Here is a 114,015-nt window from a genome sequence, read left to right on the forward strand (position 1 = left end):
CGCGCGCGAAGGACCACAGGGCCAGCGGATTCCAGGCGTAGATCAGGATGCGGGCCGAAGGCAAGCCGACGCCGCGCAGAACCGCGAGCATGGCCAGCATGCCCAGGGCCTCGAAGCCCAACATCGCCAGCTTCATCCCGGTGACGCTGTGCGAGACCTGACCGACGGCGGCGAAGACCAGCTGCGCCGCGGGCGGGTAGATCGTACGAGCGTAGTCCTTGCGGTTGATCAGCGGGTAGACCGCCGGGTCGCGCAGCCGCTCGAGGGCGGGGTCGGCCGGGATGTAGCGGTAGGGGTTGATCCCGGCGGCCTGGACCTGCCCGTCCCAGACGTAGCGGTAGATATCGGTCGACAGGAACGGCAGGGCCGGCAGCAAAGCGGCCCGCAGCAGCACGGCGATGCCGAGGATCGTCCACAGGGCCGCGCGCGGCAGCCGCTCCCGCAACACGAGGCGCACGGCGAAGAGGTAGACCGCGAGGCCGACCGCGACCACGCCGATGAAGGCGTTGGATTGGGGCGCCGCGCCGACGGTGTCGGCGCCCGGCACCTGGATCGCCAACGCGCCGACAGTGACGGCCAGAAGCAGGAGGCCGAGGGCCGCGAGCCGATGAGCGGGGCTGGCGAGAAGCCGGATCATGCCGGCACCGCCTCCGACGCGCGCGCGAGCCGCGCCAGGACCGAGCGCGTCGCCGGGGCCGCGTAGCCGGTCCTGTCGGCGGCGAGCCGCGCGAGCGAGGCCGCGTCGTCGACGTCGTACCAGGGCTCCAGCTCGACGAGATCGAGGCCGATCTCGCGCGCCCGGGCGCGGGTCGCTTCGGCGACGGTGTCGGTGCTCCAGGCGATGCCGGCGAACAGGCGGGCATGGGCCTGCTTGAGGCCGAGGATGTAGTAGCCGCCGTCGTCGCAGGCGCCGAACACGCCCCGCTCGCCCGGTTCGAGCAGGATCCGGGCCGCCTGGATCAGGAGCCGCGTCGGCAGGGTCGGGATGTCGGAGCTCAGCACGCAGGCCGCCGCGTGACCGTGCGCCAGCATGCCCTGGACGGCCTGCAACAGGCAACGGCCGAAGCCCTCGACCTCCGCCGCGGTTGTGACGCTTCCATCCGCCAGGACGAGGTCGGTTCCCCGCGCGAGATGGGGGATCACCAGAGCCTCCGCGCCCGGCGGCGCGAAAGCCGCGTAGGCGGCGATCGGCGCGGCGCGGGCCGCCTCTTGGATGTTGGCGGTCGTGTCGCGCAGGAAGGCGGCGCTCAGAGCCGCTGCGTCGTCGAGGGTCAGCGGCGGGCACAGCCGCGTCTTGGATCGCCCGCTTCGCGGCGCTTTCGCCATCACCCCGATCGCGCAGGTGGGGGCCGGTCCGGAGGTCGGTCCTCGTGCCATGTACAAGGCTCCCGCGTGGTCAATGGAAGGGGCGGACGATCCCAAGGCGGATCGTCTCGTCCGGCGGAATCTCGGTGGCGGAACCGGGCGTGAAGGTCGGCAGCGCGCGCAGGCGCTCGGGCGTCAGGCCCATGAGGGCGACGTGCTCGCCCAGGAGCGCCACCGCCTCCACCGGCACGGCCACGAGCCGGGACCCGAATCCGCTCCAGGCGACCGCTCGCAGGCCTAGCCAGCCCAGCCCCAACGCACCGTCGAGGCGCACGGCCATCTCGCCCGCGCCGTCGCCGCGGCGCACGAGCCCCGTGACGCGGCCGAGGACGGGCTGGGACTCCTCCGGCCGGAGCAGGAGGCGGCCGGCGAGGTCGCCGACGCGCACCGGCTGCGGAAACCGGTCCGCCGCGCGACCCGCCATCTCGGGCGCGGTCATGCCGGGCTTCGGCATGTGGTCGGGGGCCGGGGAGGGGCCCGGCGTCTGCGCCTGCGCCGATGCGGAGAGCGCCAGCGTGAGTAGGCAGGTGCCGACGGCGCACCGGATCGCGCGGACGCTCATAGGCCTGCGAACCAGCCGAAGCCGCGGCTCTCCCAGTATCCGCCGGGGTAGGTGTTGGTGACTTCGATGGCCGTGATCCACTTCGGATTCTTGTAGCCGAGCTTTACCGCCATGCGCAGGCGCAGCGGGTATCCATACGGGTCAGGCAATTCTTCGCGGGCGTATCTGGTCGCGAGCAGTGTCTGGGGGTGCAGCGCGGTCGCCATGTCGATGCTGCTCGGGTAGTCGTCCGCCGTCTTGAAGGCGATGTACTTGGCGGTGAGGTCGGCGCCGACGCGCTCCAGGAACGCCCGGAGCGGTACGCCCGACCACTGCCCGATGTAGTCCCAGCCCTCGACGCAGACGTGGCGGATGATGATCTCGCGCTCGGGCAGCTCCGCGATCCGGCGGCGCGTCCAGGGCCGCTTGTCGGAGATCAACCCGGCGAGTTCCAGCCGCCACGCGTCGCCGTCGATCGGCTTGACGTCCTCGACGTCGTAGTAGGCGTTGAAGCGCGGCGGCTTCAGCACCTGGGACACCGGGTACTCGGGCGCGAGCTTTCGGGGATCGAACAGGGCGGCCTGGACGCCGTCGTTGAAGTCGGACATGGCACGGAGCGCCCGCCCGACCGCGCTCGTGTCCGTCACGTCGCAGCCGGTCAACATCGTGAGCGCGCCGAGCGACAGGCCGCCGCGCAGGAGACCGCGACGCTCGATCCTCCGGACCAAAGCGCGGTGGTCGTCGAGGATGCCGGGATCCGGCACCTTGAGGGGGCGGAACGGCGACCTCATCGCGTCGCCTCCCGCGCCGTGGCAGGGAGGGCGGGGCGGCGTACGGGGCCGCCGGTCAGCATCGCCCACAGCGTTCGCGGCACGAGCAGGGACAGCACGACGTGGACGACGAGGAAGCCGACCAGCACTGCCATGCCGGCGAAGTGGACGAGGCGCGCGCCCTGGAACCCGCCGAGCAGCGCGACGATCCCGGAGAACTGGACCGGCTTCCAGATCGCCAAGCCGCTGACGATTTGGCCGATGCCGGCCAGGATGGCGACGATGTAGAGGATCTTCTGGACGGCGTTGTAGGTCGTGAGGTCCTCGTGCGCGAGCTTGAGCCGCAACGTGTCGCGGACGGTCTGCACGATGTCGCGCGGACGGATCGGCAGGAGGCGCTCGCGCAGGCGCCCGGTCGCGACGCCGTAGACGAGATAGGCGGCGCCGTTGGCGACCAGCACCCACATGGCGGCGAAATGCCAGAGCAGGCTCTCGGCCGCCCAGGATCCGATCCGGGCCGACTTGGGGAAATAGATGCCGTGGATGATGACGGAATCGTCGTAGATGCCCCACCCGGACCCGATCAGCACCACCATCGCCGCGGCGTTCGTCCAATGCATGACCCGTACCGGCCAGGGATGCAGCCGGCGAGGCACGGCTGTGGACTGCGTCGGCGCAGTTCCAGGGTTGCTTCTCAACACGGACATGAACCGTGATCGCGTGGAAGGACGTCGAGCGTCCCTGCGTGGCTTGGGCTGCGTGCGTGCTTCACGGGTGTGGTTTGTTGTATCATGCTACAACTCCCAATTCATTTCGTCTTCCGGCACGATATCGTTTAATTCCGTTGCGCTTTGATTCGGTCGGCACACATGTCAGATCATGTATTAGCCAAATTACTATCGACTTTGACGGTGAGGGTTCATGCCTTCGCGTTCTGCGAGATTCAATCGGGGTGGCGATTGCGGAAGCAGGGCATCGCTGACGCCCTGCTCGTCCATTATGTCTTGTCAGGCACCGGGACTATCGTCGTCGGCGACCAGGAGCCCGTGGCCTTCGGGCCGAACAGCATGGTGATCCCGCCGCGCGGCGTTCCTCACTCCCTCGGGTTCGCCGGGGCCATGCACACGGTTACAGCTCGAGATGCGCTCAGGGTTCTTCCCGACGGCCTCGTCGCGCTGACGGCCGGCGACGGCAGTCGCGACATCCTCGTGGCTTGCGGCGCGATCTCGGCCAGTTACGCCGGCGCGCTCGGCCTCTTCGACCGCCTGCAGGGCGCATTGGTCGAGGACCTGTCGGGCAACGACCGACTGCGGCACGCCTTCGCCTTCATGATTGAGGAGTTGGTCCAGCCAGGACTCGGCACGCAGGAGGTGACGAGCGCGCTGATGAGGCAGTGCCTCGCCATTCTGCTGCGGGTTCACCTGAAGGAGCGGGGTACCAGTTCGCCAATCTTCGCGGCGCTGCGGGATCCGCGGCTGATGCGCGCCGTCGCGGCGGTCCTCGACGCACCCGGCGCCTCCCACACGGTCGATAGTCTCGCCGCACTCTGCGGGATGAGCCGGTCCGCGTTCGCCGAGCGGTTCTCCGCCACCTTCGGCGAGGGGCCCATCGAGTACCTGCACCGGGTCCGCCTGCGCCTCGCGGCACAGTTGCTGACGACGTCGCCCATGCCCGTGAAGGTCATCGCCGCAAGTGTGGGCTACACCAGTCGAAGCTACTTCTCGCATGCCTTCAAGGCGGCCTACGGCGTCGATCCGAGCGCATACCGCGGTCGATGCGCGGACGCGGCCAAGGCCGTCGAACCCGGATCCAACGCGAACTTCGACTCCGCACAGGATGTCACGGGCGAAGATTGAGCGCGCGCCGGCCTGGAGAACCGGCAGCCCATGCGACGACGACATCGAGCCTACCATCTTCGCGATCCCCCGCTCGATTTTGCAGATTGAAGGCAGGCATGGAAGCGGACCGGCGTGCGTTATCGTCCAAAACAGGTGCTGCGCCGCATATCCCGTGTCGACAATTTCATATCGGTCGCAGTCCTATGGCGAGCGGCACCGTTGCGACGTGCGCGGCTGCCGCACGTGCATGAGGTGCCACATTCGAGGTGATCGCCTGACATGCGATGGAACAAGGCTTGTTTCACGTGCCGTCCGACCAGCGACGGACGCGGTGCGGCTTCCTGGTTCCCCCGCAGGAGCGCGTTCGCATCACCTCGGCCGAACTTCGCAACGCCGATTGCGAAGGCGCCAGCCGATACTTGCGGAACCGCTGCTAATGGGCCGAGCGACACGCGCGAAATAAACGTGACCAACCCCGATCGAGGATTGCGCCGGATGTCGGCATGAAAGTTTTGATTGCAGCCAGCCCCCTTACGGGCCACGTCAACCCCCTGTTGGCTGTGGGACGACTGCTGGCCAGGCGCGGCGACACCGTCTTGTTCGTGACCGATCCTTCGTTTCGGCAGAAGGTCGAATCTTCGGGTTTGCGCCTCACAGCTTACGAAGACAGGGGTGCGGCGACCTATCTGGAGCCGCACCTGCCGCCTGGACCGGTGCGGTGGACGCACGAATTCGAGCACCGCTTCATCGAACCGATGGCGACGCAAGCCGCGGTTCTGCGCGAGGCGATCCGGACGGAGGCTCCGGATGTGATCGTGGCAGGTAGCCTGTTTCTTGGGATCTTGCCGCTTCTTCTCGATGCGACGACGTGCCGGCCTCCGATCATCGTACTCAACATCAGCTTTCTATTCCTCGACCGTCCCGACGATGCGCCGGTCGGCATGGGGCTGCTCCCGGCCCGGGACGACATCGAGCGTGCTCGCTACGCCGCATTGAAGGTGGGTCTCGATGCCTCATTCGTCCGACCGGTTCGCGCCCTCACCGACGCCCGCCTGGCCCGGCTCGGCGCGCGACCTTTGCCAGCCTCGTTGACCCAATCGCTCGCGATACTGCCCGACGCATTCCTGCAGCCGAGCGTCCGCGAGTTCGAGTACGATTTCGGTACGTTTCCTCCAGGACTGCGTTTTGTCGGGCTGCTGCCGACCACGCCGATGGCGGTCGCGGTACCGGAATGGTGGCCGGATCTGGAGAGCGGCAAGAGCATCATTCTAGTGACACAAGGCACGCTCGCAAACGCTGATTTCAGCGAACTACTTGAGCCGACACTCCAGGCGCTTGAGGGACGCGACGATCTTCTCATCGTTGCGACAACTGGCGGGAGATCCGTAGAGGGGATACACTGTGAAATACCGGCCAATGGCCGGGTCGCCACCTTTCTGCCTTTCGACGTGCTTCTCCCCAAAATCGATCTCCTGGTAACCAACGGCGGCTACGGAAGCGTCTCACAAGCTCTCGCCGCGGGCGTTCCGATTGTCTCCGCCGGCTTGACCGAGGACAAGGCCGAGGTCGGAGCCCGGATCGAGTGGTCGGGCGTCGGCTTGAATCTTGCGACGAACCGCCCGACCGTGGACGCCTTGCGCTGGGCCGTCGAGAGGGTGCTCACGGAGCAGCGGTTTCGCGAACGTGCTCGTGTGATGGCACGCGCCTTCGCCGATCTGGACCCAGGGCGCGAGATCCTAGCTGCCATCGACGCTCTCACCCACATCTCGGGGTAGAGTTTCGACTATCGCCCTTAGGCGAGAGAGGTGGCTGTTCATCCGGATCGACGTTGAGAGCTCACGCATCCGGCAGGAAATCGCTGGAGATCGAAGCAGTGATCGCTCCTGGTGCCGCCCCGTTCCGCTTTCTTCGGGCTGGCGGCTGCAGCGCGGACATCGCACCGGGCCGAATTCTCCGGAAGGCGGAAGCGGGGGTGGCGGTCGGAAGGCATCACCGACCATCATCCGAAACCGTGGTCGACCTCATGGCGCATTCCGCCAAGCGCTTCGGCATGGCGGAAGCAGAGGCAAGTACTCGCGTGATCGCGATTGCCGCTGCCCATCATCGGTTCAACTACATCCCACCTTCGTGGACAGCGACGGCCGGATCAGCCGCCCCGTGGCGCATGCCATGGCGTCGAATGGCCGACATGGAAAGGAAGGGCTCCGGTCCATCTCGCACGGTCCTTCACACGGTCCGGAAGAGAAAGGCGAGTGCGGGCGGACGAGCCATCTCGCGGACATTCCATCGCAGGCCCGGGGACGGCCGAGGCAACCGGTCCGAGGCGGCGCTGCGGACATTCTGCACCTGGTTTCCGTCGATGGTCATGGATCGGGTCCGGTTCACGTCTGCCACGTTCAGGTTCGAAACCCTAGAGGATCGTTACCGAAGGCCGCTCAGAGAGTTCGGCCACGATGCGAAGGCCGGTGAATTCGCCTCGACGGCGCCGAGGTTCGGTGAAATTGCGACCCGCACCGGCGACTTCGGAGTGCGAGGCTTCATGAACTCCTCCTCGACGAGCTTCGAGAGCGTCGATCGAGCAGTCCGCTCCGAAACTCCGAGCACCAGTGCCGCTCGGCCTTGTTCCATTTCACCGAACCTCGACCATTCGCCGTCAGACATAGACGGCTTTAACAATTTGCAATCAATATCTGTTAATCAGTCGAGATTGAAATGACATGTCAAGCATTGCAAGTATATAAATATGGCAAGACTATAAGTTTAGATAGATGTTGGTGGTTTTAACGCACCTTCTGGTTCACAGATTCCGCTCCGCGAAAACCTGCATTGCTCTGGGTATTTTGGCGCCGATCGGCATGCTTGTGATCTCGGGATTGATGCTGTTCGACCTACGAATGGACGCTTGGGAGAAGGCCGAGCAGACCTCCAAGAACTTGCTGCAGGTCCTCGAACGCGACATCGTGCGCAATATCGAGATCATCGATCTGTCGCTCCAAGCCGTGGTAGACAACCTCAGGGCGCCCGGTGTAGCAGATGCCACACCCGAAATGCGCCAACTCGTTCTGTTCGATCGCGCCGCGACGGCTCGCGACCTCGGTGCAATGGTCGTTCTCGATGATCACGGTCACAGCATCGCTGATGCGTTCGTCTTTGCACCGCGCAAGCTGAACAATGCTGATCGCGAGTATTTTCAGGCCCACAAAGACCATCCTCAGCTCGGCCTGCTCATCAGCAAGCCCCTGTTCTCGCGGCTTACAGGTTCTCGCATCATTGTTCTCAGCCGCCGCATCAACAAGCCGGATGGCTCCTTCGGCGGAATCGTACTGGGTAGCCTGAAGCTGTCCTACTTCGATCGGCTCTTCGACCAGATCGGCCTGGGACGAGACGGAGCAATCAACCTCTACCTTCGGGATGGCACACGCGTCATGCGCTATCCCTTCGATGCGGCTGATATCGGCGTCAATCTCGCCGGAACATCCAACTTCGACCGGTTCGTGCGCGAACGCAGCGGCAGCTTCATAAGCACTTCGGTGCGCGACCGCGTCGAGCGGCACTACACGTTTACGCAGGTCGGTGACTGGCCGCTGGTTCTCAACGTGGCGCTCGGAACGAAAGAGATCGAAGCGGATTGGCGAGCGAAGGCGCTCATCATCGGTTTCGCCGTCTCGGTTCTGTGTGGTCTGACTGTCGCCCTTTCGATACTCTTTGGACGCGAACTGCACCGCCGCGCCTCTGTCGAAGCGGAACTCGCGCGTCTGTCGTGCACGGACGCCCTGACCGGGTTGCCCAACCGGCGTCAATTCGAGGACATGTCCGACCGGGCCTGGGACAGCGCACAACGGACAAGCAGGCCCTTGTCGTTGCTCGTGGTCGATGCCGACCACTTCAAGCGCTACAACGACCGCTACGGGCATGCGGTGGGTGACGAGGTGCTAAAGGGGCTCGCCCGCTGCTTGACAGCAAGTGTGTACCGGCCCGAAGATCTCGTCTGCCGCGTCGGTGGGGAGGAATTCGTCGTGATCCTGCCCGGGACAGACGAGGCGGGCGCGCAGAGTGTTGCAGAGAGGATCCACGCGGAGATGTCTGCGCTGGCAGTCGGTCCGGCAAGTATCGAAGCGGGTTCAGTTACCGTCAGCATCGGCGTTGCGAGCGCTGTACCCGACGCAGCCAGTGGGACGACCATGGCACGTCTCTACGGTCAGGCAGATGCCGCGCTCTATGACGCCAAAGCTGGGGGTCGGAACCAGACACGCTGCGCCAGAGCGACTGAAGCTGGATCGGATCAGCGGCCGGTACTCCGGTCGGTGGGGGCCGCATGAAGACTTCCGAACGCAAAGCCCCAGTTCGAGGGTTGACCGTGTTTGTCGGTTGCTTCGTTGGTTCGAGAAATCGGTGCTTCGCCTACGGTATAGACCGGTGCCGGGTGAGGCCGAGCATCGGGAGCGTCGTTGAAATGCATCGGGGATCCACGTCGAGCATCACGAAGTTCGCCGGGGCTTCTCCGGTACGACGGGCCGAAGGCGCATTGCAAACGGCGTGACGAACGAACGGACACGCTTAGACATGCGCGAGGCACATGGTCGTTTCGGCCGAGCGGGTTCATTTGGTTGATTGCCCGCGCAGCTGGACCGTGCTCCCTGGACTCGCAGGGCGCCGGCCGGCGGCGCGCCAGCGGCGGAGGACTATCGATGCTGCGCCTCCTGCTGGCTCGGACTTTCGCCGGCAAGTGGCCCGGCTGCATTGCCTATCCCGCAACCCTCCTGATCATCGCCCTGGCCTACGCCGCAGGCCGATGGGTCTGGCCCTCGATGCAGGTCTACCCGTTCTTCTTCTTCTTCCCAGCCATCATCGTCTCGGCCGCGCTGTTCAACCATGGTTGCGGTTACCTCGCCACGATCGCCAGCACCTTGCTCATCGCTCGCCACCTGCCGCCCAAGGATAGCTTCGTCGTGGCCGAGACGCGAGATTGGCTCGCGCTCGGGATGTTCCTCGCGGTCGGCCTCGTGCTCTGTGCCCTATTGGAACAACTGCGCGAAGCACTCCGGCGCGCCCAGGCCGCCGAGAGCCAGAGCGAGTTGTTCCTGCGCGAGGCGGTGCACCGCTTCAAGAACGACCTGACCATCGTCACGGCGCTCTTGCGCTCGCAGGGGCGGCAGCTGGAGGACGTCAAGGCCAAGGCGGCGCTCTCCAATACGGCCAACCGCGTCCTCGTGATGTCGCGCGTGCACGAGCGGCTGCGGGTTGGGCGGGGTGCCGCAGCGGTGGTGAACACGCAGGAGTTCATCGGGGACCTGTGCGCGGATCTGAAGGCCTCGCTGCTCGATCTGCGGCCGGTGAGCATAGAGGTCCAGGCCGAGGCGCACGCGCTGCCACACGAGCGGGCGGTGGCGGTGGGCCTGATCATCAACGAGGCCCTCACGAACGCGCTGAAATACACCTTTCCGGAAGGTCGCACCGGCATGGTCGGCGTGGTGTTCCGGCGGCGCGGCGGCGAATTCATGCTGCAGGTGAAGGACGACGGCGTCGGCTTCGATCCGGACAGACCGCCGCGGACGGGCGGCCTCGGCCGGCGGCTGGTGCAATCCATGGCCCAGCAGCTCGACGGCTGCCTGGCAATCGAGCCGGATGAAGGTGCGCCCGGAACGCTGGTCACCGTCACGTTTCCGGCAACGACACCGTGCGCCGAGGCGCAACAGCGCCCGCCTGTCGCGGCGCCTGCTCCGTAGCCGCTGGATTCCGCTGTTCGACAGGCTTGCAGGTCCGGCTCTCGGCAGGAGGGGTGCTCATGGCCGAAATCGAGAAATCGGCCGTCACGTCGCGGGCGCCGGCGGGGCTGGGGATCAAGCGGAAGCAGTTGATCGCGGCGGTCCGCAAGCAGCCCCCCGAAGCTGCCAGGAAATACATCCTGCGGGCAGCCTTCCAAGCTCTCACGAGCCCTTGGAGGGCGACGTGGAACGTGTGTGGTGGCTGAACGATTTCGCAGCGATGGAGCGAACCTATGAGAATACGGAGCCGGCGCTCCCGGTGGGACGTCGGAGGAAGGACAGGCGCAAGGACGCGTAGCGAAGCCGACGGTCGGCCCACCAAGCGAGCGTACTGAACGACCAAGATCGTTTCACCGTCGTGGGGCAGACATAGGAGGCGCGCTCCCCGGATCGTGTGAGCCGACGTGACCCCGTGGCCGATCGGTTCGACGATCCTGAACGCATTCGGCCCTCATGGACGACTGACGAGAGTTGGATGCGGGTGTACATCGCCGCGGGGCTGATCGCCATCGGCGTGCTCGGGGTGATGCCGCAGGTCCCTCCGGCCTGGAAGGTTGCGGTCGGTAGCCGGAATTGGCCCTTTCACCCTGCCGACCACGGCTCAACCCAACCGAACGTTTTTCCGACCGAGCGCGTCCGTCCCCCAACGTAGTCCTTCCGAGGTTAGGGCGCTCTCGTCCTCTAGTAGCCGCCGTGCCGCTCGCGTTGCACCTCATCGGCAGCGCATCCGCCCAGGCACCAGCCGCCGCTCCGCCCGGCACCACACCCGGGGCGACGGGGGACTGCGGCACCGCAAGTAGGCTCTCCGGTGCGCCCGGCACCGTCACGGGAACCCCGACTGGACGCCCCGGCGAAGACGGATCGAACGGTTTCTCGGCTGGCGGCAACGCCAACCAGCCCTCACGTGCCGTGCCGCAGGGCGATGGCTTCGGGGACGACAACCAACGCGAGCGCCACGCCGACGTGTGGCTCAGGTGCGCTGGCGAATTCAGGCGTTGCCGCGTATCGGGAGCGCGGTTCGTTCATGAGACCACGAACTCACTCCCGGCGCGCTCCTCGACAGGGCGCGCCTTCTTTTTTGGCGGCCCGACGCTACCACGTCGAGTGCACCTCTCCCTGTGATCCGGATCTTGGCGCTCGCGACGTTCATCTCGATGTCGCATGGTGGCGCGATGTCGGAACGGTCCGACGCTGCGGCATCAGCCTAGCGTTCGGTCCGCGCAGCCCGAGCGAAGTTAACATCTTTCCCGCCGTGAAAGGCGGGGATTTTCGGAGATCGCGAGATCTCGTCCAGTTGACGCTTCGACGGGTCGCCGATGCACACCCTCCACGTCCGGCAACGGTGTGTTCCACCGCCGTTTGATGGTGATCGCCGCGTTGATGTCGGCGTGGTCGGTGTGGCCGCAGTTGGCGCAGGTGAAGCGCGCTTGGCTCTCGCGGCTGCCTGCATCGACCACACCGCACGCCGCACAGGTCTGCGACGTGAACCGCGCGGGCACAGTGACCACGTGACCGCCCCGCTCCTCCATCTTGTACGTCAGGATCGTCGCGAAGCGGTGCCAGCCCGCGTTGAGGATGCCCCGGTTCAGCCCGGCCTTCTGCCGGACGTTGCGGCCGGGCTCGGCCACCGTGCCCCGCGCGCTGGCCGTCATGCCACGCGTGTTCAGGTCCTCCAAGACCGCCACGCCGTACCCGCGCGCGAAGTCGAGCGCGGCGCGGTGGTGGAGGTCGCGCCGGATGCGGGCCTGCCGCGCCTGGAAACGGGCGACGCGCGCCTGCGCCCGGCGCCTGTGGTTCGATCCGCGCTTGCGCCGGGCGAGGATGCGCTGTGCCTTGCGCTCGCGGGCCTCGATCCGCTCCAGGCTCGCGGGCATCGTCGGCATCGTGCCCGTGGACAGGGCCAGGGTCGTGGTCACACCGCGGTCGATGCCGACGACCTCGGGCTGGGCGCGGTCGCCTCGTGCGCGATCGCGCAGGCGAACGCGACGTGCCAGCCGAGCGCGTCGAGCGAGACCGTGACGTTCTTCACGACCCCGCGGATCGGCCGGCTGTCGCGGTACTTCACCCAGCCGATCTTGGGCAGGCGCACGGCCGACCAGTTGCCGTTGAGCCGCTTCGTCGCGACTTCGCGCCCGGGGGAGCGGAAGCCGTCATCGACGCCGCGCCTGCGGGGCTGAGGGAAGCTCGCCCGGCCTGCGAAGAAGTTCTGGAACGCCCGGTCGAGGTCGCGCAGAGCCTGCTGCTGGCACGACACGTAGACGGCGCGGACCCAGTCGAACTCGGCCCGCAGGGGCGTCAGATCGGCGGCCTGGGCGACATAGCCGAGCCGGTGCTTGCGGCCCCAACTCGCCCGCTGCTTCAGGGCGAGGTTGTACGTTGATCGGCACACGCCCGCGAACTGCCGGAACAGGGCCTCCTGCTCGGGCAGCGGTTCCAGCTTGTAGCGGAGCCGCGGGCGGTGGTCACGAGCTGTTCCCATGACCGGGCGCGCATCTCACCCATCCTTCATGCCGCGCAGACGCGCAGCCTCCCCGACCTGAAGGTCGGGGTCTCAAGGATTTCCATTGATGCGATGAGCGAAGCCTTGCAGCGCGATCACTTCACCTCGAACCGCTGCCTTTGAAGCGCAAGCCAAGCGTCTACATTAGGCGATCCGTGCGCACGGAAAACGCGCGAAGCGTGCCGATACTCCGCCATTGACCGTGACGAAGGCGCGCGCCCAAGCTCCGGCTATGATCGACCGGCTCGCATCGGACAAGTGAACCGGTAGCCGCGGCCGGTCCGCGAGGCAGGTCAATCGTGCCGCGCGACTACAAAGTAGACGGCTACGCCGATGGCGATCGCAAGCACCAGAGCAGTGACTGAAAGCCGCGTGTAGCTGTCGATCAAGACGGCCATCCCTTTTGAAGCCCGACCCCGGTCCTGCCGCCAACCTGTGGGAGGATCGCCGGCAGCCTGAGCCGTTGGACGTGACCATGCCCAACACGGGCAGGACAGCCACGCTGGCCGGTAGGCATCGACACGATCATTACGACCGCCTAGACCTTTGTTCAACCTGCCGGATCTAGCACGACTGCTATCGAGTTCGGGCTCAGCCTCAACGCTCAGCCGTGGAACCGCTTCCTTCGTGGCTGAAGCGGGCGTTGCCTAGCCCGGTGCCGATGGTGAGGACACCCCAGCGCCGCACTCCACCAATCCAGGGCTTCTCGCTCAGGCCCTGTAGGACGGCGTCGTTGTGCATGAGAACCGTGACCTCGTCGGCCCCGATCTTCGGGACGGCGTCACGCAAGCGCGCGGGTAGGTTGAAGTCCGCCGCCTCCCAGTCTCCCGGCAGGTTCTGCCCCCCCGAACGATCGCTCCATCCGCTCGGATTTCGCCGGGGCATCCGACCACGACCAGCGGCGCCGGGCGTAGTCCCGCCGCGGCTGCCTGGGCCGCAAGCCGGTGCAGCATGACGGTCAGACGATCTACGACCGCATCGCGGGCGGGCCTCTCTTCTCGATGCCGCCAGTGCTCGCGCATCGCCACCACGCAGGCGGCGAACACCGCGCTCTGCCCCCGGTTCAACAGCACGACGCCCGCACGGATGTTGCCTCCACCGATGTCGACGGCGAGGATGCTGTCCCGATCTCTCGGCAAGCTCGCCGCACGGAAGTGGACTGCGCCGAGCAAGGCGGCCTCATCGGGATGGTTGCGGATCGGCCGCAGAGTGGTGCTTGCACCTGCCGATCGCAGACGAGCGTCGGCCCGGCGTATCGCTTGTTCGCCGACCCTGCTCTCGCGCAGGCCGCCCCCGACCACGATCAACTCGGTATCATGCCATTCCGGGCAAGCGAGAAACCGATCCACAACCTCGGTGAGGCGATGGGCGAAGTTCTCGACGGCTACGCTGAGCAGTTCGGCTGCAGGCGATCCGGGTTGGTCCAGCACGCCATCGAGCGCGCTGCGGTCGCCGCTGTCGATGGTGCCAAGCGGGTCGGTCCCGAGCCGCCGGCGCCAGTCCTTGCGCGCCTCGTCGAGCGCGTCCTGGAAAGCCCGACTGCGTGCCCGGTCGCCGACGAACCCGCCGTTCTCGCGCAGGGCCAGGTTGTAGCTGTCGACTCGTAGCCCCGCGATGATGCGTTCGCCGTGCTGATCCATGGCGGTCCAACGCCGATTCGACCCTCGGCGCAGTTTAGGAAGGTGTATCATGACAGCGCGATGACGCCTTCACGTAACGTCATGCAGGTGATCGAGAGGCCGTTCGATTCCTCGCACGGGTCGAAAAGCGCCGTCGGTTGGATCTGCAGCCCCGAATCTGACGTGCACGATCGATGCACCTTCCACGCCTGGCATCGACGAACGGAAATCGAGACGGCCGCGCTGCTCCGGTCGGGGAGGGCGAGCGGGAAAGAGCTTCCGGTCGCTGAGAAGGCCGGGCAAGAACTGCACGGCTATCCAGAGTGTAGAGCATCAAGATTCACGTTCCGCGTTCCGGTTTCAAACGCAGACCATCTGTAACCGACCCGTGTCTAGGGGTTCCAGGTGCGGATTTTCGCGCGCACGCATAACTTGAGAGATATCGCTATCCGGCTTATCGCTGCGTTTTTCGTCGCCGATCCATCCGGTTATTCAGAAATATTTAGCGAATTCAGCCAACGATCATTCGCCCGCATCCGCCAGAACGCTCTTAGCGCCATGTCGCCTCAGACCAAGCAACGACCGCCTGAACTCGCGGGCAGTGCTGCCCACATCCTGAGCCAACGTTGGCATGCCGCTCGGAAGCCGGGTATGACGTTGCCGCCTTACGAGGAGATCGCTCTCGGCTCGCTCGGTCGTTTCGCCGATGGCACTGTGCTGGTGCGCCTCGACGGGTCAGATCTCGTCCACCTGCAAACGGCATCAGCCGTCGCTACATGGCTCCAAGGGACGCCCCGTCATGCCGCCGGACACCAGCGAAGCGACTGCGCGCGGCTCTTGGATCAGATCGTGCGACGCGCCCTCCGGACCGGCCAGCCAGAGCGGCAGGTTGCAAGCCGCGTCGAGAACGGCATCGTCGAGGTTCACGAGATCCTCGCGTTGCCCCTACACACGCACTGGGGCTTCCCGGTCGCCCTCGTCCACGTCAGCGAACCCCAGACCCGATCCAGTCTCATCGAACAAGTCTACCAGTCGACCCGGGAAGGGGTTCTCGCCCTCGCGCCTGTGCGCGACGCGGACGGACAGCTGTGCGATCTGCAGATCGTCACCCTGAACGCCGGCGCCGCGCAGCTGATGCGCCGGTCGGTGGACAGCCTGTTGTGGCACCATCTCTCCGAAGTCTACATGGGTAATCACGCGCAGGAGATCACAGGTCGCCTGTTTCGTGTCGTCGAGAACGGCGGAAGCGACAATTTCGAGCTGGAATTCGTCGGGGACGATGCGGAGTCCTACCTCAAGATCGCCGTAGCCCCACTCGGCGACCTGCTTGTAGTCACCCTCGTCGACATCACGGAGCTGCGCACCCGCGAAGCCTCCTTCCGGATGTTGTTCGAGGCCAACCCGGTTCCGATGTGGGTCTTGGACGCCGGATCCTTGCGCTTCCTCGACGTCAACACCGCCGCCGTCGAGCACTACGGCTACAGCCGCGACCGCTTCCTGGCGATGACAGCCCACGACATCCGACCGGAGGCGGACCGTGCCGAACTGCAGATCGTCTTCGCGAACCGGACGAAGCCCTACGATGGCGAGCGGATCTGGCGTCATTGCAAGGCGGATGGATCGGTGATCCAGATCCTGCCGTACGTGCGTCCGCTCGTGCTGCGGGGCCGGCCGGCCGTGCTCGCTGCGAGCATCGACGTCACCGAGCGCCAGCTCGCCGAGGCGGAACTGCGCCGTACGCGCAGCTTCCTCGACACGGTGATCGAGAACATCCCCGCGATGCTCTACGTGCAGGATGCGGTCGACCACCGCCTCCTGCTCGTCAACCGTGCCTGCGAGGATCTGCTCGGCGTGCCGCGCGATGAATTGATCGGAGGACCGTCGCATGCACTGTTTCAGCACACGACGGCCCGGGCCGTGCTGGATCAGGACGCGGCGCTGTTTCGCGCCGGCGGTCAGGACTCGATCGCCGAGGAACGTCGATTCGAGACGCGCGGCAACGGTACGCGCCTCCTGCACGTCAAGAAACTCGCCGTGAGCGACGAGGAGGGGCGACCGCGCTACCTGCTCGGGATCGCCGAGGACGTGACGGAGCGCCGTGCCGTTGAGGCTCGGATCGCTCACATGGCGCACCACGACCCGCTCACCGACCTGCCGAACCGTGCTTGCTTCCGCGAACGTCTGAACGACGCGCTCGAGCGACGGCATCGTCATGCCGAGCCGGCGGCTGTGCAGTGCCTCGATCTCGACGGGTTCAAGGCGGTCAACGACACGCTGGGACACGCAGCCGGCGACGCGCTGCTGCGCGCGGTGGCGGACCGCCTCCGGCGCTGCGTTCGCGAGGAGGACCTGGTCGCCCGCTTCGGCGGCGACGAGTTCGCCATCCTGCAGGCGAGCGCGCCGTCGCCGGAAGCTGCGGGCCAGCTCGCCGCGCGCCTGGTCGAGTGCTTGGCACAGCCGTTCTCCATCATAGGTCAGAACGTGGTGATCGGAGCCAGCCTCGGCATCGCGATGCTGCCGGGCGACGGGACCACGCCGGATCTTCTGCTCAACAACGCCGACCTCGCGCTTTATCAGGCCAAAGCGGAGCGACGCGGCACGTTCCGGTTCTTCGAGCCGGAGATGAACGCCCGCATCCAGGCACGTCGTACGCTGGAGCGCGAGCTGCGCGAGGCGCTGAACACCGGCGCCTTGGAGCTGTTCTACCAGCCGCTCCTGAACCTGCGGGAGAAGCGGATCAACGCCTGCGAGGCGCTGCTGCGCTGGCGCCATCCCGAGCGCGGCTTCGTCTCGCCGGCCGAGTTCATCCCGATCGCCGAGGAGACCGGTCTGATCGCGCCGATCGGCGAATGGGTCCTGCGCGAGGCGTGCCGGGAAGCGGCCACCTGGCCGGGCGAGATCAAGGTCGCGGTCAACCTCTCACCCGTGCAGTTCCGTCAGCAAGGCCTCGTCCCTGCCGTGGTGTCGGCGCTGGCGAACGCTCGGCTCGATCCGAAGCGGCTGGAGCTGGAGATCACCGAGTCGGTGCTGCTCGCCGACAGCGAGGCGAATCTGGCGGTGCTTCACCGGCTGCGCAACCTCGGCGTGCGCATCGCCATGGACGATTTCGGGACGGGATACTCCTCCTTGAGCTATCTCCGGACGTTTCCCTTCGACAAGATCAAGATCGATCAGTCCTTCGTGCGCGAGCTCGGCGTCAACCGCCACTGCGCGGCGATCGTGCGGGCGGTGGCCGGACTCGGTGCCGATCTGGGCATCACGACCGTGGCCGAGGGCGTCGAGACTGCGGCGCAGCGCGATCACCTGCAGAATGAGGGTTGCGACGAGATGCAGGGCTACCTGTTCAGCCGCCCGCTCCCGGTCGCCGACTTGCGTGAGCTGATCGCGGTGACTGAACAGGCCGCGCGAGCCGCCTGACGATCGCGTGCGACCCGGCTCGACGAGCGCCGTCTATGAACCTGCAGCTCGTCGCACGTCGCTCAGGCTGCGCGCACGCGTTCCGGAAAGGCTGGTATCGCGCTCCGCGGGATGTGAGAGCCCTGGTTCGGTGCCCGGCGTCCGCTCGCACCGCGCCCGCTCGGACCCCCGTTGGAGGCGGCCGCCGCTCGCATCGTCCCGATGCTCCCGGCGATGGTCTGCGCGGCCGCACTCGCAACGGCTCGGGCGATCTCCTGGCCGACCTGATCCTGGTCGTCGGCGGCAGCGGCGACGGCGGGCGCCGTGCACTCGACTGCGCGATCGTCGTCGCGATACCGCCGATCGCGTCCATGGCGCTCTGCGCTGCGGCATGGATCGCGTCGACCCGACCCACGGTCCGGTCGGCCGCCAGCGCCGTCCGACCGACAAGAGCCTTCACCTCGGCCGCCGCGACGGCGAAGCCCCCGCCGGCCTCGCCGGCCAGGAGCACCTCGAAGGTAGCGTCGTGCGCCGGTGGATTCGTCGGAACGGCCACCGTGCGGATTGCCGTTGCGGCGCCGATCCCGGCGACGGATCACGACGACCCGGCCACGGTCGTCTCCGCGCCGTGCGCGTCGGGCAGTGCCACCGCGGCGACCGCGCCCAGGCCGGCATTCCATCAGGCTGCCTAATCGTGAACGTCGCCTCTTTTTCGTGAACGCAATCGCGCGCCGGCGCGGGCACCCTTACGCGTCGCCTGCGAACCGGGCGTGATCCCGCCGAGGGCTGGTCGTGTGCCTCATATCTCGGGTTGGCCCGGCAACTGGACTGGAACACGCGCGCGTGCCGAACCGTCGAGCTTCGCCCTGACGCGCCGTTCGGGCCATGCCGCAATCCGGAGGATCCGAAAATGATCTTCATGTCTCGTTATCGCTGGACGCTGCTTCGGACGGCCGGGGCTGTCGCCCTGATGGTCGGCTGGGGCCGGATCCAAAGCTCCCAGGCGCAGACCACGCCGCCCGCGGCCGGTTCGGCGCGGTCGGGGCAAGTACCGCCACCCCAGCCGAGCGGCGAACCGCAGCCCCGACAGACCCAATCGCAGGAGCGCACCCCGGAGCAGCTGAGGCAGACGCCCCCCCCGCAGCAAAGCGGCGCAGCCCGGCAGAACCAGCCGCAGGAGCGGGCTGCGGCCGCGGCCGAATCCGGTCGTCTGCCGGCCCAGCCATATACGGTCGACGGCAGGCGGACCCCGTACGTCGCCGAGTACCTGCCGGACGGCCGGCTCGTGCGCCCGATCGGCTGGCGCGAGTGGCCGTTCATCGGCACGCCGCTGACGCCGAACCAACTCAATCTACCGGAGGCGCCATTCCCGGAGTTTCACATCGTCTATGTCGAGCCGACTGCTTGGGAGCACTTCAAACGGACGGGAGAGTTCCGCGAAGGTACTGTGATCGTCAAGGAGCTCGTGCGCCAGCAGATCAACAGCACGACGGACCCGGCAAACGGCGCAATCACGGAATCGAGCGGTAAAGGCTATTTCATGGCCGAGTATGCCGGTCTCGAGGCGGCCGTGAAGGACTCGCGTCGCTTCGCGAACGAACCGGGTAAATGGGCCTACTTCTCCTTCGGTCACGTGCCTGAAGCACAATACGCCTCGGCGACCGAGGTAAAGGCCGTCGAGACCTGCAATGCCTGCCATGCTGCTAACGCCGGCCGGGATTTCGTTTTCATTCAACACTACCCGGTGCTGCGTGGCTTGCTGGAGCGCGTCGGCAAGAACTAGGGACCCAAGCGCTCGGCGTTGTCATCGGAGGATCGTATGTTCCGTCGCCGTCTTCCCTCGGCTACTCTTCTTCTAACCTGCGGAGCGACGATCGCCGCGGCGACAGGCTTGCTCGCCCAACAGGTACGGTCCGCGAACGTTGCAGAACTCCCGGGCGCGTCGGCTGGGCTGATCGACGTCGCCGGCGCCATGCGTCTGCCTCTCGATTATCGAGCGGCCTACCAGTTCCTCGGCACCTGGGCTGTCGCCTCCGATCCCGTGCCAGGCTCGAAGGAGATGCATACGGTCTACGTCTCTCCGGGCGCGATCGACGAGTATCGAGCCAACGGCCGGTTCAAAAATGGCACCGTCTTGGTGAAGGAGGTGTTCAAAGCCGAGAGCGAGGACATGACCACCGGCCGGGTGAGCCGGGCCGCCGGTCTCGTCGGTTGGTTCATGATGGTGAAGGACGATCGCGGCAGCCACCCGGGCAATCCACTTTGGGGTGACGGGTGGGGCTGGGCATGGTTCGACAAAGGCAGCCCGGACAAGACCAAGACGCTTGACTATCGCCAGGAATGTCTGGGCTGTCACACCCCGGCGCAAGCCACCGACTGGCTGTACATCAAAGGTTACCCAATCCTTGCCCGCTGAGGCTATGCTGCTGCTCGATCAAGCTGGATGGCACATCACGACGAAGCTCGCGGTTGTTGTCATGATCCCGGCGCCATTGCCCTCGACCTCTGCTGCGACGCCTGCAACGGGCTCGTCGACTGATCCCCGCGCATCACCTCCATCAGCCTGAGCGAATGGGCTATGCGCTTTGTTCGTTAAGAGGTCCGAACAACCTGCAGCCGCGTGATCTCGTAAGTTTCATCTTTGTTATTTGTTGGTAGGGAGCTTCTATTGTTCCTCAAGCAATAAAATATAAATTATCAAATTAATGTTTGTCACAAGTAGACCCTCGTTATATCACGAGATATAAGTAATCAACTGACGTATCCAAATAAATAAAAACATCATGCAATAATCGTTGCTGGAATTTGTCCGGACCTGCATGCAAAGGTCCCTCCGAAGAAATTGAGAATCCCGGTGCGGCCGTCGCTTCGGTGTGGAGTGTCGGAAAAGTTCACGAGAGTCGCTCCCGTCGATATGCACTCGGCGTGCAACCAATCTGCGCGCGAAACCTGGTCGCAAAGTGCTGCGAGGAGTGGAAGCCGCACGCAAAGGCGACCTCGGTGATCGAGCGGCTCGGGTCGAGCAGCATTTCGCACGCGCGTTCGATACGACGGCGCATGAGCCAACGGTGGGGAGGGAAACCCGTTGCCTTGGCAACAAGTGTCGTGAGCTTGCGTGGAGATAGCTGCGCCGCGCGAGCCACGTCCACCAGCCTGATATCGTCGGCCCAGCGCGATTCCATGTACTCGATCGCCCTTCCGACAGCTGGACCGAAACGGCTCCGGCGCGGACCGAGGGATCCCCAACGGACTGCGCCGTTCAAGGACGAGTGTTGCCGAAGAAGATGGACCGCAACCTCCAGCCCCAACGTTTCGATGCGAAGACGCGATAAAGGTCGAGCCATGCGCATTTCAGCCAGCATCTCGACTTCAAGGCGACGGAGTTGCCAGTCGGGAACGGCTCTGGGGTCAATCGATCCTGTTGGCGCAGCAGACGAAACTGAGTCCCTGGACGCGGCTATATCGCCAAGCGACGGATCAGGTACGTAGATATTCAGGGTGCGAAATCCGCCGGTCGGAAGCCGCGGGTGTTCATCTAAGCACACCAAGTAAATGCTATTTAGCGATCTTTCGGTATGAAATTGAGACTTATCGTCTTGCAAAATATCGCAGTCGAATGTGCAGAACCGAAGTGTCAAGTCGTGGTGCTCGCGGTTCGGCTCGGCCCAAGGCTTCCGAGCCTCATCGTCGGCGCGCGTCTGGAACGCCACGGATTCGGCGTACTCTGCTCGTCCCTTCGGCCGCTTGACTGGTTGGCTATCCCCGCCTTGCGCCAAAAGGGCGATGATCGCCGGCGTGTTCACGAGCAACCCTCCCTCCGATCTGAGCGCCCAAAGTCCAGCGCACGCGGCACGAAGCCGAGCGCCTGTTCGACGTCGGCGAGCGCCACCTTCGAAGCCCCGGAGCAGAGGTCGATAGTATGGACGGTGAACTGGATCATGACGGGGCCTTCCGGCGATCTTGGGCGGGGGCGTGGATCGCCCGGAGCGGCCGCTAGTGCACAGACGCCAACGAACGCACCACGTGCCTGTCCGTTAACTTGCTGTTACCGCTGCGAAAACGGCGCTGCCTTGTGTACGCTTTGTCGGCGTCAGAGCACTGGCTGGACCTCGTCATACGATCGGAGAACGCAGCGCGTCGGGCTGGAGCGCTCTCCGCCGAAATGGATGACGGTCCGGTAAAAGAGAGTGCGTGGAAACGGAGCTCATGCGCCCCCACCGCGGTGATCCGCACTCCCACGACGGAGCCAGAGCCCATGTGCCGAGGCTCCGGCTCCGCTCGACGTTAGCCCGCGATGCGCGTGGCAGGCCCGATATGCGGGAAGTCGACCTCGGTCTTGAAGACCTCGTTGACGTAGTTGGTCAGCACGTTGACCGCGACATGAAGCACGATCTCGACGATCTGCGCGTCCGTGTAGCCGACCCTGCGCAAGGCCGCGAGGTCGTCCTCCGCGACATCGGCGCGAGTGACCGCGATCTTGCGGGCGAAGGTGACCGCCACATCCGCGCGGGCGTCGGTCGAGCGGCCTGTGCGGTTGGCCGCGATCTCCGCCTCATCCAACTTGTGGTGCTTGGCGAGCGCCGTGTGGGCGGCGTTGCAGTAGTCGCAGCCGTTGACGTTCGCGATGGCCAGCGCGATGCGCTCGCGCGTCGCGGGATCGAGCGTACCCCGTGCGAGAGCACTGGAGAAGGCGAGCACGCCTTCCAGGCCTGCCGAGCTCTGCGCGAGGATCTTGTGAAGGTTCGGTACGACACCGAGCTGCGTTCTCACGCCCTCGAGCAGATCTTTGACGCTGTCGGTCGCCGTGACCGGGTCGATGGAAGCGATGCGTTGCATGGTGGATCTCCTCGTCAATGGTCGGTATCCGGGGCCGGCGACGGATCAGTAGCGACGGTGACGGATCGTCTTGAGCGAGTCGGCGGCAATCCAAAGCGAAATGGCGAGTAGGCCGACATCCTTGAGGAGGAACTGACCGACCGACACCGAGATGGCGGGGAAGCCGAGCTCCGGCGCGGCGACACCGGGCGTCGAAGCCATGAAGCTCAGGGTCGTGACGAAGAGGCCGGCCGACAGGAGACCACCGAGCGCGGAGAGCGTGGGGTTGACGAGCCGCGCGGCGATGAGGGCGCCGATGCTGAGTTCGAGCACGCCGAGGAAATCCGAGAAGAAACGCACGCTGAAGATGCTGTAGAACCAGCTCAACAGCGGGCTGTTGCCGACCAGCGGAACCAGTCCTTCCGCTTCATAGGCTGTAAACTTCATTCCCCCGAACCAAGCGTAGATGACGGCAAGCGAACCGTAGAGCGCCGCTCGGGTCAGGTGATCTCCGTACCGCTCGATCGCAGTCAAAGCCGGACCGACTTCGACAAAGGCGCTGCTTCGGCCGGAAACAAGAGAGTGATTGGACATGGGAGTCGAGCTTTCTATTGCGAAATTGTGCCGGCGGAGACGAGGTGCACCTTCGCCGTCCAGGAGAGGGTACGACGTATCACCGCGCCGGAACTTCAAAGCGGGCGCCCCGGACGTCGATGGCTCGCGTCGGGTTCCGAGCCGTCGATGCCGTGATCGCAGGCTTTCCGGAAGAGGCGGTGTAGGCGGTGGTCCGACCGTTGCTGCGCAACGGAGCAGGGCCCGCGCCGTTCGGGACGGCGGGCGCGACCTCCCGGGGGCCGATCTCCGGCGCGACGAATTCGTGGCCCCAGGCGGTGAAGGTGCGGCTCTGCTGGGCCGCGGCCGGCAACGTGGTGGCGGTCAAGGCCAACGCGACCGTGAACGCTGACGTCGTGCGCATGAACATTTTGGATCTCCGTCGGGCCTGAGCGGGTCTCTTCCGCGGTTGGTTCGAGGCGGCGAATGGTGCCGCTCGTTGGACAGGTTTTATATAAAACTATTTTTGTCCGGGGCACGTGCGCCGCCGCACATGCTGTGATATCAAACTTCTTGGGTATCAGGCTCGGCGGCTCGCATGAGCGCCCGCTTGATCTATATCCTAATCCTAGAAACAGCTTCCGTTTGGAACCACGACGTGCCCTCGTCCTTCAAGCTGACTCCCGTCGCGGCTGCAGCCATCGAGCAGGCATGCATCTGCGTCGCCGTCCAGCGCGCCGCCCGCGTGATCGGACGCGAATTCGACGCGGCGTTCCGAGCCGTCGGTCTTTCGAACTGGCAGTTCACACTTCTCACCGTGCTCGCCTGTGCTGACGGACCGACGATGCGTGAATTGGCCGATGAGCTTGCCCTCGATAAAAGCACGCTCACGGCCAACATCAAGCTGCTCGAGCGGCGTGGGTTGATCACGACCGAACCCGATCCGGACGATCGGCGTGCCCGGCGCGTGCGCCTGACGGAAGTCGGTCGTGCCCGCCTCGACGAAACCGTTCCACTGTGGGAGCACATGCAGGCGGAGTGTTTGGCTCGTCTCGGCGAGGCAAATGCGGGCTCGCTTCGCCGAGCGTTGGCGAAGTTGGCGGACCGTGATCAAGTCTGAAACCAAGTAGGCCGTCCGCATGATCGTTGTCGATACTTGGAGGAGACGAGGTGTATGCGATGGTGAGCACATGGATCTTGGTCGTTCGTCCGGCTCGCGAGCGACCAATGGCCTGAGTCTGCTCCCCCCTTCGCCGCCGGCGGCGCAGCGGTGGGCCTTCACGCATAAGGCGATCAGAACCTGGGCCGGCGGTCCGCCAGCCTGGGAGAGGGCTTCAAACATACCGACCCAGACCCCCTTGGCTTCCCAGCGCACGAAACGGTTGTAGACGGTTCTCGTCGGCTTGTGGATCTAGTGCAGTGCGTCCGACCAACGTCCTCCGGATTTCAGCACGTGGACGATGCCGGTGATCTCGAGCCGGTCGTCCACGCGCTCCTTGCCCCGCGCATCGGTGGGCAGGTGCGGGGTGATCTTGGCAAACTGCTCGTCCGTCCGCCAGAAGTGATCCATCGGCTCCTCCAGCAGCGGCCGTGAATCACGTCACCGCGGACGGCGCTGCCGTTATGGGTCCGGACGCTAGAATGTCGATGCAGCGATTCCAAGCCGCCCGCCCATATGAGTCGGCGGACAGGTGAAGGCAACGAGCTGGAGCTAAGCCAAGACTTAACCTGTGTTGAAACGCCCTGGACGATGAAGCAACTCGACATGGCGAAGATTCTGGGAGGCGTCAGGGCAAGCTCCGTCTCCGGCGGAAAGCCTCTTCGCATCGCGGTATGCCGATCATGGTTTCGGTTCTGGTGTGGTTCGAAGCAGGGGGCGTTCAGATGGAGGCGACGACCAGCACGCTAGAGAAGGCCGCGAGCAGGCCGACGACGAGGGGAAGGGTCAACAGAGGATCGAACATCGTGGTTCTCCGCGGCGGGACGATCGCGCCATGATCCTGAGTGCCGGTGGAACGGTGGATCCGCGTGCGGCTGCGCACAAGTGCCAGCCGGCGACGAGACGAGATCTTGAAGGGATGCGCTTGCGATGCTCGCGCCAAGCCGCCTCGCGTTCACGACGCGCACGGTTGCACTCGGCGCAAACGCAGTCGGGGTTTGCGGAGCAGGTCCGCCTGGTCGGGTGTGGGATCGATCCGATTTCTGTGGCCGTCCGCGAACGCCATCGGGGTAGTCCAAAGATCCGCGCTCCGTTCGGCAGCGCGGGCTGGGTCGCGTTCATCCCGGCGTAGAAGCCGAGGCATTGCGCGCGCTTCAGGTAACAAGATCGCTGCGGTCGACGAAAGCCGGGTAACCACACGCGCCTCAGAGGTCGATCGTAAAGCGGTTGTCATAGGAAGGGCTTCAATGTCAGCACGCATGTTCGGCCCGATCCTATGCCCCGCAGCCGCTGGTCCAGCCATGGTCTCCTCGTCGAATCCAGGGATCGCTTGGGAACACGATTTCGCAGTCAGCCATTCGAGCCGACGGCGATGTAAACCGCCTTCGCAATGGATCGGCCTACCATCCCGCGCTTCAACGTCATCGCACCGAGGGACACTACATGACTTTCCTGTCCGTTGGTGCGACGACACTGCCGGTCACCGGCCGAAAGCTCCGATCTAGCCATGACATCCTACCAACAGGGTGACGCTATCGCATCCGGTTCACTCCCGTTCCGCTACGAAGGGGTTGCTTACATCGACCGCTTCGCCGACGTGCTCGACGAGGCGCGCTACGCGCCGATTCCCGACGACTGGTTCGTAGCATTGTCGGATGTGGTCCGCTCGACGGCTGCGATCGAGCAGGGGCGTTACCGCGCCGTCAACTTCGCCGGCGCTGCGGCGATCACGGCGGTGCGCAACGCGCTGCCGGGCGTCGACGTGCCTTTCGTGTTCGGCGGCGATGGTGCGAGCCTGCTCGTTCGGCCGGAGGATCGTGGGACCGTGGAGGCGGTACTCTCCCAGACGGTGACCTGGGTCGGAGAGGCTCTCAACCTCGACCTGCGTGCGGCGCTGATCCCAATCTCTGCCGTGCGCGCGGCTGGGCGCGACCTGCGCGTAGCTCGATACCGTGCTTCCGTACAGGTCGATTATGCGATGTTCTCCGGCGGCGGTCTCGCCTGGGCGGAGGCGGCGATGAAACGGGGCCTGTATTCGGTTCCGCCTGCACCCAGGGGGGCAAGGCCCGACCTGACTGGCCTGTCCTGCCGCTTCGCGCCCGTCCCGGCTTCCGAGGGCATCGTCCTATCGCTCATCGTCGTGCCATGCCCGAACGTCGACCGGACAAGTCTGCACACCGTCCTCTCCGACCTGATCGAAGCCGTCGAAGCGAGCCCGGCCATGGGACGGCCTCTCCCGGAACAGGGCCCGCGCATGCGGCCGCCGTGGGCCGGACTCGGCACAGAGGCGCGCGCCGCCGGCCCATTGGCGGGCTCGCTCGCTCTCCGTAGTGCCCTGCTCTTCACGAAACGCTGCTGGTCTTTCGCTTTGTTCCGCTCAGGACTACCGGTCGGACCTTTCTCGCCGCGCGCCTACGGTCGCGAACTCGCGGCCAACGCAGATTTCCGCAAGTACGACGACGGCCTGCGCCTCACCGTGGCGTGCCCGTCCGCGACCGTCGACGCGATCGAAACGCAACTGGCGGCGGCGATGCGAGCCGGCCTCGTGCGCTACGGCCTTCATAAACAGGCTTCGGCGATTGTGACCTGCATCAGTCCGTCGCCGCTCAGTGCCGATCACCTCCACTTCGTGGATGGCGCTTCCGGCGGCTATGCCCGCGCTGCCCTCCAAATGAAACAGGTCGAGGATGAACAAAGCGAACATCCCCTTCCTCGCCGGCCTTGACCCATCTTTGATCCAAGCCTTGCGCGATGGTTTCGACTCCGGTGTCATCGCATGGGACTGGCAAGTCTTCGGGTAGCGCGAGGAGCGCGATGCGCTCTACAGCGAGGGCGACGCGGATGCGAACATGACCGCCTTGGGGACGTTCCTCGTCTTGTGCGATCCGCTTGCGGCCCTTTCCGGGATGCCCAGCCCGCGTTCGATAAAATCAGAACAAGGATGCGCTATTGTGCATTGGCGACATTGCGAGCGTCGCCGTGCCAGCTCCTTCCGACCACGCCTCGTAAGCCGGTCCATTCAGGTGTGGATCGGCTTACGAGGCGTGACCGCGCTGGCGCCGAGGTCGGCCGACAGGACCGCGAACATCGCGTCCGCCTCATGAACCTTCACGGCGATGCGCAGTGCGCCTGTCACGGCGGTGTCGGGCAGGAGAGCTTGATCCCAGCCGTCCGCATCGGGCTCATTCTGGCGTTCGCGCGATGATGGACCAAAAAGGACGCGTAACAGGGTGGCTTGACCAGGCGAAAGGAGTGGAAGGGAAACGGCAAGCACCGAAATGCGGAGATCACTATGGATCGTGTCCTCATCGCCGGGCTCGCTCTTTGCCTTTCGGGGCCTGCCCTCGCCCAAAACACCGGCAGCGGCCAGCAAACGGGCGGACCGGCTCGGGATCGCATCAGTGCGACCGGCGGTCGCCAGAAGCCGGTTGCTACTCCCGACCCGAGGCGGCTCGGTTCTGGTAGCCATGCCGGCGGTCCGCTCAACAATCGGCGGCCCTCGACTGGACCGCGTGAGGCATCACCTATGGTGAAGCGGAGTCGCTCTGTGTCCCGCTACGGATCCGGTTCGCGCGCCGGTGGCCCGCTGCCTCGCTGAAGAGTCGTGTCCCAGGACCAGAACTTGAACCCACCCGATCCAATGCAAGCGCCAGCCCCCGACGCACTAACTCTTCGGGACCTCGGTCAAGTCGTTCTCGTCTTTCAAGGCGGCGGCGCACTGGGGGCCTATCAAGTCGGCGTCTACCGCGCCTTGCACGAGGCTGGAGTCGATCCCGACTGGGTCATCGGCACCTCCATCGGTGCCATCAACGGTGTGTTGATCGCCGGCAACTCACGCGGGCAGCGCCTCGAACGCCTCCGCACGTTCTGGCGCCGCATCGAGCACGGTGCCCTGCGCGAACAGCTATCGGCTTGGCCTGGCTTCGGTCCAATGGCCGCCCATTGGTCCACGATCATGCAGGGGGTGGCAGGATTTTTCACCCCCAACCCCTTCGCGCTGGCAAACCCTCACTGGCCGCTCGCACCTGAGTCGGTCGGCTACTACACCATGGCGGCCCTGCGTGAGACGCTTGCCGACCTCGTCGATTTGAAGCAGCTCAACGGCGGCGGCTGCAGGCTGACGGTCGGCGCTGCGCATGTTTGTACCGGCCAGATGCGCTACTTCGACAGCCGCGATGAAGTTCTGGACCTCCGTCATGTCTTGGCATCCGGAGCGTTGCCACCGTCCTTCCCTCCTGTGCGTATCGGTGACGAACTCTACTGGGACGGGGGCATTCTTTCGAACACACCCGTCGAAGCGGTGTTCGATGACAACCCGCGGCGCGATGGGATCATCTTCGTCGTGCATATGTGGAACCCGTCCGGCCCTGAACCTCGGACCATCTGGGAGGTGGTCAACCGTCAGAAGGATCTCCAATACGCCAGCCGCGCTCACAGCCACATCGCCCGTCAGAAGCAGACGCACCGGCTCCGCCACGTCATTGCGGAACTCGCCCGCCGGCTTCCCGCAGAGGTCGCGGCCGAGCCGGAGATCAAGGCACTGACGGCGTATGGCTGCCTGACCCGCATGCACGTGGTGCGGCTACTCGCACCGCGGCTCGAGGCAGAAGACCATATGCGCGACATCGATTTCAGCCCGAACGGGATACGAGCGCGTGAGGAGGCTGGTTACCTGCACGCGCGGCGTGTGCTCGCCGAGGCGCCGTGGAGACGAGAGGTCGACCCTCTTGAAGGCTTCGTACTGCATGAGGCTGAGGCAGATCAGGCTGCGGTCACCCGATGAGGCGCCTGCGAGAGGAGAATTTGTGGAACGGATGGCGAACGACGCGCAGGCGCAAATCCGATCGGAAGGCGCATCGCAACGACTGATCGCCTCGACCGTGACGCGCCTCTCGCTCGAGCTTTCGTGTGCATGTCTGTCCGATTGGAAGGCGCACTTTGCGAGGACCGTCTTTCAAACGTAAGAGCTATCATAATCCGTATGTTGTGCCACTATTTGCAAGATTAGTATTGAATGATGCAAGCTTTTTCTGTTCCGAAACAATGATTATGTCGGGAAGTATCCAGGAGAATACAAGTCAAATTCGCGTCATGTTGACCCAAAAGTAGTGATGCGTGAAGAATCTCCTGGCGCCGGCCATGCCTTTCCCATCGATTTCGCAGTGTCTACTATTCAAATTCTCAAGTGGCTTCTTCACGATCTCTCTCAGCTCGGTCACAGCATTCTTGAGGGGCGGTACCTATCCCAATCGGTCGTCGGCATCAGCTCGAAGCCATTCTGGGTCGGATCCGAGGCGTATCGCACAGCGCCACGTGCCGCGTCCGGAATGTCTTCGAGAAGCAGTTCGAGGTCGCGCGGCATCAGAACACTGCCACAGCATCGCGTTCCGCCGACGCTGCGAAGCGAGGATCCAGATTTAGCCATTCCGCCAGATAGACCGGATGACCTAGGATCTCGGCTAAGTCGCTTTTTAGTCTTACGAAACCCGTGAGCGACATGCGGGTATCCGGTGATACTTCGATCAGGATGTCGATGTCGCTATCGAGCCGGTTCTCGCCGCGGGCAGTAGAGCCGAAAACGGACATCCTGGTGCTGCCCCGGGCGTCGAGGTCCGGCTTCCGCGCGGAGAGCGGAGATCACTTCCACGAGGGTTAGTGGGCGCTGCCGGTCCTCGGAAGCCAAATGATCTTCGACGAGCCGTCGCAGGATCAAAGCACCCACATTCAGACGTAGAAGAACGTGAGCGTATCGAGTCGATCAGTTAATTCGGCCGCTTACCAGTAGGGCATGCCAAACTCAGGTTCCCTTTACACGGGAGGCGTCGCGGTGCTGGCCGTCAGCAGCCGGTACAGATCGAGGTCGCGAGGAGCCGGTGGAGCTCGCCGCTCTTGCGGTCGAGGTCCGGCGTGGTCCCGCTGCGCCCGTCGAGGGAGAGGCCGGCCGGCTTCGTGGTTCCGTTCATCGTCACGTGGCGAAACTGCGCCTTCGGCAGTGCAGCGGTTGCGACGACTCTCGGCGCGTCGATCGGCGCGGCGCGAACCGGGAGGGTGGCGATGCTGAAAAGGGCGACGACAGTAAGGGCGGAGCGGATCATGGCGGTGTTCCTCGACACGGTGCTTGGCAGAGGATGTTCAGGCGTAGGCAACAATCATCAGGCCGAAGAAGGCGGCCAGGGTGCCGATCACCGGGGCGAGTGCGTAGAGTGGGTTGGGCATTGGAGGTCTCCGCGGCGCGACGATCGCGCCATGTCCATGAGTGCCGGCGGAGCGATGGATCCGCGTGTGGCCGCGCACATGAGCCTGTCGACGGATCAATCCGGGCCTGCCATAAATGATGCGGTGCCGGTGCCCGGCGGGGACGCGGGATGGCTATAGGCCGAACCTCGTTGCAGCTGTCTGTAGGGCGATGGACCGGGCAAACAATCTGAAGTATCAGCATCCACGCCTGTGACGGCAGCTGGCTTCGAGCGCTGGCGATCTCAAGGCTGATTCCGAAGAACGGCCACCCGTGCAGCGTGCGGCCCAAACCCGATGCTTTCGCTTCCGCGAGAGGTCTGGCACAACCTGGTGACTGCCTGCGCTGCCCCGATCCAACCGGATTGCACACGCTCAGGCCCTCGCTGCCCGAGGCACGTGATGCTCAAGTTCTACTTCAACCTGTCTCCGAACCCGAGCAAGGTCGCGCTCCTGTTGGAGGAGCTCGGTCTGGACTATGAACCCGTGCCGGTGGATACCCGCCGCGGCCAGCAGTTCGAGCCTGCCTTCCTCGCCGTGAACCCGAATGGAAAGGTGCCCGCCATCGTCGACGGCGAGGTCACGGTCTTCGACAGCAACGCGATCCTGCTCTACCTCGCCGAGAAGGCCGGCCGCTTTCTACCCGCCGGTGCAGCCGAGCGGGGACCGCTTCTGTCGTGGCTGATGTTCGTGGCCACCGGGATCGGTCCGTTTTCAGGGCAGGCCGTGCACTTCCGGCACTTCGCGCCCGAGCCAGTGCCGTATGCCCGTGAGCGCTATGCCTACGAGGCACGCCGCCACTACGGCGTGCTGGAAAGCCACTTGGCAGGTCGCCGGTACATGGTCGGCAACACCTACACCATCGTCGACATGGGCGTCTGGGGTTGGGCACGGATGCTGCCGTTCGTGCTCGGCGAGGAAGCTTGGGACAAGCTGCCGAACGTGAAGCGCCTTCACGACGAGATCGCCGCGCGTCCGGCTGCGCAGAGAGCGCTCGGGTTGAAGGACCGCTTCAGTTTCAAAGCCGAGATGGACGACGAGGCGCGCGCTCACATGTTCAAGCACATCGCCGAAGGATGAAATCAAGAGTCAGGCACCCTCGATCGATATGGCTTGACGGCGCCACGTCGGTCGAACAGGAAATGCCGCTCACTTCATCATGCCGAATGTCGGCTCTTCCTGTTCGGCCCGGAGCACCAGCGGCCATCCGCATCAAGTCAACACTTCATTGATGACACGGAGTAAAGCGACGCGGCATCATTTCCTACTTTACGTCTACGAAGACGAGTAACCGCGGCCCAAGGCGTGGCGAACGGTTGAGAAGCACCCCTGCATCGCTCGCGACTCGGAGCCTCGACCATGCGATACGCCGCAACCCTTCTCGCCCCCGTGCTCCTGTCGTCCGTCTCGGGGCCTGCCGGCGCGGCTGAGCGCCCGGTGGTCGTCGAGCTGTTCACTTCGCAGAGTTGCTCGTCGTGTCCGCCCGCCGAGGCGCTGCTCGGTCGGCTCGCTCACGAGGGTGCGGACGTGCTGCCGCTCGCGTTCCACGTGACCTACTGGAACCACCTGGATTGGCGTGACGCCTATTCCCTGCCGGCCGCGACGGCGCGTCAGAGCGCCTACGCGGCGCGGTTGCGTGGTTCGAGCTACACGCCTCAGGCCGTCGTCGATGGTCACCTGGACGTTCTCGGCTCCGACGAGGCGGCGTTGCGCGCCGCCGTCGCACGCGCACGCGCTCGGCGATCGGTCCCCGTCTTCCTGGTGCGGGATGGCGGCGGCTTGGCGGTGAAACTCGGAGCCGCGAGCGGTTCCGGATCGGTCGTGCTGGTCGGGTTCGACCCGAGTCACACGACGCGGGTTGCGCGAGGCGAGAATGCCGGTCGCACGATCGAGCAGACCAACATCGTGCGTTCGCTGCGCGAGATCGGCCGATGGTCGGGTGCCGCGATGACGCTCAGCACACCCCTACCGGCAGGCGAGACCGCGGCGGTGCTGGTCCAAGCACCTGACGGGACCATCCTCGGCGCCGCACGCCTTTAGTCGGACGGCGACACTCGAACCGGCCGTCGCCCGGTGATCCCCGCCGTTTCTCCACCTGACGGAGAGCCTTTCTCATCGCACCTCGTCATCACCTCTGCTGTCGAGGCAGAGCGTAGGCGGACCGGGGCACGGATCGGCGGGAGTCGGATGGCGGTCGAAGAGGATCTCGCCCGCTTGATGGCGGCAGCGCAAGCCGGCGACGCGGCGGCCTACCGGGTTCTCCTGAAGGCGTGCCTGCCGATGGTGGCGGGCATTGCCCGGCGCAAGGGGCGAGGGGCGAGGCAGTGGACGATGGCGTGCAGGACGCGCTCATGACGGTGCATCGGGCGAGAGCGGTCTATGACCCCCGCCGACTCCTCCTGCCGTGGCTGCACGCGATTGCCCGACGCCGGGGGATCGACCGAGTGAGGCGGGCGGGCCGCCGTCCGCAGGAGGTCCACGATCCCCTGGCCTATGACGCCGAGGTCGATCCCGGCCCCGCTACCGGCACGGCGCCGGGGGCGGGCGAGCGAAGCATGGCACTGGCTCGCGCAGTCGCCGCCCTGGCGGAGTGCCAACGTCAGGCGATCGAGCATCTCGGCCTGCGCGAGTTGTCGCTGGACGAGACCGCGCGGCTCATCGGCCGCAGCAAGGGAGCGCTGAAGGTCAACCTGCACCGAGCCATCGAGGCTCTGCGCACCAGCCTGATCCAGGAGAAGGAGTGATGGTCACGCTCAGCCCTCACGACAAGCTTGTCGCGGACCTCGCAGAAGGTTTGAAACCCGTGCGACCGCTGCCTGCGCCGGGCGTCCGTGCCGTGTTCTGGTTCGGGGGGGCGATGCTCGTCGGATTGATCCTAGCCACACGGATGGATGCGGGCGATCTTCTGATCCGGATGCGCGCACCGAACCTGATGCTCGCCGCGCTCGGGGCCATGTCGACGGCGGTGACCGCAGCCCTCTCCGCCTTCGCCACCGCCGTGCCGGGACGCTCCGGCGCTTGGGCGCTGCTGCCGCTGCCCGCCGTCGTCCTGTGGATCGGCGCGAGCGGCCTGGGCTGCCTGTACGGTCGGATTGTTCCCGGCACCGGCATCTCCGGCCCCCACGACATGAGGATGTGCCTCGGTGTCCTGGTCTGTGTGTCGGTGCCGCTCTCGGCGCTGATGGTCGTCATGGTGCGCCGGGCCTGCCCGCTTCGGCCGAACCTGACGGCGGCGTTGGGAGGGTTGGCCGTCGCCGCGGTCGCCGCGACAATGCTGATGCCGTTCCACCCCTACGACGCCACCGCGACGGATCTCGCCTTGCACGCCGCCGTCCTGCTCGGCGTGATCGGACTCAACAGGATCCTGGCCGGTCCCCTGCTCGCAGGACGAAGCTGATCCTGCGAGGCCTGAGCGCGGGGGATGATCCCCCGACAGCGAAGCCTCCCGCTCCGCCTCGATCCGGCGTACCAGCCACACACGCCCTTCTCGGCGGTGTCTGGATGCGAGACCTCCTTGGCGCGTGCGACTACCTTGAGGGCTTTCGGGAGCGCATCCGGGTCCGGCGGTTTGGTGACGGGCTTGGCGAGCTCAGGCTTCGCCTTTAGCCGCTCGCGCAGGACCATGTCGGGTGAGCGGCCTTTCAGGACGCGCTGACGGCGGCCGTTGTAGGCGACGTTGAAGCCAGCCAGCAGCGTCTCAAGATCCTGGTGGCTCCAGAGCGTGATGCCCAGCACCTCCCTTTGCACGCGACCGTTGAAGCGCTCGACCATGCCATTGGTGCGCGGCGTGTAGGGCTTGGTCATGCGATGCTGCACACCGTGCCGCTTGCAGGCGTGCTCGAAGGCGTCGGCGGTGAAGCACGAGCCGCGGTCGGTGAGCACGTGCGTGACCTTGAAGGGAAAAGCGCCGAGCGCCTCGTCGAGGAAGGCGACGGCCGAGGCGGTGGTCTCGTCGTCTTTGACGGCCAGGTGCACGGAGCGGGAGGCGCGGTCGATGGCGACGTACAGGTAGCGCTTGCGCGAGACGCGGTCGCGATCCTGCAGCTTGGGCAGGTGCTTCACGTCCACGTGGATGAAGCCGACCTCGTAGTCTTTGAACGCGCTGTGCGGCTTGCGGGCCTTCTCGGCGGGCGGCAGCCGGTTGAGGCCCTCGGCCTTGAGGATGCGGTAGACCGCGTCCCGGTTCAGGTGCGGCAGGAAGTGGCTGACCACGAAGGTGAGATCATCGAGCGGAAAGCCGGTGCTGCGGCGGAGCGCGCACACGATGGCGCGCTCCTCATCGCTGGCTTGTCCTCAGCAGCTTATGCGGCCGGGCCGAGCGGTCCTGGCAATCGGCAGGTCCGCGCTTGCGCCACTTGCGGATGGTCTCGGTGGAGACGCCGTAGCGCTTGGCCAGCACGCCGGAGCGCTCGGATGAGCGGGCGATCTCGGCGCGAACCGCCGGGGTGGTGCGAGCTTGGGGGTGGATGGCGAGCATCAGCGGGCCCTCCGGCGGGAGCCGCGGCCACGGCAGCCGTCAAAGCGCCAAGCATGCTCCTCAATGGCCCAACGCACCCGATCCCAACAACGTTCCACTACCAGACAGCTAGGCATAATCCCGGATCATCGTGGCCGGGCTCGGGGAAAGCCTCATGCGGCTCTGGACGGTCTCGACGTAGAAGATTGTCGCGAGGGTCACCTTCCGAAATCGGGGCCGGGGTCCGGATCTCGCTTCTCGGCAGGTTTGGTTCTACGGCGGGCGAGCCAAGTCAGGTGCCGTTTCGGGTCGTGCGCCTTGAGGACACCCGTCGCGATGTCCGAAACCTCGTCCCGATTGAAGTCCACGACGCCGAGCAACTCCTCCGGTGCGCCAGCCGCGGCCGCGTCGAACAGGAGGCGGTCCGGCCGCTCTGGGTCGGCGTCGATAAGGTCGGGCCTCCTGTTCACGAGGGATCGCAGCGCGAGCATGAAGCTGGCCTCCAGAACCCTTCGACACTCCGAAGCCCTTTGACGGAAGGTTTCCGACAGCGCTGGATCCGCATCGACGTCCGCCAGCGGCATCGAGTAGTCACAAGCGAGGCATCGGGCGAGGCGCTCGGCGAAAGCGGGGAATCCCTCGCGGTCGCCGTAGGCGGAAAAGCCTGTTGGCGCGGCCGACGATCTTCTCGTACTCGATATGCCGCGAGATCAAGCCCTGGTCTATCCGGTCCTTCGGCCGGTCGGCCGCCACCTTCACGACGTAGAGCGTCCCCACGTCCAACGCGCGGACGACGACCTGCCGTCACGGCACTTCGATATGATCCACCGCGGGCGATTCTTCGATGTCACCGATGGCGATCCCACCCCAGATCGTGTTCACCGGGGTCGCGTCGATCTTGAAGCGCTCGCCGAAGCGCTTTCTGCCGTCCTGCTGCGCCAAGGCGTCGTCGTCGACTTCCGACAGATGCAAGTCGACGTCGTCGGTCTGGCTTCGTATCTCGTGTGCCGACAACGCAGTGCCGCCGAGGGTCACGACCGTCTCGAGCAGCCGGCGGAGGACGTCGACCGCCTCGGCGAATCCTGCCTTGCGGTTCTCGTCCATGTGTCCGCCACCCTGTCGTAATCAACAAGGTGCATCCCGGCCTCGTAAGCCACAAGCCCAGGAAGGTCGGCCCGGAGCCGGTCCGCCAGCCGGTCGAAGGTCGGCACGACGTCGTCGAGCGGGGAGGGCATGGCCTCGAAGAGGTGACGCGACGATCTGGATGCCTTCGCGAGCTCGCGCCGATTGCCGTCACGGAGATGCAACGCCCCGGCAAGGGCGCCCGTGAGATCGGGCCTCCATCGCTCGAAGGGAACGCCCCGCGCAAGCAGGCCCATGACCTGGGAAAGCGCCTCGTTCTCGGCATCGATCATGATCTCGACGGCGGCCCTATCGACGGGCGCGTCACCTGGGCGTCGACGCATGCTGAAATCGTTCGTCGCTACGCCTGACGTCATCGACCCGATATGCGGCTTTTCCGTGCGAACGCCAAGACCTTCGGCTATCCGGATCGCGCCGCGCAACTTCTCGTGCATTCCGCACCAGAATCCGGATAGGGCGATTTTTGGCGCGACGTCGTTCCCCCTCCGCAGCTTCTTCGAGAACCAATCCGGCCGCGGTCGGCGACCTGGCCCGGCATGGTGTCTTCCGCCCGGTTCGAGCGAACGGACGATGCTTGGCTCAACGACGGGCCTCGCCTTGATCGCGCGACGCGCTCCCGCCCGGGTTCGGACACTCGCGAGCCGACCAGCCTAGGATCCTGCCCGCGGGGCGTGCCACTCGCCGACGAGGTCAAGCGTGGCGGAGTAGATGACGGCCCAGCTTGCGCCACGCAGCCGGACCGTGAGGATGTGCCGCTCACCGTCGGCAACTTGTCGCGCGCCATGTCCGGCAGCGCGCCTATCGCCGCGTCGCGGGCTCCGGACGCATCCGGAAGGTCCATGCCCTCGTCGTCGTGGAGGGGATCGTCGCCGTCGTCGGTGTCGAAGAAGTAGCGCGGCATCAGGCGTCCAGGTCCGGGGAGCGGCACGCACCCATGGCCTTCGCCCACCTCCGGGCGACAACCGGCAGGGGACGCGGTTCAGGCCGCCAGGGGGCGATCCAACTGCAGGTAAGTCGAGTCGAACTCAGCCGCCTCGACCAGCCGCGTCCAGTCGTGGATGACGAGAAGCTTGCTCTTCAAGTCGATCAGCCTGTCGCGTCGCAGATCGCGCAGGGTGCGGTTGATGTGGACGCTGGTCAGGCCGCTCGCATCCGCGAGGTCCACCTGGGTCATCGGCATCGGGCAGCGGTGGTCGTGGGCCAGGCCGACCGAGGCCTGCTTCAGGTACAGCTCGCAGAACAGGTGCGCGAGCCGCTGGTAGGCCGGGCGGCGCCCGACGTTGGCGACCCACTCGCGGAAGATGGCCGCGTCGACCAGGGTGTCGCGCCAGAATGGGGCGTTGAAGTGCGGATGGCGCTCCAGGAGCTTGCGCAGCGCCTCGTGCGGGATGGCGACGGCCGCGACGTTGGTGACCGCGCCCAGACTGTGATCCATGACCGGCAGGTGGAGGCTGGGCAAGTCGGCCATGTCGCCGGCGACGTGGAAGGCGGAGATCTGCCGCCGTCCGCCGGTCAAAATCTTGTATCGCTGAACCCAGCCCTCGACGATCAACCAGCACTGGGTCGGTCGGTCACCCTCGCTCACGAGGTCCTGTCCTGCGGTGAACACCCGCGGGTGGACCGGCAGGCGCAGCACCGCCGCCTTGTCACGAGCGGAGAGGCGGGTGAGGCTACCCAGCTTGCGCAGGAGCGGGGTCAGCGGGTGTTCGGGAGCGGCAAACGCGGGCGTTGGCATGGCGACGTGACGGTGACGGTCGACAGGCTGAGATCTGACATGGATCAGATCGCGCGAGAGGCGGTCGCGTTCCAGGCCATGGATACCAATTTTCCGGTTATCCGGACTTTGAGGCGATGGCCGTCGGCTTGCCCGAGACCTCGGAGGGCGGCGTGGACGCCGTACGCGCGGCGGAATGCCTGCTGAAGGTGACGAAGGGTTGCGATGCGCTCTTGATCGGGCTCGGCATGGTCGAGGATGGACCGACGGCCTTCTTCATCCTCGACGCGGCTGCGGTCTGCGGGCTCGCTCCACGTGCCGGCGACGTCCGTCGGCACGCGGGATGGCTGGTGATCACGCCGCATGCCGGGGAGATGGCGCAGCTCCTGGACCGGAGCCGAGAGGCGATGGAGGCGGACCCGCTCGATGCGGCGCTCGCGACCCCGACGTGCTCGGGACGGTGGTGATGAAGAGTGCCAAGACCTGGATAATGGACCCGCGAGGCTCGCGTTGGCTCTACGAGGGCGGCGTCGGCCTGGCGACCCGCGGGCACGGGAGACGTCCTGGCCGGGGTCGTCGTCGGCCTGCTCGCGCGCGAGCTGGCGCCGATGGTCGCCGCCCTGTGGGGCGTGTTCCTGCATAGCGAGACCGGTAGGCGGCTGGCCGCCGCGGTCGGCTTCCCGGCCCGCGAGCTCTGCGGCGAGGTGCCGCGGCTGCTGCAGGTCACGTCGGGATAAGGCCTGCAGACCATCCCGTGCCCGGACCTTTCGGGAGCGCCGGGGCGGCCCGAGCGTCCCGCCGACCGCCTTCGGCGAACCATTTGCGTCCGATCAGTCCTGCCGACCGCTTCCACCCGGCGGCCCGGGGTCGCAATCCGCGTCGAGCTTCAGGGTAACGGTGCAGAGCATTCGGCCTTGCGCGTCGCGAATGCTGGCCACGAAGCGGCGCTTGCCATCGGATGGCGGAGCATCCCGACCGATGTCGGGCAGCGCCGCAATCGCGGCGTCGCGCGCCGCAGTGAGGTCCGGGTACTCCGTTCCCTCCTCGTCCACGAGGCGTTTGGCGCCTTCTTCGTAGTCGATGAAGTAGCGCGGCATGGGCGTTGACTGCGTCCGGGCTCAGGATCCGATGCCATCAAATCGGCCGCACGGCCTTGGTTGCATCGCGACGTCGCCGTCGTGCCGATATCGCGCCTAACCGGCTGTGGTTTCACAAATTATTGAAGGCTGCCGCGATTGAGGTATTTTCGTGGCATCCGTGCATAACTGAACAGACACGTGCCCCGGCTCTCGGTACGCGGCTTTGCAGTTCCTACGAACGGCGCCACCCGATGTCTCCCGACGACCTCTGCGGCAATCTCCTCCTCGCCGCCCTGCGTCCGCAGGACCGGGCTCTGCTCGCGCCCCACATGGAGCTCCGGGAGTGCAAACGCGGCGACGTGCTGTTCGAGGTCGACCAGGACGTCACCCACATCTCCTTCCCCGTCGGCCAGAGCGTCGCCGCCCTCGTGATCGTCCTCAAGAACGGCCGCAGCGTCGAGACCGCCGCGGTCGGCCACGAGGGCGCCATCGGCGGCGTGGTCAGCCAAGGGTCGCTGCCGGCGTTCAGCCAGGCCGTGGTCCAGGTGGGCGGCCCCGTGCTGCGCATGCCGACCATGAAGCTCCAAGCCGTCAAGGACGCGTCCCGCCCGCTGCGCAATCTGTTCACCCGCTACTCGGACTGCCTGCTCGCCCAGGTGCTGCAGTCGGTGGCCTGCAACGCCAGCCACCCCATCGAGGAGCGCTGCGCGCGCTGGCTGCTCGCCCTGCAGGACCGGCTCGGCGGCGACACGCTGCCCATCACGCACGAGATGCTGGCCGAGCTCCTCGGGGTCCAACGCTCGTACCTGACCCGAACCCTGCGCGACATGCAGCACCGAGGCCTGGTGAAGGTTCGCCGCGGCCGCATCACGGTTTGCAACCGCGGAGACATGGAGCAGGCGGCCTGCGAGTGCCACGGGGCCATCAAGCGGCACTTCCAGCGGGTGCTCGGCGCCCTGTACAGTCCCGGCGGCACCCTGCTGCAATTGCGCCCCAAGACAGAGGAGTGTGGGGGGCTCCGTGCGTCGTGAGTCTGCCCTTCATCGCGTTGACGGCCCGGTGACGGGATCGGACGACCCGGTCCGGGACCCCCGGCGTCTGCGGGCGCTCGACGGCTACGGCGTCCTCGACACGGCGCGCGAGCGGGCGTTCGACGACGTCGCGCGCCTCGCGGCCCGGCTTTGCGGGACGCCGATGGCGCAGGTCGGCCTCGTGGCCGGCGACCGGCATTGGTTCAAGGCGGAGGTCGGCACCGACGCCTGCGAGGTGCCGCTCAGCCACTCGGTCTGCCGCCACGCGCTGGGCCTGACCGCGGGCCTGCTGGTGATCCCCGACTTGGCGGACGACCCACGCACCCGCGGCAACCCGCAGGTCACCGGCGCGCCGCACCTGCGCTTCTACGCCGGCGCGCCGCTGCGCACGCCCACCGGCGAGATCCTGGGCACCGTGTGCGTGCTCGACACGGCGCCGCGTCCCGGGGGGCTCACCGCCGATCAGGGTGACAGCCTGGAGACGCTGGCCCGTCAGGTCATGAGCCTGCTCGCGATGGCCAGGGCGCTGCGCGAGCAGGGCAGGTTGCAGGACCGCATCCTCGACGGCGCCACCGACTATGCCATCATCGCGACGGACTGCGGCGGCCGGATCACCCGCTGGAACGAGGGGGCGCGGCGCATCCTCGGCTGGGGCGCGGGCGAGGTGCTTGGCGATCCCGCCGACGTGTTCTTCACGCCCGAAGACAGGGAAGCCGGCAGGCCGAAGACCGAGATGCGGCTGGCCCTGGAGCACGGGCGCGCCTCGGGCGAGCGCTGGCACCTGCGCAAGGACGGCGAGCGGTTCTTCGCCAGCGGCGAGATGATGCCGCTCAGCGACGGGGACGGGGCACCGGTCGGCTTCCTGAAGATCCTGCGCGACCGCACCGACCAGCGCCGGAACGAGGCGGTGCTGCGCGAGGCGCAGGATCAGTTGCGGCTGGCCATCGAGGCGACCGACATCGGCGTCTTCGACTACGACCTGACCACGGGCGCGCTCGTCTGGGACGACCGGGTGCGGGCGCTGTTCGGCCTGCCGCCTGGGGCGCCCGTCACCTACGACACGTTCGTCGCCGGCCTGCACCGGGAGGATCGCGCCGCAACCGACGCGGCGGTCCAGGCCGCGCTCGACCCGGCGGGCGACGGCAACTTCGACGTGGAGTACCGGACCCTCGGCCTCACGGACGGGGTCGAGCGGTGGGTGGCCGCGCGCGGGCGCCGCTTCGTCGAGGACGGGCGCGCGACCCGGTTCGTCGGGACGGTGCTCGACGTCACGGCGCGCAAGCGGGCCGAGGAGCGGCAGCGGCTGCTCGCCGGGGAGTTGCAGCACCGGATCAAGAACACGCTGGCGCTGGTCCAGGCCATCGCCGGGCAGACGCTGCGCGGCGCGCCCGACCCGGAGGAGGCGCGACGGGCGTTCGAGGCGCGGCTGATCTCGCTGGGGCGCGCCCACGACATCCTCACGGCCGTGGACTGGACGGCCGCACCCGTCGCGGACGTGGTCGAGGGAGCGCTCGCGCCGCACCGCCACGCCGACCCCTTGCGCCTGCGCTGGGGCGGGCCCGACGTGCTCCTGACGGCGAGGGTCGCCTTGTCGATGGTCCTCGTCCTGCACGAGCTCTGCACCAACGCCGCCAAGTACGGTGCGCTCTCGAATGCGGGCGGTTCGGTCGACGTGTGCTGGCAGGTCGAGCACCGGGCCGAGGGCGAGCCGCTCTTCCGCCTGACGTGGGCGGAGAGCGGAGGGCCGGCGCTGTCAGGGCCGCCCGGGCGGAAGGGGTTCGGCTCGCGGCTGATCGAACGCACCTTCACGGCCGAAACCGGCGGCGAGGCCCGGCTGACCTACGCGCCGGGCGGCCTGGTCTGCGCGCTGGAGGCACCGTTGACCGCCGTGCAGGAGCGCCGCCCGGTACCGGAGGGGAGCAACGACGCGGGGCGATGACGACGGGTGCGAGCGGGGCGGGGCGTCCTTTCGCAAGCACCGCGGCGTGAGACGGCCCCTTCCGCCCGAATCCCTCGGTACGGCACGGCGGCTTGCCGTCCGTGATCGGGCTTGAACGAAGGCCGGCGCTTCTTCCACAAAGGGCAACCCGAAACGGCTTCGATGCGACTCGTGGGATGGAAGGTGCGCCCACGACACCCCTGAACCTTCGCGGCCATCTCGCTGACCGACACCGGATCGGGCATCGCGCCCGAGATCCTCGCCCGGGTGTTCGAACCGTTCTTCACGACGAAGGAGGTGGGCAAGGGCACCGGGCTCGGCCTCAGCCAGGTCTTCGGCTTCGCCAAGCAGTCCGGCGGCGACATCGCGGTCGAGAGCCGGCTCGGGCGGGGCACGACCTTCACCCTCTACATGCCGGAGGTCGAGCCCGCACGAAACGAGGAGGCAGCGCCCATCGAGAAGGGCGTTCCAACCGAAGGAGCCGGCCAGCGCGTCCTGGTGGTGGAGGACAACGTCGACATCGGCCGGTTCGCCACGCAGATCCTGCAGGACCTCGGATACGAGACGACCTGGGCGGCCAATGCGGACGAGGCGCTGGCACGTCTCGGCGAGGATGGCTCCGGCTTCGACGCGGTGTTCTCGGACGTGGTCATGCCGGGCATGAACGGGGTCGAGTTCGGGCGGGAAGTCAGGCGGCGGTTCCCGGGGACGCCCGTGATCCTGACCTCGGGCTACAGCCACGTGCTCGCCCAGGAAGGCAGCCACGGCTTCGAACTCCTCAACAAGCCGTACTCGACCGAGCAGCTCTCGCGCATCCTGCAGCGGGTCGTGGTCGGAGGGGCCGGCCGTCTTGCCTGAACGGCCTCCGACGCCCGGGGAAGTCTCCCGATCAGTGGTGCTTCTCGGTCAGGTTCCTTCGCCGTCGGGTTGTCGCGCCAGCCGCCGACCGTGCTAAGCCCTAGGTTGCATCGCGACCGCACCCGCCGCTTCCCGCGACGGGCGGTCCGATGCGCGGACCGCCGAACCCGTTTCCGATCATGACCGAGATCGTCGCGACCGAGTTTCCCTTGTTCCTCGCGGGAGGCGGGCGGATGGGCGCGATGATGCGCGCTCACGACTGGTCGAGCTCGCCTCTCGGGCATCCCGACGCGTGGCCGCCCTGCTTGCGCTCGACGGTGAGCCTGCTGCTGGGCTCGCGCTTCCCGATGTTCGTGGCCTTCGGGCCCGAACTCGGCTTCCTCTACAACGACGCCTACGCCGAGATCCTGGGCGGCAAGCATCCCGCCGCGCTCGGGCGGCGCTTCCGCGACGTCTGGTCGGAGATCTGGCCCGACATCGCGCCCTTGGTCGACCGGGCGATGGCCGGCGAGGCGACCTGGGCGGAGGACATGCCGCTGACCATGAACCGGCACGGCCACGACGAACTGACCCGGTTCACCTTCTCCTACTCGCCGGTGCGCGACGAGGGGGACCGGGTCGCCGGGATGTTCTGCGCGTGCACCGAGACCACCGGGCGCCTGCGGACCGAGCAACGCCTGCGCGAGAGCGAGGAGCAGCTCCGGCTCGCCACCGAGGCGGCCGAGGTCGGGTTGTGGGACGTCGACGAGGCCAACGGAACCATGTTCTGGCCGGCCCGCGTCAAGGCGATGTTCGGGATCTCGCCCGACGTGCCCGTCTCGATGGCCGACTACTACGCCGGCCTGCATCCGGAGGACCGCGACCGGACCGGCGCCGCCTACGCCGCCGCGGCGGACCCAGGCCGGCGCGCCGTCTACGACGTCGAGTACCGCACGGTCGGCCGGGAGGACGGCGTCGTGCGCTGGGTCGCCGCCAAGGGGCGCGGCATCTTCGACGGCGACCACTGCGTCCGGGTCCTCGGCACCGCCATCGACATCACCGACCGCAAGCGGGCGGAGGAGGCACTGCGCGGAAGCGAGGAGCAGTTCCGCGTCCTCTCGCAGGTGCTGCCGAACTTCGTCTGGGCCACGGACGCCGCCGGCGCCGCCTACTGGTTCAACGAGCGCGTCTACGCCTACACGGGGATGCGGCCCGGCGAGCTCGACGGCGACGGCTGGCAGTCGTTCATCCACCCGGACGATCGGGACCGGGTGGTCGGGGTCTGGCGCGAGGCGGTGTCCGCCCGCGCCAGCTACCAGTGCGAGTACCGCGTCAGGGGCGCCGACGGCGGCTACCGCTGGTTCCTGGCCCGGGCGCAACCGGTGCTGGCGAGCCACGGCGCGATCGTGCGCTGGGTCGGCACCAGCACCGACGTGGACGATCAGAAGCGCGACATGGCCGAGCTCGTGCGGTTCAACGAGACCCTGGAGCAGCGCGTGGCCGAGCGCACGGCCGAGCACGACCGGGTCTGGCGCAACTCGCGCGACCTGCTCGTGGTCGTGGGCGCCGACGGCATCTTCCGCGGCGTCAACCCCACCTGGGAAGCGATCCTGGGGCACAGCCCCTCGGAGGTGGTGGGGCATCACTTCGGCGAGTTCATCTGGCCCGAGGACGCCGACGCGACCCAGGCGGCGCTGGAGCGCGCCGCCTCGGCCGACGACCTCACCGACTTCGAGAACGGCTACCGGCACAAGGACGGAACCCCGCGCCGGATCTCCTGGCGCACGTCGGTCGAGGGCGACCTCGTCTACGCCTACGGTCGCGACGTGACCGCCGAGAGGGGCCAGGCCGAGGCCCTGCGCCAAGCGGAGGAGGCGCTGCGGCAATCGCAGAAGCTGGAGGCGATCGGGCAGCTGACCGGGGGCGTCGCGCACGACTTCAACAACCTGCTGACCATCATCCGCTCGTCCGTGGACTTCCTGCGGCGCCCGGACCTCGCCGAGGAGCGCAGGGGCCGGTACCTGAACGCCGTGTCGGAGACGGTGGATCGGGCCGCCAAGCTGACCGGACAGCTCCTCGCCTTCGCTCGGCGCCAGACCCTGAAGCCGGAGACGCTCGACGTCGGCGCGCGCCTTCGCGCGGTGGGCGAGCTGCTCGACACGGTCACCGGGGCGCGGATCAAGGTGGTGACCGAGGTGCCGGACCAGCCCTGTTTCGTACGGGTGGACGTCAGCCAGTTCGAGACCGCGCTCGTCAACATGGCAGTGAACGCCCGCGACGCGATGGACGGCGTGGGCACGCTGAGGCTGGTCCTCTGTCACGGCGCGGCGTTGCCGCCCATCCGCGGGCACGCCGCCGCGGCGGGCCCGTTCGCGGCCGTGTCCATCGCGGACACCGGGTCGGGCATTCCGGCCGACGTGCTGGCCCGCGTCTTCGAGCCGTTCTTCACCACGAAGGAGGTCGGAAAGGGGACCGGTCTGGGCCTCAGCCAGGTCTTCGGCTTCGCCAAGCAGTCCGGCGGGGACGTCGCGGTCGAGAGCGAGCCCGGCGGGGGCGCGACCTTCACCCTCTACCTGCCCGAGGTCGAGCCCGAGGATCACGCCGAAGAGGGTGCGGACCAGGCGGACGGGCCGGCCCCCGACGGGGCCGGCCGGCGGGTACTGGTGGTCGAGGACAACGTCGAGGTCGGTCGCTTCGCCACGCAGATCCTGGAGGATCTCGGTTACGCGACGACCTGGGCGCCCAATGCCGAGGAGGCGCTCGACAGGCTCGGCACGGACGGCGCGGGCTTCGACGTGGTGTTCTCGGACGTGATCATGCCCGGCATGGGCGGGATAGAGCTCGCTCGCCTGCTCAAGCGGCGGCTGCCGAACCTGCCGGTGGTGCTGGCCTCGGGGTACAGCCACGTCCTTGCCCAGGAGGGTGCCCACGGCTTCGAGTTGCTGCACAAGCCCTATTCGGCCGACCAGGTCTCGCGCATCCTGCGCAAGGCGGTCTGGCGTCGGCCGACGGGGCGCAGGAATACCGTTTCCTGAGGTCAGGGTCGCCGACTTGCGCTTCGGCATAGGCGATCCGGGGCGAGCGCCTCCCGATACCGGCTTCGGGCCACCTCGTCGTCCCGCAGCAATGGCGATCGTGCTTTCGGCCGGGGGCGCCCGCGTGCAGGATGTTGCCTACGTCGAGGGCTGGCGGCCCCAGTTCCCGCCAACGTCGATGGCGGCTCGGTCCACGCGCCTACGGCGCCGCTGCGTCTCCTGCCGCGCGGGTTCGCGACCGAGGTCGAACAGCAGCGCGTCCGCCCGCGCTTTCAGGGTCGGATTCCCCAATTCGACGACGGCCTGCTGGGCGGTCATCGAGAACAGGTCGAGGCTGCCCCCGGTCCCGTGTCGGTCCTGCAGGAAGCGCAGTTCCAGAACGCTGAAGCGTATCATGGCCCTGGCGCCATCCCATTCCGACGCCAAGCCGGATCCATGCGTAGCATTGACCCGGCACCTATCCGTATCGGGTCGCCGGCGATCCGCGCCGAGGCCGGATTCCCGTCCTGGCCAAACGGCCGGCGACCCTCGGTCAGGCAACCTTTGCGGAAGCTCCCGCCAAGTCCGGATGGCGAAGTCCCGACGGCACGCTCAAGCCCGCGTTGCCTCCCTCGCACCAGGCGACTTCGACCGACGAGCAATTGCCGTCGCGGGTCTCGAACTCGACAACGTCGCCCGGGGTCAAAGACGGTGCATCGGCGATGCGGGCGCCGTGCGCGGAGACCTCCACCACGCGGACGGCGTGCCGCCGTCCCCGCATGTACAGACCGGCCGCCTCGTCCACGGCGACGCGCACCGTGCCGCGCCGCTCGTCGAGGTCGGTCGTCACACGCCGGACGAATAGGGTCACCGACCTCGCGAGGTCCGCCGCCACGGCCTCGAGGGTCTCGGACGCGGCGAGTGCCGTGCCGGCGTGGTGCCGAGTCTCATCGGTGGCACGGGACACGGCGACAGCGCCGGCGTGCGCCTCCGTGCTACCCTGGGCGACCTGCGCGACCGTGCGCGAGATCTCCTGCGTGGCCGACCGCTGCTGGTCCACCGAGGCCGCGATGGATGTCGTGAGGGCGTTCACTTCCTGCGTGGCCGAAGCCATGGCGTGGACGGAGCCGACGGTGCGCCGCGTCGAGGCCTGGATGGCCTCGACCTGAGACACGATGTCGTCGGCCGCCTTCATGGTCTGACCCGACAGCGCCTTCACCTCGGACGCCACCACAGCGAAGCCGCGGCCTGCCGCGCCGGCGCGGGCCGCCTCGATGGTGGCGTTGAGGGCCAGCAGGTTTGTCTGGTCGGCCACCGACTTGATCAGGCCCATGACGGTGCCGATGCGGTCGGCCACCACCGCGAGCTGCTCGACTTCGCCGCTCGTCGTCCGGGCGATCTCGGTCATGTGCGCGATCAGCTCGCGTGCCCGCGCGGTCTGGCCGGCGATGTCGGAGATGGAGGCGCTGAGCTCCTCGGCGCCTGCCGAGACCGAAAGCACGTTCTGCGCCGTCGCCGAAGCGGCGGTTTCCGACGCTGCGGCCTGCCGGCTCGACTGATCGGCGACCCCGCTCAGGGCCAGGGCGGTCTCGCGCATGCCGCTCGTCTCACGCTCGACCTTGTGCTCGATGGCGACCAGCGTGTCGCGGAACTCGGCCACGACTTCGCCGAGCCGGCGCTGCCGGTGGGCCTCCAGGCTGCGGTCCTGCGTCGCCGCCGCCTCGGCGCGCCGCTGCGCCAGGGCGCTATCCGCGGCCTGCCGCGTCGCGGCCTCGGCTGAGGCCAGGGACCGGGCGAGCTGGCGGGCTGCCAGCACCAAGGCGCCGGCCTCGGTGACCAGCACGACGGCGTGCAGGACGACGCGCAGGTACTCGGCCCCATTCGGGAACACCGCGACCGGGTAGAGCACGTTCAGCGCGAGGTGGTGGACGGCCACGACGCCGGCGGCCACCAGGATGGAGGACCAGCAGCACCAGCCCGCGGCGACGGCGAGAGCGGCGAAGAACACCATGTGGACGTCGATCTGCAGGTGCGTGCCGGAGGAGACCAGAACCAGCAGGCCCACCAGCATCATCAGGGCGGCCGACGAGATGTGGCGCGCCCCGGCCGACGCCCCACGGCTGCGGGCGATTGCGAGCGTCGCGCCGGGGAGGAAGACCGCGAGGACAGTCACGGGCACCGGCTGGACGTCCCGCCACCAGGCGAGCGCCGTCACGATGGCCGCGAGCACACCGAGCGCGACGAGCATGACGGGAAGGAAGGCGAGGCGGAGGCGGTCGAGGCTGCTGCTGTCGGTCACGGCTGATCTAGTCCGGCGAGTGTGGATGAGGGGCCGAAGCCCGCGAAGCATGTGCCGAGCGGGCCAGCGGCGAGGACGAGAAGGGCGCCATTTCGGCGGAGTTCGGCGACGGTGTCATGCCCGGCGGCATCCACCACAGCGACGTGGCCGCCGGTCGACAGCCACAGGATGGGCGCGCCCGAGGCGACCACCGCATGGGGGATCGGCGCGTCGGGGAAGAGGGTGAAGACGGCGACCGGCTCGCCGGCTCGTGGGGCGAGCGCCACGACCGCCGGCGCGAGGCCGCAGGTCGCGACGAGTGCGCCGGTAGAGAGCGTGAGGCACAACCGCGACCCAGCCCGGGGAGGCTTGCCTGACGTCGGTATTCGCACGCACATGTCCCGCCCTGCCACACGCCGAAGTCAGTTTGCGAGGCCCCGTTCGTAGACGAACGAGGTTGACGTCCCCTTGTAGTCGCCGACCTAAGCACTTTTCCTGTTTTCGGGCGTGAGCGGGATCGTGCCATGCGTGTATTGCGTGAACTACGCGATGGGCGACGGTCGTCCCATCAGGTAGCCCTGCGCCTCGTGGCACTGCTCGGCGACGAGGAAGCCGAGCTCCGCCTCGGTCTCGACGCCCTCGGCCAAGACCGGCAGACCGAGGCCGCGGCCAAGACCGAGCGCACGATGGCCGCCGTCGTCTCGTTGCTGTCGACCGAGCGCACGAACGAGCCGTCGATCTTGATCTTGTCGAAGGGGAACGACGATAGCTTCGACAGCGACGAATAGCCCGTGCCGAAGTCGTCCATGGCGATGCGCACGCCCAGCGACTTCAACTGCCGCAGCGTGAGGAGCGCCCGGTTCGGGTCGCTGACAAGAGCCGTCTCGGTCACCTCGACCTCCAGCCGGTGGGGCGCCAACCCGGTCCGGAGCAGCACCTCGTGCACGAGGGTGACGAAGTGGATGCTGTGGATCTGCACCGCCGAGACGTTGACCGCGATGGTGAGGGGTTGCGTCCAGGTCGCCGCTTCGCGGCAGGCCTCGCGCAGGACCCACTCGCCGATCTGCAGGATGGCGTCGCTCTCCTCGGCGATGGGGATGAACACGGCGGGCGAGACGTAGCGCCGCTCGGGGTGCTTCCAGCGCAGCAGCGCCTCGAAGCCGATGACGGCGCCCGTGCCGACGTCGGTCTGCGGCTGGTAGACGAGCTTCATCTCCCCGCGGGCCACCGCGTGGCGCAAGTCTTGTTCCAGGAGGCGGCGCTCGCGCACCTCCACGCCCATCCTGGCCTCGAAGAAGCGGTAGGTGCCGCGCCCTTCCGACTTCGCCCGGTAGAGTGCGGTATCGGCGTTGCTCAGAAGCGCCGCCCGCTCGTCGGCGTCGTCCGGGTAGAGCGCGATGCCGATGCTGGTGGCGACCTGGGGGCCGGTGCCCACGGTGCGGCCGGAGCGCAGCGCCTCCAGGATGCGCTCGGCCAACCGACCCGCGGCACCGGCCTGCTCGCACGGCATCAGCACCGCGAACTCTTCGCCTCCGAGCCGGGCCACCATCTGGGTGTCGTCGAGCTCGGACGAGACGATGCGCGCAACGTTCTCCAGCAGGGCGTCGCCGGCGGCGTGGCCGAACAGGTCGTTGACTTCCTTGAAGCGGTCGAGGTCGAGGCACAGCATCGCGAGCTTGCGCCCGCCCGCGTCGGCGGCGCGCATCTCCTGGTCGAGCTTCTTGCCGAAGCTGGCGCGGTTGGCCAGCCCGGTGAGCGCATCGTGGTGGGTGAGGAACTGGATCTGGCTCTCCGCTTGCCGCCGGGCGCGCAGGTCGCGGACGGCGACGGCGTAGTGCGGCCGGCCGGCATGCTCGACCGGCTGCATGATGACCTCGACCGGCACCATGGTCCCGTTGGCGAGCCGCAGCTCGGCCTCGACCGGCCGCTCGGGCTGACCGGCCAGCGCGAGCCGGGCCGCGTCGCCCGGCAGGTGCGCCGACAGGGCCGTGCCCGCGAGCGCGGCTTGCGGCAGACCGACGAGCCGGGCGAAGCTTCGGTTCGCGCTCGCCACCGTGTCGCCGGTGCAGACGACGAGCCCCTCGACCGCGGCGTCGGCGAGGCTGTGCAGGCGGTCCGCCTCGAGCTTGGCGTGACGCCGGTCGCGCAGGTCGAGGGCCAGCGCTGCGGCCGCCAGGAGCAGGATGGCGAAGCTCGCCAGCGCCACCGCGACGGCGAGCCACGCGTTCGGAACCGCCGCCTCGGAGACGGCGAGCGTCGGGTCCGGCGTGACCGTGACCGCGCTCATGGCGGTGAAGTGATGGCTGCAGATGGCAAACAGCAGCAGGAGCGCGGCGGGCACCTGCCGCAGCAGGCCGCGGCCCCCGACCTGCGCCGCCAGCGCGGCGCCGCCAAGGAGGCTGCCGAGCGCGAGCGAGACGGCCACGGTGGTCGGGTCCCAGGCCTTGTGGCCGGCGACGTCGTAGGCGGCCATGCCGGTGTAGTGCATCGCCGCGATACCGAGGCCGAGGACCGCGCCGCCGGCCCACGCCGCCAGGCATCCGCCGACCAGCACCGCGAGCGAGAGGCCGGAGCCGGCCAGCGTGGCGGCGATGACCAGAGACAGGGCGGTCAGCGCGAGGTCGTAACCGCCGGGCACGCCGGGTTCGAAGGCGAGCATGGCGACGAAGTGGGTCGCCCAGATGCCGGACCCGCCGGCGGCGGCGACGGAGAGCCAGCCGGCCTGCGCCCAGCCGGCGGCCGGGCGCGCATGGCTGACGAGGCAGACCGTCGTCAGGGACGCCAGCGAGCAGACGGCGACCGCCAGGGCTACGAGCCGAAAGTCGTGGGTCTCAACGAGGCAGCCTACGACGGTGATCATGGAACGGCCCCCGAATAGTTCGGGTCCTCACCATGGGGTGTTCCGGTTGAAATCGATTTAATGGCGGGCAACCTACCTGTCTGTTCATAGGGACCTGTGCCGTCCGCGGCGCGGCATCGGCATCTTTGGCACCGACATGCCTGCGGCTTGGATGAGTCTGGTTCGGAACGTCCCGATTTGGGTCGTCGCGAAATGGATCGCAGCGCCTTGGCCGGGGCGGAACTCAGGCCTGAACGGCCGCGCGGCCGGCCCGATCCTACGCGTCAGGGGAAGTGAAACCGTTCCGCTTGCCCCGGCATCCGCGTGGTCGCAGCCGAAGGCGATGGCTGCGGCGCCGATGCCGTCACAGGCGAGGAGGGCGTCGCGCTCGCGCGCGAAAGCAAAGCTTCGTCTCGAAGAGCACGCGCAGGATCGAGCGCGCGTCCTGCTCGCCGCCGCGTGCGGTGCCGTGGTCGATGCTGCCCTGGGGAACAGGGGTTCGACCTGATCCTGCTGTCGGAGGTCGTATACTGCCCCCGATGCCGGTGATGTCGTGCGCTTGGTGTATCGGGTCCGGAGTTGCCTGCAGCCGGGCGGCAGCGTCGTCTTGGTGCATTGGATGGGCGAGACGCACTACCCGCTCACCGGTGACGAGGCGGCGGAACGCTTCATCGGCGGCTCCAGCGCATTCGCGCGCGTCTCCGACCAGACCGGGACGGACCAATACCGGCTCGACGTCCTGGTCGGCCAAGAAGGGCAATCACGCCGGCGGCAGGTTGGCTCGAGACGCCGCGCCGCTACGGCCGGGTCAGCCGCGGCTTCCACTGGCTTATGGCGGCCCTGTTCGCATGGCAGTTCGCGGGCGCGCTGCCGTATGTCGGCACCGGCGAAAACGTCCTCACGCGTTTCGTCGGAGGCAGCCACTTCACCCTTGGCTTCATCCTGTTCGTACTCGTGGTCCTGCGCTGGGCCTGGGGGCTGGCGAACCTGGCGCGCCGCCCACCGCCTCGGGGACGCCTGGGACGGGCTGCCGTGGCCGGTGACCTCCTCATCTACGCGCCGATGATGGTCGTGCCGGGGCTCCCGCTGAAGCGCCCATACGGGTCGATCAAGCCGTTCAGGCCCTACGGCATCCGCTCATGCGAGGGCGCGACGAGAGGATCGCCTGGAGGTCGTCCCCGGCGACCTGCTCCATCGTTGGCTCACCTTCGCGCTGCTCGCGATGGTGGACGGCCACGCGGGTATTGCGTTCCTTCACCAGGAGCTCCGGCACGAGGACGTGCCGGCGCGGATGGGCTGAGGCCAGGGGTCGGCCGTTGTCTCGATCCTCTCGATGAGCGAGTGCGTTCGGTCGCCACGACGGCACGCTGAAGCCGCAGGCACGGATGTTCACGGCCCACAAATCGAAATCGACGCCGGCTTCGTGGGACTCTGCCGAATCGGGATGGAGCCGCCCTCGACCGGGCCGGCACCTCCCGCCGGCAGGACGTGGATTCCGGCGATGTCAGGCCGTCCGCACGGTCGCGAGGAAGCGGGCGACCTCGCCCGAGAGGGTCTCGGACTGGCGCGACAGCTCGGAGGCGGAGGCCAACACCTGGGCCGCCGCCGCGCCCGTCTCCTCGGCCGTCCCGGCGACGCCGGCGATGTTGCCCGTCACCTCGGCGGTGCCCGCCGCAGCCTGGCCGACGTTGCGGACGATCTCCTGCGTCGCCGCGCCCTGCTCCTCGACGGCTGCCGCGATGGCGGTGGCAACGCCGTTGATCTGCCGGATGCGCTCCGTGATGGAGCCGATGGCCGAGACCGCATGCGCTGTCGAGGCCTGGATGCCGGCGATCTGCCCGGAGATCTCCTCGGTCGCACGCGCGGTCTGATTGGCGAGCTCCTTCACCTCGGCGGCCACGACCGCGAAGCCACGGCCGGACTCGCCTGCGCGGGCCGCCTCGATGGTGGCGTTCAACGCCAGCAGATTGGTCTGGCCCGCGATGTTCTGGATCAGCCCGACCACGTCGCCGATGCGCGACACGGCGGCGCTGAGCCCCTGCACCGACATGCCCGTCCGATCGGCTTCGGTCACGGCCCTTTGGGCGAGGTCCGCGGAGCCGGCGACCTGGCGCCCGATCTCCTGCACCGACGAGCCGAGTTCCTCGGAGGCCGCAGCGACCGTCGTGACGTTCGAGGACGCCTCCTCGGCCGCGGCGGCGACGGCCGTCGACTGGGACGCGGTCTCGGCGGCGGCGGAGGACATGGTCCGGGCGGTTGCCTGCAACTCCGTGGCGGCGGACGAGACCGTGCCGACGATGCCGCCGACCGCGCGTTCGAAGCCGTCGGCCAGCTCCACCATGGTACGCCGCCGTTCCGCGGCGGCCGCCTCGTCGGCGATTCGTTGCACCTCGGCCTCCTCCGCCGCCTTTTGCGCGACCATGGCCTTGATGCCCCGGACCGCACGGCCGACCGCGCCGATCTCGTCGCCGCGCGCGGCTTCCGGGATGACGGCGTCGGTCTCGCCCCGAGCCATCCGCTCCAGGACGCCGACTAGGCCGTTCAGCGGGCGCGTGATCCCGAACACGGCGATAGCGCCGAGCAGTCCAAAGGCGGCCGTCAGGCCAAGTACGGCGACGAGGGTGAGGGTTTGCGTAGCCGCGGCGGCGACCTCGGCGGCCTGCCGCTTCTCCTCCTTGAGGGCGTCGACGTTCGCGTCCACGCGCTTCCGGGTCGCCTCCACGGCCTCGCGCCGAGCCGCCCTGCCGTCGCCGTTCGACAAGGCGGTCGCCGCCGTCACTTCGTTCCTCAGCACCATGTCGACCGCGGCCTTCGAGGTCGCGAGGAAGCGGTCCGCCAGCTCCTTAAGCTTCTCGTTGACGATGCGCCGCTCGGGCGTGTCCGACAGCTGCAACAGGTGGTCGACGGCTTCACGAGCCGCGCGCTCGTCCTCGGCGTGCTGACCGCGCAGCACCTGCCGGTTCGGACCGTCACCCTCGATGATGAGATTCTTCTCACGGATGGTGGCCTCGTCGATGGCCACCGCGAGTTGAAGGGACAGGATCGCGCGCTGGGCACTGCGGTCGACGATCTCCTGCGTATTGGCGTCGAGGCGGGTCAGGCTGCCCCGGGCAAGGAGGATCATGCCCGCCGAGACGGCGACGAGCACGAGGGAGGGTATCGCGAGCTTCGCGAGGAGCCTCAGGTTGTCGAGGAACTTCATCGGACACGACGGCTAGGGATCGGGGCGGTGGCCCGACGCGATCCCGCACGAGGGGCGCGCCATTAAGCCCGCGATAGGGTTAGCAACCCGTGAAGTGGTCGAGTTCCTGCCTTCATGCCGGCCCCGGGGGATTGTTGCCCGTCGCGTACGCAGGCCTCCGCGGGGATCTCGGAGCCGGCGATGCGCCCGAAGAGTTCGGTCTATGCCAGCGTCTGGTCCGCCAGGACCGCTTCTGGCCAGCCGACTCGATCGCCGCAGTCGCGGCATCACTCTGGCTGACATCGCCTCCGAAAAACGACGATCGCCGCTCGAAACGGCCTTGCTTCCGTCGACGAGCCGTGTGGCCTTTTCCAGTGCCGGATAATCTGTATTTCGACACGATTCCGATATGCTCGTCCGATGCGCTCGGATCTCCACCCTGGATCAAAGCCTGCCGATCGCGCGCTGCACCGCAGGGCGAGCTTCGACCGCAGCATACCAGCGCTCCACGTGGGGCGTTTCGGCTAGATCCACGTTCGCGAACTCCCGCCGCCAGACCCAGCCGAAATTGGCGATGTCGGCGATCGAGTACGTACCGGCGAGATACTCGGCTTCGGCCAGGCGACCGTCGAGTATGTTGAGCGTCCGTCTGGCCTCGCCTTGGAAGCGCTCGATGGCGGCAGGGATCGGCTCTGGGGCGAGCTTCTGGAAGTAGCCCGACTGCCCGAAGGCGGGTCCTAGTCCGGCGGCGTGGAAGAACAGCCATTCGAACGCGCGCACCCGCGCATCGCCCTCGCTCGCCAGAAACCGGCCGGACTTCTCGGCTAGGTAGACCAAGATCGCGGCGGACTCGGTGATGGTGAGCGGCTCGCCCCCTGGCCCCTCGCTGTCGACGATCACCGGCACCTTGCCGTTCGGGTTGAGCGTCTGGAACCAGGAAGCCTTCTGCTCGCCCTGGCGGATGTTGACGGGGTGGTAGACGTAGTCCACCCCGAGTTCTTCAAGCAGGATGGGAACCTTGACGCTATTGGGCGTGGCGAAGGCGTATAGGTCGATCATGGCCCGTGTTCCGTCTTGAGGAGAGGCGCGAGCAGCGGTTGCGTTAGTGGACCCAGCCGCCGGTGAACGGGAAGACCTGCCCGACGATGAAATCGCTCTCCGGGCCGGCGAGCGTCAGCAGGAAGGTCGCGGCCTCGCGCGCCGTGGCGAGCCGGCCTGCCGGCACGCCCCGCATCCGCTCCTGGAACTCGCTCGTCTTCTGGTAGGCGGGCGGGAAGTAGGTCGGGTTCTCCACGAAGGTCTGCGCGGTGGCGTTCACCTGCACATTGTGGGGGGCGGCTTCCATCGCCACGCTCCGAACGTAGCCGTGCTGGGCCGCGCGCGCGGCGGAATAGACCGCCCGGCGCGGCACCCCGCGCAGGGCCGCCCCCGCGCCCACCACGACGATCTTGCCGGAGCGCCGCGCGATCATCTGCGGTAGAACCGCGCGCACGAGTCGGTGCAGGGGGCGCACCATGCGATCGAGCATCAGGTCCAGTTCTGCGTCGTCGCTCTCGATCGCGAGCCGCCCCAGCGCCGGGGCGGCGAGGTTGGCCACGAGCACGTCGACGTGGCCGGCCTGCGCGATCAGCTCGGCGGCAGCCTGCGGCGCGGTGAGATCGCGCCGGTCGACCAGCACCTCGGCACCGGCCTCCCGGAAGACGACGGCGATCTCTGGTCCGATCAGCTCGTCGCAGTCGGTCACCACCACGCGTCGTCCGGAGAGCCTTTGCATGATCGTCGTCCTCCCATAGGGCAATGCTCAGATCGCGGCCTTGCCGATCGAGGCGCCGCCGTCGACGAACAGGGTCTGGCCGGTGATGAAGGCCGCGTCCTCAGAGAGCAGGAAGGCTATGGCGGCCGCGATCTCGTCCGGCTTGGCGAAGCGGCGCATCGGCACCGCGGCGAGGTAGCGCGCCTCGCCTCCGCTGCCCGGCGGATTGCCGGCGCGGAACAGCTCGGTCTCGGTGGGACCGGGGGCGACCGCATTGACGGTGATGCCGGTCGCGGCCAGTTCCAGCGCCCACCCGCGGGTGAAGCTCACGAGCCCCGCCTTGGCCGCGGCGTAGGCGGTGCGCTCGGGCACGCCGAGCACGGTCAGGCTAGCGATGTTGACGACCCGCCCCCAGCCCCGCTCCCTCATGCCCGGCAGCGCCGCCTGCGCGGTCTGCACGGTGGTGCGCAGGTTGAGATCGAGCACAGCGGCGAGGTCGCTCAGGTCTACCGCGCCGATCGGCGCCGGTCTTACCAGGCCGACATTGTTGACCACCGCATCGATTGCATGGTCGGCGAGCACGCGGTCGAGCGCCGCCTGGGTCGCTGCGGCATCGGCGAGGTCGACCTCCACCACCCTGCCTGGAAAGTCGGGCGCGGCATTGCGGGCGAGACCGACCACCGCTTCCCCCGTCGCCGCGAGGCGGTGGGAAAGCGCGAGGCCGATGCCCTTGGTGGCGCCGGTGATGAGAATGGTGCGCGGCATCGGCCCGGCTCCCCTCAAGCAGCTTGAAGCCGCGCCGCGCGCAGCGCCGGGATCAGCGCTTCGGGCTCCGGACGCTGCGTGTAGTCGGGATTGACCTCGGCGTAGGCGACGCGGCCGTCCTGCCCGATGGCGAAGCGGCCCGGCATCGGCAGCGTCCAGCTCTCGTCGCCGTTGACGAGCGGCAGGTTGTTGCCGAGCTGTTTGTAGAGAACGACGAGGTAATCAGGCAGCGCGAACTTCAGACCGAACGCCTGGGCGACCTGATTGCCGGGATCCGACAGGATCGGGAAGCCGAGCTTGTTCTCGCGTTGCGAGCGGCGGCTGTTCGCCGGCTTCTGCGGCGAGACGGCGACGAGCGTCGCGCCCTCGGCCTCGAAGGCGGGCCGCGCCGCTTCGAGCGCCTGGAGCTCGAGGTTGCAGTAGGGACACCAGACGCCGCGGTAGAAGCTCAGCACCAGCGGGCCTTTGGCCAGGAGTTCGGTCGAGGAGACCGGCGCGCCGTCGGGGTCGTCGAGAGTGAACGCAGGGGCCTTGTCGCCGACCGTGAGCGCACGTCCGGCCGCGCCCGATGCGATCAGCTCGGCAGTGGCGCGCTCCATGATCGGATGGACGAAGGCGGGGGCGTTGAACGGCTGCCTACCGGAGCGGAAGTCGGCCTTGAACGCATCGAGACGGGCTTGAAGCGACATGGGTGTTCTCCGGGAAGAATGTGCCGACCCCGAAAGGGGGAGCCGGGGTCGGCGCCGGGGTCGAACCGGCGAGGGCGGGAGGCCGGCTGGCAGGGGACGGGTCAGGCCGCGACGCGGCGGGAGCCGGGCTTGGTCCACTCGGCGCCCTTCATGAAGGGGTCGAGCTGAGTGTGGACGATGTGGTTGGTGTAGTTCGAGAGCAGCTTCGTGCCCGCGCCCAGCACCACCTCCAGCACGTTCTGCTGCGTGTAGCCGGCCGCCAGGAACGCTTCGACAGCGGCGTCGCCGACGAAGCCGCGCTCGCGCACCACCAGGCCCGTGAACACGTGCAGCGCTTCCAATTTCGCGTCGGGGATCTCGGTCCCGTTGCGGATCGCCTGCACGATCGGGTCGGCGATCTTGCCCATCTGCGCCAGCTTGGTGTGGCCGGCCATGCAGTAGTGGCACTCGTTCTCGTAGTTCGAGGTCAGGTAGACGACCTGCTGCTCGGTGGGCGTCAGCGTGGTCTTGGAGAACAGGTCCCACAGCGCGGAGTAGCCGGCGAGCAGCTCGGGGCTGGTCGCCATGTTGGCCTGCAGGTTGGGCACGAAGCCGAACGCCTTCTTGACGCCCTCGAGCGTCGCCTTCGAGGCGTCGGGGGCGCTCTCGGCGGTGTGGACGGGGAACGTGGTCATGACGAGTCCTTCCGGCGGTGTCTCGGGGCTGGGCGTCCATCGCCCGGCACGACCGCTAGCTAGGCCCCTCGTCTGACGGCGATAACGCCGTGCGTCGGACTAGAGTCCATTCCAGCTCGGCATGAATGACTTCAACGCGGCGTGAGTTCGGGATCGCGCTCGAAGGCGGCGACGAGAAAATCCACGAAGGCGCGCAGCTTGCCGGGCGGGCGGCGCCCGTCGGGGTGGAGAGCGTGGATAGGTGTCCGCTCGCCGGGCCAGGCGGCGAGCACCTCGACGAGCCGACCCTTCGCGAGGTCCGACGAGAACAGCCAGCGCGGCGCCTGCGCCAGCCCCAGTGCCATGAGAGCGGCCATACGGACATGCTCGGCGTCGTTGGTGCGCAGGATCCCCTTCGGCCAGTGTTCGACCCGGTCCTCGCCAACGCGGAAGCTCCAGGGGCGTACCTGACGCTGGAACACGAATCCGATGCAGGCGTGGCGATCGAGGTCGTGCGGGCCCGCCGGCGAACCATGCGCATCGAGATAGGCGGGCGACGCGACAGTGACGCGCTGGGTGACCGCAATCTTCCGGGCGACCAGCGCGGAGTCGGCGAGCTCGCCGATGCGGATCGCGAGGTCGACGCCGTCCTCGACCAGGTCGACGAAGCGATCGGAGACCAACGTCTCCACCTGTACGTCGGGATAGCGCGCATGGAAGGCGGGGATGAGCGGCACGATCTGCATCCGTCCGAACCCCGCCGACAGGCTGACGCGCAAAAGCCCCGACGGCCGGCTCTGCCCGGCGCCGACAAGTGACTCGGCCGCCTCGAGATCCGACAGGAGCTTCACCCCGGCCTCGTAGAAGGCCTGCCCCGCTTCCGTCAGCGTCAGGCTTCGCGAGGTGCGGTGCATCAGCTGCGCGCCGAGGTGCTGTTCCAGAGCGGCCACCTGCTTCGACACCGCCGGCTGGCCGATGTTCGCCTCGCGCGCGACCGCGGAGAAGCTGCCGCTCTCCGCCACGCGCACGAACAACCTGATCGCCTCCAGCCGGTCCATCTCTCATCCTCCGGGAATAGGTGGAATGCCAGTAGGCCGCCTTCCGGGCCAGTCCTTTTCCGCCGAGATGGGCTGCAACGCTTTACCGCTGGAGCCTGTCATGTCGCCACTGTTCGCGCCTGCTTGCGTCGGACCTTACGTCCTCGACCATCGCGTCGTGATGGCCCCGCTCACCCGGATGCGCGCGGGGCCAGGTGAGGTGCCGACCGCCCTGATGGCGAGCTACTATGCCCAGCGCGCCACGCCCGGCGGCCTCCTGATCAGCGAGGCCACGCCCGTCTCCCCGACCGGCTTCGGCTACGCGCATACGCCCGGCATCTTCACTAAGACGCAGGTCGCTGGTTGGCGGCCGATCACCGAGGCGGTGCATGCGCGCGGCGGGCGCATCTTCCTCCAGCTTTGGCATGTCGGCCGGCAGTCGCATCCCGATCTGCAGCCCGGCGGCGTGCTGCCGGTTGCGCCCTCGGCGCTTCCTGCGGGCGGGACGGCGGTGACCGCCACGGGGCCGAAGCCACACCCGGTTCCGCGCGCGCTGGAACTGGACGAGATCGCGGGCGTGGTCGCCGATTTCCGCCAGGGCGCGGCCTACGCGCTCGCCGCCGGCTTCGACGGCGTCGAAATCCACGGCGCCAACGGCTACCTGCCCGATCAATTCCTGCAGGACGGCTCGAACAAGCGCACCGACGCCTATGGCGGTCCGATCGCCAACCGTGCCCGATTCCTTCTGGAGATCACGGAAGCGGCTGCCGCCGTCTGGGGCGGCGACCGCGTCGGCGTCCGGATCTCCCCCTCCGGCGAATACGGCGCGATGTCGGATAGCGACCCGAGCGCCACCTTCGGCCATGTCGCCGAGGCGCTGAATGCGTTCGGCCTCGCCTATCTGCACGTCGTCGAGCCGCGCATCCGCGGCAACGACACGGTCGACGCGGGCGCGCCCCCGGTCGCAACGCAGGAGCTGCGCCGCATCTTCAAAGGACCGATCGTCGCCGCCGGCGGCTTCGACAAGGCGAGCGCCGAGGCCGTCGTCGCCGCCGGCGAGGCTGACCTCGTCGCGTTCGGACGGCGGTTCATCTCCAACCCTGACCTCGTGCGCCGCTTGCGCGAAGATCTGCCGCTCAGCCCCTACGACCGCTCGACCTTCTACGGCGGCGATTGGCGCGGTTACACCGACTATCCGCCCTACACCGCACAGCGCGCCGCCTAGTCTTGGGAGCGGGACCGCGCCGGCCGTCGGGCGTATGGACGGTTCGCCTGGACGACCGACGCGACGGCGGCGCCGCGGCAGGATCGCATCGTCAGGATGGTCATGGGGTCGCTCGGCCGGCTGCCTCCGCGGACCGACGCCCCTGGCACGCGGACGCATTGCGCCGAGCGCTCCGGCGTGACCCGCGGCGCGGTGCCGATCGCCCCAGCCGCTCGACGACGACATCGAACTTCCACGGCGTCGCGTCCGAGTAGACTATCAGCGGCTGCGGCAGGCCGAATGACACGCAACACCGGCCGGGTGGCCAGTCCACTGCAGGAACTCGTCGGCGGTAGGTATCGCCGCCCGGGACCAGCAGGATCACCGCGTCCTTCCATTGTAGGGACAGCGTCATCGATCATCCGTTGCCTTGTCTGGCTTGCCGACGGCCCGGGCCATCCGGGGCGTGGTCGACCGCCCGTTCGAGGAGCCGGAGCGGGACATTCTTGCCTTCATCACGACCACGAAGACCGATCCGAAGCCGTACCGGTGGGTGAAGTCGGCCGATGCCATTCCGACCGGCGTCGAGCGCTTCCGTCTTCGAGCGTTCGACGTCGAACCCGACGACACACCTCCGTCGGAAACGTCAGGAGCAGGACACCAGTCGATGTGCTTCGACGAATCGAGGCAGCCTCGGAACTGTCGAACTCGCCAACGGCCCTTTGGCGACGCGATCGAGCGGGATCTCATACGCAGCGGCCTACGGTCGGCCCAGCGATAGGGTCGACTTGACCGAGCAATACAAGCAGGGATGCCGCCGCCCTCGCGCCGCCGTGAGGAGCTATCCAGTAGCGAAGGTCCGGTCTTCCGATCGGAACGCTCCGTCTGAAAGTCCGTTCGCCCAACCGGGCGCGTATCGAGAAGCTGGAGAACCCGGTCGCGCTTGTGACCGCCCCATCTGCGCTGCGGGATGCATCGTAATAGTGTTTCACCAGGTCGACCAGTTCGGAAAAACTCGTGCCTGCTGGTGCGGTCGCAGGCCAGCAGGTCTTGTATCCGATTACGTCGAATGCAACCGGACGGCGCAAGCGGCCCTGGCGGGTCCGTACGATTGCCTCGAGCGGCCAGACTCTTCGACTCGATCGTTCCGGGGCGGCCGGGGCGACCCGGTTCATGCACGGGATGTCGTCCGCCATGTCTGCCGCGCGTAGGAGCTCCAACTCCCACGGTCCGTGCACGAACCGATCGTGCACGATGGGTCCATCGCCTCTCCAACCGATTCCGAGCAAGTGCTCGCCGACCTCGATATCCATGACGTGTTGACACTCGTCCGCTTTGGCCCCGAATGGTGTGTTCCATCGGATCCCTCCACGCCGCGATATCGAGTCTGGTTCCGCAACGTAGTATTGAATCGAGAAGCCTTGAAAACGGACGGCCCGTTTCTTCATCGGCGTCTGTGGGCCGTCGCATCCGTGCAGGGCGAGAATACGCAAGGCAGCTTCGCGCAGCACCCTGCGGGCCACCCCGGTGGGCGCTTCGAGGCGGTTGACATGAATGGTCGACATGCGGGTCTCCGGACGGGACCCTTCTTCAGATCACCTGGTTCTCCGAAAACGTCAAAGCCTCCTGTGTACGGCCGTTCCAACCATGGACGGATCCGTCACGATCCGACCCGTTGGCCAAGGGGGCGGATCAGCTTCCGCATTGACGACACTGCTGCGGAGTGCCTTGGCGGCGAACCGGTGGCTTGCGGCGTTCCGCACCGGCCGAATTCCACCGAACACCGACTACCCGAGCTCGACGCGACGTCGCGGGCCAGGTTCCATGCCGACATAAGGAGCATGCAACCACAGTCAGATCCCCGGTTGCCCGTGTGCGTTGTCCTGCGCTGCGTAGACCCCCGCCAGCGTCGTCAGCTTGGCGGCGTCCGTGCGCGCGTCCGACCCGAAGGGCTTCGAGTCCAGCGCACAACCCAGCCTTTCGGCTGGAGGACTGTTCATGCTCGCCGAGCGCGTGCGCGGCGAGCGTCGGCGTCTCGGCACATCCGCCGGGATGCGGTCCGGCTGCACCGGCAGCTTCTCGGCCCGCGCGCCGTTTTAAACCAGTGCACCTTCCGCCGGGAGGCACGTCGGCGGCGGAACCCGAGAGCGGCCAAAGAGCGACCGGCAAATCCGAGACCAATCGGCCGAACAGCGCTGTGCCGCTCCTAAACCTACTTCGTCGTGCTAGGTGTATGGTCCCGGGATGAGGTGTGACGGGTCGATCCTGAAGCGATTGGGCTCTTTCGTCCAGGCGTTCAGGATGAATTCCGCGGGTGTTAGGCCCCGCAGGGTCTTGAGCCGACGAGCGTGATTGTAGGCATCGACGAACAGGTGCAGATGCGTTCGAAGCTGGTCGTGGCTGTCGTAGTGGTAGCGCTTGACCGTCGCATCCTTGATGGTGCGGTTCATCCGCTCGACCTGCCCGTTGGTCCAAGGATGGTTCACCTTGGTCAGCCGATGCTCAATGTCGTGCTCGTCGCAGACGCGGTCGAAGATGTGCTGGCTATCGTAGATGTCCTGTCGGCGTGATGTGAACTGAACGCCGTTGTCTGTGAGCACGGTGTGAATGCGGTAGGGCACTGCCTCGATGAAGTCGCGCAGAAACTGGGCGGCTTCCATCTTGCCGGCGCTCTCCACGAGCCGCACGAAGGCGAATTTGCTGGTTCGATCAATGGCTACGAACAGCCTGAGCTTGCCTTCAGCCGTGCTCACCTCGGCGATGTCGACGTGCACATAGCCGATGGCGTAGGTCGCAAAGCGCTGCTTCTTGGGTTTGTCGCCGTCGATCTCGGGTAGTCGGCTGATGCCATGCCGTTCCAGGCAGCGATGCAGCGAGGAGCGCGTCAGGTGCGGGATCGTCGGCTGCAAGCCATAGAGGCAGTCGTCAAGCGGCAGCAGGGTGTGCCGGCGGAAGGCGACAATGATCGCTTCCTCCTCGACGGTGAGCACGGTGGAGCGCGGCTCCTTGGGGCCCATCCGGGCATCCGCTGTGCTCGTCCGTTTGCGCCACTTCTGCACCGTCGTCGGGCTGACGCCGTAGCGCTTGGCCAGCGACCTTATGCTCTCTTCACGTAGCTGTATCGCGCGACGGACTGCCTCCGTCGTGGTGGCGCATCCATGGAGAACCTGGCCCATAGCGCATCCCTCGCAGCATGGTGGTCAACCGTACCACCACACCGCGGGATCAAACACCTAGGCATGGAAAGGTCGGAAAGATCGTTGCGTCGCCATCATCAGAGAGGACAGCCGTCCGGGATCCGAGAGCTCTGCTGCAAAGTGGTTGCGAAGACTGTCGGCACGATGATCGGGCAGGGCGGAGACCCGAGACTCGCAGCGGGCAGGTTCGAGAAGCATGTGCGTGAGTACTCCGCCGATGTGGATCTTGCCATGCTCGTCGCCTTGGCGGGTGCGGACGAACTACCGGAAAACGGAGGTCAGAAGACCCGTGGCCCGAAACCGTCGCCGCACAGCGGGAACGCCGAAGCGTCGGTGCGGATCGGCTTCCTCCGCTCCTTCCCGACTCCTTCCCGTTCCGCCCCGCGCTGCCCGATCGATCGCCTGGCAATGGATTTGAACGTTCCTTCGAAGGGTTAGGACGCGGAAGGCTGCGGCGGAGATCATCGGCCCCGTTCCGGGAATCCGCCGCCGCAACCGGAGAGGACGGCCGTTCCTTCGATCATGGGAAGCGGCACCGCTCCGAGCGCGACTCTGGGTTGAGGGGCGCCCGCCGACGGGAAATGGGGATCGGATTGTCGGGGGGCCGGAAGTTCGCGAACTCGGCAGGCCGGGCGATGCGTACCCGGGCCGGTCCATCGGAGCGATGCGAGATCGTAAGTCCAAGCCGTTCGACCCGACCGACGCCCGTTGATCCGAATGGAAGCCGATTCCGCCCACGCGACGGCCCGATGCCGAAGCCGGCGCGATGGCGGCCGGCGACGGTACGACCCCTGCGCCGGCGTCCGGCGGCCGAGCGCGCCGTGCGGGGGATCGTGTCGGCGTGCCAGCACCGGCTCTCGCCGCGGATCCGCCCTCCGGCGGGTGAAAGACCACGTCGTCGGGCCGCTCGTCTGCGGACCGGGGAACCCCCGCATGAACCCGTCGTTTGTGTCGGGCTCCGCGATCCTGCATCGCACGTGCGCGCGGACCTCGCGGGGTCGCAGGACCGGGTGTCGTCGCGGTGCAACCGCCAAGCTTGACGGGTGGAGGGGAGGGGACGCCATGCCCTACCGGACGATCGCGGGCGCGGGAACGCGCTACGCTCTCCTCGCATTCGATGCAGAAGGGCGCGAGAGGACGGACGATCCCGATGCCGCCGACGGATCGTTTTCCCGGAAGGTGCTCAACGATATCGCGTCCGAGCGGCCCACCGACATCTTCATCCTATGTCACGGCTGGAAGGGCGACATCCCCGCGTCGCTTGATCAATACGATCGGTGGATTGCCGCCATGGACCGCAGTCCGGATCGGAGCGAGGCCGAAGAACGCAGACCCAAGTTCAAGCCGTTCCGCATCGGTGTCCACTGGCCGAGTCAACCGTGGGGGGACGAGGAACTCGGTTCAGGCGCCGGAGCGTTCGACGGCTCGGCGGATCCGATCGCACTCTACGTCGACAGGTTCGGCGACCGTCCGGGACTGAGGGAACGGATCGCGACCGTATTCCGCGCAGCGGCGCTCGATCCGGCCGCCGACCGGTTGCCGCCGGATGCCGATTCGGCCTACCGCGACATCGACGGCCTGCTCACGGAAATGGGCTCGTCCGGCGTCGCCGCTCCCCCCGGAGGCGATCGCGAACCGTTCGACCCTCAGGTCTACTTCGAGGCTTCGCTCGAGGAGGAGAGTTTCGGATTCGGTTCCCGAAGTCTCGGCGGGATTCTCGCTCCGTTGCGGCAGCTGTCGTTCTGGAAGATGAAATCGAGGGCCCAGATCGTCGGCGAGGGCGGGATGCACGCGCTTCTACGCGAGCTTCAGTCGTCGAGCGCCGGCACCACGGCGCGGGTACACCTGATGGGTCACAGCTTCGGCTGCATCGTGGTTTCCGGCATGCTCTGTGGACGCGGCACGGCCGATTCCAGCGCGAAGAGCGTCGCCTCGCTCGCTCTGATCCAGGGAGCCCTCTCGCACTGGTCCTATTGCGGAGAGATTCCGGACGCCGTCGGACGTCAAGGATATTTCCGGGGGTTGCTCGACGACCGGCTCGTAAAGGGCCCGATCGTGACGACCCGCAGCATCTACGACACGGCGGTGGGCCGGTACTATCCGCTCGCCGCGGGCGTCGCCAATCAGATCGAATTCGCGGCCGGGGAACCGCCTCGCTACGGCGCCTTGGGTGCGTTCGGTGCCCAAGGCCTCGACCCCGAGGCGATCGCGCTCGCGATGAAGCCGGCAAACGAGTCGTACGGTCTGGAACAGGGCCGGATCTACAACGTCGAGGCCAGCCGATACATCCGCAACGGCGACGGTGCCTCGGGGGCTCACAACGACATAGATGGGCCGGAAGTCGCCCATCTGATCTGGGCGGCGGCTCTGGCCGGGAAGTGAAACGAAGGACATGCCCGGTTTCGACGCGGACGGCACCGACCAGGACGAGCTTCATGCCAACGGCGTGGAAGCGGAGACCGGACGTCCTCTACCGCCGCCCGAGAACGGCTCCGGCGCGCGGATCGTCGATATCGCCGGCGGATCGATGGCGCGGTTCGAGGACGAGACGGTCGCCGGCAGGCACGCGGCCTCGGATTGCGGGGTCGACACGTTCGGAACCGACTCGTCCGTCGAAAATCCCGAAGAGCTCGATCAGGCCGGGTGGGGCATAGTCTTCCCTGCGGAGGTGGATGCCGAACCCTACAAGGAGGCTCTTCATCCACTCCTCGACCTGCGCAGAAGTCAGGCTGGCGATCTTTTCCGCGTCTTCGAGAAGGATGCGGGCATCCGTCCCGGGGAGGAGGCCACGGCGTGGCTGGCGAGGCAAGGCGAAGGTCCGGGACTCGCGGCCGTCGATCCGAGTCGCGGAGTGCCGTACTATCTTCTGATCGTCGCTTCGCCCGAAGACGTTCCGATGTCGTTCCAGTACCTGCTGGATGTCTTCTGGGCTGTCGGAAGATTGCATTTCGACAATATGGAGAATTATCGACGCTACGCAGAAGCTCTCGCTCAATACGAGAAGGGAGAACTGATCTTTCAAAAGAGCAGGCGGTCCGTTCTCTTTTCTACCGCGCATGAGTTCGACCGGGCCACTGCGATGTTCACGCGCGACGTGGCGAAGCCGTTTCGCGACGGCTCCGGATCGGCCGGGCCGCTGGGCAAGAGGCAAGGGTTTGCCTTGACCTCCCTCTTGGAGCGCGACGCCAGAAAATCGAGTCTGCTGGCCGCTCTCGGAGGCGCCGAGGGACCTCCGTCCCTTCTCTTCTCGGGCACGCACGGAATGACGTTCGGCAAGGACGATCCGCGGCAGAGGGACTGCCAGGGAGCTCTCGTCTGCGACGATTGGGAAGGATATGGCGCCGTCACGGAGGACGATTGGCTCTCCGCCGGGGATCTGCCGGCGAGCCTTCGGCTGAACGGCATGATGCACTTTCTGTTTGCGTGCTACGGCGCCGGCTGGGAGGCCGTCGACACCTTCCGCGATGGACCCGACGGTCGCGGTCGTCAGATCGCGGACAAGCCCGCGATGGCCAGGCTGCCGCAGGCCATGCTGAGCCGCGGAGCGTTGTCCGTGATAGCGCACGTGGACCGCGCGTGGTCGTATTCCTTTCGCACGCCCCTAGGTCGTCCTCAAAGCCACCCGATACGGGACGTGCTGACCAGGCTCATGCAAGGCAAGCGGATCGGAAACGCCATCGATCAGTTCAACGCGCAGTGGTCCGCGTTGACGATACCCATTGCCGAGATCATGAGGAACTCGGCCGGCGATCCTGCCACGAGAAGTAGGCTGGCAAAACTGTGGATAATCCGGGACGACGTCAGAAACTACGCCGTGCTGGGCGATCCGGCGGCGCGCATAAGGATGGACCTGCTGTCGGCGGAGCCTTGACGGTTGGCTCCGCATCGGCGAGATCCACGTCCGCTGCCACGCCCTCGACGACCTGAGGCTAAGCAGGTCCGGCGGATCGAGGAATGGCGCTTCGGGTTCTGACGCAGGTCAACTACTCGGCTGGAGAAAACGCCGAAGGTGACAGCGGCCTTGCATTCACCGCGGAACTCCTCGGGGCGCTCGTGCGTGCCGATCGCGACCTGCATTTCTATGTGCTGATCCCCGAGCGCGCTGCGGCCAGCTGGACGGAAGCGCTGGGGGACGATCGCATCACCTGCATTCCGGTACCTTTGCTGCCACGCATGCACGGCGGCGATTTTCAGTTCGATCCGGCGGAACTCTACAAGCGCTTCGATTTCCGGCGGTACGACGTCGACGTGCTGTTTCTCAACCAACCCGAGACGGCGCCTGCCTTCCTGCAGTTCATGAACCGGCAGACGTTCCACAACGTCCCCGCCGTCGGATACATCCATTGGTTCGACGTAAGACGGCCATCCACGCCGAAGCACGACCTCCATCGTCCGGCGCTGCTCGCGACTCTGGCGGGGTTGGGATCGATGTCGCTGGTCGGTTGCAATTCCGAATACGGGCGGAAGCAGATCCTGGCGAAGGCTCGTACCTGGTTCAACGACGACTTCGTTGAATTGCTGGACCAGAGAATGAGAATCCTTCCACCGGCAGTGGACGTGCGAGGGCTCGTCCCGCGAGGAGGACGCACTTCCGACACTCCCGCGCGCATCCTGGTCAACCATCGCCTGCTGAAGTACACGGGCGTGCGCGCTCTCGTCTCGGACGTCCTCCCGCGGCTCTGGGAAAGGCGACAGGATTTCCATGTACACCTGACCAACCCGACCAGGGTGCGTCTGCCTGGTACGATGACGCGTGCGGCTTGGCTGACCGTCGAAACGCTCCCACGTAGCCGCTATCGGGAGGCGCTCCGTACGAGCGATCTGGTTCTCGCGCCTCACCGCTCGACTCATTGGTCCATCTCCACGCTCGAGGCGATCTGCGGCGGATGCGTTCCGCTGATGAACGTGGAGAGCTTCCTACTCGAGATGATGGAGCCGATTCTCTCGGGTCTGGCCCCCTCGGTACGTCGCCACGTCGAGGTCCGATGGTTCTACTTCCGCAGCGAACTCACGAACCGCCTTTGCGATCTTCTCGACAAGCTGCCGGAGGAGGCGGAAGTCGCTCGCGAGGTCGCACGTCGCGCTCGCGAAGTCTATTCGTGGGAAGCCTGGACCGGACGGTGGCTGGACGTATTCCGGGCCGCGGAAGGCGGCATACCTGTCATGTCGGACAGAAACCCATCCCTGCTGCGTGTGAAGGATCTTCTCGAACTCAACGGAGAAATCTCCAAAGAGGCCATCCTGCGCGAGTTCTCATGGGCCCCCAAGCAGCGTGCACTCGCCTGGACGTCGTTGCGCAAGAGCATCCAGATGTTCGCCCCCGACGATGCGTCCGCTCCCGAAGCCGTGTTCGGACGCGTTCCGACGCGCGTGCGCCTAGCCGGCATTCGGCCGCAGTCCGCCACGAGCCTCGCGCCACTGGAGGCGTCGCGCGAAAGCGGTTAGTATCCCGCCATGTTCGACCAGGGCATAGCGCAATTTCTCGGCCTCGGCCTTCAGCCGACGCTTCGGCTCTGCCTCCCGCGGTTCCGCCAGGGAGTGGTGGGTGCACGGGATGGGGATCCGTTCCGGTATCCGAGCAACGCGTACGCCGAACGCGACGTGCGCTCGGCGCTGCATGTCCATAGCCTAGCCTCGGAGGCCGGTGCGGCTGTCGGGTTCATCTCGCCGGACGATCTCGCCACGGATCTTGCATCGTCGGAGCCGGACGCGGCGACGTCGGTGGTGTTCGGCAGCCGAAGCAATTCCGCTCTCGACGAAGTTCTCGGCTCGACGGGACTGCAGTTCATCTTCGATTTCGACTTCGGCTCCCAATGGGCGATCCGGCTCGCCGACGGCGCTCGATACGCATTGGACGATCCGTCGAAGCTGAGCCGCGACGAATACTCCGCCAGAATCGATTACGGCGTGGTCGCGGGCTGCCGGTCGGCCGGCGGCCGTTCCAGGTCGGTATTCATGGTGGCCGGTCTGGGTGGAAGAGCCACCGAGGGTTGCGGGTTGTATCTGCAACGTCGGTGGCGGTGGCTGGCCGATCAGGTCGGAGACCGCGCCTTCGCGGCGGTGCTGCGCTTCGATCCACCCGTCGATCCCGCGTCGTCGACCCTCGAGAGGCTGGTCATCCACTGACCAGCAGTGGTTCGCGGCTCACGACCACCCTCGTAACTTCGCTGGTGCCCTGTCGCGTCTCCAGCACGAACTGGAAGCCGCCTGCTCCGAACCGGCGCACGATTTCATCCCGCTTGTCGAAGAGATACCGCCCAGCTGCGAGCGTGCTCGAACTCCACATGCCTGCAATGACGAGCAGGACCCGGTCGTTTTGGGGGTCCACGATCTTCTCGACGAGAGCGTAGTCGCTCGCATTCGGGGTGGGCGCGGCGGCCAGTGCCGGGTTGGCGACGTCGTAGAAGATTCCCTCCCGCCGGTCGATCAGGCGCCATGGCCCGCACTCGGTAAATTCGAAAGCGAAGTCGCGGCTGTACTGGGGAAGCTTCGACCGCGAGAAATCGTGCGATCGGCTTCCGACGAGCACGTAGTGAGTGAACTCCCTCGCCTCGAAGGATGCGTCGACCACGTGGCCGGGTATGATCCGGGCGCGGCGCGCAAGATCTTCGGATTTCGGCAGAAATCTTCCGACGAGTTGAATCAGCGGCTCGACCGCCTGCACGTCGTTGGCGGCGATGGTCAGCCCGCGATACCGGTAGGCTTCGTCATCGGCTTCCGGCGGCGGCGCACCCGGTTGGCCCTCGGGCGAGCCGAGCTTGAACCGCGGCAACGAGAAGGCGAACCGGGAGGTCTCTTGATCGGCGCTCAGCAACGTCGACGTCCTGATGATCTCCTCTTCGCTCGGCCGAGCGATGTTAGCGAAGACTCCGCCCCCGTCGCCGAACCGACCGCGCAAGCGCGTGTAGAGGGCCGCAGTCCCGCGTTCCCAATCCGCATGCGCCGCCAAGGCTGCGGCAGCCTCGCCATAGGCATCGAAAACGTCCATGGTACCGTCCGCGACGACTCCTAGAAACCGCCCGAGGAAGGCGAGCCCCGAGGAAACCGTGACGGGACGCTGCATCGCCACGACGGAGCCGACGTGTCCACCGATCATGAGACGCTGTGCGACGCCCCCGAGCGAGTTCTTCGCGGTCACGGCGCCCGATTTGCACGAGCATAGGACTACCAGACATCCACGATGAACACCGAGTTCGTGCGCCACGTCCTCGCCGACCCATCTGCTTGCGGCGCCGCTCTCGTCCTCGAGCACCATGAAACCGTCCCTTTCGGCGGTGGCGCTGCCGCCGTGGGCGACGATCACCACTGCGTCATAGGCATCCCGCTCGCCGAGAGCGCGCCTCAGCGAGCCGCGTGTGGCATGCGGAACCATGTTGCAGGTCGCCTGAGGTATCGCGTCGATCGCCTTCCGCAGTTCGCCGACTACCCGATCGTGGTCGAAATCGGGGTGATCGGTCGGGTTCGCGACCGCGACCAGGAAATGCCGGAAGCCGTGCGATCTGGCATCCTGGGTCGAACCGTCGTTGATCCAGCGAAATGGGATCCTCTCGCCTCCGGCGAGGTACCGATCCCCGTCGTGCAAAATCTCGAACGGAAGCAAGTGCATTTCCGGGGAAGCCGTACTGAACGCCAGAAGAACACGACTTGCGGCTCGCGCGCGTTCGAGCGCGGTCGGCATTGTCCTTCCAGGTCGGCCTGCAAGCAGCAGGTCGTAGAGCTGACGACCGAGCTCCATCGGCGACGCACGTTCCGCGCTTTGCCAAGCCTGGAGCATGGACGAGACTTGTTCCGGCAAGGGCCAAGAGAACGAGCCGAATCCGCTCGCCCCGACCGGAGAGTCTTGGATGTTCGAGAGGCCGCCTGTCGAAGCGAGCCGGTCGACGTTCGTCGCGATGAGCGTCGTGGTTTTCGTCAAGCGATCAGTCCCGGCTGCTCGTCTGAGACCAGGAAACGCTGAACCGCTCCTTGAGAGCGGCGATCCCCTCCGCCCGCACCCTCTCGCCGTCGTATCCCAACTGGCGGTAGAAGTTGGGCCGGAGTTGGAAATCCGCAGCCCGCCGGATGACGCTGGCCTGCTCGCCCAAACGCTGGAAGCGCGAAGCGAGCTTCAAGGCTGTATCCCAGTCGTCCGCGGCCATGGCAGTTCTGATCGCGGCCAGCTTGGTGTCCGACGAAAGCGTCTTAGGTGCTTTGCCCTTCGACGACGCCACGGCATCTCGTCTCTGATCCGTTGTCACGATATCGGCTCCTGAGCCTTCCGGCAGGCGGTCGGCGAAAGATCGGTGTCGGGAACGAACCGGTCGGATGCACTCATCGTCCCGGGTTCAGATAGAGTCGTCGTGCCGACTCGTCGATGCAAGCCCGTTGCAACCGAACCAGTGCGCGCAGGCTCCGGTTCGACGGAGGTCGCCAGCCTCCGTAAGCGGATTGCGAAAGGAGGCCGCGGTCAAGCGCGAGTCTCGGCAGCGGTCGCCGGTAGTTGGCTCGGCCGAGAACGATAGGCGATCATATCGTCGACGCTTAGAGTGGCCCGAGCGCCCGGACACCGACGGTGCAGTCGAAGATTGCGGGGCACGGTCAGACGAGGACCGGCGAATGACGCCCGACCCGGTAGCGGCCGAGCACCGCGCATTCGTGACAGCCGGGTTCGCAGCAAGCGCCGATGCGGGCTTCGCTTCTCGCAAACCGAGAGTCCTGCGCGGGGCCGGAGCGATAACCCACACGGTCGCGTCTCAGGTCGCCGAAGACTGGAGGCGACCGGACGGCGGGAAGGCGCGCGTCGTTCGCCCCTGTGGCACACCGGCACGTTTGAGCCGCAGCGCAGGACGCCGAAACTCGGCTGAATGTTCAAGGCCATTACGCAAAAGGGCCGTGGCCGGCCGCCGCCCCGCCCGCCCAGTCGACGTCCCAATCCACCTGTCGGCGATCACGTCCGGATCGTCCGTATGAGAGTGGACAAAACGAAGAGGCGACCGCTTGCGAATCGGCGCCGAAGCACGCGCCTTGGGCGACACTGCCTAAGCGATTGCGGGCTCGACCGGAATCCCATGAAGGTTGCGGTCGCGATCGGCGCCGATCCTGACCCCACCGAAAACCCGGATTCGTTGAACTTGTAGGAGATCGGGGATCGACTCCGCCAGGGGCACGCTTTGGTGTTGAATTGGACTTACGCCCGACGTTGGCGCCCGAAGCCGCGCTGATTCACATAGACCCACTTGCTCCTGCCCGACTTCGGTTTCCGTCATCGTCTCGATCGCGCTCAGCTGGTCCGGACCGACATTCCGACCAGACCGGTTCAACGCCATCATACAACGGAGATCTGTAAACGAGCGTTCGTTCAAATCGAACGACCCGGGTCCCGACGTCGGTTCCGCCATCCCTCGAGTTCGGACTTGAGATAGCGCACGCGGGCTCCGATCCTGTGGAACGGCGGGCCGTTGCCCGTCAGCCGCCACTTGTCCAAGGAGCTTTTGCTGACACCCAGGAAGCGACTTGCCGCGCGGACGTCCATGCCTTCCACGTCGCCGGTCGAAACGACCCCCGGCGCACCGACGTCGCACGGCGTCTGCCTGCCGGTCGCTGTCGGGCCGCCCTCGTCGCCGGGGCGCGGCGAGGGCGGTTCCGACCGGGCGACGTGGATCGAGAAGTACACATGGCCGTCCGGCGACGTGCACGTTCCGGCGGCCCAATCGATGGACGAGGATGCCCATACGTCGGCAGGCACCTCCCTGAAGCCGTCGACCGGTCTGGGACCGCCCCTTGCATGGACGGCCAGGACGTCGCCGACGATCAGAGCCGAATGGCGGCTGATCAGCGCCGACCAGAAGGCGTCGACGAGGCCGGCGCACAGCATCGCCGATGCGGACGGCGACGTTCGCGATGCCGCGGATCGGAAAAGTGCGGGATGCGAGCTCACGCACACGCGGTAGCCGTCACCCGGCCCCATGTCGTCGTCGACCGGATCCCGGGCGAGCACCTCGATCAGTCCGGCGGACCAGTCCGCCCGAACGAGCATGTGATCCGGCGCGTCGACCGCCAACGCGCGCTCCAACTCCGCATCCAGCTCGAGATCGCGAGCGCACGGCTCCTGCATCCGGCGCAGAGTGAACGGAGCGAGATGCAGCGGGATCCAGTGCGGACGAATCTTGGTCGGGTATCTCACGACCGTTCTCCGCCATCGGCCGCGTTCGACCGTTCTCCACCGAACGCGTCGCGTGTCGGCGCGCCCAGCGCCGCTGCGAAGTCGGTCATGCATGGGCCGGCCGCTCTGGCCGCGACGTCGTGCTGGACGTGGGCGTAGATCAGCGTGGACCGAAGGTTGGCGTGTCCCAGCAGGGCTCCGGCCAGGGGGATGCTCAATCCCTGGGAGATCGCGTTCGATCCGAAGGTGTGCCGCAGGAGGTGCGGGAACAGCCTGTCGAGTCCGGCGAGGCGCATGATCAGTGGCAGGTACCTTTTCGTACCCGTAAACCAGCCGTCGCCTCTTTTCGCCGGGAAGACGTAGGCGGAGTCGGCTGTCTCCTTCAGCTTCCGCAGGAACGCCACCGCCGGGGGCGTGAGAGGCCGTTTGGTCTCGCTCTTGGAAGTCTCGAGTTCCAGTCTTTCATGTTCCAGCCTGACCTCGCTCCATTTCAACGCGGCTCCTTCGTTCCTCCTCAGGCCGGTCAGCAGCCAGAGACGGATCTGGTCCGTTGCGACGCGCGGGACGCCGTGACTCGTCTCCGCCTCGACGAGTGCTCGCCCGAGGCGCTGCACGTGCGCAGTCGTCAGGTAGTCCTTGCGCTCGTTGTCCACCTTGTTGACCCGCGCGTTCGCGACGGGATTCGCCTTCATGAGATTGTTGTCGACTGCGAACGTGCAGACCGCCGATAGATCGCGGACCACCTTTCGCGCGGCACCGCGTCCGCCGCGGACGACCGCTCCCCTGCCGGTCCGCTCCTCAGTCTTCGCGGCTGTCGCTCCGGAGCCGACCTTCCTGAAGAGCGACTCGACGTGCGTCTTGTCGAGTTCGACGAGCCGGAGCTGGCCCAGGACCGGTACGACGTGGTTGCGCAGCCGCGCCATTGTGTACTTTGCGGTCTCCTCCGTCATGTCCTCGCCCTTGCGGCGTCCTTTCAAGCGGACGAGGCCTTCCGACCCGTATAGGTCGATCAGTTCGTGCACGAACAGGCAGTTCTTCGCCGCGACCCGCTCGGCTGCCGGATCCTCGCCCTTCCGGGCAAGCACGAGCTTCTCCGCCGCTTCGCTCCGCGCTTGGCTCACACTCATGCTGCGCACGTCGCCGAGCTTCATTTTCTTGGAAGGAAAGCCGCGGCCTCCGAGACGATAGTGGATGTAGAAGGATTTCGCGCCGGTCGGCTCGATCCGCAACCCGAAACCGGGCTGATCGAGATCCCAGATGAAATAGGAGGTGGGCTTTGCGGCCGCCTTTTCGATGGTCCTGAGCGTCAGGCGAACGGCGTTCCTTCGCTTCATGGTCTTGCTCCTTCAGGACGCACGCAGGCAGCACCGTGTCGGAAACGGGCGGCTACGCCATGAAACGGCGCAAAGCGAATGCAGTCAATACTGCAACGACTTGCAATGATGAATGAAAACTTTTGAAATCGGCGGAAACACAGGGAAACGACTTCATACATCCTTGCCAAGGTTGGGGTCGAGGGTTCGAATCCCTTCGCCCGCTCCAGTTTTCCCAACCATACGAACGACGTACAAGGCCGCAGCTCTGCGGCCTTTGTCGTTTCTGGACCTCGGCGAACCGCCGGTCGCGGAGAGGCGACCGGCGTCCGGGTGGACCGAGGCGCGGGATCGCGCCCGGTCAGCCCGGCTCAGGCGTCCTGTTCCTTCGCGAAGGCCCGCAGCGAGACCCGGGCGACCTCCCGCAGCGCCTCCCGGTCGGCGCCCGAGGAGGCCAGCACGCCCATGCCGGAGGCGACGGTGGACAGGAATCGCGCCAGCGCGACCGGGTCGGAATCCGCCGGCAGGTCACCGTCCTGTCGGGCCTGAATGAAGCGCTCGCGGAGCTCCATCTCGCCCTGCGCCCGCCGGGACGCCAGCTCGAACGGGATGTTCTCCGAGCCCGCGCCGCAGGCGAGACCGCCCTGAACGAGGAGGCAGCCGGGCGGGTTCGCCGGATCCGTGTGGCTCTCGGCGATGCTGCTCAGGAAGCGCTCGGCCACGTCGCGCGCGGTCTCGCCCGCCAGGACGAAGCGCATGTGCTCGGAGCGCCGCTGCGCGTACCGGTCGAGGGCGGCCTTGAGCAGCCCCTCCTTGCTGCCGAAGGCCGCGTAGAGACTCGGCGGCTTGATGCCCATCGCCTTCGTGAGCATCGCGAGGCTCGCGCCGTCGTAGCCGTGGCGCCAGAACACCTCCATCGCCTCGTCGAGGGCCTTGTCCGTGTCGAAGGACCGGGGGCGCCCCATCACCATTGCCTGTGGACTCCAACTTTTATATCGAGTGGTAGATAAGTCACTTGACGCCCCGCGTCCATGCCGACATGTGTAGCGACCTATACAGATGTTGGAGTCGCTCGTGGAACCTCAGCGTCATCCCTCGCGCAATCCTCTCCGTGCCCGGCGCCTCGCGGCCGGAAGCCTCGCGGTCGCCCTTCTCGCAGGCGTCTCCTACACCTTCATACCCGGCGCCCTGGTCCGGGGAACCGTGGCCGTCGCCGCGACGCCGCCGACCGAGGTGGCGATGCCGGCCTCGGTCGCGACCGTCGAGCCGCGCGACGTCATCCTCTGGGACGAGTTCTCGGGTCGTCTGGAGGCCGTCGAGCGCATCGACGTCCGTGCCCGGGTGGGCGGCGCGATCCTGGCCACGCATTTCGCGGAAGGCGAGGTGGTCAAGGCCGGCGACCTGCTGGTGACCATCGATCCCGCGCCCTACGCGGCCGAGGTCCAGCGTTTGGAAGCCCAGGTCGCGGGCGCCGAGGCGCGGGTCGGCATGACGGCGAGCGACCTCGAGCGCGGGCAGAAGCTGTCGGACCAGCGCATCGTCACGGCGCGCGACCTCGACGTCCGCGCCAACGCGTTCAAGGAGGCCAAGGCGAGCCTCGACGCGGCGAAGGCGGCCCTGGAGGCGGCGCGCCTGAACCTCGGCTACACGCAGGTCCGGGCGGCCGTCGGCGGCCGCGTCGGCCGCCGCGAGATCACGCCGGGCAACCTCGTGGCCACGGGCGCCGGGGCCGCCGTGCTGACCACGCTCGTCTCGGTCGATCCGGTCTACGCCAGCTTCGATGCCGACGAGGGCGTGGTCCTGAAGGCGCTGGCCTCGGTCGCCGAGCCGGGCGGCCGGCGCGGCAAGCTCGACCGCATCCCCGTGGAGATGGCGACCGCCGACGGCGCCCGCGCGGCCGGGCATCTCCAGTTCATCGACAACAAGGTCGACGCGCGCAGCGGCACGGTCCGGGTGCGCGCGACCTTCTCCAACGGCGACGGCCGCCTGATCCCGGGCCAGTTCGCCCGGATGCGCCTCGGCCAGGCCGCGCCGGAACGCCTCGTCCTCGTCGACGAGCGGGCCGTCGGCACCGATCAGGACAAGAAGTTCGTGCTCCTCGTGGGGTCGGACAACCGGGCCGAGTTCCGCGCCGTCACCCTCGGCCGGGCGGTCGACGGTCTGCGCGTCGTGACTTCCGGCCTGTCGGGCGGCGAGCGCATCGTGGTCAACGGCCTGCAGCGCGTCCGTCCCGGGACCCTCCTGCGCCCCGAACCGGTGGCGATGGGCGCGCGCCCGCAGGACGCCGCCCCCGGGCCGCGCAAGCTGGCGCAGCGCTGACGGCCGGCGCGCCGAGCCCGTCCGCCCGATCCAGATCCCCGACGCCTTCGAGACGGCGGCCGCACGCGGCCGCCCGGACGCCCCTGCCTCACGCCCTCGGAGGGCGGCATGAATCTCTCCAAATTCTTCATCGACCGCCCGATCTTCGCGGGTGTGCTCTCGATGCTCATCTTCATCGGCGGCCTGCTCTCGCTCTTCGCGATGCCGATCTCCGAGTACCCGGACGTGGTGCCCCCCTCCGTCGTCGTCCGCGCGACCTTCCCGGGCGCCAACCCCAAGGTCATCGTCGAGACCGTGGCGACGCCGATCGAGGAGCAGATCAACGGCGTCGAGGGCATGCTCTACATGTCGAGCCAGGCCACGACGGACGGCATCATGACGCTGACCGTCACCTTCCGGCTGGGCACCGACCCCGACAAGGCGCAGCAGCTCGTCCAGAATCGGGTCTCGCAGGCCGAGCCGCGGCTGCCGGCGGTGGTGCGCCAGCTCGGCATCGTCACGGTGAAGAGCTCCCCCGACCTGACGATGGTCGTGCATCTCGTCTCGCCCAACGGGCGCTACGACATGACCTACCTGCGCAACTACGCGGTGCTGAACATCAAGGACCGCCTGGCGCGGCTCGACGGCGTCGGCCAGGTCCAGCTCTTCGGCTCCGGCGACTACGCGATGCGGATCTGGCTCGACCCGCAGAAGGTGGCCGAGCACGGCCTGTCCGCGGGCGACGTCGTGCGGGAGATCCAGGCCCAGAACGTCGAGGCCGCGGCCGGCGTGATCGGCGCGTCGCCGGCCGTTCCGGGCCTCGACCTGCAGCTCTCGCTCAACGCCGAGGGGCGCCTGAGCAGCGAGGAGCAGTTCGGCGACATCGTGGTCAAGACCGGCGCCGACGGCGCGATCACGCGCCTGCGCGACGTGGCGCGCATCGAGCTCGGCGCTTCCGACTACGCCCTGCGCTCGCTCCTCGACAACAAGTCGGCGGTGGCGATCCCGATCTCGCAGTCGCCGGGCTCGAACGCGATCCAGATCTCCGACGAGGTCCGCCGCACCATGGCGGAGATCAAGCGGACCATGCCGGAGGGCGTCGACTACCAGATAGTCTACGACCCGACGCAGTTCGTGCGCGCCTCCATCGAGGCCGTGATCCACACGCTGCTGGAGGCGATCGCCCTCGTCGTGCTCGTGGTGATCCTGTTCCTGCAGACGTGGCGGGCCTCGATCATCCCGCTGCTCGCCGTGCCGGTCTCGATCGTCGGTACCTTCGCGGTGATGCACGTCTTCGGATTCTCGATCAACGCGCTGAGCCTGTTCGGCCTCGTGCTGGCCATCGGCATCGTCGTCGACGACGCGATCGTGGTCGTCGAGAACGTCGAGCGCAACATCGAGAGCGGCCTGTCCCCGCGCGACGCCAGCTACCAGGCCATGCGCGAGGTCTCGGGCCCGATCATCGCCATCGCCCTGGTGCTGGTCGCGGTCTTCGTGCCCCTGGCCTTCATCAGCGGCCTGACGGGCCAGTTCTACAAGCAGTTCGCCCTCACCATCGCGATCTCGACGGTGATCTCGGCGATCAACTCGCTGACCCTCTCGCCGGCCCTCTCGGCGCTGCTGCTGAAGGATCACCACGCGCCGAAGGATCGTCTCACCCGCATCCTCGACCGGCTGCTCGGCTGGTTCTTCCGCCGCTTCAACCGCGCCTTCGGGCGGGCCTCGAACGGCTACGGCCGCGGTGTCGGCTTCGCGGTGTCGCGCAAGGCCGCGATGATGACCCTCTACGTCCTGCTCGTCGGGCTGACGGTCGGCCTGTTCCGCCAGATCCCGGGCGGCTTCGTGCCGGGCCAGGACAAGCAGTACCTCGTGGGCTTCGCGCAGCTGCCCGACGGCGCGACCCTCGACCGGACGGAGGAGGTCATCCGCCGCATGAGCGAGATCGCCCTCAGGGAGCCCGGCGTCGAGAGCGCCGTCGCCTTCCCGGGCCTCTCGATCAACGGCTTCACCAACAGCTCTAACTCGGGGATCGTGTTCTCGACGCTCAAGCCGTTCGACGAGCGCAAGGTCCCGTCCCTCAACGGGGCGGCGATCGCGCAGTCGCTGAACAAGAAGTACGCCGCGATCCCCGAGGCCTTCATCGCGATGTTCCCGCCGCCGCCGGTGAACGGGCTGGGGACGATCGGCGGCTTCAAGCTGCAGATCGAGGATCGGGCCGGCCTCGGCTACGAGGCGCTGAACGACGCCACGAAGGCGTTCATGGCCAAGGCCGCCCAGGCGCCGGAACTCGTCGGGCTGTTCTCGAGCTTCCAGATGAACGTGCCGCAGCTCTTCGCGGACATCGACCGGACGAAGGCCCGTCAGCTCAACATCCCGGTGACGGACGTCTTCGACACGCTGCAGATCTATCTCGGCTCGCTCTACGTCAACGACTTCAACAAGTTCGGCCGCACCTACTCGGTGCGCGTCCAGGCCGACGCCCCGTTCCGGGCGCGGTCGGACGATGTCGGTCTGCTGAAGGTCCGGGCCGGTTCCGGCGAGATGGTCCCGCTCTCCGCTCTGCTGCGCGTCCGCCAGACCGCCGGACCGGAGCGGGCCATGCGCTACAACGGCTTCCTGTCGGCCGACATCAACGCCGGCGCGGCGCCCGGCTACTCGTCGGGTCAGGCCCAGGCGGCGGCGACGCGGATCGCCGCCGAGACGCTGCCGCGGGGCTTCGCCTTCGAGTGGACGGACCTCACGTACCAGGAATTCATCGCGGGCAATTCCGGGATCTGGGTCTTTCCCCTCGCGCTGCTCCTGGTCTTCCTCGTGCTCGCCGCGCAGTACGAGAGCCTCGCCCTGCCGCTGGCGATCCTGCTGATCGTGCCGATGGGGCTGCTCGCCGCGATGTTCGGCGTGTGGCTGTCGGCCGGCGACAACAACGTCTTCACGCAGATCGGCCTGATCGTGCTCGTCGGGCTCTCGGCCAAGAACGCCATCCTGATCGTCGAATTCGCCCGTGAGCTCGAATTCGCCGGTCGGACCCCGCTACAGGCGGCGATCGAGGCGAGCCGCCTCCGGCTGCGGCCGATCCTGATGACGTCGATGGCCTTCATCATGGGCGTGCTGCCGCTGGTGACAGCGACCGGCGCCGGATCGGAGATGCGCCGCGCGATGGGCGTCGCGGTGTTCTCGGGCATGATCGGCGTGACCGCCTTCGGCCTGTTCCTGACCCCGGTCTTCTACGTGCTGCTGCGTCGCCTGAGCGGCAACAGGCCCCTGAAGCATCACGGCGCCGCAGCGCCGGTCCCGGCGCCAGTAGCTGTGCCGGGCTCCGCGCCGGCCGATCACGGGATCCCGTCAGCCGCGCCGCTGCCACAGGCCTGACAGGGCGCGCCACGCCGGCGCCAGCACGACGTTCGTCAGCGGGATCAGCGCCCCGCCGACGACCAACCCGATGAGGCCCGACACGGTCGCGGTGACGAGCCACTCGACGAGGCCCGCGGCGAACGGCACGCGCGCCGCCGCGGCCTCCGCCATCGCGTGGGCGGCGTGCGCCGGGGCCGAGAACCCGTAGGTCTCCAGACCGTGCATCAGGATCCCGCCGCCGACCCAGATCATCGCCGCCGTCCCGATGACGGCCAGGATCTTGAGCAGGATCGGCATGCCCCTGACGACGCCGCGGCCGAGCCCGCGGATCAGGCTTCCGAGCGGCGGGCCCGCGGTGCTGCGGGCGAGGGCCAGACCGGCATCGTCGGCCTTCACGATCAGCGCGACCACGCCGTAGACGCCCGCGGTGATGCCGACCGCGACGATGGCCAGCACCGCCGCCCGCATCCAGAAGCTGCCCTCCGGCAGCGCCGCCAGCGTGATGGCCATGATCTCGGCCGACAGGATGAAGTCCGTCTTGATGGCGCTCGCCACGCGCCGGTCTTCCCGGGCCTGATCGCCGCCGGCGCCACCCTCCTGGTCCGCCTCGTCGCCGTGGCCGTGATGGGCGAACACGGCTTCGTAGACCTTCTCGGCGCCCTCGAAGCACAGGTACGCGCCGCCCAGCATGAGGAGCGGCGTGATCGCCCAGGGGGCGAAGGCGCTCAGCGCCAGGGCACCCGGCAGCAGGAAAAGGATCTTGTTGCGCAGCGATCCGAGGGCGATTCTGCCGACGATCGGCAATTCGCGCTCCGCGGCGAAGCCGACGACGTAGCGCGGCGTCACGGCCGCGTCGTCGATGACGACGCCGGCGGCCTTGGTGCCGGCGCGCGCCGCCTGGCCGGCCACGTCGTCGAGCGAGGCCGCCGCGGCCCTCACCATGAAGGCGACATCGTCCAACAGGGCGATCAATCCGACGCTCACCCGTCCCCCTCATCCCTGACCGGTCCGCCAGACAGACGATCCGCGGCAGGATTTGATCCCTGACCGGCGAAAAATCGGCGGATCCGGCCGTCGCCCGGGACTGGCTGCCCCCGCTCGCTCGCGCCTAGCGCAGCGCCAGGGCGTCGAGCCATCCGTGCGCGGCGGCGTAGCGGATGATCTCCGCGCGCGTGCGCAGGCCCAGCTTCTCGGCGGCCCGCGCCTTGTAGGTCTCGATGGACTTCACGCTGAGATCGAAGCGCCGCGCGATCTCCTTGTTGCTGAAGCCCTGCGCGATCAGCCGGAGCACGTCGGTCTCGCGCGGGCTCAGCGCTTCGGCCGACGGCTCGGACTCCGCGCCCTGCGCCGGGGCCCCGGGATGCGCCATGGCGTGGCTCGCCACCGAGGGGTCGAGGTAGATCCCGCCCGCCGCGACGGCGCGGACCGCGCGGAGCAGGTCCTCCGCGGCCGAGCGCTTGAGGAGGTAGCCCCGGGCGCCTGCCTTGAGCAGCGGCTGAACGTAGGCCGCGTCCTCGTGAACTGTCAGCACCAGCACCCGCGTCCGCGGGCAAGACCCGGCGACGCGCTCGGTCAGCTCCAGGCCGTTGAGGCCCGGCATCGAGACGTCGACGACGGCGACGTCCGGGTCGGCGGCGTGGATCATCGGCAGCGCCTCGCTGCCGCTGGTGGCCTCGCCGACCAGCTCGATCTCCGGGTCGGCGTTCAGGAGCGTCCGGATCCCCGCGAGGACGATGGGATGGTCGTCGGCCAGGGCGACGCGGATGCGGTCCGTCATGCGCTTCTCCTCAGGTCTCGGGATGTTCCGGAATCGGGATGGTGACGAACAGCGTCGTACCGATGCCCGGGGACGATTCCAGCGTGAGAGTCCCGCTCAGGAGCGACAGCCGCTCGCGGATGCCCGACAGACCGAGCCGCAGCTTGGCCGGCGCCTCGCCGCCGGCGCGCTCACGCTGCTCGTCGGCGTTGAAGCCGGTGCCGTCATCCTCGATCACGACCCGCATCTCGCCCGCGCGCTTCTCCACCGAGACGCTGACGCTCGCGGCCCGGGCGTGCTTGAGGACGTTGGTCAGGGCCTCCTGCACGATCCGGTAGACGGCCGTCTCGATCGCGGCCGGCAGCCGGGTCGCCTCGCTCAGGAACTCCAGGTCGGCGCGGATCCCGTGCCGCTGGCTCCAGTCGCGCAGCAGGGTGGCCAGGGCCTCGCGCAGCCCGAGATCGTCGAGGGCGGTCGGCCGGAGGTCGACGGCAGCCCGGTGGATGTCGCGACCGATCTCGCTCGCGAGGGATTGCAGCCATTCCACCTGCCGGCCGGCCTCCGCCGTGGCCCCACGTGCCAGGAGCCGCTCCATGCTCTTGAGGCCCAGCGACAGACCGGTCACCGTCTGGCCGACCTGGTCGTGGAGTTCCCGGGCGATCCGGCGCTGCTCGTTCTCCTGGGCCTCGCCGAGGCGGCGCAGCAGCGCGAAGCGCTCGGCCTCCGCGCGCTTGCGCGGCTCGATGTCCGACACCACGCCGTAGATCAGTCCGGCCGGGGTATGCTCGTGGAGCTGCGGCACGCGGCCGGCGACCCGGACCCATCGCGGCTCCCGACCCTCCTGGATCACGCGGAACTCGACGTCGAGCGGCGTGCCCTCGGCGAGGCTCCGGCGCAGGGCCTCGCTCAGGCGCCCGCGATCCTCGGGATCGACCGCCTGCAGGACCGTGTCGGCGTCAACGGCGCTGTCGCGCCCCTCGGCGGCGGCCGTCCAACCGAGGAGATCGGCTGCTCGGGGCGAGCCGGTGACCCGGTGCGCGACGGTGTCCCAGCGCAGCGTGCCGAGTTCCGCGGCCTCGGCGGCGACGGCGCCCTGTTCCTCGCTGGAGCGGAGCGCGAGGGAGAACCGGGCCTGCTCGCCCGCCCGGCGCTGCGCCATGTCGCGGCCGACGAGACCGACCAGCGCCAGGGCGAGGCCGATGCTGACGAAGCTGCCGCCACCCAGGACGGCGTAGGACCGCGAGACCGGCGCGTTGAGCGTCGCGACCGGCATCCCGAAATGCACCGACCAGCCGCCGGTATGCTGCAGGGTCCGGTAGACCACCTCGACATCGGCGCCTTCCAGCGTCGGTCCGGTGTAGAAGCCGTTCGGGGCGTTCCGGATCGCCGCCTGGAGCGCCGGGTTCGCCGGGTGGCCGAGCTCCTCCACCTCGGCCCGGGTCCGGGCGATCGTGTTGCCCTCCGCGTCCACGATGGTGCCGACCCAGCCCTCGGGGGCGCCGGCGTCGCGCAGGATCGAGCTCACCGCGTTCGTGGCGAGCCGGATCGAGAGGACGTAGCACAGCGTGCCGTCCCGGATGACCGGCACGCGCAGCGCGACGAGGCGCTTGCCCGAGATCGAGCCGGCCGGGCCGATGCCGCCGATCACCGGCTGCCGCGTGCGCACCACCGCGTCGAAGCTCGTCCGGTCCGAGGTCGGTCCGAGTTCCTCCTCGAGGGACCGGAGCAGGTTGACGATCTGGGCGCCGTCCGGTCGCGCGAGCTCCACCGTCTCCCAGAGCGGGTGCGCCTGCCTGAGACGCACGGCCTCGGCGTAGAAGGCCGCGAGGTCCGGCCGGTCGAGGGTCGCGGAGGCGGCCTCGGCCTCGAGGACCGCGATCTGGGCGGCGATGTCCGAGGCGACGCGCTCGGCCACCCGGGTCGCGCTGGCGACGGCGGCGCTCCGGGCGAGGTCGCGCTGCTGCTGCGCCATCAGCGTCGCGACCCAGCCGCTGAGCAGCAGGACCGGGATCGCGGCCGCGAGGGCGAGGGCGACGAAGGTGCGGCGGCTGCCGCGGCTCAGCTGGAGCTCGGGCCTCCGGATCGCGGTGTCGCGGGCGCGAGCATTCATGCGGCCGTGCGCGGACGTGCTGCGCGCCGGTCCGGACCCGGCGCCCATCGCTCGGACGGCCCGACGCCCCTGTCTCGCCGTCCCGCGCGCACCGTCGCCCGCCTCCCGTATCCCCGCATCGGCCCGTAAGCTCACAGCTCTCCTACGGGAAAGTCGGGCCGCCGTCAGGCCGGGGAGGCGGGGTCGGACGCGGCACCGGCGTCGGAAAGGGCCGATCCGGGCAGCATCCGGGCGGGGTGCGGCATCCGCGTCGCGACCGCCCACGAGGAGCCGTCGTAGCCCTCGTACCAGGCCCGGCGCTCGCGCGACTCGCCGGGATAGGGGCAGGCGTCGCGGGGCCGACCGACGGCGCGCGCGCGGGCGCCCTGTTTGACGATGTCCATGAGCATGGGCGCTGATCTCTCCGGCCGCTCGGGAGCCTGTCCCGCCGGGTCAGAAGCGCCGAGTTCGAACGGCCAAGCAAGCTGTTTCGAGCCGGGATACCGCTCACACCGACGCCTGTCGGGAATATCCCGACAGGCCGTGCGTGCGATGATCGATTGACCATTGCACGAAAGCGGCACCGGATCTTTCGGAGATCGCCCCGATCCGTCCGAATGATGCGCGGAGAGACACGAGATCCTCGCGTCGTCGGACGCGAGGATCACGAGTGCCACGCCGACGTGGGCGTGGCGTGGAAAGTCGACCGGGAGGCCGTGACGGCCCGGCCTCCCGGTCCGGATGCGCCGCCTAGTAGGCGCAGCCGTAGCCGACCGGCGCGTAGCCGTACCCGTAGGGCCGCCCGTAGGCCGCGCCGTAGAGACCGGGCCGTGCCGCGGCCGCGAGGCCAAGGCCTGCGCCGGTCGCGAAGCCGACCCCGCGATAGCCGCCCCAGCCACCCGAGCGATACGCGTGGGGCCGGAAGCCGTAGCCGGCGGGGCGGAAGTGGACGCCGCGATATCCGCGGTAGCCCCGGTGCCGCCGGTAGTGCCGGTGCAGACGGTGATGGCGATACCGGTGGAGGCCGTGGCGCCGTCCCCTCCAGACGCCGTGACCCAGATGGTGGGGCCCATGATGGAAGCCGCGGCCGTGGGGCCGCGCCTCGCTCGACGGGGCGAACAGGACGAGGCTCGACAGCGCCGTGAGGGCGATCGCGAGACGTTTCATGGGCTGAGCTCCAGAGACGGTGAAGGACGTCCGCACGGATCGGACCCGATGCCGGATCCGACCGCGCGGCGCGGTCTGTCGGGACGGCGATGCCGGCCGCCATCGCGGGCCACCGCGCATTCCCCGGTACGCGCGGACGGCGGGAGACCGCCCGTCGCTGTCCCGCAGGCTCATCTGTGTTGCCCGGCGCCGATCCGCAGTCGGAGAGATCGGCAATCGTGTCAGGGTCGGCCCGACATGCCCGGGCGACCGGCCTGGATTAGCTTGGCCGTGGACATTCGCGCGCGCTGCACAGGGGGACGGCATGCGGAAGGCGTTGGGACGGCCGGTGCAGAGGGCGCGATGCTGGTACCGGCGCTACGGGCGCCTCGGCGCGCCGCAGACGCCGCGACCGGTTAAGCAGGGCCCGCAGGCCGCCCCCGGACGCTCGCTGGAGGACTGGGCGCGGTTCGGGGGCGGTCTGCTCGGCCCGGAATCCGCCGATGCCCCGCGTCCTGAGATCCGCGCCGATCGAGGGGCCGCCCTCGGCATCCCGATCAGTCCGCCGGGCTGAAGACGTCGTCGCCCACGAAGATCATCTCGCGGTCGATCTCGGGGGGATCCTTCTGCGAGCCGTAGGCGAAGAACAGGCGCCGGGTCCGGCCATCCGCCGCGGTCAGCGTCAGCGTGTGGCGATCGAGGGCGTAGCGCCCGCCCTCCGGCGCGCGCCGACGGGCGATCGCCGTGCCGACGCCGGTGCTCGCCCCCGAATTCGTCGCGCCGACCGAGCCGCCGCGGCCGTAACTCCCGTCCGCGTGGAAGTCGTAGCGGCTCTCGACGGCGATCGCGACGTCGCCGCCCAGGGCGGTGTTGCCGCCGCCCGACAGCCGCCGGTAGGCCCGCGCCACCCGCTCATTGGCGGCGGCCGGGAAGGCCCGGAAGAAGCTGCCGTCGCCGAGGGCGTAGTCGTTCGCGCGGCCGCGCGCGTCCGTCAGGACGAAGCCGGCGCCCTTGGCACTCCACCGCCCGAATCGCTTGGGCCGTGCGGCCCGCTCGGCGGCGAGGTCCACGTCTTCGAGCGCGGTGTCGGCGATCTCGTAGTAGGTTCCGTCGCGCAGGAAGATCAGCGGCTCGAAATCGATGGTCATGAGACCGCCGACGCCGAACCCGGTGGTCGAACGGAAGTACACGCCCTCGACCTGATCCCAATTGGCGGCGTGTCGCGGGGGACCGGCCGCGTCCGGAGCGGAGGAAGCCGGGGAGGGAGCCGGCCGCGCGTCCGGCACGGGCGGGCCCTCCGCGACCGGCGGCTTAGGGGCCGCGCGTCCGGCCCGGCCCTTCGGCACCAGCCCGTCCTCGGTCAGCGCCAGATTCCGCAGCGTGGCGACCGGGATGAACTCGTTGGGCAGGCCCGCCAGGAAACGCGGCAGCACGCCGAGCCGCTTGGCCGCCTGCCAGCCGGCATGGTGGAGAACGGCGCGCAGCTTGACCTGCTCGGCGAAGGCCGCCCGGGTGGCCGGCTGGGACAGGGGCGGCCCTTCCGCCATCGGCGCCACGAACCGGGTCCGGATCGCCCGCAGGGCCGCCGCGCTCGGCTCGACCGTCGCGTCGTTGGCGACCATCCATTGCAGGGCGATGAAGGCGGTGAGCACGTCGCCCGCATCGTCCGGCCGCAGCGGCGTCCCGTCGAGGAAGCCGCGGAAGACGCTGTCGTAATCGTGCCGGGCCAGCTCTCGCGCCGTCTCGGCCGCGGCGATCGGGTTCGTGGCGCGCTGGTCGCGCACCGCCCGCGCGACCGTGGCGGCCCGCAGGTCGGGCGTCGAGGCGTAGGGGAGGGCCGGTCCCTCCACCTCGGTCGCCTGCGCCCGTGCCGGGGTCGCCGTCACCGGGATCGCCAGGCTCCACAGCGGGACGGCTGTCACGCCGAGGCCGAGCAGCGCGGCCGCGCGCCGGAAGGTGAACCGCATCATCGCCGCAACCACGCTCGAAGGATCATCAGCAGGCCCTGCACGACGGTGAGCAGCAGTGTCAGGGCCATGAAGGGCAGGAACGGGATCAGCAGCCAGCCCGTCATCGTCAGCGTGTAGAGCAGGCCACCGATATCGTGTCCGGCCACCGGGCAGGGGTGCGTCCCCGCCTCGTTGACGGTGCAGCCGGTCAGGTTCGTCAGCGCGAGGCCGAGCGCGAAGGGTACGACCGGCAGCCACGTGATCAGCAGCAGGATGAGAATCACGCGCAGGCTTCGCCGGGACGGGCACGGCCGCGCCATCGTGCGGATGGCCATCGGTCACAAGCCCTAAGCGGGGCCGGGGCGGCCGCGTCTCGCCGCGACGCTCATGGCTGGCGGCGGTAGAGGCCGCGGAAGGTGACGTTGACGCCTCCGCAGGCGAGGTTGTCGTCGACGACCAGCCAGGGGCCGACCCGCCGCAGCCAGACCTTGCAATCGGACGCGTCACCGGCCTCGACCGGCAGCGTCCCGTTCTCGCCGACGGCGAAGCTCGCCGCGGCGCCCTGCGGGGCGACCGTGCCGGCGAATTCGCCAATATGGACGCCGCCGCGGCGCGCCCGCTCCGGATCCCCGGCGCCCCAGGTGGCGTCGCCCCCGAAGGTCAGCAGCCCCGGCTTGTCGGCCTGGGTGATGCGGATGCGCGCCTCCGCACGGGTCCAGGTGCCGAGCCAGTCCGCAGGCGCGACGGCACCGGGCGGCTCGACGGCGACGGCCTCGCCCGGGAGCCAGCCGGTCCGGCCCATATCGTCGCCCGCGCCCCGATAATGGGCACAGACATGGGCGCCGCGACGCTCGCCGAGGATGACGGGATCGGCGCTCACCAGGTAGGCGCGCTCGCGGCAGGCGGCGCTCGGGTCCGGGCAGCCGGCGCGGGCGAGCCCGTCCTTGACGAAGGCCGTGCGCCCCGGCGCGCTGATGCGCCCGAAGGTTGGGGGCGCGCCGGACGCGAGCGAGGGGGACCGCCGGCACTCGTTCTCCTCCGCGCGCGCCGGGCCAGCGAGCAGGACGAGGGCGGAGACCAGGAGCAGCGGGGCGAGAAGCGGCGGGCGCATCGGGAAGGCTCTCGTTGTGGGTGCAGAGGTCGGTCAGCGCATCGCCACCGAGGCGGCGACACGGTCGGCCCTGTCCAGAGCGTCGGGGCGACCGGCATCGGCGAAGCCCAGCACCCGCAGGTAGCGCTGGCCGTCGAACACCATCGTCTGCGTCACGCCGAGGGCACGGCCGCTCTTGGTGTCGGTCCCGGTGCCGCGCAGCCGCACGACGACCGCCTCGCCGCGACTGGACCGCGCCTCGTCCGTGACGTTCACGTCGGCGAAGTCCTTCTGCGCCGCGAACAGCCGGCGGGCGACCGCGACCTCCGCGCCCGCCGGGACCGGCGCCTGACCGAGCGAGGGCGCGACGACGATCACCGGCTGCTCGCGCTCGGGATCGACGTCCTTGGGTCCCTCGGTGAGGAGGAGGCTGTTGCCCGCGAAGACCGCGGCCGGGCGGTAGCCCGCCATGTCGCCGACCGTGTAGGGCAGCGCCGCGACCTGATCGGTCAGGCTCGCCTTCGCCCGGAACGCGATCGTGCGGAGAGCCGCCTCGACGGAAGCGGCGGGCACCTGCCGGGCCGCCTTCTCGGGGACCTGCACGGTGACGAGCCCGGTCCCGGGGGCGCCGCGCACGACGGCGACCCATTTCGCGTAAGTGAGGCCGTTGGCCGGCTGCGTGCCGCGCAGGACGAAGCCCTCACCGCCCGCGACCGGCAGGGGCTCGGCCCCGCCCTTCACCCGGAAGCCCGTGGCGGCCAGCGCCTCGGGGGTGAACCGGCCGTTGATCTGGTCCCAGGCCTCCGGCGGCATCTCCACCAGGATGATCGACGCGCCGGCCGGATGCTCGAAGCCGGCGAAGCGCCGGCTCACGCTCATCCCGGCCGGCGGCGTGAGGCCGAGGGCGCCGGCGCCCGGAAAGACCGGGTCGGCCCGGGCCTCGCGGGCCGCGATCGCCAGGGGCGCGAAGACCAGTCCGGCCAGGATGACGCGCCGCGCCGGGCGTTGCGGGACAAGATGGGAGAGGGCGCCGCGCAGGCGCTCGCGAACCGACATGGTCAACCTTCAGGGAACGGTGGGACGACGAGGCGGCGAAGGCGAGGTTCGGCTACCGCGTCGCCACGCGGCTGATGACGAAGGTGTTGCCCGAGAACTGGACCTGACCCGGCGCACTCATGTGCTCCAGCATCAGGCGCAGGTTCCGGCCGAGCCGGGCGGAATCCGAGCGGGTCTCGTACCAGTACTCGGTGCTGGCCCCGCTCGCGCGCACCGGACGGTGGTGCTCGTAGCAGCGGAAGGCCGCCATGTACTCCTCGGCCGCCTGGACCTCCTGGGCCGAGAAGCCGCTCAGGCGGACGACGTAGGCGCTGGGCAAACCCCCGCAGCCCTCGCCGCCGGGCGCCGCCGCCACGGCGCCGCCGACCGGCGCGGCGTCAGGGGGCGCGGCGCCGGCATCGGCACCGCGGCGGGGCGCGATCACGCCGTCGAGCTTCGCGGTGAGTGCGGCCGCGAGGTCGGCGGCCACCGTCTTCGCCTCGGCGCCGACCCGCTCGAGCAGGCACTCGCGGTCGCACCCCTGGGGCAGGGGCGGCAGCTGGAGCCCGGCCACCTCGAACGAGCCGAGCGACTGACCGGTGCGGACGTTGAGGAGGCGTCCGGGGATACGGATCTCAGGCCGCACGATATCCGAGTAGGCGGATTTCGACGCCGACGCGTAGATCTGGAACACCGCCACCACGTCGAGCGGCGGATTCTGGACCGCGCGGGCGACCTCGATCAGCTCGGCATCCCGCCGGCGCACCCGGTTGGCCTGGGTGAACCCCATCGCGACGGCGGTCTCGTCGTAGACGTTGTAGCCGCGCAGGTTCATCGTCTCGGACAGCTCGTGGATCACCCGCTGGAAGATGCGGTTGCCGCGGGGCACCGCGTCCTCGTCGGCGTCCTCGCCCATCACGACGACGTTGGGCTTGGTCTGCGCCCGGGCCGGTGCCGCGTAGGCGGATCCGAGCGCCAGGACGGCGAGGCAGGCGGCGTGGAACGCGGTGGTGCGGAACGCGGTGGTGCGGACGTGGGGCATCGGGATCCTCCAGGACATCGCGGGTCTCTCCGTCTTCGGACCGTCGGTGAGGCGAGTTGGCGTCATTCGGCGCAGGGACGCGGGGTCGGAGCCGCGCGGAAATCGTCCAGGTCGAGATCCGTCCGCAGGCGCGGGTCGGCCAGGTCGCTGCACGGACCATCCGCGACCGGCAGGACGAAGCGGAGGGCACCGCTGCGGGCCGGCGCGATCAGGCTGACCTCCACCCTGCGGTTCACCCGTGACAGGGGTGCGTCGGGATCCTTCGGCCGCGCGGGTCCCCAGCCGTGGACTCGCAGGCGCTCCGGGGCGATGCCGTAGGTCTCGACGAGATGCGCCTTCACGGCCCGGGCCCGGGCCAGGGAGAGGCGGCGGTTGTAGGCGCGGCCGCCGGCGGCGTCGGTGTGGCCGGCGATCAGGAAGCCGTGGCCCGCGAGCGGCTCGGCGCGCAGGGCCTCGCCGAGCGGTTCGAGCTGGATGCGCGCTTCGGGGGTCAGGCGCGCGCTGTCGTAGGCGAAGAACACGGTGAGATCGATCGACCGGGCGGGAACGACGCGGACCGCCGGGCCGCCGTCGTCGGGGCTGACCGCCAGCGGCCGCGCGGGCGCTCCCGGATTGCCGTCGGCGAACGGCGCGAGCGACCGGATGATCGCGGTCGCCCCTGGGTTCGCGGCCCGCGCCTCCTCGGCCTCCGCCCGGTCCGCGGCCGGGTCCCGCGGCGGAGCCGCTTCGTCCGACTGCGCTGCCCGGGCACCCGGCACCTCGGTGAGCGGGTTCGCCCGCGCGGGCGCGGCCAGCGCGAGGGCGAGCCCGACGGCGAGCAACAGTCCGGAGCGGCCGAGGCGCGCCCGCGCGGCGCGCGGCAGATCGTGGGTCCGCATCGCTTCCCCTTCCAGTGTCCCGGGCCTTGCTTCGGCCCCTCTCACCCCGTTCATGGGCGGCCCAGAGCGATTTTCGTCGCCCGGCCTCGCGATCTTCGCGACGGCGCTCAGCGTCCCCGCAGGATGGCGTTCATCCCGGCCGGATCGAGGGGTCCGTCGGTCGCCGGCCTGGGTTGGGGTGCCGGGCCGGGCCCGACCGGCCCGGTCCCCGGATCCGCGGCGGCGACCGGGCGCCCCTGGGCCGCCGCGATCCGCGCCAGGGTCGGGCTCCGGCCCAGGATCGCCGAGAGTCGGGTCGCGCTGTTGAAGCTCGTCGGATCCTTCGGATCGAGGCCGCCCTCCTTGTGGAGCGCGATGCCGGCCACGGAGGCGTCGAACATCAGCGACCCGGACGAGCCGCCGAGCGTGTCGCAGCGGTGGCGCAGGTCCGGGCCCTCCGCCTGGTCCTTCATGGCGAAGCAGCGGAAGCGGCTCATCACCTTCGGACGTCCGAGGGGATGGTGGATGACCAGCATCGAGCGGTTGGCCGTCACCGGCTCGCCCGAGAGCCGTGCGGCGCCGTAGGTCGCGGTCGGATTGCCCGCCACGCGGGCGAGGGCGAAGTCGAGGCGGGCGTCGAACTCGACGGGCTTCGGGTCGATCTCGAACCGGCGGGAGCCTTTCCCGTCGAGGGTCAGGTAATCCATCAGGATCGACGCCTTGACCGGGCGCAGGTCGCCCGATTGCGGCAGGCAATGGTGGTTGGTCAGCACGTAGTCGCCGGTCAGGAGCGTCCCCGTGCAGGAGGCACCAACCTGCTGCCCGGTGCGGCCGTTCTGGAGCACGATGTCGACGCGGCCGATCGGTCGGGCGAGGGCCGCGAGGCCGTCCTTCGGGTCGAGCTCGCTCACGGGCTCGAAGGCGCCCTTGTTCTGGTCGACATAGGCGGCCGCGTCGCCGGTCGTCTGGCGCAGGGGCAACTGCGCCCGGCCGTAATCGGCGGGATCGAAGCCGACGCTCTGCGCCCGCACGGCGTCGCCGCGGCCGAGCACGATCAGCGCGCAGACCGTTCCCAGAAGGAGAGGGCCTCTCCGGCGCATCGCGATCATCCTCTCCCTCCTCTCGGTCCGCGAATCGGGCCCGCGCTCGCGGGGTCGATCGACAGCATTCGCAACACGCCGGATTGTCATCAGCGCGCCAGGGTGTGGACCAGGCGGCCGGCAACCGCGCCGGTTCCGGCCTCCGGAACGGCCTGGACCGTGTAGACGAGGTTCTGCCGCGCGCCCTCGCGCAGGAAATAGCCGAGCGCGCCGTCCGCCAGCCGGACGGCCGGGAGGGCGGCGTCGCGCAGTTCCGGCCCGACCTGCACGCGCAGGCCCGGCTCCGCTCCGATGGCGAGCCCGCACAGGTCCGGCGTGAGGCGGCTCGCGGCCAGGTGATCGCCCGACTCCGCCGGTACCGGGCGCCGCTCGGGCGGGTCGGCTCCGAAGGCGACGCGGCGGCAGGAGGAGCCCGCCGGGGCGCGCAGCTCGGAGACGTGGATCGGCGACGCGATCCGGACTTCGATGCTGGGGGGAGGGGTGGCGGGACCGGCCGGCGCGTCGGGGCGTGGCTCACTGACGGGATCGGGCCGCGTGGCCCCGAGAGCGAGCACACCGGCGAGGCCGGCCGCCGCGACGGCGCCGGCCGGCAATGCAAGACGCCACCATCGCCGCGCCGGCGGCGTCTCGGCCCTCTCCGGAGGCCGCGGCGCGGTCAATGCGGCCAGGGCTTCGGGCACGCTGTGCGACGGCAGGATCCGCACGTTCCGGCCCATGCCGCGGAAGACGGCCTCGGCCTGCGCGCGCTCCGGCCCGTCCGGCAGGAGGACCGCCAGCGCGGCGTCCGGAGCCTCGGCGATCGTCGCGGCCGAGCGCTCGATCTTGTCGAGCAGCGCGTAGTCGCCGGGCAGCACCGCGAGGTCGAGATCGACCGCGCCGGTCGCCCAGAGGATGAGGTCGGCCTCCTCCGGTGCCGCGGCGAGCGGGTGGCCGCCCTCGGCGAGGCCGTGCGCCAGGCAGACCGGAACCTCCCAGGAGCGTCCGGCATCGAAGGAGCCCGACAGCCGCAGCTCGTGGGGCTCCGGCGTCCGGCCCGTCCACCGGGCGAGCGGGCCGGCGGCCCCGCAGAGCCGGGCGTAATCGGCCGACCACGGCAGCGGGCGATAATCGCCGTCCGCGAAGGCGGCCGGGGCCGGAAGGCCGGGGCGCGGCCTGAGCCCGCGCAGCACCAGCGGTCCGCGGGTCGTGGGCACCACGACGAGGATGGCCGGACGCGTCATGCGCGGGCCGGTCTCCCGGACGGGCCGAGACCGGCCTGCCGGCTCGTCCGACGGCTCGTCCGACGGCTCGTCAAAGCAGGAACACCGCGCAGGCCGGGTCGCGGAGCATCCGGCCCATGAGGGCCGCGTCCGGCACGGCCGGGTCGAGGGCGAGCACCGCCGCGCCCTCGATCGCCGGACCGAGGTCGAGCCGGACCGTCTCGTCGCCGAGCCACGCCTCGATCACCCGCGGCATCTGACCCGACTCGCCGCGCAGGACGAGGAGCGGAGGCGCGCCGTCCGCGGCCTCGAGGATCTCCAGCGCGTAGGCGCCGACCCGGCGCCGGAGAATCGCGCCGTCCGAGGCGGCCGCGGCGAGCGGCGCGTGGGCGAGCGCCAGGGCGCCGAGCATCGTCCGGTAGCGCCGGGCCGTCGCGGGGTCGCCGCGGATCGCCCGCACCGTCGCGAGGTCGACCGGGCCGTCGGGCGCACGGGTCGCGTGGGCCCAGAGCCCCGCGTGGTCCGGCCGGGCGGTCGTCGCCGCATCGCGCACGAGGGCGCGGGCCGCGTGGATCTCGGCGAGGAGCCGTGCCGCGTCGCTCACGCCGCGGCCTCCCCGGCATAGGCCGCCGCGAACGCGACCGCGAAGATGTCCCGATCCGCCGGGAACAGCGCGTCCAGCGGCCGGTGCCGGGCGAGTCCGTCGAGCGACCGTTCCAGGTCGGCCGCCGCCTCGGCGAGGCGCAGCAGCGCCGGTTCGGCGGCCGCGAACCCGGCCGAGAGGCCCTTCCGATCGTCGAATCCGGCGCGGCGGACGCGGCGCAGGTCGGCCTCGGCGGCCTCCAGCGCCGCCCGCACCGCTTCGGGTAGCGCGTCGCGATCGGCGATCCGGAGGGCCGCCGCGATGCGCAGCATTCGGCCGAGATGGGCCGCGAGCAGTCCCGCGCGCGTCCGGAGTTCGGCGTAGCTCTCGGCCTCCAGGCAGGTCGCCCGCTCGGCGATGGCGCCGCCGCCGCCGCCGCGGCGCAGGCGGTTGGCGATGCCCGACTGGACCCGGCCGAAGCTCACGGCCCGGAGCGTCGTCAGCGGGCGGGTCCGGTGATAGGGCTCGAGGCGCAGGAAGTCGGCCAGGTCCTCGCGCTCGGCGCCGGTGAGGATCTTCGGGCCCTCCGGCCAGTCCGCCAGCAGGGTCGCCAGCGCCGCGGCGGGTTCGGCGGTCGCGAGATCGCCCAGGGCCGCGTCCAGCCGCTCCTCCCAGCCCGCGTGGGCGTCGAGGGCGGCGGGAGCCGAGAGGGCGTCGAGGCCTTCGAGGAGGCGGCCGGCCGCCTCGAAGGTCACGAAATGCTCCGCGACGATGCGGAAGCCCGGCCGCTCGCCCGTCGCCATCTCGGCGCGCCAGAAATCGAGGATGTCGTCGTCCGCGACCGACCGGCGGCCGCCCAAGAAGGTCAGGAGCGCCCGGAAGCGCCGCTCCAGCGGCGCCAGCGGCAGATGGGCGTTCCGGTAGGCGGCGAGATGCCGGGCGAGCCGCTTGGCCAGGATCGCCGCGCTTTCCGCGTCGGGCGCGGCGGCGAGCTCGTCGAGCCAGCCCGCGACGGTCGCGAACTGGGCCAGGTCCTCCGCGGTGAGCACGAACTCGGCCAGCGCGAGGAGCCGGGCGAGCCCGGCCCAGCCGGTGGACCAGGCGGTGCCGAGCACGGGGCCGCGGTCGTCGACGGCCGGGCCGCCGCCGAAGCGGGCCGCGAGGGCGGCCGGTCGCGCGAGGCCGGGGTCCAGGGCGAGGGTGATGAGATCGCGCCCGTCGAGGGCCCCGGCCGCCTCGGCCAGCGCGGCGAGGGCGTGGGCGAGGTCCCACAGGGGCTTGTCGCGGTTCGGGCGCACGGCACCCGTGACCACGCGGGCGAGCCAGGCACGGTCGGCGCGGGAGAGATCGCGGCCGTCGCCGACGTTGGCGAGGTCGGCCGCGCAGCGCTCATCGTATCCGCCCGTCATGCGCCTCCCGGTCGCGGGTTGCCACGCAACCCCTTGTGATCGTTCGATTCGCCTTATGGTTACCTCGCGACCGGCCATCCGTCGACCTCCGGCGGCCATCCGGGCGCCACCCGTCTGCTCTGGGCGGTCCAGACGCGGTTCTGATCCCGTCGCGCTCCGGCTCAGCGCACCACGACGCGCGCGGCGGCCTCCGTGACCCCGGGCGTGGCCCGGATCCGGTCGAGGAGGTCCAGCACGTCCGGGGGCTGCAGGAGACGCGCCTCGCCGTCGGCGCCCGGCGCCGCCGCCAGCCACCGCGCGGCGAGCTCCGGCGGCAGGCCGCCCGGCACGCCGAAGCAGGCGAACAGGTTCTCGAAGGGCTCCCCCGCGACGATCTCGTCGAGGCCGTAGCCCCGCGGATAGCGCCGCGAGTCTCCCGGCTTGAGGGCCAGCTGCGAGGCCGGGTTGTCGCGCACCGGCAGGGCGACGAAGGCGGTCTCGTCGGCCGCGACCACCCAGCAGTACAGGTTCTGCGCGACGCGGGCCTCGATGCGCATCTCCAGGCGCTGACCGGCCGCGAACGGGGTGGCGGCAGCCGCCACCGAGAGGCGGCCGGCATCCGTGCGCGCGGTGGCGGCGAGGTGATCCAGGAACGGCCGCGGGACGGGATCGCAGCCGAGCCCCTCCGTCGCGATCCGGCGTCGCCCCGTCGGGGCCAGGACGGCGCCGTCGCGCTGGAACTCGACCTCCATCCAGGATTGCCGGTCGTGGTCCGTGCGGAAGCGGCCGCGCGCGGTGACGGTGCCGGCGCAGGCGGTGCCGGGCGGCCGGCGGCGCACGTCGAGGCGCGCGCCGCGGAGCACCCGGTTGGCCGAGCGGGCCTCCGCGTCGAGGGCGATGACGAGGCGGTCCGTGAGGGCGCCGGCGCAGGTGGAATGGCCGCCCTCCGCCACGAACGGGCAGACCTCGACGGCGCCGGCATTCGGTGCGGCCTGCGCGAACGCCTTCACCGCACCGTCCATGACCGCGTCGACGTCGGCGACGCCGGCGCCGACGTGGATCGGTACGACCAGAGGGTCGCTCGTCGCCTTGCAGGCGGCGCTCTGCGTCACGGCCTGGAGCCGGACGGAGGCGGTCTCGCCGGCCCGGCGGGGCTCGACTAGGAACACGGCCGCGTCCCCCGCGAAGGCGGACCGGATCTGCGCCTCGGCCTCCGCGCCCGAGAGGCCCGTCGTGCCCTCGCGCAGGGCCTTGATCCGCACGACGTCGGCCGCTGCCGCCAGCCTGACCCGGCCGGTCGCCTGGAGCCGCGTCTCGACGGCGAGGCGCACCTCCTCGGACTGCTCGCGCGACAGGGCCGTCTGGCCGGGCTCGACGCCGACGACCGCGAGCGTCAGGTCCGGCCGGCCGGCGCAGGCCGCCACCGCGTCGAGAAACGGTGCCAGCGCCTGCGTCGCGGACTCGGCGCGCGCCGCCGCCGGGGCGAGCAGCAGCGCGGCGAGGAGGAGGCGCCTCATTCGGTCTCGTTGGCCCGGGCGTACTGATCGAGGGCGCGGACGAAGACCGGATTGAACCGCCCGTCCAGGGCACCGGTGTAGTAATCCGCGTCCTTGATGGCGCGCTGCACCGAGCGGATCGTCTCGGGCTTGAGCTTCTGGGCGGCGGTGTCGGTCGCCGAGACGGAGGCGGCGCCGAGTTCCCCGTGCTTCAGCGCGCGCAGGATCATGTCGGCCGAGCGCACGCCGGGGAAATATCGCCCGAAGCCGTTGTCGATCAGCGTCGCCATCGTGGCCATGGCCACCGGGTCGCCCCGGTCCGCCGCTTGCCGGAAGAGGTCGAAGCCCTGGCGCAGGTCCTTCGGGAAGCCGTAGGCGCCCGTCGCGTAGTGCGGCACGAGCTTGCTGATCGACGCGACGTCGCCCCCGGCTACGGCGCGGCGATACAGGGCGACCGCCTGCGCCTCGTCCTTCGGGATGCCGTTGCCGTACTCCAGCATCCGGGCGGCGTTGGCCAGCGCCACCACGTTCCCGCCTTCGCCCGCCTGCCGGTAGAGGCGGAACGCCTCGGCCTGCTGGCGCTTCACGCCCTGGCCGTTCTCGTAGAGGGCGGCGAGGTTGTTCAGCGCCGAGATGCTCCCGGCTTTGGCGGCGCGGTCGTAGGCGGAGAGGGCCTCCTTGTAGCGGTCGGCCCGGTCGTAGGCGCGGCCGAGCTGGTAGGAGAGCCGGCGCAGGTCCGGATAGGCGGCCGCGGCCCCGCGGCAGGCTTCGATCGCCGCGGCGGGCTCGATCCGGCCGAGCTTCACGCCCGCGACCCCGCTCGGACGGTCGGGATCGTCCGTGCCGGCGGCGAGCTCGTCGCAGCGCTTGACGCGCGGATCGGCGCTCGGGTTCTTGCCGCCGAGATAGCCCTCGGCGAGGCTGCGATAGGCGCAGACCTCGCCGCAGGAATCGAGATAGGCTTGATATTGCCGCTGGGTCCCGAACTTGGCCCAGTTCTCCTGGTCGATCGCCGCCGCGTCCCGGCGCCGCCCGGCCAGGAGCCTGTCCATGGCCTGAGGCCGGTACAGGCAGGTCTCGCCGCAGGCGCCGATATAGGCCTCGAAGCCCTCCCGGGTGCCGAGCGCTTCGGCCCGCCGCCAGCCCGCCTCGTCCCGGATGGCCTCGACCCCCTTCGCGACGGCCGCCACCGGCAGGGAGGCCTTGAGGACGATCGGGGCCTCGTCGATTTCGGGTACCTGCTCGCGGCCCGACGCGCGGCGGGCCGCGTCCTCCACCTCGCGGCGGAGGTAGCGCTTCAGCTCCGTCCACTGCACGAGCCCGTCGCCGTCGCCCTGATGGTCGCGCGCGTCGGCGAGGCCCGACACGCCCATCAGGAACCGGCTGGTCAGCAGGCCGAGCTTGTTCGCCTCGTCCCAGTTGGCCGGTGTCGCGCCCGATGTCGCCACCAGCCGGACGATGCCGCCCTCCGTCTTCGGCCGGGCGGGCGCGAAGCCGGGCGCGGACACCGCCAGCAGGCTCTCGCCCTTGCGGCCGGTCTCGCCGGTGAAGCAGGCATCGACCATCACGACGAGCTGGTGGTCGGCGCCGATCTTGCGCTTCACGAGCTCGAGGTTGCGGTACAGGGTCTCCAGCGCGTACCCGCTCTCGCCCTGGTTCGGGTTGCCGTCCTCGGGCAGCAGGAACGGCTGCTTGGTGGCGAGATCCGGGACGCCGTGGCCGGAATAGTACACGAAGACGTTCGAGTGGCCCTCGCGCACGCTGCGCCAGAGGCGGCCGGATTGCGGGTTCCGCTCGGTGCCGAAGACCTGGTTGAACTCGTTGAGGGTCGCGTCCTTCAGGAGGAAGACGTTGCTCTCGCGGTAGCCCAGGCGCTCGATCAGGTAGGCGCGGATCGCCTCGGCATCGTTGTGCGCGTAGTCGACAGGCACGGTCTGCTTGTAGCTGCGGTTCCCGATCACCACCGCCACGGCATCGGCATTGTCGGCGAAGGCTGCCGGATCCGGGGCGGCCCTGGCCGGCGCGAGCGGGGCGAGGCAGCTCATCCCGAGCAGGATGAGCGCGGTGCGGGTGGCCCGCCGCAGCGCGGATACCGGGTTGGCTCTCGGCAAGCGCGTCCTCCTGTCCGGGTCGCGGCCCGGTTTCATCGTCCTCGGAACGGGGCGCGCCCGGTCGGCACGCGCGACAGGGTTATCCGCTGGAGGATCGGGAAACAATCTCACGGTGTGAGCGCGGCCGGTCGAGGCGGGCTCCGCGACGATGCGGATGACATCGGGGGCGCAGGTGCCGGTGCGGGGAGCGGGCATCTCAGCCCCAGCCGAGATACGCGACGATCAGGCTGAGGGCGGCGAGGTGGAGCGGCGAGAGGGCGGTCAGCATGGTCTCGCTCCTCACGGCAGGTAGAGACCGCGGCCGCAGCGGCGGGCGCGCCGCGCCTCGAAGTAGCCGGTGTAGCGGTTGTAGACCTCGACCGTGCGGTAGACGCAGTAACGGCCGGAGTTGCGACCGTTGTAGTAGACGCCGCCGTTGTCGAGATCGACGCCGAGGAACTCCTGGTTCCCGTGCTGCGGCGCAGCCTCCTGGGCGAGAGCGGGACCCGCGGCGCAGAGGAGGCTGGCGGCGAGCACGAGGATCTTGGTCTTGGTCATCTCGGGTCTCCCTGGTCGGGCGGTCAATCGTCCGCCTCGACAGGGGCATGGGCCGGCCAGACGCGGTTTCGTGCGGCCGGCGTGGCGTGCCGCGAAAAATTTCTTCCGGCAGGCGCGGCCGAGATGGCGTCGGTCGTCCGGTAACCGCCCGACGGCGGCGGTGCCCGTCGCCATCGACGGCAGGGTCACCCCGATCAGCCTTGACGCACAGGACCGTCGGCGCGCTCCGATCGAGAGCGACGCGGGCGCTGCGTTCGGTCCAGAACACACGAGGCGACGGCGTCGAATGCTCATCATCCGCCGCAAGCCATCCCGGCTTACTGAACCGGTAACACTATTTCTCACGATTCGTTGACCCGGGATCGGAGAGGGGCCAATACAGCGTCCGCTGATCGGTGAGAGCCTGATCGATGGACGGCGAATACTGTTAAGGGCTTCTCTTCATCTGAGAGGTATTCATAAAATCTCTCGTCGAGGCGTCGGCTGCGCGCGTGGCGGACCGGATCGTGCTCCCGACCGCCTGAGGGTGGACAGGCTCTCGCCGCCGACCGCCCGGATCCGGTCCACCACGCCTGCGCGACCGTGCGCGGACTGCAGAGCTGTTCTCGACGCCGGTGCGGATCGCGCGCGGTGTCGACTCGGAAACGACATCTCCCGGGGCCGACATGTGCCAGGTGTTTCAGCATCCTCCGCGCTCAGCTTGCCTGACCGTCCGTCCTGGGGACCCTCACACCCGATCGGTCTCGGCTCTCCTCGGCGTCGGGATCGTGAGCGCGGCCTTAATCGGCCCGGCGATGTCGGCGCGGGCCGACGATGGGCCGAGCTACGGCGATGACCGACGCGGCATCTTCCTGCCCTTCCTCAACGCGCCGCGACCCGGCGACGCCATCACGAAGTCCCCGCGCCTCGGTCTGTCGTTCGGCGGCGAGCCTCGTCCGGTGCTCGTTGATACCGGTTCGACCGGCATCGTGGTCTCAGCCGCTCGGATTCCCGACAACGAGAGCCTGCCGAGCGAGCCCGGACGGCTGACCTACTCGAGTTCCGGCCGGATCATGGTCGGACGCTGGGTGCGCGTCCCGGTTTCCATCGTCGGCCGCGATGGAGCGAGCGTGGTCACGCAGCCCATCCGGGTTCTCGCCGTCGACCGGATCGACTGCACCGCGCGCGCTCGCAGCTGCACGCCCGAGGTGGCGCCGGCCCACGTGGCGATGATGGGGATCGGTTTCGGCCGCGAGGACGACAGCCAGACGCAGAGCACGCCGGACACCAATCCGCTCCTCAACGCGGAGCCGCCGGGACCCGGTTCGGTGCACCGCGGCTACGTGCTGACCCGACGCGGCGTGCATGTCGGCTTGACGCGCGCCAACACGCGCGGCCGCTACCGCTTCGTGAAGCTCGACCCGCACCCGCACGTGCCGGGCGACTGGCTCGGCGTTCCCGTCTGCATCACCGTCGACGGCCGTGAGCCCGCCGCCTGCGGCCGGGGGCTCCTCGATACCGGTGTCACCGGAATGTTCCTGACGCTGCCGCCGTCCCAGGTCGCCGACAGCCTCCGGGCCGATGCGGGCGATCACGCCGTGCTCCGCCCGGGAACGCGCCTCGGCTTCCAGTTCGGCGACGCCGCCGGCTACGCGATCGATGTCGGCGACCGAGCCGCGCCGCTCGCTCCCGAACGCATCGTCCTCAACACGGTGCGCCCGCAGCCCTTCGTCAACACGGGGCTGCACGTCCTGAACGGCTTCGACGTCCTCTACGACGCCGACCGCGGCTATTACGGCTTCCGGGCCCGCGACGCACAGTCGGCGTCCGACGACCCGTGATCTGCGCATCGGCCGCCGTGTCGTCCGCCCTCTCCCGCACCGAGTCCGCCATGCTGCGCAACGCCTTTCTCACTGCCGTGATCCTCGTCCCGACCGCCGGATACGCGGCGGAGGTCGATTGCGGCGCCTCCGCGAACCAGATGGACGCCAACACCTGCACGGCCCAGGAATTCGACCGGGCCGATGCGGAGCTGAACCGCCGCTACGCGACCCTGCGCAGCAAGCTCGACGAGAACGGCCGACGCAATCTGGTCGCCGCCGAGCGCGCCTGGATCGCCTTCCGCGATTCCGAGTGCAACCTGCGGACAGGCTTCAACACGCTGACGCCCGACGACAACGGAAGCATCGCCCCGATGCTCCTGGGCGCGTGCAAGATCACGCTGACGCGCCAGCGGATCCAGGACCTGGCAGCCCAGATCAAGTGTCCGGGCGGCGACCTGTCGTGCTCGCCCTGACTGCCTCCCGTCTTTCCCAACCACCCGGCTGAGTGAGCTGCCATGATCATCGTCACGACCGAGAACATTCCGAACTACCACGTGCGCGAGGTCCGCGGCCCCTGCTTCGGCGCCGTGGTGCACAGCCGCGGTGCGGTGGGCAATTTCACCGCCGGACTGCGCAGCATCATGGGCGGCGAGATCAGCGAGTACAGCCAGCTGATCGAGCAGGCGCGGTCGCAGGCGATCGACCGCATGGCGCAGAACGCGGCGCAACTCGGCGCCAACGCCGTCGTCATGATGCGTTTCGATACGGCGGACACCGACCAGTCGATGATGGGCGTCGTCGCCTACGGCACCGCCGTGGTCGTCGAGGCACGCTGAGGTCGCGGCCCGGGCCGCGTTCCGCTCCGACCCGCCGTCACCCGCCGCGCGCAGGACCCCTCAGCCGGGTCGATGCGACGCGCGAACCGGATCCCAGAGCCATGAATCACAAGCGCCCACGCCTGCTGCAGGCCTCGGCCCCCGTCCTTGCCGGGCTGCTCGCCTGCCTCGCCGTGCCGACGACCGCCGGAGCCGACCAGCCGTCCGCGAAACTCTGCCTGACCGAGACCTCCACGCCGGGCACGACGGCGTGCATGACCCGCGCCCTTCAGGAGGCCGACGCGAAGCTCAACGCGGCGTACAGGAAGGCGATGTCGGTGATCGATCACGACGACCGCACGCCGGACCCCGACGCCAGGGCACTCTGGAAGACGCGGCTCGAGCGGGCGCAGCGTGCCTGGATCGCCTTCCGGGACGCGGATTGCGGCGACCTGACCGACAGCGAGTGGGCCAACGGGAGCGGCGCGAACGCGGCGCTGCCCGCCTGCCTCTATGACAAGACCGTCCAGAGGACGGACGACCTGCTGAGCCGCTACCCGCTGCATTGAGAAGCGGCGCGGCATCGCCAGGGGCCCGTCGCGGGCCGGTGAACACTTCGGTTCCGCCGGAAGCTCCCCCGGCCCCGATGCAGTCCTCGTCCGCTTGCAGACGGGCGGCCGTCCGGCGCCCGATCTCATCCCGCTTCGATGGGACCGGGAGGACGCGGCGCCGGCGGCTCGGCCGGCGGGTCTCCGTCGGGCGGTGCGGGCTCCGGCAGCGGATCGTCGATGGGAGGCAGCGGGTCGTCCCCGGGACGCGGCGTATCCGACGACATGGTGCGGTGTCCTGTCCGAATCTTCGGGCGGTCGGGGACGTAACGCGTGTCGGTCCGGACGGATGCGGCCTCGTCAGCCGAAGGTCAGCGCCGACCGTTCCCGGAGCGCCCTGCGCAGGGCCCGGCTGAGGTCGGCCACCGAGTAGGGCTTGTGCAGGAGCTCGAAGCCGTCGGTGCCCTCCGACGCCAGCACGTGGCTGTAGCCGGAGGTGAGGACGACGGGCAGGTAGGGACGACGGCGCCTGATCTCCCGGGCCAGATCGACGCCGTTCATGCCCGGCATCACCACGTCGGAGAAGACGATCTCGATCTCCTGGCCGTTCGCCTCGATCGTGGCGATAGCCGCCTGCGCGTCCTTCACCCAGACAGCCCTGTAGCCGAGTTCCACGAGGGCTTGCCGGGCGAAGGCGCCGACCTCCTCGTTGTCCTCCACCACGAGGACGGGCGTGCCGTGACCCTCGGCGAGCGGCTCCGGCTCGTCCGGCACGCCCTCCTGGACCTCCGCCTGCTGGGACCGCGGCAGGAACAGCGTGAAGGTGGTCCCGACGCCGACGACGCTGTCGACCGCGACGTCACCGCCCGACTGCTTGGCGAAGCCGAACACCTGGCTGAGGCCGAGGCCGGTGCCGTGGCCGACGCCCTTCGTCGTGAAGAACGGCTCGAAGATGCGTTCGAGGAGGTCCGCTTCGATGCCCGAGCCGGTATCCGAGACCGACACGGCCACGAAATCGCCGGGCACGGCCGGATGCGCCCGCAGCGCCGGGATCCGGTCCGCGCGCCGCACCTTGATCACGAGGCGGCCCTCGCCCTGCATGGCATCGCGGGCGTTCACCACGAGGTTGACGAGGGCCGTGTCGAACTGGCTGGGGTCGGCATCGACGTGGCAGCGCAGCCTGCGGCCGTCCGCGTCCGTGCCGGCATCCGTGTCGGTCGCGACGTGGATGCGGGCGCCGGTCAGCGTGCCGACCATGTCGGCGATGGCGGCCACCGACTGCACCACGTCGAAGATCGACGGTCGGAGTGCCTGCCGGCGCGCGAAGGCCAGCAACTGGCTGGTCAGTCTGGCGGCGCGGTCGACCGTGTCGGCGATGGCGTCGACGTAGCGGCCCCGCCGATCCTCGCTGAGGCCCGGTCGCTTCAACAGATCGGTCGACGACTTGATGACGGTCAGCAGGTTGTTGAAGTCGTGCGCCACGCCGCCGGTGAGCTGCCCGACGGCCTCCATCTTCTGCGACTGGCGCAGCTGCTCCTCGAGGGCGCGGCGCTCCGTGACGTCGCGCCCTGTCGCGTGGAACCGGTCCCCGCGCGCGATGGCGTTCCAGGCGATCCAGCGATACGCGCCGTCGGCGGTCCGGAACCGGACGTCGAGGTCCGACAGCGTGTGGCCGGTCCGCAGCGTCTCGAACGCGCTGGCCGCGGTCTCGCCGTCGTCCGGATGGATCAGGGTATCGATGCGGATGCCGACCAAGCTGCCGGCCGGCCACCCGAGCAGCTCCGTCCAGGCCGGGTTGACCGCCTGGCAGGTTCCGTCGAGGGCGCAGACCACGAGAAGGTCGCGGCTCGTCCGCCAGACCAGGTCATGCTCGATCTTCCGGTCGCGCGTCCGGGCCTCCCGCCGCTCCTCGTCCGCCTGCCGGGCCGCCGGATCCTCGAGAAGGATCGCGACGCGGTTCTGCGTCCCGCTACCGGTCCGCATCGCGCGGACGTCGAGGATGGGTCCCGTTCGCGACAGGGCTCCCTTGAACCGGGCGCTGTGCCCGGATCGCGCCACGTCACCGAGGGTGTCGAACCAGCGTCGGGCGTGGTCCGGCTCGAGCGCGCTCATCCAGCGTCCCGCCGCAGCGCCGAGGCCGGACTGATCCTCGAAGGCGGCGTTGGTCTCCACGACGCGGTAATCCGCGGCCCTGCCATCCCCGTCGAAGCGCAGCTCGACGATGCAGAAGCCCACCGCGTCGTCCGCCCGTGCATGCCGCGGCGCGATGGTCCGCTCGACGGCCTGCGCCTCGCGCTGCCGGAAGCGCGTGAGGTCGAGCTGACTGCCGAAGAAGAAAAGCAACTCGCCGAGCGGTCCGAAGACGGGGCTGATGTAGAGTTCGTTGACGAAGGTGCTGCCGTCGCGCCGATAGTTCAGCAGCTCGACCACCACGTCGCGCCGCGCGGCGATGGCATCGCGGATGCGGGCGACATCGGCCGGATCCGTCGCGGGCCTCTGGAGGAAGCGGCAATTGCGCCCGATCAGCTCCCCCGCCGAGTAGCCGGAGAGTTCCAGGAAGGCGCGGTTGGCGAAGACGATCGGATTGTCGGGCAGGTTCGGATCGGTGACGATCATCGCCATTCGGGTCTTGTCGGCGGCGGTGAACAGAAGATCGGAGCGGGCGGTGCCGACTCCGGCCAGAGTGGTTGTCGGGGCGGTGACCGGGGCCTGTGACGCGCGCAGGCGCGCGTTCTCCTCAACCAGCGCGCGCTCGCGCCGACGCAGCCGCTCGACCTCCCCCCGAAGATCTTCGATGCTCATGGCCCGGTCTTATCCGGAGCCGCCGCCGCGTCCAACCGCAACCGGCACGCGGATGCGAGAAGGGGGTGTGACCTCTGGTCCCGACAGTGCCGGCGTCGGCCACCGGGCGTTCGGATCCTGCGATGCCGGAAGGGGGCGGGTCCGCCGGTTCCCGATCCGCGATGACCGGCGCTGCCTACACGGGAATCCGGGGGACAGCGGCGGGCTGCGGGCGGTCGTGCCGCCGGGACCGGTCTCTCGCGTTCCGGCCGGATCCGGCCTCGGGACCCCGCGAACGCGAGCGGCCGGAGTTCGACTCCGGCCGCTCGGTCGACGCGATGCGTGTCGCTTACCGCAGGAGCTGGAGGACGCCCTGCTGGGCGGAGTTGGCCAGCGACAGGGCCGAGATGCCCATCGACTGGCGGGTCGACAGCGCCTGCGAGTTGGCCGCCTCTTGGTTCAGGTCGGCGTTGGTCAGGTTGGCCGAGCCCGTCTGCAGCACGTTGATCAGCTGCTTGGAGAAGTCCTGGCGGTTCTGAACCACCGACAGGTTCGAGCCCAGCGTGCTCGCCGCGGAGTTCAGGGCCGCGCCGGCCGTGGTCAGGACCGCCAGGGTCTTGTTGACGTCGGCGTTCAGCAGGAAGTTGCCGAGGCCGTTCTGGCTGGTCGAGCTGTTCGAGTTGGTGATCGACGACAGGCCCAGGCCGCTGGAGGTCGCGTCGACCGAGGCGACGTTCAGGTTCGAGCTGCCGGTGTCGTTGAACTTGATGTTCATGTCATTGCCCTTGCCGGCAATGAGGTTGACGCCGTTGTAGCTGGCGTCGCTGGCGAGCTGCGTGATCTGGTTGAGCAGGTTGTTGTACTGGTTGGCCAGCGAGGCGCGCTGCGTCACGCCCGAGATCGACAGGTCGCTGGACACCACGGTGCTGGCGGCGGTGCCGTAGGTCGAGGCGGTGGTGGCCGAGGCGGTGAAGCCGAGCGCCGTCTGGCTGCCCGAGTTCTGGAATTCCACGTCCGCCTGAGCGTTCAGGACGATCTTGGTGCCGGTGCTGTCGACCGAGAAGATCGCGCCGGCGCCGAAGGCGCCGCTCGACGAGGTCGAGGCCGAGCTGACCGCGGCGTTGAGGGCGGCGACCGTGGCGTTGACGCTCGAGGAGGCGGCGACCGTGGCCGAGACCGAGCTGCCGTTGATGGTCAGGAGCACGGTCGAGGAGGCGGTGCTGGCGCTGTAGGCGTTGGCGGCGGTGCCGGTGGTCGAGAGCTGGGTCGAGAGCGCCTGGTTGGCGATCGACTTGGCCTGGTCCACGAGCTTCTGGATCGAGGTGATGCCCTGGTTGGCGGCCTGGATCGACTGGATGCCGTTGGAGATGCCGTCGAGGAGGGAGTTCAGGCTCGAGGAGCGTCCGTCGAGGGCCTGGGAGGTGAAGAAGTTGGTCGGGTTGTCGAGGGCGGAGTTGACGGTCTTGCCGGTCGCGAGCCGATTCTGGGTGGTGGCCATCAGCTGGGCGGTGTCCTGCAGCGAGAGCAGGTTCTGGCGCGTCGCGGCCGACAGGGTGATCGAAGACATGGATCGCTATCTTTCCAACCGGAGCAACCCGATTCTCGGGGATGACTAAGAATACCGGTTAGGGTTAAGTCCGGATTAAGCGCGCGAGTATTTTCGCCGCGCCGGTAGCGTTACCGGAAAATTTACGGCCCGCGCGCGCAAGCCCCCCGGACGGCATCGATCAGGGGCGTCCCGACCAGGAGGTCATCGGAGACTTGAAGCGGCGGGAGTCCATCCCGTCCGGCGCGGGCGGATCAGGCGATCCGGCCGCCGCCTCGCGCCGCGGGACGGATTCTCAGTCCAGCGCGTAGCCGAGCATCCCTTCGGACATGTGACCCTCACAGTCCGGGACGGTCGACACGAAATGATCGCGGCCTCCGGCGATGCAACGGTAGATCGGGTGGCTCCCCGGCCTCTGCGCCTCGTAGACGTAGCCGGTCTGCCCGAGCGGTGTCTGGCCCTCGCATCGCGGGTCGCGGCTGAGGAAGTGGTCCTGTCCCGCCGCGCAGCTCATCAGCATCGCGGTCCCGGGCGCCGGGAGCGTCAACACGGTGCCGAGGCTGCGCTCGATCGTGTAGCCCGGCCCGATATAGCCGGTCGTCACCCAGTGGCCGACGGGCCCGAAGGCGCGCCGCAGCGGAAGGCGGTCGGCGCCCTTCGGCCGCCGCGCCTCGGCGATCCGCCACGTGCCGGGATAGGGGTCACCCCCTGAGAAGAAGACCGTGATGTCCGGCAGGAACGGCGTCAGGAACCCCGCCCCGTCGCGCTGGAAGCCGGGACTGTGGTTCAGGTAGAAGCCCGTGACGTCGGAGTTCAGGTAGCCCAGGGGTGTCCACGCTGCCGGCGCCCCGCTCAGCACCGCCTTCAGGGGCATCCTGAACAGCCCCATCTGGTAGGTTTCCCGGTCGGGATTGCGCCCCGGATCCTTGCAGGCCACCTGGTGGCACACGCGGCCCGGCAACCCGGTGATGACGTAGACCTCGCCGGTCTTGGGATCGTAGGCGAAATCCGAGTTCGGGTTGATGGTCGAGCCGTCGGTCGTGGCGTTGGGGACTCGCGCCGGCGCCCCGAAATGCACGCCGTCGGCCGTGTGCCGGACGTAGAGGTCCCCGAAGCCCGGCACGCCCTGCGGCCCGGTGAGATCCGTGGTGAAGACGAACAGGCCGGACCGACCGTCCGAGAAGGTCGCCGGCTGGCCGGTGCCGTAATTGCCCTGCGCGACGACCGGGTTGATCGGCTTGATGACCGGTTCCGGGTAGTCGACCCACGTCACCTTGTCGTTCGAGAAGGCGAGGCCGGTCTGGTTGTTGTTTCCGGGCAGGTTGTCGGCGCCCGAATAGTACATCGCGTAGGCGTAGGTCTGCCCGTCCGCCGGGTTGACGAAGCGGCCCCGGATCACGCTGGGATCACAGACGTACTGCCGGTTCCAGGAGTCGGGGGTCGGCTGGAACACGATCCGCGCCGGCGAGAAGCCGGTCTGCGGCGTGTAGGAGCGATGGAAGATGACGTCCGTCTTGCCCTGACCGCACCACCAGATGTCGGTGGTCCCGTTCTCGGTGATGACGCTCGGCGCGTAGTTGTAGCCGGCCGGATTGGCCTCATTGACGAACAGCGGTTGCGCCTCCGGCCCCTTCCAGCCGGCCTCGCCCGCGACCGGGACGGCGAGCACCGCCAGGAGCATCCCGACGAGAGCGCCCTTCCGCGCAACGAGAACCGGCAGCATCCTCATTCCCATCGCTCCCACCGGTCCGCTCCTGACTCCGAGATGCCGAGACATTCCGGCGGCGTGCTGACGACCGGAATGTGGCCGTCTGATATCCGGCGGCTCGGACCGGCGGCTCCGATCGTGTCCCGACGCGTCTCCCGCGGACGCGATCACGCGCCCTGCACGGGCGGGACCGCGCGGCGGCAGACCGGCCGCAGGGCGCGGTCGAGCAGCGATTGCCGCCCGAGGATCATCTCGAAAAAATCGTACTCCCCGGGCCTGAAATTGGCTTTCAGGAACTGGAAGTGCATGTGAAAAGGCTTGAGGCGCAGGCGCTTGTAGTCGTCCTCGGGTATCCTGTCCTTGACCCCGGCGGAACGGATGAGCGGGTTGCAGGCCAGGAAGGCGGGTCGTCCGAATCCGAGATCGAAGATCGGATTGAAGCCGTAGCAGTTGAGCCAATCCTGGGGGGCCTGGTAGTCGCACCAGACGATGCGGTCGCTGAAGACGAGGGTCGCGATGTCGTCGCGCAGCGCGCGGGCCTCGTGCTGGAGCGCCACGAAGGGCAGCCCCGAGCCGAGCGTGACGAGCGACAGGCGCGGATGCCCTCGATCGTCGGTCCCGAGGCGCGCGAGGACCTGCGCGGCGACCTCGACCGCCATGGCTGCGCCGAGGGAATGGCCGACGATCATGACCTCGTCGGGCGCGTCCGCGGGGTTCGCGCGCCAGTGGGCCAGTTCGGCCAGGACACGGTCCCGGAAGGCCGCGACCCGGTCCGCGTAATCCGGCCGCCGACCGGTCGCGTGCTGCCAGAAGAAGATCCGGATGCTCAGGATGTGCCAGAAAAACAGGCGCCCGAGCGCCTTCTTGGCGCCATAGAGGAGCGCGAGCGCCGCGGCCACGAGAAGCAGCGCCACGCCGATCGTTTCCGTCGGCGCCGACGGGCTGACGGCAGCGTAGATCGCGGTGCCGAGCGCGATCAGGAGCGCCGGGGCCACGAAGGCGACGAAGAACGGGAAAGCGGTCAGCACCGTGTAGGGCCATCCGAACCGGGACGTTTTGAAGACCAATCCCTGTGCGAGCCCCGCCGCGACGCTCCGCGCCAGCAGAGCCAGCTTGCGCGACACGGGACGCGCGAGATCCGCATGGACGATATCGCTCCAGATCAGGGTCTCGCAGCGGACCGCCGCACCGTCGCCGTCGGCGGGCGCGTCGACCGTCCAGCTCCGGGTCAGACCATCCGGATCGGTCCGGATCTCCGAGACCGCGCGCGGCATCGCCCCGAACCGGGTCGCGTGACGGTGAAGCTCCCGCTTGAAGAAGGCGGGGAAGCGGATGCCGCTGCGGGCGTCGAATCCGTGAATGAAAAAGACATGTCGCCGCGCCACCGGTGCCGGATGAAGGTCTCTCAACTTGAAGGGCGTGAACGATAAGTAGCCGCGGACCATGTTATCGATCGAGGACGAGAGCACGAGCGGGATTCGTGGCGGTCGACGGCGCCCGCAGGGGCGGCTCCATTGCACCATCGCGGAGGGCTCCACAACAGCGCACCGGCGAATCTGGTTCCGCCACCGGCCAGCATTCATGACCCGGGCGGCATTCCCGGCACTGTCGCCCGGCAACACCGGCGGCGTTGAAAATCGGATTCGCGCTCGGGGGGACTGGACTTGGGAAAACTGAGCCTCCTAGGGTGCGGGACGCGGGGGCGGTGTTCAAGATTCGTATGGGTTTGTCAGAGGCCGTGAGGGCGCTCCGCAGCGGCGCCCTCCGCCGTCACAAGATCGGCCATATCCAGGCCGTCTTCGACGCTGCGCCGAGCGGCTGCGTCGTGCTCGCCGGCGACTCGCACGCGGCTCACATGCCGCGGCCGGTCGTTTCCCGTCCCGTGCTGAATGCCGGGCTCGCGGGCGCGACGGCCCGCTCCTACCGCCGGGCCCTCGACCTGCTGCGTGCGCCCCTGCCGGCCTTTCTGGCGGTCCTGTTCGTCGGGACCAACGACATCCGCTCGCCGTCGGCGCTCGGGCGATCGGCGACGGCCGATTTCTCCGACCACGCGGATCGCATCGTCGACCGCTTCCAGGCCTTCGCCCTCGACACGCTGGTCTCGGCGCTGCCGCCGACGCCGGCCTCGAGGGTTGCCGAGCGCGATCCCGCCGCGGTCGAGGTCTATTCCGATCTCCTCCGCGCCGTCTGCGCACGCCGGGGAGTCTCGTTCTTCGACCCGTTCGCGGCGCTGCGCGGAGCGCGCTTCGGTCTCGCCGAGGACGAGGCCTTCGTGGAAGGGACGCATCTGCGGGATTACGCGGCCGTCGCCGCGCGCGTCGCCGGCCTGATCCGTGACCGGTACGGTCTCGATCATTATCTGGAGAGCCCGCTCCCGGGCTTCGATGAGGCCTATTACAGGAGCTGGTACGCCGACACGTGCCAGTATCCCCACGGTCCGGCGCGACACTACCTCGATCTCGGCTGGCGCGAGGGCCGTGACCCGAGCGGGCATTTCAGCACCGACGGGTATCTCGACGCGAACCCGGATGTTCGCGTGGCCGGCGTCAACCCGCTCGTTCACTTCCTGGAGGTCGGCTTCGCGCAGGGGCGGACCGGCTGGCAGAAGGCGCGCACGCATCCGACGCGCTATCGCGGCGTCGACCCGGACACCTGAGGGCAGCGCCGCGGCCCGGCAGCGCGCACGCCATCGTGACCGCCGCCGCCGCGAAGCTGACGCAGGACGGTGTACGCATGTGATCATGCGCCTCCTCCTCGCCGTCCCACTCCTCGTCCTCATCGCCACCGGAGCGTCGGCCGGAGAGCCGCTCCTCGACGGACCCGTCGTCGCCGGCGGCTTCGGGATGGGCGGGTCGGACTATTACGGCGACGTTCACAGCCGCATGCCGTTCACCGGCGAGGCACCGCCGCGGCCGGTCGGGATGGCCGACATCGTGCGCGTCCGGGCAGCCCGCGCGCGCGCCGCGACCGCGTCCCGGCGACAGGCGCCGCACCGGCCGGCGCATCGCGGCTGAGTGTCTCCGGCCTCCGCCGATCCGGACCAGCCGGACAAGGAGAGTGCGGTCCGAACGATCGGGCCGTAGCCATAGGAGGACGGTCGGAGCGGCGGATCAGTGCCGGTATCGTTCGGCCAGGGCCATGAGGGCCTGGGCGAGCTCGGTGAGGTTGGCGGAGGCGGCCTCGACCTGCCGGGTGCCGGCCGCGGTCTGCTGGCTGGCCTGGCGGATGTTCTGCAGCGCCCCCATCACCTGCTCGATGCCCAGCTGCTGCTGGTTGGTCGAGGCCACAATCTGCTGGAACGTCTGCACGTTCTCCTCCACCCGCGCGGTGATCTCCTCGATCGTGCGCTGCGTCGTGTCCGAGCGCGTCTTGCCCGCCGCCGCGCGCTTGACCGCCTCCTCGGTCAGCATCACCGACGTGTTGATGCCCCGCTGGATCTCGCCCAGGATCCCCCGCACCTGCCCCGTGGCCGCCTTGGCTTGGTCGGCCAGGAGCTTCATCTCCGAGGCCACCACCGAGAAGCTGCGCCCGCTCTCGCCGGCCGCGGCCGCCTCGATGGCGGCGTTCAGCGCCAGCAGGTGCGTGCGCTCCGAGATGTCGTTGACCGTCTCGATGATGTCGCCGATCGTCTGGGTCTTCTCCGACAGGCTGACGATGTTGCCGGCCACCGCCTCCGCCTGCTCGCGGATCGCGTCCATGGCCTTGGCGGTGTCGGACACCGCGCGCAGGCCCTGGCGCGAGGTCTGGGCGGTGGCCTGGGCGGTGGCGATCACCTCGGTGGCGCGCTTGGAGATCTGCGCCCCCGAATGGGTGATCTCGTCCACCGTGGCGGCCGTCTCCTGCACGGCGGCGAACTGCTGCTCGACCGAGGCCGCCTGCTCCTGCGCCGAGGCGCGGATCTCGGCCGCGGCCGCGTTCAGGTCCGCCGTCGCCGCCCGGTTCGTCCGCGCCAAGTCCGACAGACCCGAGACCATCGTGTTCAGCGTCGTGCTCAGACGGCCCACTTCGCCGCCGGCGCGGACATCGAGCGTGCTCGACAGGTCGCCCTCGCCGACCCGTCCCACGAAGCCCATCACCGCCACGAGAGGCCTGACGACGAGGCGGTTGATGGCGACCCCGATGCCCAGGCAGATCAGCAGCGTGATCAGCGTTCCGCCCCAGAGGGCGAGGCCCTCGTTGCGCTCGCTCCGCGCGACGCGCTCGGCCAGCGCGGCCCGCACCGCTCCTTCGAGACCCTCGATGGCCGCGAGCTTCTCGCGGAAGGTGTCGAACAGCCGCTTGCCCTGACCGTCCGCCTCGATCTTGACCGCCTCGTCCCGCTTAGCCGGATCGGCCGCGATTCGCACGACGACCTCGCCGACCTCGGTCTGCCAGCTGCGGGCCGCGGCCACCGCGTCGGCCAAGAGGCGCGTCCGCTCGGGATCGTGGCCGATCAGGGTCCTGAGCCTGTCGATCGCCTCGTCCAGTGTCTGGCGCCCCGTGCGGTAGGGCTCCAGGCTGCCGTCGCGGCCCGTGATCAGGTAGCCGCGCAGTCCGGTCTCCTGATTGAGCATGGCCGCGCGGAAGCCGTCGAGGGCGCGGATCAGCTGGTTGGACCGGCTCCGGGCATCGGTCGCGTCCCGCAGCTGATCGGCCGTAATCAGGACCGCGCCGCTGGTCAGGACCGACACCAGGGCGATGACACCGATCGCACCGCCCAGGATGCGGTTGAGGCCCAGCGTTTGCGGCATCGTCTGCTTCATCCTACGCGGCCCGGCGGACGGCTCTGGCTGAGCCGCGACCGGGGCGCGCTCGCCTCTTAGCGCCGCCGCCCGGCGGATGCGAGCCGCAGCGCCGGGTGCCGGTGCGATATTTACGAGTTGTAAACCGACGAGCGACTTGTACTTGTGCAAGCGAGCGATTGTGCATGCATCTAAATAGCGAGACCCGCAGTTTTCGATCGTAAAGGTTTCTCAGAGGGCGTTTGCGTCG

The 114,015-nt window shown here is 68.6% G+C and carries 96 protein-coding genes and 5 pseudogenes (1 of these 101 cut by a window edge); 37 read left to right on the forward strand and 64 right to left on the reverse strand.

All coding sequences use genetic code 11. The features are described 5' to 3' along the window. The 5 genes in view from ACX9MN_RS09570 to ACX9MN_RS09590 are tightly spaced (at most 19 nt apart) and all read right to left on the reverse strand, a layout consistent with a single transcriptional unit that may run on beyond the window. Window positions 1–637, reverse strand: partial view of an MptA/MptB family glycosyltransferase gene (locus ACX9MN_RS09570; protein ID WP_408902998.1) — the start only. Its footprint begins 722 nt before the window's first position; 637 of the gene's 1,359 nt are visible here — the first part of the coding sequence; the start codon lies at window positions 635–637; its stop codon lies off the left edge, out of view. Then, window positions 634–1,377, reverse strand: coding sequence for a TIGR04282 family arsenosugar biosynthesis glycosyltransferase (locus tag ACX9MN_RS09575; RefSeq protein ID WP_408902999.1), 744 nt, complete (start codon window positions 1,375–1,377; stop codon window positions 634–636). The genes ACX9MN_RS09570 and ACX9MN_RS09575 overlap by 4 nt, the downstream gene beginning before the upstream one ends. A 19-nt stretch (window positions 1,378–1,396) precedes the next feature. Further along, window positions 1,397–1,927, reverse strand: a complete 531-nt coding sequence (locus tag ACX9MN_RS09580) for a hypothetical protein (protein ID WP_408903000.1) — start codon at window positions 1,925–1,927, stop codon at window positions 1,397–1,399. Next, complete coding sequence (locus ACX9MN_RS09585; RefSeq protein WP_408903001.1) at window positions 1,924–2,697, reverse strand: molybdopterin-dependent oxidoreductase; 774 nt, start codon at window positions 2,695–2,697, stop codon at window positions 1,924–1,926. Before ACX9MN_RS09585 ends, ACX9MN_RS09580 begins: the two co-directional genes overlap by 4 nt. After that, window positions 2,694–3,383, reverse strand: a complete 690-nt coding sequence (locus tag ACX9MN_RS09590) for a cytochrome b/b6 domain-containing protein (RefSeq protein WP_408903002.1) — start codon at window positions 3,381–3,383, stop codon at window positions 2,694–2,696. Before ACX9MN_RS09590 ends, ACX9MN_RS09585 begins: the two co-directional genes overlap by 4 nt. A gap of 162 nt (window positions 3,384–3,545) precedes the next feature. On the opposite strand from ACX9MN_RS09590, the gene ACX9MN_RS09595 reads away from it, so the two are divergent. The 5 genes from ACX9MN_RS09595 (at window position 3,546) to ACX9MN_RS09615 (ending at window position 10,485) form a co-directional block, all read left to right on the forward strand. After that, window positions 3,546–4,532, forward strand: coding sequence for a helix-turn-helix domain-containing protein (locus tag ACX9MN_RS09595; RefSeq protein ID WP_408903003.1), 987 nt, complete (start codon window positions 3,546–3,548; stop codon window positions 4,530–4,532). A gap of 485 nt (window positions 4,533–5,017) precedes the next feature. Further along, on the forward strand, window positions 5,018–6,289 hold the full coding sequence (locus ACX9MN_RS09600; RefSeq protein WP_408903004.1) for a glycosyltransferase: 1,272 nt from the start codon (window positions 5,018–5,020) through the stop codon (window positions 6,287–6,289). A 993-nt stretch (window positions 6,290–7,282) separates the two neighbouring features. Next, complete coding sequence (locus tag ACX9MN_RS09605) at window positions 7,283–8,833, forward strand: sensor domain-containing diguanylate cyclase (RefSeq protein WP_408903005.1); 1,551 nt, start codon at window positions 7,283–7,285, stop codon at window positions 8,831–8,833. Window positions 8,834–9,202: 369 nt separating this feature from the next. Further along, window positions 9,203–10,240, forward strand: a complete 1,038-nt coding sequence (locus ACX9MN_RS09610; RefSeq protein ID WP_489724293.1) for a sensor histidine kinase — start codon at window positions 9,203–9,205, stop codon at window positions 10,238–10,240. A gap of 59 nt (window positions 10,241–10,299) precedes the next feature. Then, window positions 10,300–10,485, forward strand: a complete 186-nt coding sequence (locus tag ACX9MN_RS09615) for a hypothetical protein (RefSeq protein ID WP_408903007.1) — start codon at window positions 10,300–10,302, stop codon at window positions 10,483–10,485. Window positions 10,486–11,514: 1,029 nt separating this feature from the next. Here ACX9MN_RS09615 and ACX9MN_RS09620 read toward each other — a convergent pair. The 3 genes from ACX9MN_RS09620 to ACX9MN_RS09630 all read right to left on the reverse strand — a co-directional run bounded on the left by ACX9MN_RS09620 (window position 11,515) and on the right by ACX9MN_RS09630 (window position 14,419). Further along, a complete protein-coding gene (locus ACX9MN_RS09620; protein WP_408903008.1) occupies window positions 11,515–12,195 on the reverse strand; it encodes an RNA-guided endonuclease InsQ/TnpB family protein in 681 nt (226 codons plus the stop codon). Next, complete coding sequence (locus tag ACX9MN_RS09625; RefSeq protein ID WP_408903009.1) at window positions 12,192–12,758, reverse strand: RNA-guided endonuclease InsQ/TnpB family protein; 567 nt, start codon at window positions 12,756–12,758, stop codon at window positions 12,192–12,194. The genes ACX9MN_RS09620 and ACX9MN_RS09625 overlap by 4 nt, the downstream gene beginning before the upstream one ends. 731 nt (window positions 12,759–13,489) lie before the next feature. Continuing rightward, window positions 13,490–14,419 (reverse strand): ROK family protein, encoded by a 930-nt coding sequence (locus tag ACX9MN_RS09630; protein WP_489724294.1) that lies wholly within the window; start codon window positions 14,417–14,419, stop codon window positions 13,490–13,492. Between the two features lie 630 nt (window positions 14,420–15,049). Here ACX9MN_RS09630 and ACX9MN_RS09635 point away from each other — a divergent pair. The 4 genes from ACX9MN_RS09635 to ACX9MN_RS09650 all read left to right on the forward strand — a co-directional run bounded on the left by ACX9MN_RS09635 (window position 15,050) and on the right by ACX9MN_RS09650 (window position 20,210). Continuing rightward, a complete protein-coding gene (locus tag ACX9MN_RS09635; RefSeq protein ID WP_489724295.1) occupies window positions 15,050–17,815 on the forward strand; it encodes a putative bifunctional diguanylate cyclase/phosphodiesterase in 2,766 nt (921 codons plus the stop codon). A gap of 35 nt (window positions 17,816–17,850) precedes the next feature. After that, window positions 17,851–18,486 (forward strand): hypothetical protein, encoded by a 636-nt coding sequence (locus tag ACX9MN_RS09640; RefSeq protein ID WP_408903012.1) that lies wholly within the window; start codon window positions 17,851–17,853, stop codon window positions 18,484–18,486. Window positions 18,487–18,704: 218 nt separating this feature from the next. Beyond that, window positions 18,705–19,577 (forward strand): cytochrome P460 family protein, encoded by an 873-nt coding sequence (locus ACX9MN_RS09645; RefSeq protein WP_489724296.1) that lies wholly within the window; start codon window positions 18,705–18,707, stop codon window positions 19,575–19,577. A gap of 36 nt (window positions 19,578–19,613) precedes the next feature. Continuing rightward, window positions 19,614–20,210: a cytochrome P460 family protein gene (locus ACX9MN_RS09650; protein WP_408903014.1), complete on the forward strand. Its 597-nt coding sequence runs from the start codon at window positions 19,614–19,616 to the stop codon at window positions 20,208–20,210. A 475-nt stretch (window positions 20,211–20,685) separates the two neighbouring features. Here ACX9MN_RS09650 and ACX9MN_RS09655 read toward each other — a convergent pair whose 3' ends face one another. The 5 genes from ACX9MN_RS09655 to ACX9MN_RS09675 form a co-directional block, all read right to left on the reverse strand. Beyond that, a complete protein-coding gene (locus tag ACX9MN_RS09655; protein ID WP_489724297.1) occupies window positions 20,686–21,597 on the reverse strand; it encodes a helix-turn-helix domain-containing protein in 912 nt (303 codons plus the stop codon). Then, entirely contained in the window at window positions 21,594–21,734 is a 141-nt protein-coding gene (locus tag ACX9MN_RS09660; RefSeq protein WP_408903015.1) for a hypothetical protein, read from the reverse strand. The genes ACX9MN_RS09655 and ACX9MN_RS09660 overlap by 4 nt, the downstream gene beginning before the upstream one ends. Before the next feature lie 344 nt (window positions 21,735–22,078). After that, window positions 22,079–22,630, reverse strand: a complete 552-nt coding sequence (locus ACX9MN_RS09665; RefSeq protein ID WP_408903016.1) for a carboxymuconolactone decarboxylase family protein — start codon at window positions 22,628–22,630, stop codon at window positions 22,079–22,081. A gap of 45 nt (window positions 22,631–22,675) precedes the next feature. Further along, a complete protein-coding gene (locus tag ACX9MN_RS09670; protein WP_408903018.1) occupies window positions 22,676–23,203 on the reverse strand; it encodes a YkgB family protein in 528 nt (175 codons plus the stop codon). Between the two features lie 79 nt (window positions 23,204–23,282). Continuing rightward, a complete protein-coding gene (locus tag ACX9MN_RS09675) occupies window positions 23,283–23,591 on the reverse strand; it encodes a hypothetical protein (protein WP_408903019.1) in 309 nt (102 codons plus the stop codon). Between the two features lie 168 nt (window positions 23,592–23,759). On the opposite strand from ACX9MN_RS09675, the gene ACX9MN_RS09680 reads away from it, so the two are divergent. Next, window positions 23,760–24,281 (forward strand): MarR family winged helix-turn-helix transcriptional regulator, encoded by a 522-nt coding sequence (locus ACX9MN_RS09680; RefSeq protein ID WP_408903020.1) that lies wholly within the window; start codon window positions 23,760–23,762, stop codon window positions 24,279–24,281. Between the two features lie 61 nt (window positions 24,282–24,342). On the opposite strand, the pseudogene ACX9MN_RS09685 reads toward ACX9MN_RS09680, so the two are convergent. Further along, a pseudogene (locus ACX9MN_RS09685) lies at window positions 24,343–24,731 on the reverse strand (transposase); the annotation flags it as partial. 1,096 nt (window positions 24,732–25,827) lie between these two features. Between ACX9MN_RS09685 and ACX9MN_RS09690 the strand changes: the two are divergent. Then, on the forward strand, window positions 25,828–27,045 hold the full coding sequence (locus tag ACX9MN_RS09690; protein WP_408903021.1) for a DUF3095 domain-containing protein: 1,218 nt from the start codon (window positions 25,828–25,830) through the stop codon (window positions 27,043–27,045). Between the two features lie 294 nt (window positions 27,046–27,339). Here ACX9MN_RS09690 and ACX9MN_RS09695 read toward each other — a convergent pair whose 3' ends face one another. Further along, a complete protein-coding gene (locus tag ACX9MN_RS09695; protein ID WP_408903022.1) occupies window positions 27,340–27,789 on the reverse strand; it encodes a hypothetical protein in 450 nt (149 codons plus the stop codon). Between the two features lie 171 nt (window positions 27,790–27,960). Between ACX9MN_RS09695 and ACX9MN_RS09700 the strand changes: the two genes are divergently transcribed. Beyond that, window positions 27,961–29,103, forward strand: a complete 1,143-nt coding sequence (locus ACX9MN_RS09700) for a patatin-like phospholipase family protein (protein ID WP_408903613.1) — start codon at window positions 27,961–27,963, stop codon at window positions 29,101–29,103. A 578-nt stretch (window positions 29,104–29,681) separates the two neighbouring features. Here ACX9MN_RS09700 and ACX9MN_RS09705 read toward each other — a convergent pair. Together ACX9MN_RS09705 and ACX9MN_RS09710 are read right to left on the reverse strand one after the other, a co-directional pair. Then, window positions 29,682–29,906 carry a nucleotidyltransferase family protein gene (locus tag ACX9MN_RS09705; protein WP_408903023.1) on the reverse strand — a complete coding sequence of 75 codons (225 nt, stop codon included), beginning with the start codon at window positions 29,904–29,906 and terminating at the stop codon, window positions 29,682–29,684. A gap of 251 nt (window positions 29,907–30,157) precedes the next feature. Continuing rightward, on the reverse strand, window positions 30,158–30,415 hold the full coding sequence (locus ACX9MN_RS09710; protein WP_408903024.1) for a hypothetical protein: 258 nt from the start codon (window positions 30,413–30,415) through the stop codon (window positions 30,158–30,160). 541 nt (window positions 30,416–30,956) lie between these two features. On the opposite strand from ACX9MN_RS09710, the gene ACX9MN_RS09715 reads away from it, so the two are divergent. The 4 genes from ACX9MN_RS09715 (at window position 30,957) to ACX9MN_RS09730 (ending at window position 33,951) form a co-directional block, all read left to right on the forward strand. Next, the gene (locus tag ACX9MN_RS09715; protein ID WP_408903025.1) at window positions 30,957–31,634 is read left to right on the forward strand and encodes a glutathione S-transferase family protein; all 678 of its coding nucleotides are present in this window, start codon (window positions 30,957–30,959) and stop codon (window positions 31,632–31,634) included. Between the two features lie 279 nt (window positions 31,635–31,913). Beyond that, a complete protein-coding gene (locus tag ACX9MN_RS09720; RefSeq protein ID WP_408903026.1) occupies window positions 31,914–32,594 on the forward strand; it encodes a DUF1223 domain-containing protein in 681 nt (226 codons plus the stop codon). A 296-nt stretch (window positions 32,595–32,890) separates the two neighbouring features. Beyond that, a complete protein-coding gene (locus ACX9MN_RS09725) occupies window positions 32,891–33,298 on the forward strand; it encodes a sigma-70 family RNA polymerase sigma factor (protein WP_408903027.1) in 408 nt (135 codons plus the stop codon). Next, window positions 33,298–33,951, forward strand: coding sequence for an NrsF family protein (locus ACX9MN_RS09730; RefSeq protein WP_408903028.1), 654 nt, complete (start codon window positions 33,298–33,300; stop codon window positions 33,949–33,951). The genes ACX9MN_RS09725 and ACX9MN_RS09730 overlap by 1 nt, the downstream gene beginning before the upstream one ends. A 98-nt stretch (window positions 33,952–34,049) precedes the next feature. Here the strand turns inward: ACX9MN_RS09730 and ACX9MN_RS09735 are convergent. The 3 genes and pseudogenes from ACX9MN_RS09735 to ACX9MN_RS09745 form a co-directional block, all read right to left on the reverse strand. Continuing rightward, window positions 34,050–35,031 (reverse strand): annotated as a pseudogene (locus ACX9MN_RS09735) (IS481 family transposase); the annotation flags it as partial. A gap of 197 nt (window positions 35,032–35,228) precedes the next feature. Then, a complete protein-coding gene (locus ACX9MN_RS09740; protein WP_408903029.1) occupies window positions 35,229–35,594 on the reverse strand; it encodes a hypothetical protein in 366 nt (121 codons plus the stop codon). Between the two features lie 220 nt (window positions 35,595–35,814). Then, window positions 35,815–36,114 (reverse strand): hypothetical protein, encoded by a 300-nt coding sequence (locus ACX9MN_RS09745; protein ID WP_408903030.1) that lies wholly within the window; start codon window positions 36,112–36,114, stop codon window positions 35,815–35,817. 29 nt (window positions 36,115–36,143) lie between these two features. On the opposite strand from ACX9MN_RS09745, the gene ACX9MN_RS09750 reads away from it, so the two are divergent. Continuing rightward, a complete protein-coding gene (locus tag ACX9MN_RS09750; protein WP_408903031.1) occupies window positions 36,144–36,503 on the forward strand; it encodes a hypothetical protein in 360 nt (119 codons plus the stop codon). 50 nt (window positions 36,504–36,553) lie between these two features. Here the strand turns inward: ACX9MN_RS09750 and ACX9MN_RS09755 are convergent, their stop codons facing one another. Then, window positions 36,554–37,054 carry a DUF6894 family protein gene (locus ACX9MN_RS09755; protein ID WP_408903032.1) on the reverse strand — a complete coding sequence of 167 codons (501 nt, stop codon included), beginning with the start codon at window positions 37,052–37,054 and terminating at the stop codon, window positions 36,554–36,556. Between the two features lie 78 nt (window positions 37,055–37,132). Next, complete coding sequence (locus tag ACX9MN_RS09760; protein ID WP_408903033.1) at window positions 37,133–37,888, reverse strand: Crp/Fnr family transcriptional regulator; 756 nt, start codon at window positions 37,886–37,888, stop codon at window positions 37,133–37,135. A 116-nt stretch (window positions 37,889–38,004) separates the two neighbouring features. On the opposite strand from ACX9MN_RS09760, the gene ACX9MN_RS09765 reads away from it, so the two are divergent. Continuing rightward, complete coding sequence (locus tag ACX9MN_RS09765) at window positions 38,005–38,334, forward strand: hypothetical protein (protein ID WP_408903034.1); 330 nt, start codon at window positions 38,005–38,007, stop codon at window positions 38,332–38,334. Window positions 38,335–38,406: 72 nt separating this feature from the next. Continuing rightward, window positions 38,407–38,604: pseudogene (locus ACX9MN_RS09770) on the forward strand (NAD(P)H-hydrate dehydratase); the annotation flags it as partial. A 93-nt stretch (window positions 38,605–38,697) separates the two neighbouring features. On the opposite strand, the gene ACX9MN_RS09775 reads toward ACX9MN_RS09770, so the two are convergent. Next, a complete protein-coding gene (locus ACX9MN_RS09775; RefSeq protein WP_408903035.1) occupies window positions 38,698–38,964 on the reverse strand; it encodes a DUF6894 family protein in 267 nt (88 codons plus the stop codon). Between the two features lie 233 nt (window positions 38,965–39,197). Here ACX9MN_RS09775 and ACX9MN_RS09780 point away from each other — a divergent pair, with 233 nt between their 5' ends. The 4 genes and pseudogenes from ACX9MN_RS09780 to ACX9MN_RS09795 all read left to right on the forward strand — a co-directional run bounded on the left by ACX9MN_RS09780 (window position 39,198) and on the right by ACX9MN_RS09795 (window position 45,788). Then, window positions 39,198–39,977 (forward strand): Crp/Fnr family transcriptional regulator, encoded by a 780-nt coding sequence (locus ACX9MN_RS09780; protein WP_408903036.1) that lies wholly within the window; start codon window positions 39,198–39,200, stop codon window positions 39,975–39,977. 28 nt (window positions 39,978–40,005) lie between these two features. Further along, the gene (locus ACX9MN_RS09785; protein WP_408903037.1) at window positions 40,006–41,916 is read left to right on the forward strand and encodes a PAS domain S-box protein; all 1,911 of its coding nucleotides are present in this window, start codon (window positions 40,006–40,008) and stop codon (window positions 41,914–41,916) included. 207 nt (window positions 41,917–42,123) lie between these two features. Beyond that, a pseudogene (locus tag ACX9MN_RS09790) lies at window positions 42,124–42,774 on the forward strand (response regulator); the annotation flags it as partial. Between the two features lie 233 nt (window positions 42,775–43,007). After that, complete coding sequence (locus ACX9MN_RS09795) at window positions 43,008–45,788, forward strand: hybrid sensor histidine kinase/response regulator (RefSeq protein WP_489725219.1); 2,781 nt, start codon at window positions 43,008–43,010, stop codon at window positions 45,786–45,788. A 138-nt stretch (window positions 45,789–45,926) separates the two neighbouring features. Here the strand turns inward: ACX9MN_RS09795 and ACX9MN_RS09800 are convergent, their stop codons facing one another. From ACX9MN_RS09800 to ACX9MN_RS09820, 5 genes and pseudogenes are all read right to left on the reverse strand, one after another. Further along, window positions 45,927–46,184 carry a cupin domain-containing protein gene (locus tag ACX9MN_RS09800; protein WP_408903040.1) on the reverse strand — a complete coding sequence of 86 codons (258 nt, stop codon included), beginning with the start codon at window positions 46,182–46,184 and terminating at the stop codon, window positions 45,927–45,929. 136 nt (window positions 46,185–46,320) lie between these two features. Then, the gene (locus ACX9MN_RS09805; protein WP_408903041.1) at window positions 46,321–48,066 is read right to left on the reverse strand and encodes a methyl-accepting chemotaxis protein; all 1,746 of its coding nucleotides are present in this window, start codon (window positions 48,064–48,066) and stop codon (window positions 46,321–46,323) included. Beyond that, the gene (locus tag ACX9MN_RS09810; protein ID WP_408903042.1) at window positions 48,063–48,392 is read right to left on the reverse strand and encodes a hypothetical protein; all 330 of its coding nucleotides are present in this window, start codon (window positions 48,390–48,392) and stop codon (window positions 48,063–48,065) included. Before ACX9MN_RS09810 ends, ACX9MN_RS09805 begins: the two co-directional genes overlap by 4 nt. A gap of 195 nt (window positions 48,393–48,587) precedes the next feature. Then, window positions 48,588–50,905: pseudogene (locus ACX9MN_RS09815) on the reverse strand (putative bifunctional diguanylate cyclase/phosphodiesterase). Window positions 50,906–51,248: 343 nt separating this feature from the next. Continuing rightward, entirely contained in the window at window positions 51,249–51,635 is a 387-nt protein-coding gene (locus ACX9MN_RS09820) for a hypothetical protein (protein WP_408903043.1), read from the reverse strand. A gap of 80 nt (window positions 51,636–51,715) precedes the next feature. Here ACX9MN_RS09820 and ACX9MN_RS09825 point away from each other — a divergent pair, with 80 nt between their 5' ends. Further along, a complete protein-coding gene (locus ACX9MN_RS09825; RefSeq protein WP_408903044.1) occupies window positions 51,716–52,255 on the forward strand; it encodes a hypothetical protein in 540 nt (179 codons plus the stop codon). Between the two features lie 133 nt (window positions 52,256–52,388). On the opposite strand, the gene ACX9MN_RS09830 is transcribed toward ACX9MN_RS09825, so the two are convergent. The 7 genes from ACX9MN_RS09830 to ACX9MN_RS09860 all read right to left on the reverse strand — a co-directional run bounded on the left by ACX9MN_RS09830 (window position 52,389) and on the right by ACX9MN_RS09860 (window position 58,983). Continuing rightward, the gene (locus tag ACX9MN_RS09830) at window positions 52,389–54,086 is read right to left on the reverse strand and encodes a methyl-accepting chemotaxis protein (protein ID WP_408903045.1); all 1,698 of its coding nucleotides are present in this window, start codon (window positions 54,084–54,086) and stop codon (window positions 52,389–52,391) included. Window positions 54,087–54,509: 423 nt separating this feature from the next. Beyond that, a complete protein-coding gene (locus ACX9MN_RS09835) occupies window positions 54,510–55,124 on the reverse strand; it encodes a glutathione S-transferase family protein (RefSeq protein WP_408903046.1) in 615 nt (204 codons plus the stop codon). A 43-nt stretch (window positions 55,125–55,167) separates the two neighbouring features. Then, window positions 55,168–55,839, reverse strand: coding sequence for an SDR family NAD(P)-dependent oxidoreductase (locus ACX9MN_RS09840; RefSeq protein ID WP_408903047.1), 672 nt, complete (start codon window positions 55,837–55,839; stop codon window positions 55,168–55,170). 27 nt (window positions 55,840–55,866) lie between these two features. Beyond that, complete coding sequence (locus tag ACX9MN_RS09845) at window positions 55,867–56,583, reverse strand: SDR family oxidoreductase (protein WP_278305556.1); 717 nt, start codon at window positions 56,581–56,583, stop codon at window positions 55,867–55,869. 14 nt (window positions 56,584–56,597) lie between these two features. Beyond that, complete coding sequence (locus ACX9MN_RS09850) at window positions 56,598–57,272, reverse strand: peroxiredoxin-like family protein (protein WP_408903048.1); 675 nt, start codon at window positions 57,270–57,272, stop codon at window positions 56,598–56,600. A gap of 101 nt (window positions 57,273–57,373) precedes the next feature. Continuing rightward, window positions 57,374–57,946 carry a carboxymuconolactone decarboxylase family protein gene (locus ACX9MN_RS09855; RefSeq protein ID WP_408903049.1) on the reverse strand — a complete coding sequence of 191 codons (573 nt, stop codon included), beginning with the start codon at window positions 57,944–57,946 and terminating at the stop codon, window positions 57,374–57,376. Window positions 57,947–58,077: 131 nt separating this feature from the next. Continuing rightward, window positions 58,078–58,983, reverse strand: a complete 906-nt coding sequence (locus ACX9MN_RS09860) for a LysR family transcriptional regulator (RefSeq protein ID WP_278305553.1) — start codon at window positions 58,981–58,983, stop codon at window positions 58,078–58,080. A gap of 100 nt (window positions 58,984–59,083) precedes the next feature. Here ACX9MN_RS09860 and ACX9MN_RS09865 point away from each other — a divergent pair, with 100 nt between their 5' ends. Beyond that, the gene (locus tag ACX9MN_RS09865; protein ID WP_408903050.1) at window positions 59,084–60,187 is read left to right on the forward strand and encodes an alkene reductase; all 1,104 of its coding nucleotides are present in this window, start codon (window positions 59,084–59,086) and stop codon (window positions 60,185–60,187) included. Between the two features lie 2,204 nt (window positions 60,188–62,391). Here the strand turns inward: ACX9MN_RS09865 and ACX9MN_RS09870 are convergent. Next, window positions 62,392–63,342: an IS481 family transposase gene (locus ACX9MN_RS09870; protein WP_489724298.1), complete on the reverse strand. Its 951-nt coding sequence runs from the start codon at window positions 63,340–63,342 to the stop codon at window positions 62,392–62,394. Window positions 63,343–64,425: 1,083 nt separating this feature from the next. On the opposite strand from ACX9MN_RS09870, the gene ACX9MN_RS09875 reads away from it, so the two are divergent. From ACX9MN_RS09875 to ACX9MN_RS09890, 4 genes are all read left to right on the forward strand, one after another. Further along, a complete protein-coding gene (locus ACX9MN_RS09875; protein WP_043388023.1) occupies window positions 64,426–65,745 on the forward strand; it encodes a hypothetical protein in 1,320 nt (439 codons plus the stop codon). 10 nt (window positions 65,746–65,755) lie between these two features. After that, window positions 65,756–67,234, forward strand: a complete 1,479-nt coding sequence (locus tag ACX9MN_RS09880; protein WP_051976312.1) for a hypothetical protein — start codon at window positions 65,756–65,758, stop codon at window positions 67,232–67,234. Window positions 67,235–67,317: 83 nt separating this feature from the next. Then, entirely contained in the window at window positions 67,318–68,808 is a 1,491-nt protein-coding gene (locus ACX9MN_RS09885) for a glycosyltransferase family protein (protein ID WP_408903051.1), read from the forward strand. A gap of 9 nt (window positions 68,809–68,817) precedes the next feature. Continuing rightward, window positions 68,818–69,489, forward strand: a complete 672-nt coding sequence (locus ACX9MN_RS09890; protein WP_043388021.1) for a hypothetical protein — start codon at window positions 68,818–68,820, stop codon at window positions 69,487–69,489. Here ACX9MN_RS09890 and ACX9MN_RS09895 read toward each other — a convergent pair. The 5 genes from ACX9MN_RS09895 to ACX9MN_RS09915 form a co-directional block, all read right to left on the reverse strand. Beyond that, window positions 69,479–71,278, reverse strand: a complete 1,800-nt coding sequence (locus tag ACX9MN_RS09895) for a CHAT domain-containing protein (protein WP_408903052.1) — start codon at window positions 71,276–71,278, stop codon at window positions 69,479–69,481. The two genes, ACX9MN_RS09890 and ACX9MN_RS09895, sit on opposite strands and share 11 nt — an antisense overlap. 4 nt (window positions 71,279–71,282) lie before the next feature. Continuing rightward, entirely contained in the window at window positions 71,283–71,600 is a 318-nt protein-coding gene (locus ACX9MN_RS09900; protein ID WP_170867536.1) for a hypothetical protein, read from the reverse strand. A gap of 1,100 nt (window positions 71,601–72,700) precedes the next feature. After that, window positions 72,701–73,525: a helix-turn-helix transcriptional regulator gene (locus ACX9MN_RS09905; RefSeq protein ID WP_043388016.1), complete on the reverse strand. Its 825-nt coding sequence runs from the start codon at window positions 73,523–73,525 to the stop codon at window positions 72,701–72,703. Next, on the reverse strand, window positions 73,522–74,838 hold the full coding sequence (locus ACX9MN_RS09910; RefSeq protein WP_408903053.1) for a tyrosine-type recombinase/integrase: 1,317 nt from the start codon (window positions 74,836–74,838) through the stop codon (window positions 73,522–73,524). The genes ACX9MN_RS09905 and ACX9MN_RS09910 overlap by 4 nt, the downstream gene beginning before the upstream one ends. Before the next feature lie 350 nt (window positions 74,839–75,188). Beyond that, the gene (locus ACX9MN_RS09915; protein ID WP_132366495.1) at window positions 75,189–75,788 is read right to left on the reverse strand and encodes a TetR/AcrR family transcriptional regulator; all 600 of its coding nucleotides are present in this window, start codon (window positions 75,786–75,788) and stop codon (window positions 75,189–75,191) included. Window positions 75,789–75,876: 88 nt separating this feature from the next. Here ACX9MN_RS09915 and ACX9MN_RS09920 point away from each other — a divergent pair, with 88 nt between their 5' ends. Then, a complete protein-coding gene (locus tag ACX9MN_RS09920; protein ID WP_447683320.1) occupies window positions 75,877–77,136 on the forward strand; it encodes an efflux RND transporter periplasmic adaptor subunit in 1,260 nt (419 codons plus the stop codon). A gap of 108 nt (window positions 77,137–77,244) precedes the next feature. After that, on the forward strand, window positions 77,245–80,484 hold the full coding sequence (locus tag ACX9MN_RS09925) for an efflux RND transporter permease subunit (RefSeq protein WP_489724299.1): 3,240 nt from the start codon (window positions 77,245–77,247) through the stop codon (window positions 80,482–80,484). Here ACX9MN_RS09925 and ACX9MN_RS09930 read toward each other — a convergent pair. The 18 genes from ACX9MN_RS09930 to ACX9MN_RS10015 all read right to left on the reverse strand — a co-directional run bounded on the left by ACX9MN_RS09930 (window position 80,458) and on the right by ACX9MN_RS10015 (window position 99,844). After that, the gene (locus tag ACX9MN_RS09930; protein ID WP_489724300.1) at window positions 80,458–81,450 is read right to left on the reverse strand and encodes a DUF808 domain-containing protein; all 993 of its coding nucleotides are present in this window, start codon (window positions 81,448–81,450) and stop codon (window positions 80,458–80,460) included. The genes ACX9MN_RS09925 and ACX9MN_RS09930 overlap by 27 nt on opposite strands. Before the next feature lie 124 nt (window positions 81,451–81,574). After that, window positions 81,575–82,243: a response regulator transcription factor gene (locus tag ACX9MN_RS09935; RefSeq protein WP_489724301.1), complete on the reverse strand. Its 669-nt coding sequence runs from the start codon at window positions 82,241–82,243 to the stop codon at window positions 81,575–81,577. Between the two features lie 10 nt (window positions 82,244–82,253). After that, on the reverse strand, window positions 82,254–84,332 hold the full coding sequence (locus tag ACX9MN_RS09940; protein WP_489724302.1) for an ATP-binding protein: 2,079 nt from the start codon (window positions 84,330–84,332) through the stop codon (window positions 82,254–82,256). Window positions 84,333–84,496: 164 nt separating this feature from the next. After that, entirely contained in the window at window positions 84,497–84,721 is a 225-nt protein-coding gene (locus ACX9MN_RS09945; RefSeq protein ID WP_020094563.1) for a ribosome modulation factor, read from the reverse strand. 340 nt (window positions 84,722–85,061) lie between these two features. Further along, entirely contained in the window at window positions 85,062–85,478 is a 417-nt protein-coding gene (locus tag ACX9MN_RS09950; RefSeq protein WP_331299879.1) for a hypothetical protein, read from the reverse strand. Between the two features lie 536 nt (window positions 85,479–86,014). Next, window positions 86,015–87,427 carry a hypothetical protein gene (locus tag ACX9MN_RS09955; RefSeq protein ID WP_489724303.1) on the reverse strand — a complete coding sequence of 471 codons (1,413 nt, stop codon included), beginning with the start codon at window positions 87,425–87,427 and terminating at the stop codon, window positions 86,015–86,017. Beyond that, entirely contained in the window at window positions 87,424–87,690 is a 267-nt protein-coding gene (locus tag ACX9MN_RS09960) for a hypothetical protein (protein WP_489724304.1), read from the reverse strand. The genes ACX9MN_RS09955 and ACX9MN_RS09960 overlap by 4 nt, the downstream gene beginning before the upstream one ends. A gap of 101 nt (window positions 87,691–87,791) precedes the next feature. After that, entirely contained in the window at window positions 87,792–88,517 is a 726-nt protein-coding gene (locus ACX9MN_RS09965) for a hypothetical protein (protein WP_489724305.1), read from the reverse strand. Between the two features lie 33 nt (window positions 88,518–88,550). Next, window positions 88,551–89,552: a hypothetical protein gene (locus ACX9MN_RS09970; protein ID WP_091680687.1), complete on the reverse strand. Its 1,002-nt coding sequence runs from the start codon at window positions 89,550–89,552 to the stop codon at window positions 88,551–88,553. Window positions 89,553–89,604: 52 nt separating this feature from the next. Beyond that, window positions 89,605–90,591 (reverse strand): hypothetical protein, encoded by a 987-nt coding sequence (locus ACX9MN_RS09975; RefSeq protein WP_489724306.1) that lies wholly within the window; start codon window positions 90,589–90,591, stop codon window positions 89,605–89,607. 44 nt (window positions 90,592–90,635) lie between these two features. Further along, complete coding sequence (locus ACX9MN_RS09980) at window positions 90,636–91,451, reverse strand: OmpA family protein (protein ID WP_489724307.1); 816 nt, start codon at window positions 91,449–91,451, stop codon at window positions 90,636–90,638. Between the two features lie 107 nt (window positions 91,452–91,558). Further along, window positions 91,559–92,539: a trypsin-like serine peptidase gene (locus tag ACX9MN_RS09985; protein ID WP_489724308.1), complete on the reverse strand. Its 981-nt coding sequence runs from the start codon at window positions 92,537–92,539 to the stop codon at window positions 91,559–91,561. Between the two features lie 80 nt (window positions 92,540–92,619). Continuing rightward, the gene (locus tag ACX9MN_RS09990; protein ID WP_489724309.1) at window positions 92,620–93,750 is read right to left on the reverse strand and encodes a hypothetical protein; all 1,131 of its coding nucleotides are present in this window, start codon (window positions 93,748–93,750) and stop codon (window positions 92,620–92,622) included. A gap of 70 nt (window positions 93,751–93,820) precedes the next feature. Beyond that, the gene (locus ACX9MN_RS09995; RefSeq protein ID WP_091978708.1) at window positions 93,821–94,333 is read right to left on the reverse strand and encodes a hypothetical protein; all 513 of its coding nucleotides are present in this window, start codon (window positions 94,331–94,333) and stop codon (window positions 93,821–93,823) included. Continuing rightward, entirely contained in the window at window positions 94,330–95,721 is a 1,392-nt protein-coding gene (locus ACX9MN_RS10000; RefSeq protein WP_489724310.1) for a hypothetical protein, read from the reverse strand. Before ACX9MN_RS10000 ends, ACX9MN_RS09995 begins: the two co-directional genes overlap by 4 nt. A 161-nt stretch (window positions 95,722–95,882) precedes the next feature. Continuing rightward, window positions 95,883–97,217, reverse strand: a complete 1,335-nt coding sequence (locus ACX9MN_RS10005) for a hypothetical protein (RefSeq protein ID WP_489724311.1) — start codon at window positions 97,215–97,217, stop codon at window positions 95,883–95,885. Continuing rightward, window positions 97,214–99,307: a caspase family protein gene (locus ACX9MN_RS10010; RefSeq protein ID WP_489724312.1), complete on the reverse strand. Its 2,094-nt coding sequence runs from the start codon at window positions 99,305–99,307 to the stop codon at window positions 97,214–97,216. The genes ACX9MN_RS10005 and ACX9MN_RS10010 overlap by 4 nt, the downstream gene beginning before the upstream one ends. A 279-nt stretch (window positions 99,308–99,586) precedes the next feature. Further along, window positions 99,587–99,844, reverse strand: coding sequence for a hypothetical protein (locus tag ACX9MN_RS10015; RefSeq protein WP_020094549.1), 258 nt, complete (start codon window positions 99,842–99,844; stop codon window positions 99,587–99,589). Between the two features lie 767 nt (window positions 99,845–100,611). On the opposite strand from ACX9MN_RS10015, the gene ACX9MN_RS10020 reads away from it, so the two are divergent. From ACX9MN_RS10020 to ACX9MN_RS10035, 4 genes are all read left to right on the forward strand, one after another. Then, window positions 100,612–101,664: a hypothetical protein gene (locus tag ACX9MN_RS10020; RefSeq protein ID WP_489724313.1), complete on the forward strand. Its 1,053-nt coding sequence runs from the start codon at window positions 100,612–100,614 to the stop codon at window positions 101,662–101,664. A gap of 50 nt (window positions 101,665–101,714) precedes the next feature. Then, window positions 101,715–102,119 (forward strand): lysozyme inhibitor LprI family protein, encoded by a 405-nt coding sequence (locus tag ACX9MN_RS10025; RefSeq protein WP_244540783.1) that lies wholly within the window; start codon window positions 101,715–101,717, stop codon window positions 102,117–102,119. A 42-nt stretch (window positions 102,120–102,161) separates the two neighbouring features. Beyond that, window positions 102,162–102,482, forward strand: coding sequence for a YbjQ family protein (locus tag ACX9MN_RS10030; RefSeq protein ID WP_020094546.1), 321 nt, complete (start codon window positions 102,162–102,164; stop codon window positions 102,480–102,482). Between the two features lie 101 nt (window positions 102,483–102,583). Then, window positions 102,584–103,030, forward strand: coding sequence for a lysozyme inhibitor LprI family protein (locus ACX9MN_RS10035; RefSeq protein ID WP_091978695.1), 447 nt, complete (start codon window positions 102,584–102,586; stop codon window positions 103,028–103,030). Between the two features lie 339 nt (window positions 103,031–103,369). Here the strand turns inward: ACX9MN_RS10035 and ACX9MN_RS10040 are convergent, their stop codons facing one another. The 4 genes from ACX9MN_RS10040 to ACX9MN_RS10055 form a co-directional block, all read right to left on the reverse strand. Further along, complete coding sequence (locus ACX9MN_RS10040) at window positions 103,370–105,811, reverse strand: PAS domain S-box protein (RefSeq protein ID WP_489724314.1); 2,442 nt, start codon at window positions 105,809–105,811, stop codon at window positions 103,370–103,372. Window positions 105,812–106,139: 328 nt separating this feature from the next. Further along, window positions 106,140–107,357, reverse strand: coding sequence for a flagellin N-terminal helical domain-containing protein (locus tag ACX9MN_RS10045; RefSeq protein WP_042672956.1), 1,218 nt, complete (start codon window positions 107,355–107,357; stop codon window positions 106,140–106,142). A 274-nt stretch (window positions 107,358–107,631) separates the two neighbouring features. After that, on the reverse strand, window positions 107,632–109,065 hold the full coding sequence (locus ACX9MN_RS10050) for a hypothetical protein (protein WP_489724315.1): 1,434 nt from the start codon (window positions 109,063–109,065) through the stop codon (window positions 107,632–107,634). A gap of 146 nt (window positions 109,066–109,211) precedes the next feature. Then, window positions 109,212–110,318: a lipase family protein gene (locus ACX9MN_RS10055; RefSeq protein WP_489724316.1), complete on the reverse strand. Its 1,107-nt coding sequence runs from the start codon at window positions 110,316–110,318 to the stop codon at window positions 109,212–109,214. Window positions 110,319–110,764: 446 nt separating this feature from the next. Here ACX9MN_RS10055 and ACX9MN_RS10060 point away from each other — a divergent pair, with 446 nt between their 5' ends. Both ACX9MN_RS10060 and ACX9MN_RS10065 read left to right on the forward strand, forming a co-directional pair. Beyond that, window positions 110,765–111,700, forward strand: coding sequence for an SGNH/GDSL hydrolase family protein (locus ACX9MN_RS10060; protein WP_489724317.1), 936 nt, complete (start codon window positions 110,765–110,767; stop codon window positions 111,698–111,700). Window positions 111,701–111,785: 85 nt separating this feature from the next. Further along, window positions 111,786–112,058, forward strand: coding sequence for a hypothetical protein (locus ACX9MN_RS10065; protein ID WP_042672101.1), 273 nt, complete (start codon window positions 111,786–111,788; stop codon window positions 112,056–112,058). Window positions 112,059–112,154: 96 nt separating this feature from the next. Here the strand turns inward: ACX9MN_RS10065 and ACX9MN_RS10070 are convergent, their stop codons facing one another. Continuing rightward, entirely contained in the window at window positions 112,155–113,774 is a 1,620-nt protein-coding gene (locus ACX9MN_RS10070; RefSeq protein ID WP_132366516.1) for a methyl-accepting chemotaxis protein, read from the reverse strand. Between the last annotated feature and the right edge of the window lie 241 nt (window positions 113,775–114,015).

Source organism: Methylobacterium sp. 1A (assembly GCF_058072805.1).

Bases quoted from the DNA above. Each gene is read 5' to 3' on its own strand.
- ACX9MN_RS09575 (WP_408902999.1), bottom strand. From the start codon at position 1,377: ATGGCACGAGGACCGACCTCCGGACCGGCCCCCACCTGCGCGATCGGG.
- ACX9MN_RS09580 (WP_408903000.1), bottom strand. From the start codon at position 1,927: ATGAGCGTCCGCGCGATCCGGTGCGCCGTCGGCACCTGCCTACTCACG.
- ACX9MN_RS09585 (WP_408903001.1), bottom strand. From the start codon at position 2,697: ATGAGGTCGCCGTTCCGCCCCCTCAAGGTGCCGGATCCCGGCATCCTC.
- ACX9MN_RS09590 (WP_408903002.1), bottom strand. From the start codon at position 3,383: ATGTCCGTGTTGAGAAGCAACCCTGGAACTGCGCCGACGCAGTCCACA.
- ACX9MN_RS09595 (WP_408903003.1), top strand. From the start codon at position 3,546: ATGTCAGATCATGTATTAGCCAAATTACTATCGACTTTGACGGTGAGG.
- ACX9MN_RS09600 (WP_408903004.1), top strand. From the start codon at position 5,018: ATGAAAGTTTTGATTGCAGCCAGCCCCCTTACGGGCCACGTCAACCCC.
- ACX9MN_RS09605 (WP_408903005.1), top strand. From the start codon at position 7,283: ATGTTGGTGGTTTTAACGCACCTTCTGGTTCACAGATTCCGCTCCGCG.
- ACX9MN_RS09610 (WP_489724293.1), top strand. From the start codon at position 9,203: ATGCTGCGCCTCCTGCTGGCTCGGACTTTCGCCGGCAAGTGGCCCGGC.
- ACX9MN_RS09615 (WP_408903007.1), top strand. From the start codon at position 10,300: ATGGCCGAAATCGAGAAATCGGCCGTCACGTCGCGGGCGCCGGCGGGG.
- ACX9MN_RS09625 (WP_408903009.1), bottom strand. From the start codon at position 12,758: ATGGGAACAGCTCGTGACCACCGCCCGCGGCTCCGCTACAAGCTGGAA.
- ACX9MN_RS09630 (WP_489724294.1), bottom strand. From the start codon at position 14,419: ATGGATCAGCACGGCGAACGCATCATCGCGGGGCTACGAGTCGACAGC.
- ACX9MN_RS09635 (WP_489724295.1), top strand. From the start codon at position 15,050: ATGACGTTGCCGCCTTACGAGGAGATCGCTCTCGGCTCGCTCGGTCGT.
- ACX9MN_RS09640 (WP_408903012.1), top strand. From the start codon at position 17,851: ATGAACCTGCAGCTCGTCGCACGTCGCTCAGGCTGCGCGCACGCGTTC.
- ACX9MN_RS09645 (WP_489724296.1), top strand. From the start codon at position 18,705: ATGATCTTCATGTCTCGTTATCGCTGGACGCTGCTTCGGACGGCCGGG.
- ACX9MN_RS09650 (WP_408903014.1), top strand. From the start codon at position 19,614: ATGTTCCGTCGCCGTCTTCCCTCGGCTACTCTTCTTCTAACCTGCGGA.
- ACX9MN_RS09660 (WP_408903015.1), bottom strand. From the start codon at position 21,734: ATGATCCAGTTCACCGTCCATACTATCGACCTCTGCTCCGGGGCTTCG.
- ACX9MN_RS09665 (WP_408903016.1), bottom strand. From the start codon at position 22,630: ATGCAACGCATCGCTTCCATCGACCCGGTCACGGCGACCGACAGCGTC.
- ACX9MN_RS09670 (WP_408903018.1), bottom strand. From the start codon at position 23,203: ATGTCCAATCACTCTCTTGTTTCCGGCCGAAGCAGCGCCTTTGTCGAA.
- ACX9MN_RS09675 (WP_408903019.1), bottom strand. From the start codon at position 23,591: ATGTTCATGCGCACGACGTCAGCGTTCACGGTCGCGTTGGCCTTGACC.
- ACX9MN_RS09680 (WP_408903020.1), top strand. From the start codon at position 23,760: ATGAGCGCCCGCTTGATCTATATCCTAATCCTAGAAACAGCTTCCGTT.
- ACX9MN_RS09690 (WP_408903021.1), top strand. From the start codon at position 25,828: ATGACATCCTACCAACAGGGTGACGCTATCGCATCCGGTTCACTCCCG.
- ACX9MN_RS09695 (WP_408903022.1), bottom strand. From the start codon at position 27,789: ATGGCTACCAGAACCGAGCCGCCTCGGGTCGGGAGTAGCAACCGGCTT.
- ACX9MN_RS09700 (WP_408903613.1), top strand. From the start codon at position 27,961: ATGCAAGCGCCAGCCCCCGACGCACTAACTCTTCGGGACCTCGGTCAA.
- ACX9MN_RS09705 (WP_408903023.1), bottom strand. From the start codon at position 29,906: ATGTCCGTTTTCGGCTCTACTGCCCGCGGCGAGAACCGGCTCGATAGC.
- ACX9MN_RS09710 (WP_408903024.1), bottom strand. From the start codon at position 30,415: ATGATCCGCTCCGCCCTTACTGTCGTCGCCCTTTTCAGCATCGCCACC.
- ACX9MN_RS09715 (WP_408903025.1), top strand. From the start codon at position 30,957: ATGCTCAAGTTCTACTTCAACCTGTCTCCGAACCCGAGCAAGGTCGCG.
- ACX9MN_RS09720 (WP_408903026.1), top strand. From the start codon at position 31,914: ATGCGATACGCCGCAACCCTTCTCGCCCCCGTGCTCCTGTCGTCCGTC.
- ACX9MN_RS09730 (WP_408903028.1), top strand. From the start codon at position 33,298: ATGGTCACGCTCAGCCCTCACGACAAGCTTGTCGCGGACCTCGCAGAA.
- ACX9MN_RS09740 (WP_408903029.1), bottom strand. From the start codon at position 35,594: ATGCCGCTGGCGGACGTCGATGCGGATCCAGCGCTGTCGGAAACCTTC.
- ACX9MN_RS09745 (WP_408903030.1), bottom strand. From the start codon at position 36,114: ATGGACGAGAACCGCAAGGCAGGATTCGCCGAGGCGGTCGACGTCCTC.
- ACX9MN_RS09755 (WP_408903032.1), bottom strand. From the start codon at position 37,054: ATGCCGCGCTACTTCTTCGACACCGACGACGGCGACGATCCCCTCCAC.
- ACX9MN_RS09760 (WP_408903033.1), bottom strand. From the start codon at position 37,888: ATGCCAACGCCCGCGTTTGCCGCTCCCGAACACCCGCTGACCCCGCTC.
- ACX9MN_RS09765 (WP_408903034.1), top strand. From the start codon at position 38,005: ATGGCCGTCGGCTTGCCCGAGACCTCGGAGGGCGGCGTGGACGCCGTA.
- ACX9MN_RS09775 (WP_408903035.1), bottom strand. From the start codon at position 38,964: ATGCCGCGCTACTTCATCGACTACGAAGAAGGCGCCAAACGCCTCGTG.
- ACX9MN_RS09780 (WP_408903036.1), top strand. From the start codon at position 39,198: ATGTCTCCCGACGACCTCTGCGGCAATCTCCTCCTCGCCGCCCTGCGT.
- ACX9MN_RS09795 (WP_489725219.1), top strand. From the start codon at position 43,008: ATGGGCGCGATGATGCGCGCTCACGACTGGTCGAGCTCGCCTCTCGGG.
- ACX9MN_RS09800 (WP_408903040.1), bottom strand. From the start codon at position 46,184: ATGATACGCTTCAGCGTTCTGGAACTGCGCTTCCTGCAGGACCGACAC.
- ACX9MN_RS09825 (WP_408903044.1), top strand. From the start codon at position 51,716: ATGGCGGCCCTGTTCGCATGGCAGTTCGCGGGCGCGCTGCCGTATGTC.
- ACX9MN_RS09830 (WP_408903045.1), bottom strand. From the start codon at position 54,086: ATGAAGTTCCTCGACAACCTGAGGCTCCTCGCGAAGCTCGCGATACCC.
- ACX9MN_RS09835 (WP_408903046.1), bottom strand. From the start codon at position 55,124: ATGATCGACCTATACGCCTTCGCCACGCCCAATAGCGTCAAGGTTCCC.
- ACX9MN_RS09840 (WP_408903047.1), bottom strand. From the start codon at position 55,839: ATGCAAAGGCTCTCCGGACGACGCGTGGTGGTGACCGACTGCGACGAG.
- ACX9MN_RS09845 (WP_278305556.1), bottom strand. From the start codon at position 56,583: ATGCCGCGCACCATTCTCATCACCGGCGCCACCAAGGGCATCGGCCTC.
- ACX9MN_RS09850 (WP_408903048.1), bottom strand. From the start codon at position 57,272: ATGTCGCTTCAAGCCCGTCTCGATGCGTTCAAGGCCGACTTCCGCTCC.
- ACX9MN_RS09855 (WP_408903049.1), bottom strand. From the start codon at position 57,946: ATGACCACGTTCCCCGTCCACACCGCCGAGAGCGCCCCCGACGCCTCG.
- ACX9MN_RS09860 (WP_278305553.1), bottom strand. From the start codon at position 58,983: ATGGACCGGCTGGAGGCGATCAGGTTGTTCGTGCGCGTGGCGGAGAGC.
- ACX9MN_RS09865 (WP_408903050.1), top strand. From the start codon at position 59,084: ATGTCGCCACTGTTCGCGCCTGCTTGCGTCGGACCTTACGTCCTCGAC.
- ACX9MN_RS09870 (WP_489724298.1), bottom strand. From the start codon at position 63,342: ATGGGCCAGGTTCTCCATGGATGCGCCACCACGACGGAGGCAGTCCGT.
- ACX9MN_RS09875 (WP_043388023.1), top strand. From the start codon at position 64,426: ATGCCCTACCGGACGATCGCGGGCGCGGGAACGCGCTACGCTCTCCTC.
- ACX9MN_RS09880 (WP_051976312.1), top strand. From the start codon at position 65,756: ATGCCCGGTTTCGACGCGGACGGCACCGACCAGGACGAGCTTCATGCC.
- ACX9MN_RS09885 (WP_408903051.1), top strand. From the start codon at position 67,318: ATGGCGCTTCGGGTTCTGACGCAGGTCAACTACTCGGCTGGAGAAAAC.
- ACX9MN_RS09890 (WP_043388021.1), top strand. From the start codon at position 68,818: ATGTTCGACCAGGGCATAGCGCAATTTCTCGGCCTCGGCCTTCAGCCG.
- ACX9MN_RS09910 (WP_408903053.1), bottom strand. From the start codon at position 74,838: ATGAAGCGAAGGAACGCCGTTCGCCTGACGCTCAGGACCATCGAAAAG.
- ACX9MN_RS09915 (WP_132366495.1), bottom strand. From the start codon at position 75,788: ATGGTGATGGGGCGCCCCCGGTCCTTCGACACGGACAAGGCCCTCGAC.
- ACX9MN_RS09920 (WP_447683320.1), top strand. From the start codon at position 75,877: ATGTTGGAGTCGCTCGTGGAACCTCAGCGTCATCCCTCGCGCAATCCT.
- ACX9MN_RS09925 (WP_489724299.1), top strand. From the start codon at position 77,245: ATGAATCTCTCCAAATTCTTCATCGACCGCCCGATCTTCGCGGGTGTG.
- ACX9MN_RS09935 (WP_489724301.1), bottom strand. From the start codon at position 82,243: ATGACGGACCGCATCCGCGTCGCCCTGGCCGACGACCATCCCATCGTC.
- ACX9MN_RS09940 (WP_489724302.1), bottom strand. From the start codon at position 84,332: ATGAATGCTCGCGCCCGCGACACCGCGATCCGGAGGCCCGAGCTCCAG.
- ACX9MN_RS09945 (WP_020094563.1), bottom strand. From the start codon at position 84,721: ATGCTCATGGACATCGTCAAACAGGGCGCCCGCGCGCGCGCCGTCGGT.
- ACX9MN_RS09950 (WP_331299879.1), bottom strand. From the start codon at position 85,478: ATGAAACGTCTCGCGATCGCCCTCACGGCGCTGTCGAGCCTCGTCCTG.
- ACX9MN_RS09955 (WP_489724303.1), bottom strand. From the start codon at position 87,427: ATGATGCGGTTCACCTTCCGGCGCGCGGCCGCGCTGCTCGGCCTCGGC.
- ACX9MN_RS09965 (WP_489724305.1), bottom strand. From the start codon at position 88,517: ATGCGCCCGCCGCTTCTCGCCCCGCTGCTCCTGGTCTCCGCCCTCGTC.
- ACX9MN_RS09970 (WP_091680687.1), bottom strand. From the start codon at position 89,552: ATGTCGGTTCGCGAGCGCCTGCGCGGCGCCCTCTCCCATCTTGTCCCG.
- ACX9MN_RS09975 (WP_489724306.1), bottom strand. From the start codon at position 90,591: ATGTCCTGGAGGATCCCGATGCCCCACGTCCGCACCACCGCGTTCCGC.
- ACX9MN_RS09980 (WP_489724307.1), bottom strand. From the start codon at position 91,451: ATGCGGACCCACGATCTGCCGCGCGCCGCGCGGGCGCGCCTCGGCCGC.
- ACX9MN_RS09985 (WP_489724308.1), bottom strand. From the start codon at position 92,539: ATGATCGCGATGCGCCGGAGAGGCCCTCTCCTTCTGGGAACGGTCTGC.
- ACX9MN_RS09990 (WP_489724309.1), bottom strand. From the start codon at position 93,750: ATGACGCGTCCGGCCATCCTCGTCGTGGTGCCCACGACCCGCGGACCG.
- ACX9MN_RS10000 (WP_489724310.1), bottom strand. From the start codon at position 95,721: ATGACGGGCGGATACGATGAGCGCTGCGCGGCCGACCTCGCCAACGTC.
- ACX9MN_RS10005 (WP_489724311.1), bottom strand. From the start codon at position 97,217: ATGAGGCGCCTCCTCCTCGCCGCGCTGCTGCTCGCCCCGGCGGCGGCG.
- ACX9MN_RS10015 (WP_020094549.1), bottom strand. From the start codon at position 99,844: ATGACCAAGACCAAGATCCTCGTGCTCGCCGCCAGCCTCCTCTGCGCC.
- ACX9MN_RS10025 (WP_244540783.1), top strand. From the start codon at position 101,715: ATGCTGCGCAACGCCTTTCTCACTGCCGTGATCCTCGTCCCGACCGCC.
- ACX9MN_RS10030 (WP_020094546.1), top strand. From the start codon at position 102,162: ATGATCATCGTCACGACCGAGAACATTCCGAACTACCACGTGCGCGAG.
- ACX9MN_RS10035 (WP_091978695.1), top strand. From the start codon at position 102,584: ATGAATCACAAGCGCCCACGCCTGCTGCAGGCCTCGGCCCCCGTCCTT.
- ACX9MN_RS10040 (WP_489724314.1), bottom strand. From the start codon at position 105,811: ATGAGCATCGAAGATCTTCGGGGGGAGGTCGAGCGGCTGCGTCGGCGC.
- ACX9MN_RS10045 (WP_042672956.1), bottom strand. From the start codon at position 107,357: ATGTCTTCGATCACCCTGTCGGCCGCGACGCGCCAGAACCTGCTCTCG.
- ACX9MN_RS10050 (WP_489724315.1), bottom strand. From the start codon at position 109,065: ATGAGGATGCTGCCGGTTCTCGTTGCGCGGAAGGGCGCTCTCGTCGGG.
- ACX9MN_RS10055 (WP_489724316.1), bottom strand. From the start codon at position 110,318: ATGCCGCGCGCGGTCTCGGAGATCCGGACCGATCCGGATGGTCTGACC.
- ACX9MN_RS10060 (WP_489724317.1), top strand. From the start codon at position 110,765: ATGGGTTTGTCAGAGGCCGTGAGGGCGCTCCGCAGCGGCGCCCTCCGC.
- ACX9MN_RS10065 (WP_042672101.1), top strand. From the start codon at position 111,786: ATGCGCCTCCTCCTCGCCGTCCCACTCCTCGTCCTCATCGCCACCGGA.
- ACX9MN_RS10070 (WP_132366516.1), bottom strand. From the start codon at position 113,774: ATGCCGCAAACGCTGGGCCTCAACCGCATCCTGGGCGGTGCGATCGGT.